Source organism: Candidatus Syntrophocurvum alkaliphilum, from assembly GCF_009734445.1.
Classification (GTDB): Bacteria; Bacillota; Syntrophomonadia; order Syntrophomonadales; family Syntrophomonadaceae; genus Syntrophocurvum; species Syntrophocurvum alkaliphilum.
Map to the genome: position 1 here is coordinate 749,728 of NZ_CP046457.1, position 115,343 is coordinate 865,070.

Consider the following 115,343-nt stretch of genomic DNA (forward strand, 5'->3'; position numbering starts at 1 on the left):
TGTTCCACCTGCAATATCAGCAATTTGAACACCTGACATAGCTGGTATACCTTTGTGAGTGCCCGTTGATTCAGTTATACCAGATAAACTAACGAAATTTAAATCATGACCTGCAGTATCACGCAATGGTCCGTCTAGACCATAACCAGTAATTGCGCAATAAATTATTCTTTCGTTAATTTCTTTTTGTACTTCATAACCCAGTCCCATTTTTTCCATCACACCAGGTCTAAATTGATCTAATACTACATCAGTAGTAAGCAATAGTTTTTTGAAGGTAGATTTTCCTTCCTCCTTTTTAAGATCAAGGGTTATACTTTTTTTATTGCGATTAACTGTATAGAAACGAGCACTCTCACTTTCGATAAGTGGAGGTACCTGCCTTCCTAATTCTCCTCTTTTTGGAGGTTCTACTTTTATAATTTCTGCTCCAAAATCAGCTAATATTTGAGAACAAAATGGTCCGGGTAAATATTGAGATAAATCTAATACCCTAATACCGCTTAAAGGTAGGTTCATATTTGGTATTCTCCTTTCATTTTCACAACAAAACCTAAAATTAAACAAAAAATTAAGTTAATCTATATTTATGGTTTATTATTCAAGATATGACATATTAACTGTAAGTATGTTCTTAATTTATTTACAACTAATTAGATAATGAAAAATTTGCATTATATTGTTTGTTATGAACCGTTTTACAACATGGTACAAAAAAGATTAAACTTAAATTATAATGTACAAAAAATTTTTAGGGTGGTTTATTAACATGAGGTGATAATTTTGAAAAAGAAAATATTTCCATTATTTATTATAGCTTTTATTATTACTATTATTTTTTTACACATTCCTTCAACTGAAAATAAACCAAATGATAAAAATCCAGTAGTTTTTGTGCATGGATACTTTGATACTAGGGCTAAAGTGTTTAATAAATCAAATTTTGACCCATTAATTAGCTATTTAAAAGACCAAGGTTGGTCAGAAGACGAATTATTTGTTATTCAATATTCTAATATTGTAGGATGTAACATTGATAATGCCAACGAATTAAAAGATTTTATAGATGATGTATTAGCTGAAACAGATAGTGATAAAGTTGATATAGTTGCACATAGTATGGGGGGGTTAAGTTCTCGTTATTATATTAACTACTTAGATGGTGCAGAAAATGTAGGCGCTTTAGTAACTATTGGTTCTCCACACCATGGCACTCCGACAGCTTATATGGTTAATTGGACTAAAGGGGGGGAACAAATGATTCCAGACAGTAAATTTCTACAAAAATTAAATGATCAAGATTCAACTTCTGATTTAGTATCGTATACATCAATTTACACCTATACAGATCAACTTGTTCCCTACTGGTATTCGCAAAAGGATGAATGGAATAATATAGGTGGTTGGTTTTATACACACCTACCTATGTTATACAATAGTAAAGTTCACAAACATGTCGCAAATAATCTAAGTTAAGTTATTTTTGAAGTATGGCCATAAATGAGCTTATTTAAGGTTGAGGTGAGATGTTTATGAAAAGAATAAATAGGCGCAATTTTCTAAAAATTGGGTTAGGTTCAATTGTTACTGTTGGTATGTGTGGTTGTGCTACAGAATTAGACGAAGTAAAAGAAAAAGATAAGAAAAAAACTACTGATAAAGTTAATGACAAAAAACAAGATACTAATGAGGTTAACAATAGAAAAACTGGTTTTCGTAAATTAGGTAAAACAGGTTTAGAAGTAAGCTTGTTAGGACTTGGGGGTTCAATGACTATAGCTCAGGCACATAAACAAGAAGAAGCTGTACAGATGATAAACAAAGCTATAGATAATGGTGTTAATTTTATTGATACTGCCCCAACTTATGGTGCTAGTGAAGATAATATAGGTCAAGTAATGCTTAATCGTCGGCAAGAAGTGGTACTTGCTACCAAAACAATTGATCGTAGCTATGATGGCACAATGCAATTAATCGAGCAAAGCTTAAATAGATTAAATACAGATTATATAGATATTTATCAATTACATGGCGTGCATACAGATGATGATTTAGATAAAATTAGTGCTTCTGATGGTGCTTGGCGAGCATTAAAAGAGCTAAAAGCTCAAGGAGTTATAGGTTTAACCGGTATTACCACCCATAGGGATCCACAAGTTGCTATACGGAGTATAAAAGAAATGGATTTTGATTGCCTTTTGATGTCTCTAAACCCAGCAGATATTTATTACCAACCTATGCAAAAGGAACTTATGGCAGAAGCCCTGCATCAGGATATGGGTATTATTGCTATGAAAGTAGTAGCTTATGGACGTATTTTTCGAGATAATGGCATAAGTACTATGCAACAAGCTCTTGGTTATGTGCTTAGTTTTCCTGTTCATTGTGCTATTGTAGGTGTATCTAATATAGATGAGATAATTGAAAATATTGAAATTACAGCAAACTTTACACCGTATTCTAAAGATGAACTCGAAAAGCTAGAGAAATTAGTAAAATCATATGAGCAAGAGGTTAATTTTTTCAAAACACAATGGTAGTATTAATAAAGGCTATTTTAACCAGTGATATTAACACTTTGGATACTAGTTAACTTTAGCTCTTTAATATCCCCATAATCATCAATTATACTAACAACTTCTTTTTTGTGATTCCATTTTAAAATATACCCACATATTTCATACACTGTTCCTGTAGTATTGTAGCTAATAGCAACTCTAGTATTATTACCTGCAGTTAGCAATATAACATGTTTAATTTTATTAATTTCTTCTTCAGTTTTACTATCGTTATTGTTGTTATTATAAATATTTTTTAGATTCTCTTTAAACTCTGGAATCATAAGTCTATTCCATTTTTTTGCTCCTCTATCATTAACATCATTCATAATAAACTCCCTACCCTACTTATTATGGCCACCTATCTTATTTGCTCTTTCTTTAGCAGTTGCATTTTTAAATAAAGAAACCCCTTTAAATATTGAGTGCTTCCCATACTTGTTTTTTACTTCATCTAAAGCAAATGACAAACTTAAATCACGCTGATTTTCTTCATCAAAGAGCTTGAGTTGTAGGTTATCAAAGTTTTGCAGGTTACTAACGGCTACACTTACTTTTCTTACTGGAAATCCCTGATAATATTTGCGAAATAGTGAAATACATTCTTTATATATTTGATTACTGATACAACTATAATCATTCATTGTATGTGAATGCCCAAAGCCTCCACCAATATCTTTACTATATTCAATACCAAGATAAACGGTTTTACACTGTAAAAATGATTGTCTAAGCCTTAAGCCGATTTCTTCACATAGTTCTAGAATTACTATTTCAGTATCCTCACCTCCATAATCAGACATTAATGTTATACCTGTACTAATGCTCTTTTGCTCTTCTTCAAATTCCCAATCTTGTATTACTGGGGATAAATCAACACCCCAGCTATGCCAATATAATTGCTCTCCCATTACTCCAAAACGTTCTTTAAGTTTATTTAATGGAGTTGTAGCTAATTCCCCTACTTTAAAAATTCCCATGCGATTTAAGTTTTTTTGCATTCTTTTACCAATGCCCCAGATGGCTTCTACTTTTTGCGGCCATAACTTATCTTCAACATCTTTGTACTTACATTCAGCAATCCCATTTTTTTTAGCCTCTATATCAAGAATTACTTTAGCTAGAAACTTATTAGGTCCGATTCCGATACACGAAGGTAAACCAGTTTCTTCATAAATCGTTTCTCTGATTTTTCTTGCAACTTCCCAGCGATTACCGAATAATTTTTCTGTACCATCAGTACATATCCATGATTCATCTATAGAATAAACATCAATAGCTTCATAAGGGGCAAATTTTTCTAAAATTTGAATTACTTTTGAAGCATAGTTAACATATAGTGCCATTCTACTTTCTACTATATGTATTTGCTTATTGTTTACTGGTATTTCAAAGAAGCGGCTTCCTGTTTTAATACCATAAAGTTCTTTCATTTTAGGAGAAGCAGCTAAAACAACACTACCCTTTCTGTTTTTGTTAGCTACAACTACTAAGAGAGTTTCCATAGGGTCTAAACCTCTTTCAACAGCTTCCACTGAAGCAAAAAAAGATTTCATATCTAAACAAAGTACATTCCTAATGGGCAATTTACTATAGTCAAACAACTTAATCACCTAGTATTAGTTTTAATAACATTATAGCAGAACAAGCGTTCTAGTCAATGGTGAAAGGATTATATTACATTTAATAATAAAAAAGGCAATGAAATATGCAAAATAGGCTGGAGATAAGCTATTAAAACCCCTATATCAACAAAAGTATATCTACCATGTAAAGGCTATTTCTAGTAGCAATTACTAGTTTATCTCTTTTTGTATTTGCAAAAAATAAAATTAGTTAGCTGGGTTTTTTTAAAAATACAGTTAATTTTATATATTAGCTATTGTTTTGTTTATATTAATATACTTAAAGGAGTAAGAAATTTTGTTATTAAACATTATTATAGGTTTTATTATACCTTGGATAATAGCTACTCCTCTTTTTTTGAAATTTAAAAAAAATGTTTTATTGATTGCTCCATTTGCAGCTATGATTAGTCTTTTATTTAATGTAATTGGAATTCAATTAGGATGGTGGCTAATTCAACCTTTTAAATATGAAGTAATTGCAACTATACCAATTGACTTAGGGCTCTATCCAGTTATGGCTATATATTTAACTGTTTTATTTGAAAAAATTAAAGGCAGGTACTTATTACTTGTACTACTATTTACACTTTTAACTACTTTTCTTGAATTTATAGCAGTAATATTTGATTATGTTTTATATAGTAACGGATGGAATATTGGGTATACTTTTATCTCATATCTTATACCATATTTTCTAGTTTATTTGTATTATATAAAATATGTTAAGAAATTAAGTTTTACTTACAATGAACTTTAAAATATAGAAAGGATAATTATATATGACTAAAAAATATATTACTAGTGCTATCATGTTAGTTGTTATAACTGGTTTAATATTATATATAAACAATGAAAGTCCTATTGCAGATAGAAATAAAATTTCTCCTCAAGAAGTTAAACAAAAAATAGACGAAAACTATAATATGCAAATAATTGATGTGAGAACAAAAGAAGAATATTTAACAGGACATATTCCAAATAGTATATTAATTCCTGTTGATGAATTACGTGTAAAAATACATGAAAGTGTTCCTGACAAAGAACAAAAGATAATTCTTTACTGTAGATCAGGTAATAGAAGTCAATCAGCTATGAAAATACTAATTGAACTAGGTTATAATAATGTTTATGATTTGGGTGGTATAAATGATTGGCCGTATGATATAGAAAAGTAAGAAATGTTAAAAAAGTATAAGTAAATATAAAAGGATTTCACCTTTCTTGTACAGAAGAATGATTTATTAACAAGAAAGGAAGATGACAATGCTAAAAAAAGATGAATGTGCATTTGTATTAGTTGATGTCCAAGGTAGATTAGCAAAAATTGTTCATGAAAATGAAAAAATTATTACAAACTTAATAAATTTAATTCAAGGGTTAAAAATTTTAAACATACCGATTATATGGGTGGAACAATACCCTGAAGGATTAGGGGTAACCGATGAAAAATTATCAAAATACTTAACTGATGAAAAACCGATTTTAAAAATGACTTTTAATGCATGTAAAAACGAAGAATTTATTGAAGCAGTTAAAGCTACAGGAAGGACTCAAATGCTTGTAGCTGGAATTGAAACCCATGTTTGTGTGTACCAAACAGCCTACGGTTTAAAACAAATGGGCTATGATATAGAAGTAATTTCTGATGCTGTTTCCTCTAGAACTTTAGCCAATAAAAAAATTGGATTAGAAAAAATGAAAGCAGATGGCATTAATATCACTTGTTTTGAAAGTGCTTTATTTGAATTAACGGAAACCTCTGAAGGAGAACAATTTAAGAAAATTATTGAGTTAATTAAATAATATTACCCCGACATTAGATTAGTTAATCAAGCTAAAAAAGAAAAACAATACAATTGCCGTAATTGAGGCAATTGTATTGCTAAAAATTACAAAGATTTAGTAGCTGTTATTTATTTTTCAGGCCATTAACAAAGGATAAAATATTTGGACCTAAATCACGCCCAACATACCCGCCTTCTCCAACAGCAAAAGTAGGTAAATTAAAAAAAGATATCATTTCCCCAATTTTTTGATATGCTTCAGTGGTAATACCTAAAGAAGCGAGCATGTCATTAACATGACCATCAAATCCTGCTGAAACTGCAATTTGTTCAAATTTAATATCTGAAACCGCATCTAAAGCTTGTTCAAATGTTTCTAAATATTTTTCATCACCGCATTTTCCCCTAAAAGGATAATTAAATATATTATCTTTAGAAGAGTGACCTGTACCAGGAAAAATTCCTGTACGATGCAGGGATATAAATGTAACTTGTTTATCACCTAAAAAAACATCTTCAGTTCCATTGCCATGGTGCCCATCAATATCTAAAATTAATGTTTTTAGTCCAGATTTTTTTACAGCTATTGCTATATTATTAAAATAACAAAACCCGCCTAAAAAATCTTTGCCAGCATGATGACCAGGAGGACGAGTTAAACTAAATCCTTGTATTTCTTGGGCTTTGACTGCACCACCAGCAGAAAGAGTAGCAAAATCATAAATGTTTTCATAATTAGGGCTGTCAAAATCAAAAAAATCATTATTTTTTACACTTTTAACATGCCTTGAAGTATGAACTAAATGAAGATCCTCATCACTAACTGGTTCTGGTGTTATAAAGTTAAACTTATCTTTCAAAAAATCATATGCAGCTTCTAAGCGTTCGGGACTTTCTGGATGCCCCATTGATTTATACTTCAAACATTCTTCTGAAAAAATAAAATCCATGTACACCATCCCTTTTTTAATATTTTAACAATATTTTAACATAACAATGTATACTATGCCTATTATTGGAAAACTATTTAACAATTTTTCATAATATTTAACTAATTTTTCTTTTGCAAATAATGTAGCTACTAATAAATAAACAAAATATTTGAAATATTAAAAAAATTAAGAATAATCATAGGAATTCTTATTCTTAATATTGAAACAAATTAAAGTTGAAATAAAGCATATTTCATTTACTCGTTTAAGTAACTAAAGAATAGGAGGTAGAGTAAATGATAGAAAATGCCGGTAGTGTCTATGCTGATGTGGAAAAATGTGTTGATGAAGTTATTAACCATGTTGGCAAAGAAATTACCTTTGGTATGACAATGGCACTAGGAAAACCATATCAATTTATTAATGCACTATATAGACGAGCAAAAAAAGATCCTGAAATTAAACTAAAAATAATAACTGCTCTACCCCTTGAAAAACCAAAAGTTCATAATGAACTAGAAAAAAGATTTTTAGATCCCATAGTTGATAGAGTATTTGATGGGGTTCCCGAATTTGATTATATGCTTGATTTTAGAGCTGGTAAATTACCTGCAAATGTAGAAACATTTGAATTTTTCAGTAATGCTGGTTCCTATCTAAATGATCCTAAAGCTCAGCAAAATCATATTGCTTCACATTATACTCATGCATGTCGTGATGCAATAGACTTGGGATTAAATGTTTTTGGTCAATTAATAGCTTATAAAGAGACTAATGATAAAACTATGTATTCTATGGCTTGTAATCCTGATATAGGTCTTGGTGTTACACGAAAGCTTAAACAAAAAAGAGCTAATGGTGAAAAAGTTGCTATTATAGGTGAAGCTAATAAAAATATGCCATTTATGTATGGTGATGCTGTAGTTGAAACAGATACTTATGATATTATTCTTCAAGGTTCTAAATACAATTATGAACTATTTGGTCCACCTAAAGAACCAGTTTCTTTAATAGATTATATGATTGGCATTAATGTTAGCACCTTAATAAAAGATAGTGGTACAATTCAAGTTGGGATTGGAGCGCTTAGTGATGCAATTGTTTCAGGACTAATTATGAGAAACTACCACAATAAAGTATACCAAGAAATAATAGAAAACAATGGTCTTTATACAAGATATCAAAATCTATTAGACAAATGGGGAGATATAGGGGTTTTTAAAAAAGGTCTTTATGGGTCAACAGAGATGTTTTCAGATGTTTTTATGCAAATGTATAAAAGCAAAATACTTAAGAGAAAAGTTTTTGATAGTGTTCATCTTATGAAACTGATTAATGAAGGAAAGTTAGAAGCAGATAACTTACCAGAAGATATTATAGATAAACTTATTGATATTAAAGCAATACATTCAAAGATTAATGAAGAAGACTTTAATTTTTTAAAGAAGTTTGGAATATTTAAAAAAGGGATTAAATATAAAAATGGATTAATTATTGATGGAATTAAACAATATTCATCTGATATGAATGATGAAAATGCTAGATTGGAAATTAGAAGTCTATTAGGAAAAGAACTTATAAAAGGTAAAGTATTACACAGTACATTTTTTCTTGGACCAAAATCCTTTTACCAGATTCTTAATGAAATGAGTGAAGAAGAAATACAACAATTCGGTATGTCTGGTGTGGAAAAGGTAAATCAACTGTATGGAGATGAAGAACTTAGAGCACTTCAAAGAAAAGATGGCCGATTTATTAATACAGGCATGATTGTAACACTTCATGGAGCAATAGCATCAGACCAACTTGAAGATGGTAGAATTATTAGTGGAATTGGTGGGCAGTATAATTTTGTGGCTATGGCTCACGCTTTACCTGATGCAAGAGCTATTTTAATGATTAAAAGCACTAAAGATACAGGTAAAAGTCTTAAATCAAACATAGTTTTTAATTATGGTCATTGCTCAATACCAAAACATATGAAGGATATTATTGTGACTGAATATGGAATTGCTGATTTACGCGGCCAACCAGACAAGGAAGTTATAGCTAGGATTCTAAATATTACTGATTCAAGATTTCAGGATAAACTTCTTAATAAAGCAAAAAAAGCTGGTAAAATTCCTATTGATTATGAAATACCTGACGAGTACAAAAATAATACCCCAGAAAAAATAGTTGATCTATTAAAACCATATCAAGAACAAGGTTTTTTTCAGCCCTTCCCTTTTGGTACAGATTTAACTAAAGATGAAATAGCTATTGGTAGTTCATTAAAAAAATTAAATGCACTTTTAAAAAAGGCACCATTAAAAATAGTAAAAGGTATGTTAATAGAGTTATTCAGGCCAATTCCTCAATCTGCTGAAATTTATTTAAAGCGAATGAATTTATTAACCCCTTTATCGGTTAGAGAAAAAAATATGAGAAAAATTGTTATTTTTGCATTAAGGAATAATAACCAAATTTAAAAATTAAAAAAAGTAACTAAAAAACTGTGAGTGGCGTGATAAACATGTTTATGTTTGCTTAGCCGATTCCATATCTAAGTTTAGCTTTTCGCAGTGAAACCAACTTTTACTAATAAAAATAATAAAGGAGAACCCTTATAATAGGGGCTCCCCATGGCCATAAGCATTAATTTACACGAACAACTCTTGTTTACGCTAGCAAAAACATTATCTTAAATCATCTAAAACTTCTTGAGATGGATGGTTTGAAATAACAGCAACGTGTTGTCCATTATACTCAAAAATAGTTTGATTATCATCAGTTATTTCGCCTATTAAGGCAGCTTTACCATTATTTGAATGAACTGCATCTAAAACTTCTTGTACATGTTCTGGCGCAACTTGAACTATCATTCTAGCTTGGGTTTCACAAATTAAAATTTCTTCAGGTGTTATATCTTTAACTCTTACAGGAACCTTAGATAAGTCAACCTTTGCACCTAGGCCGCCAAATCTTGCTGATTCACATACTGCAGCCCCTATTCCTGCTGCTCCTAAATCAGAGCATGCTTTAATCTTACCAGTTTCAAATGCAGCAAGTGTTGCATCCATAGTAAGCTTTTCTTCTTGGAAAAGTGCAATAGCAGGTTGCAGATTAGAAACTAGTCCTGCTCTATATAGAGTATCATTACCATCATTACCTGTTTCTCCTATTACTATTATTTGATCTCCTGCTTCCTTAGCTGGTTTAGTAAGTGGTTTTTCAGTAACCTGTTGACCAATTACTGATACTACTACTGCAGGAACTATATCACTAAAAGAGGTTGAAAAGCCACCTCCGGCTACAAAAACTTCCATGGTTTCACACATATCACGAATCCCTTTAAGTATTAAGTTAATTCTATCTTGACTAGTAAGTATTTCACAGTTTCCACATATACATTTACCTTCAAAGCCACAAGGACCAACTATTACTTTTTCTTCTAGTGGACGTGTTCCAATAAAATCAAGGATAAAAATCGGTCTAGCACCCATAGCAACTACATCTCTCATTGCTCCGCCAGCGGCAGTAGCTGCTCCATCATAAGGTCTTGGAACACATGGTGAACAGTGACTTTCCATTTTTGCTGCAATTAGTCCTTGGCTATTAGGAATTTTTACAACTGCTGCATCATCATTTGCATCTGGTCCCACCAACAAAGCTCCAGGCCAAGTACTATCAATTTTTTCATTAACTTTTTTAAATGCACCAAAATCTATAGCTTTATCAGTATTGTGATGTAAATGAACGAATAAGGCGTGAGTTAATGCTTTTTCTACTTTATTCATTGTTTTTCCTCCTTCAGTCTTTATCTTATTAACCCCTAAAGGTTATATTAATCTTTATTTGCTATTCTATATTCTACCATAATTTAATGTGTATTAACTAATCTAGTCGACAATTATTTTAATGTAGAGGAGCCTAGTAGCAATAATTTTTTATCCAACAACTGGTAACAGAATAGACATAATTAAAGACTTTCTAGATGAAAAAGGAAAAATAGCTTCAAGTGCTGCTGCCTGTAGTTTTAACTCTTTTGATACTTCTCATGTTTTGCGTGCAATGGGAATAAAAGATGAATATGCACATAGTTCTCTTAGATTATCTTTAGGAAAAGATAATACTACTGAAGATATAGATAAATTATTGATGGTACTTCCAGATATAATTGAAACACAGAGATTAATGTCAAGAATAAAAAAAATAAAAACTTTCTAATACAATAAAAAGGAAGCAAAAGAACCGTCCCTATGCTTCCTTTTATATGAAGTTTTTAAGTTTTTACTCCTCTGGAACTACTTTCTTTTTTTTACGTACGATAGACTTTAATGACATTACTACATGATACTTTCCGGGTTTAAGTCTAAATGGTTTACTTACAAAGTCAAAAGTTGGATAGCCATTTGTTGTTCTGATACGTACGTATATTAATTGATTCCATGGTGTTCTATTATTTTGGCGTACATCCCTAGGAAGATAAAATGAAACTCTCTTATTAACTGGTCTTTTCCACTCTGTAAAACGACCATCAGTTTCTTGACCGGCAATAGCTCCCTTGTATAGAGCTGCTTCCCACCTATCAGTTGTACCAAATCTATTTTGCATAATATTAGAAAATCTAACAGTTATTAGAGCACGGTGTGGATTTTTACTATAATTTCTAGCCATTTTAATCACCTCCTTCTTAGCATAGTATGAAGAAGGAAGGTTTTTGGTTACATTTAGAAGTATATTTATTTATAACCAAAAAAAACAATTATACGTAATTTATAATATACTAAAAATTTATAACTAAGCTCCTATAGTTCGCCAATTGTGTTTTTGTCCATAAGTTCGAAGATCTTCATCAGGATTTACAATAACAGGTTGACCTACTATTTTCATAACTGGAAGATCAGAATAACTATCTGCATAGGATCTGCTTGATTGCCAATCTATATTATGATTTAGAAACAATTTTTTTAGTAAAACTAATTTACTCTCTCCATTAATAAATGGCACATCCCTTTCATGGTCGAAAACATCATTATTGTAGGTAATCTCTACTGCTATAACAGAATCTATTTTTAAATCCTTAGCTACAAGATTTAATAGATCAGCATAAGCTCCTGAAAGAAGTACACAATGATATCCTTCATTTTGAGCTAGTTTTATTTCTTCTACAACATTTGGATTAAATAATTTACGCATATGAGGATAGGCCTTACTAAAAAAAGTTTTTATTTCCTTTTTAGTCATACCCTTAAACAATTGATCAAATCTTTTTAGTGCACTAATTTTCATTTTATCCCTATCTAATACACCTAGCTTATAAAGGATTACATAGGGAATTATAGATAAAAAGATTTTAATATATCTTGTTTTGGATCTATTTTGGCGAAGCCATTCTTTACCAAGACAAGGAAGGGTATCTTTTGTAAACAAAGTTCCATCAAAATCGAAAATCGCTAATTTCATTTATACCTCCGCTAATACTTTTTTAGTATTATTAACAATTTTAACATTATTATTTAAATTATTTTTGATCTAAATAAAATCCAAGATTAATTCTCCTGCAAAAAGTAAATACAAATAACTTAAGGCGGAGTTAACCATCATAGATAATTTCTTAATAATTATATACTTTTTTTTATTACATCTCTGTCTTAATTTGTTTTATTATTTCATCTGCTGTTTCAGGGTCTACATGTTCATTTAAAACATCTGAAACATGCATAACAAATTCAATAGATGTTTTTCCAGCATCAATTACGTCTTGAGATGTTATTGCCAAAGTACCTCCTGTTCCAATTAACAAACCTATTATTAAACCTAGTAAAATTTTATTTTAATCACCTACCCTATTAGCATTTATTAAACAAGGCTCTTCGTTACAAATAAGAAGGTCGGTTGATTCCTCAGTGATTTTCCACTGTTCACCTCTCCTAACTGTTTGTATATGAAGTTTACGGCTTATTATATTATTGGATTCTTTAAATTTTAGCCTTAAATCAACAACAAAAAAATTTTCTTCACCTTCTTTTATTGTATTAACCTTAACTGAGTCTAATGGTTCAATATCTTTTAGGAAATGATATCGTTGTTCCTTTTCATCTAATAGTTTTTTAAACATAAATTCATCTTTTTGATCTATTGCAGTAAAGAAAAGTAATACAGTTTCTTTAGCAGTTAATGTTTTTAGCTGTTTATCAACTATACCAGCTGCTTTCCAAATCATCATTTGATGTGCTAAATCAACTTTTCTACTTCCATGGGTTTTACTGTCTTTAAAATGTATGCAAAAATGCCCGTTGAAATTATTATCACTAATACTTCCACCACCATGAGGCATACCATTCATTGAACCAGCTAGAAGTCTACCATCATATAATTCAACAACTACTGCCCTTCTTTTCCAGCTCCATTGATTATTATATATTTTCTTCATTATTTTAGTATCTTTTGCTGTAAGTGGTTGAACATCTACATGATAAGTTCCACCTCTACGTTGAACTGCAAAGCTAAGATTAGTTTCTATATCAGTAACTTTAGCATACGAATATTTTGGAAATAATGGGTTTACCTCATTCCAAGCCAACCATTCACCTATTAATTCTTTTTCAGGTACAGTTTCAGGAGTTTTAGGTTGTTCTGGATTAATTAAATTAAATTTATTAATTATAATAGCAGTTAATATCACAATAATAATTAATAATAAAAAATACCAGTATTTTCTAATAGTAATGACCAAATAAACCTCTCCTTTCCTAGTTTCTATATATGACCGAGAGATTTATTTTAGTCTAAATTATTAAAATAAAAGAAAGTACTGATTTTAATTTATCAGTACTTTCTTAAATCTTTTTAATTAAAATTTTAAAATTATCCTGTTTCGCTTTTTAATCCTTCTATTGTTTTAATTACTATATTAGTTAATACTGGAGCTACAACTAAACCGACTATTCCACCTAGTATAAAACCACCATATAATGCAATTAAGGTGATAAAGGGATTTAGTCCTATTAAGTCACCAAATATCTTTGGTTCTAAATATCTTCTAGCTATCATCATAACTATATAAAATAATAAAATAATAAACGCATTAATAGGATTGCCAGTTAAAAAAAGAATTCCTGACCAAGGTAATAATAATAATGCTGGACCTATAACAGGGATAATATCTAATATTCCTACAATTATTGCTAACAGTAAAGCGAATTCAATGTTTAGTAGCTTGAAAACTATATATGCTGATGTAGCTGTTAATAGTACCAAAAATAAATATACTTTTATAAAGGTTAATGTGGAAGTTGCTGCTAAAGTAATAGTATCTGTAACTTTACCCATATTCTTTTTTGCAAAGTAATTGGTAATTTTATCACGCATTTTTTCATAATCAACAAGTATAAAGAAGGCTGCTATTATTGAAATAATCAAAAACAAAAAGAAACCTGGTACATTACCTGCAATTTTAAAAGAATAGTTTAAGACTGAATCAGTGAAGGCTTGTAAATCTGCAAATATTCTAGTAATAGTTGCTTCATTTAATTGAATACCACCTGGTAATACTAACTCGTTATATTTTAATTGATCTAAAATATCATATAATGTTGCCATAGATAAATCTGAATATTGATTTAAATTATTATATAGCTTCATTATTTCTCTATATAATATGTTTAGTAAAACAGTAAAGAAAAAAGTAACTGCAATTACAAAAGACAATAATAAAATGAAAGCAGAAAAACTCCGCCTTAATTTAGTTTTTCTTTCTAAGAATAATTGTGTTGGACGTATAATATTAACTATAAAAATAGCAAGTAGAAATGGGAATAGAATAATAAAAGTAATTGAAGTTATTTCTTTTAGAATAGGAAGTACATAGCTATAACCAATTACTACCGATACTAATACTACTAAAACTGTTAACGAAATTATTAATTTTTCATTCCAATTAGTGTTCATATTCAACTTTCCTTATTTATTATTGAATTAAATTAGAGTATATCAAATAAATAATGTATAAAGAAAGTAAAAATAATGGAATTTCCAAGGTTTATTCATTTTAATATAAGAAGTGTTAATAATTTAAGATAGCTTCTTCTGCCTCCTTTTCAGTTATAAATTCTAATTCAACCATTCTGTTTAAAACTATTTTTTGTCGATTGATTGCTGAAGTCCAGTTTTTATTAGGTGCATAAATAGATGGTGCTTGTACTAAGCCAGCTAATAAAGCTGACTCACCTAGGGTTAAATCTTCAACATTTTTATAAAAATAGTTTTTAGCTGCCTGACTAATTCCCCAATTACCATTACCAAAATATATTTGATTTAAGTACATTTCTAAAATTTTTTCTTTACTAAATCGTTGCTCGAGCTGTTTTGCTATACTTACTTCTGCTATTTTTCTTTCTAATGTTTGATCATGTCCTAAAAATAAATTTCTAGCAAGTTGTTGAGTAATAGTACTTCCCCCCTGGGCAAGTTCTTTAAAATAAATATTAACTGCAATTGCTCTAATAACGCCTTTTACATCAACACCGCGATGCTGAAAAAATCTATTGTCTTCGATAGCAATAAACGCGTTAATTAAATCTTGTGGAATATCATGTAGTTCAACGTACTTGATATTACGTTCAGTATATCCTAATACTAAGCTGTCACCTACTTTTTCTATTTTAATATTTTCTAGATATAAAGGTTCAGGATTATCCCAATCAATAGCAAAAAAGACTCCACTACTAAAACTATAGCTAACTAAAGCTATAATAATAACCATGGCTATTATTAGATAAACTAATTTTCTAATAAAACGCATATAAACACCTCAATATCTAACATCAAGACAAAAAATTCTTTCCACATTTTAAGTTAGTTATAATTTGCTATTAATAATATACCAATAAGTTACTATTGAATATATTAAATCAATCATTATATAATATATTTACTAAAACAAAGCGAAAAACCTGCAATGTTGGTGAATTCATTTATTTTTAAACCACATATATAATTAGGGAGTTAAGGTCTAATAGTGGAAGTCAGGCCACAACAATTAGTGGAAGGCAGAACCTAATAGCCAACACCCACTTGAGTGAGGAGTGGGTTTTTAAAATAGATTTGATAAACACGGCAAAGCGGGTATAAATTTTATAGTAAAGCTTATAGAGCGGTATAGTTATAAAACTCTACCGCTCTTTTTTGTTCTATATATATAGATCTCTTTCTCCTTGTTTTAATCTTTCGATATTATTAAATATTAAATTTTTAAGATTATTCTTTTCAATTTTATTTACTTCAGATATTACAGTTTTTTGAACTTTATCGTACAAATCTTTATCACCATAATCTAATGCAAATTCCATAAGAGTCATAAGGGCATTAGGTGTACATACATTATGAATCTGTCCTGATTTGGCTAATTTCATAAATGTATCCCCAGTTCTTCCTTTTCGATAACAAGCAGTACAATAACTTGGAATAAAATTATCATCAACTAGTTCTTTTAATACTTCTAATGGACTACGATCATCTTCAATAGAAAATTGAGCAGCATCTTTACCATCTTCTTTTTCTCGGTATCCTCCTACACCTGTACATGAACCAGCACTTATTTGTGAAACTCCATAATTCATTAGTTCTTTTCTCATTTCTTTGCTTTCTCGAGTAGAAAGTATAATTCCAGTATATGGTACTGCTAATCTGATTATTGCTACTATTTTTTTAAATTCGTCATCTGATAAAATATTAGAAAACATATTTAAATCCATTCCCTCAGCTTTTTTAAGCCTCGGAACAGATATAGTGTGAAACCCTACTCCAAAATTATTTTCTAAATGCTCATTATGGAGCATTAAACCCATTACTTCAAATTTATAATCAGCTAAGCCAAAAAGCACACCACCACCAACATCATCTAATCCAGCTTCCATAGCTCTATCAAATGCTGTTAAGTGATATTCATAATTTCCTTTTAGGCTTTTGGGGTGTGTTGATTCATAAGTCGGTTGGTGATAGGTCTCTTGGAATAAGATATAAGTTCCTATATTTGCATCATAAAGTTTTTTATAGTTATCTACAGTTGTAGCAGCTATATTTACATTAATCCTTCTAATTTCACCATTTTGATTGGTTGTTTCATATATAGCATCTATAGCATCAATTATATATTCTATCGGACAATTAACTGGGTCTTCTCCTACTTCCAATGCTAATCTCTTATGCCCCATTTTTTCTAACAATTTAACTTCCTCTTGTATTTCTTCTCTAGAAAGCTTTCTTCTATTTATATGGTTATCTCTTTTATAACCACAATAAGTACAATTATTAACACAATAATTACTAATATATAGAGGAGCAAATACAACAACTCTGTTACCATAAATAGAGTCTTTAACTTGTCCTGCTAGCTTAAAAAGTTCTTTTAATTGTGATGGTTCTTTTATTTGTAATAAAATTGCAATATCTTTATGGGATAATCCCTTAACTGCTTTTGCCTTATTTAAAACACTTTGTATTTCGTCATTAGTTGCTTTGTTTGCATTTTCTAATAAATTATAGATATAATCATGATTTATAAACATATAACTACCTTCCCTTCCAACTTATATGGTCTCCTCGTGACATATCAATAGTAAAACCAGCCTTATTTATCTTATCTTCTATACAAGTTCTACATTTAGCAGCTTCATCTCCAGTGCAAATTTTGCCATCATAAAGAGCATATTTATCTCTAACAACAGTTGGAGATAAGTTTGGCATAACTACATTAGCTCCGGCTTGTAGCCCTTTTTCTCTTCCTAAAGGGTCAATACTACCAAGAGCAGTTGTTGCTGGTAAAAGAACTTTGGGTAAAAATAGTCTTATTATGGCCAACATTATTATAGTTTTATCTATTGTTCCAGAATTATTGTTTCTTAATGATGTGTCTTTATGTGGAATAAAAGGACCTATGCCAACCATGTGTGGCTGAAGCTCTTTTATGAACATTACATCTTTAACTAAATCTTCATTAGATTGTCCTGGTAACCCAATCATAAAACCTGCTCCTACTTGAAAGCCTATTTTCTTCAGATTCCATAAACATTTAATTCTACTTTCAAAACTTGAGTTCTTATGAAATTTATCATATAGTTCTTTCGAAGCTGTTTCATGTCTTAAAAGATATCTGTCCGCACCTGCATCAAAAAAATTTTTATAAGAATCATACGATTTTTCACCAATAGATAGAGTTATAGCTGAATCACTGTAATTTTTTTTAATTGTTTGTATTATTTCAACAATTTTATCATCTGTATAATAACTATCTTCTCCACCTTGGAGGACAAACGTTTTAAAACCTAACTTATTCCCTTCTTCACAACAGGATAATATTTGATCTAAACTCAATCTATATCTATCAATATTTTTGTTTTGAGCTCTAATACCACAGTATTCGCAACTTTTTTTGCAATAATTAGTAAACTCTATTAACCCTCTCATGAAAATCTTATTTCCATAAATATTTATTTTTGTTTTATTAGATTTTTCTATAATATCTTGTTTTATTTCAGTATTAATATTATTAAGCAAATATAATAACTCTTTTGAGTCAAGATTGTTTTGATAGTAGAGCTTATTAGTAATTTGTTTTAATGTCTTAATTTTAGATGACATTCTTATCAGTCCTTGTCTTTTATATCTTTTTTTGAGATAGAAGTTTTAACTTGAACATTTGGTATATTTCCTAGTTTTCCTGTTAGACTATTTATTTCATCTATTTCCCCAATAACAGTAATAGTTACTACTGAAATTCCCTCTTCTTCAAAAGGTATTCCCATTCGACCTCTAATGATTCCCTTAAAGTTAGCTATAACTTTATTAAATTGTTCTTGACTCATTAATGGTTCATCTAAAATAGCACTAATAACAGCAATTTTTTTCAACACAATCAACCTTTCGTATTTTTAATAACTAAATAAAAAAACCCTCCTTTCGTGAAAGGAAGGTATAATCGCAAAGAATTATTACATAAAAAGCTTACTTTAACAAATAAACTTTTTACAAAAAATTTATTGTAACTTCCTTTCAGATTAGATAAAATTCTTTTCTGTTAGGCAATTTCTTAATTAGTACAGATAATTAAAGAATATCTCTAAATATCTGAGCTATAATTATTTTAATATTAGCACTAATCATAAATTTTGCATAGGCTTAATGATATGGAAAATTAATAACATATTTGAATAGAATACTGCATTTTGTATATTTTATAAAAATAAAGGACATCTTTGGTAAAGATTGAAGTATAAATAAAGTATAATGTTAAGATTACGTTAAGGTAATATTTAGAAATTATTAAAATATTTATTAAACTAATAAACTAAGCTAATTTTTTATCTTAAACTTTTAGGGAGGACGAACAAATTGTTATACACAATATCGAAGTTACTAACTGTAGGTTTATTACGCTCCCATATAATTTATTTACCACTAGCCTATTTTGCAACTATATTACCTATTAGTGCAGCTTTTGTTATAGCATATGGACTATTACCTGCACTTATTGGGGGAGCCATTTATATTGTATCTACTTTTGCATTTATAACTTTTATAATTCATTTATGCTCATTTTTCTTTATAGACCTACAGTTAGCCGCTATTTTAGCTATACTGATACTTGGAGCCCTTTTTCTTACATGGTCAGGTGCGTCTTTTAGAATTAACTATGAGGCAGAATTTAAAAGAATACATTTACATTATATATCACGTGCAGCAATAACTTTTCTGTTATTTTGGCTTTCTAATAAAGTTTTTGATTTTGAGATTACTTCTAAAACAAGGTTCTTAGAACTTAGATTAAAAAATTATAATGTAGCAGCTACAAATAAAGAAGGCAAACAAAAAATGGCTAAGGAATTTTATACCGACTTAATACGTTTAACGGAATTAATAGGAAATGATGTTATAATATATGGCTTTTCAGCAGGATCATTTGAAAAGATATTAATAGAAGCTGGATTAGATAAATCACAAATAACAGTATATAAAGCTGCTATACCTTCTCATCATTCGCTTATATATGGTAAATTTGAAAGAAATTTTTATATACATATTTTTGATCTTAGAAATGTAAATACAGTTAACGATTCTAGTAAACGCAATAATAATATTAGTCCACTAAGACCTATTAAATAAAATATTGCGTTGCATACCAAAAAGTGTCGATTTATCTAAGGTTAAAACGTTTGACAGCATAGAATATGGATGTTAATATTCACTTGAATTAGATTATTCATAAGTTAGAAAGGAGAACAAAAATGCTTAGAAAAAAAGCGGGAATTTTAATTTTAATTTTTATTTTTATGCTTGTAATAGTTGGTTGTGATACGACTTCAGATGAGCCTGAAAATCAAAAAGTAGCAATCGTTAATGGAGAGCCAATTCTACAGACTGAACTTAATGAAATGATAGACGAAGTTAAAGGCTATTATATGCAACAAGGAATGGATTTAGATGCACAAGAAAACAATGAAGTATTAGAACAACTAAAACATCAAGTACTACAGGAAATGATTCAAGAAAAAATAATTCTAGAAGAAGTACAAAAAAAGAATTTAACTGTTGACAATGAGTTTATAAAGACAAATATAGACCAACTCAAAAACCAATTAGGTGTTGAAAGTGATGAAGAATTCAATCAACAACTAGATGCTCATGGTACTGATAGAGAAGAAATAGAAAAACAGTTAGAAACTCAATATTTAGTTGATAAATATTATGACCTAAATATCGAACAGCCTCAAGTTTCCGATGAAGAAGTTAAACAAGTATATAATATGTTAAAAGAAGAGCATGGAGATGAAGTAGGCACCTTAGAAGAAGAAACTTCTCATATTAAAAGCATGATTCAACAACAAGAATTCGAACAACAAAAACAAGTGTTTATGCAAGAATTAATGGAAGAGAATGAAGTAGAAATTCTTCTGTAGCTATAAAAACTACTAATTACATGAAAATAACTAAATGAGCCCCTTAATAGTGGGGCTCATTTAGTTTGAAAAATATTATTAATACAACACTAACGGTAAATAAAGTTAATTTTAACTGAATTAACTTTATTATTTATGGGTATAGTATTTTCGTCTACAATTTCTGTCACTTGGGGCTCTTCAACATTAACAATTTCTTCACTTTCATCGCTTATATCTTCTTGCCTAGGTAATTCAATAGGTTCTTCTTTAGGTTCTACTATATTTTCTTCAATTACTGTTTCAATATTTTCTTCATCATCACGTTCTTCATCAATATCTTCATTACTTACTTCACTTTCGTCCTTAGCTTCATTATCTTCACTATGTCTGCCAAGCCAAGGTATAAAATCTTCAAAGTATATAGCTTGTAATGGTGGTTCATCCTCGAGGAGTCCGACTGCATATAGAGTATAAGCTTTTCCTGGTTCAAATAAAATGTCATATACATTTAGTAAAATGACATCGGAGCTTGCAGGGCGAACTTCAAAATCATATACTCCAGAATCAACTGCGATATAGTCTGTGACTTCTGTGAATGCAACATCACTAAATAATATAGCATCACTTTCTAGTAGCCCAATATCTACATTAGGCGCATCTGGTACTAAATGAGCAAATCTGACTATTGCTCTACTTGGTTCAATATGCTGATATTCACTTGCAATTGGAAGTAAGCTAACATCAGGTAAAACACCAATAGCAGTTAGAGTAAATACAGTATCAGGTAAAATCTCAAATTCGACATCTATAACTGGTTTTTTCTTTACTCCAGTAGGGAATACCTGAATATTATACATCCCTGGCTCAACAGGAAGATAATCAGTTATATCTTTATAAGCCAGGTTTTCAACTATTAGATTGCCATCAGCATATACATCAACTGGTGGGGTACATGGTGAAGCATGTAGCACTCTAATTAGTGACTTATTATTTTCCAATAGTATTCACACCTCTCAATTTGTTCTATTACAACATATTCAAAATATCCAAAAATAGTTCATGAAATTATCTAATTTAGTTCATTAATACTAATAATTGTTAAATTAAGAGAGGTTAGCTTTTCGCAGTAAAACTAGAGATGTAATTTAATTAATTAACATTTTTAGTAAATATAATATGTTCCATTATTAATACTGTTATAACTCCCATTACAAAACCATTTCCTATTACTGGTGTTATGTAAGCTGGAAATGTCGCCAATATATCTTGTGGTAAATAGGCAACGATAATTCCAATTAGTAAAGGCAAACCTATTATTAGCCCATTATTAAATAAATTTTCGCTTTGGCTTTCAAAAGCCATCATTAAACCTGCTGCAACTTGAGATGTCATTAAATATATTAGTACACTTCCAATTATTACTGATGGTATATTAGTTATTAATCCAATAAACAATGGTGAAAAAGATAATAACAATAAACCTAAACCAGCAGGTATTAAAGTATACCTAGATGCACAGCTAGTAGCAGTAATTATTCCTGGGCTTAAAGAAAAATTAACTGGTCCAATTACACCGTATAGTCCTGCTAACATATTCCCTACTCCAGTAAAAAAAATTCCTTTGGTAGTTCTCTTATCCATATTGTCAGCCTGAACTATACTTCCAGTTGATTGTATTGACCCTAAATCATTTATAGATAATGCTAGGAAGGAAACTAAAAATGCTAATATAACACTTATATTTATAGAAAATTTAAAATCAACAGGAGTTATATACCAAGATATAAGATTTAAATTAGCAAAATCAATTACATAATTGTACTGAGGGAATATAAAAGTATATAACAAACTACCAAATATTATAGCCCAGATTACTAAGGTGGATTTTAAAATTCCACTAATATACTTGCTAATAAGAAAGATAACTAATATAAAAAGTAAGGCGAAAATCAAATTAATTGTAGGTGATACTGTACTGTTTATATCTATAATTAAATCCATAATCGTAGGTGTTAGTGTAAATGCAATTAATAACAATATGACAGCAATTACTCTAGAGGTGAATAACATTTTTATAAAATTAAAAAGACCTGTTATAGCTAAAAAAGCTAATACAAATCCTCCAATAAAAATAGAAGTATATACCGTGCTCATTGTTTCAGCTTGAGTAGCTATTATTCCGATTAATAATACACCAGCTGGGCCGGTAATTAACGGAAGTCTATGACCCCAAAAAAGCTGTACTAAAAGTAAAACTGACATTACAAAAAAAACTTTTTGCATATATATTATTTGCGCTGATATATCAGTAAAGTGAAGTGAAGCAACAACAATTCCTATTATTATTAAAGGTGGAATAGCTAGAATTAACCACTGTAATCCAAATAGTAATAGCTCGCCAATTGGTGGTCGATCCTCTAGCTTGTATTTAAAATCCATAAACAATCCTCTCAATTTATATATATTAATTACAATCCTATTACAAAATTTAAGAATTATCCAATATGTTGTTTATTATTATTTGCAAAATCACTAATATATGATTTTTTATAATAAGTAGTTTACCTAAGTTATTTAATTAATACCTATAAATGCAATTGCTCAAACTAAAAAGAAACAATTATTGTTTGCATATAGCTAAATATACTTTGGGATGGTGATATTTTTTGATTATTAGATTTGGTTATGTAGCTATGTCCGCGATTTTGAAAGACTGTTCTCCATCAAAAACTATTACAGTTGCAAACCTTTCAAAAATTAATAATAAACAATTAAGGCATGAAAAATTATTAGCATTAGCTAAACAAAACATAAAAAATACTCAGCGACTTTTTTATCACAATAAAGCACATGGCATACAACTATTTCGTATAACCTCAAAATTAATCCCATTAGCAACACATAATGTTGTTGACCAATGGGATTGGGTTAATGATTTAAGAAGTGATTTGAAGTTATTAGGCGATTTTGCCAAAAAAAACAAATTTAGAATTAGCGCACATCCTGACCATTTTACACTGTTAAACTCACCTAAGAAAGAAATACTAGAAAGTTCTATTAGAGATTTAGAATATCATCATCTAATTTTAGAAAGTATGGGATTAGATTATTCATCTAAACTTGTAATACATGTTGGAGGAAGTTATAAGAACAAATTAGAATCTATAAAAAGATTTATAGCAAATCACCATAATATACCGAAACATCTAAAACAAAGAATAGTATTAGAAAATGATGATAAAACATATACCTCAAATGAAGTGCTAAATATTTGCAAAGAACTTCAAATTCCTATGGTTTTAGATATTCATCATCATTGGTGTAATAATGACGGTGATGATGTTGCCAACTACTTAATAGATGTTTTTAATACATGGAAAAATGAACCTTATCCACCTAAAATACATATTTCTAGTCCCAAAAACGAAAAATCCTTTCGCAGTCATGCAGATAATATTGATTTACATTTCTTTCTAAACTTCTTGAATAAAGCTAAGGAAATTAATCGAGATTTTGATGTAATGATAGAGGCTAAAAATAAAGATTTAGCATTATTTAATTTAATGAACGAATTAAGAGAAGTAGATAATATTAAATTTTTAGGTGAGAGTATAATAGAAATATAAAGTGAGAAAAGCACTTATTTAACATTGGTTTCACTGCGAAAAGCTAAAATTAAACTATGTGATCGGCTGAGCTAACATGTTTATCACGCCACTCATCGACCTTCATCTTGATTTTGGCTTAGTGCTTATTATCTAAAATGAATTTTATTTATATTCTATTTTTAATATTAAAGTATTAAAGATATATTGATTATTTAATACTTTTATATGAATGAAATAATTTACCTAATTATAATTTGTTTTTAAACTTTTCCTTACTCGTTAATAATTTTGCAGCAAGTGATATAGGCGATAAAGAGGGATTTAAAATAAAATTTTGAATTTGATGCATATTTATTAATGAGATAATTTCATCAAAATCATCATTATTAAATTGATTTAATGAATGGCGTAAAGCTAGTGAATCTTCATAAAGTTTATCATACCATTTTGTTAAGTTATTATAATTCTTGCCATTAATAATCGACTCTGCTGCTTGAATACCACTAATTATAGATGTTATCTGTCCAAATCCAGCAAAGGGTTCTATAAAACCTCCTGAGTTCCCGATAAATATAATATTATCAAGTTGACGTGTACGAATCTTTCCTATACGCATTTCTTCTACTTTAAAAGTAGTGTTTGGTAATGGATCTATATTAAGATAATCAACCGTTTTTTCCCAAAGCTTATCTATTTCTTCATGAGATGAAGGGCCAGCAGCCACCGAAAGACAAGCTTCATTTTCATCAAATGGCAGGAAGAAAACATAACCTTGCTTACTTAAATTTTGATTAAACCATATTCTTATTGAACCAGTGTTGAAATTGCCTTTTACAATACATCCTTTTAAAAAAGGCTCAATATCAGATTTCCATAAACCCATATTTAAAGGAATTATTGCATCACCTGTTGCTACTACAACATAGTCAAAATCATTTTTTAGATCCTTCAAATCATGTTGTTGCTCAAAATGTATTTTTGTTTTTAACTGACTTTCTAATTGGCATTCCCAAGAACGCATGTCATGTCCGCGGATAGTGGTATATCCTATATTACTCCCTTTTATTAAAGCTTTTTTATTCGGTGAATTTACTTCTATAGTATGAATCATACTTGTTGGTTGTAAATTAATACCTGAAATTTTATTAATATAAGCTAAGCTATTTTTAATTGGCCTATGCATTAATTCAATCACAGCTTCAACATTAGGAAACCTTTCTCCTACCCTATGATGTTTTTCAAAAATAATTGGTTGTATACCTTTTCTTTCTAGACAAATTGCACATGACAATCCAGCTAATCCTGCACCCATTATTGCTATTTTCAATAAAATTCAATCCTTTTTTAATAATTATTAAGGTAGCTTTAGCTATTATAATAAAAATTATTCAATTCATAGGAATACGCTTAGCCAATAGTAAATAATATAGGCTTTATAATAAAAAAATTATACATTGCTGTTAACTATTCTTTTTATAACATGAAAAAAATAAAAATAGCGAATTAAAAATTATTATATTAGACCCATATTCTAAGATAGATTAAAATAAAATTAGATAAAACATATTTGTCTGCTACAAAAAGTAACTACAAAAAAATTAAGGCTGAGCTAACTTGTTTATCTAAGTCCGAATAGTAATGCGTGGTGCATAGAGCATGTTTGCTCAGCCGATTCCATAGCCTAAGTTTAGTTTTTCGCAGTGAAACCATACTTTTATTTTAATCTAGATTTAAGGGAGTGAGAGGTTTGTTTGAAAAAGTCCTTTTTCCCGTTGACATAAATAAAGAAATGAAAAAAATTATTAAAGATTTTAATTTAATAGATAGTTTAGGTATTAAAAAGATAAATCTACTTAATGTGATAAATAGTGGTTTAACTAAAAAAGAACATGTGCAAAAAGAATTATCTATATTTGCAGATACTCTTAAAGTTTGTCGAGATGTCGAAATAAGTGTGGAAATAGCAGAAGGTCATGTGGCTACAGAAATTACTAGAATAGCAAGAGAACAAAATTATGACCTTATTTATCTTCCCAGTTCTTACAAAAATATAATGTCACAAACGTTTTTGGGGAGTGTTACAAGTGATATAGTTAGATTAACTGATTCCCCTACCTTTATCCATAAGATTTTTCCTAAAGATTTGCAACCCTTAGTTATGAATAATATTTTATTTGCAACTGATTTTAAAGAAGGTGCCAATAAAGCAATTCCTTTTATTTATGATATTGGAACCCACTCAACCAGATTAATTATTCAACATGTAGGTAGAAGGGCTGCTGATCCTTTAACTGAAAAACAACGCATAAGATGGGTCGAACAAAATTTAATGTTTTTAAAAGAAAATTTTTCACCATATTTTAATGAAATAATACTTAATTGTGCTATTGGAGTTCCATCTGTTGAGATAAATAGATTATCATCTAAGGAAAAAATAGATTTAATTATAGTTGGGAGAAGTAATTATTCATTTAAAAAGAAATTACTTGGATCTACCTCTGAAAGATTAGTTAATACTACTAGGTCATCATTACTTTTAATACCTTAATGGATGTGATTAATATGTTTAAAAATATTGTTTTTAGAACATCTTTATTTATAATTTTGCTAATAGCTGCCATAGGCATTTATAATCCTATATTACTAGAAGAAATATCTACAACAATTTATACTTACATTATTGAATGGTTTGGTTGGACTTATCAGCTCATTGTTTTTCTGTTTTTAATATTTTGTATAGGTTTAGCATTTAGTAAATACGGTAATGTTAAATTAGGCAAAGATCATGAGAAAGCCCAATATAGCTATTTTGCATGGCTTAGCATGTTATTTGCTGCTGGAATGGGAATAGGCTTAATATTTTGGGGTGTTGCAGAGCCTTTGTCTCATTTCATGAATCCACCAGACCACATTCCAAATACTTCTGGAGATGCTGCAGCTTTTGCAATGAGATATAGTTTTTTTCATTGGGGTTTACAGGCTTGGGCTATATATATCGTTATGAGTCTCTCTCTTGCATATTTTACGTTTAGGCGTGATATGCCACCGTTAATAAGTTCTACATTTTACCCTTTGTTAGGAGATAAAATTTATGGTTATCCAGGGCATTTAATTAATGTCTTAGCGATTTTTGCTACGGTATTTGGAGTTGCAACATCTTTAGGCTTAGGAGCACTTCAAATTAATAGTGGCTTATCTATGCTATATGGTATACCCGATAGTATACAATTCACCATAATTATTATTGGAGTATTGACTATACTTTTTTTAATATCGGGAGTTATAGGTTTAGATAAAGGTATGCAAATAATTAGTAAATTTAATATGTTATTAGCATTATTACTTTTACTATTCATAGTAATAATTGGACCAACAACCTATATATTTAATGTATTTATTAGCACGTTAGGTGAATATACTAATCGGCTATTAGAAATGAGTTTACAAACGTTCCCTTTCCAAGGATATGATTGGACTCAAGCATGGACAATGTTTTATTGGGCATGGTGGATAGCATGGTCACCTTTCGTGGGACTATTTATTGCTAGAATATCTCGTGGTAGAACCATAAAAGAGTTTATATTAGGAGCTCTATTTGTTCCTACATTAATAACCTTTATATGGTTTAGTGTATTTGGAGGAACTGCTCTTAATTTAGAATTGAACAAAGGAATAGCAATTGCTAATGCAGCTACTAATGAAGCATCAACAGCTTTATTTATAATGTTTCAGCAGTTTCCATTTTCAGAAATATTATCAATAATTGCAGTAATATTATTAGTTTTATTTTTTATTACATCAGCAGATGCAGCTACTTTTGTACTAGGAATAATGTCGTCAAATGGAGATATGCATCCTAGACCAATTAAAAAACTTGTTTGGGGGCTAACTCAGTCAATTCTAGCTGCTGTTCTATTAATATCGGGAGGATTAGTAGCTCTACAACAAATGTCTATTGCTGCAGCTCTTCCCTTTTCATTAATAATGGTGTTAATGTGTTATAATTTACTAGTCGCTTTATATGAAGAAAAAAACAATCCATATTTATAATATTAATATAGATTGTTTTTTTATAAAAAGCAAATTATCCTTCTTGTTTTGATTATTCAACTTTATACAATTCACATGACAAATATCGTTCCCCTGTATCAGGCAATAAAACAACAATGTTTTTATTAATATAATTATCTCTACGTGCAATCTCGGTTGCTGCATGTAGAGTAGCACCAGAAGAAATACCTACAATAAGACCTTCTGATTTTGCTACTAAACGTGCAGCCTTAAAAGCATCTTCATTTTCTACTGTAATAATTTCATCTATAATTTCAGTATTTAAAACTTCAGGTATAAAACCGGCACCAATACCCTGAATCTTATGAGCAGAAGGTTTGCCACCAGATAAAACAGGTGAACTTAAAGGCTCAACAGCAATAATTTTTATATCAGAATTTAAACTTTTTAGTATTTCACCAACTCCAGTTATTGTTCCACCTGTACCTACTCCAGCAATAAATACGTCAATATTTCCTGCCGTATCAGCTAGTATTTCATTAGCTGTTGTTTTACGGTGTATATCTGGATTAGCCATATTGTTAAACTGTTGCATTATATAAGAGTTTTCTATAGATTTATTTAGATTTTCTGCTTTTCTTATAGCACCACTCATTCCCTTTTCACCTGGTGTTAATACTAATTCAGCACCAAGTGCTTCAAATAAAAGCTTACGTTCTATACTCATTGTTTCAGGCATTGTTAAAATAAGCTTATATCCTCTAGATGTAGCAATAGCTGCTAATGCTACACCTGTATTACCACTAGTAGGTTCAATAAGAACTGTTTCCTTATTAATTAACTCTTTTTCTTCAGCATCTAAAATCATTGCATATGCTATTCTATCTTTTACGCTTCCTGCAGGATTAAAATATTCTAGTTTAGCAATTAGAGAATTTGATAGGTTATTCTTTTTACTATAGTTTATAAGTTTAAGTAATGGTGTTTTACCAATTAATTCAGTTATGTTATTAGCAATTTTCATGTTTTCCCTCCCTGGCATTATTAAATTATTTAATTAACGTTTTAAATAATCTTCAATTGCTTTATTAAGTGCATCTGCAGCTAAATTTGAACAGTGCATTTTTGCTGCAGGTAATCCATCAAGCTCTTTAGCAACTGATTTATTAGTTATTTGCTTTGCTTCTTCTATAGTTTTACCTTTAACCATTTCAGTTATAATACTGCTAGTAGCTATGGCAGCAGCACAACCAAAAGTTTTAAATTTTGCATCCTTAACAATATTTCCTTCTACATTTATTTTTATATGCATTATATCTCCACATGTAGCATTACCAACTTCGCCAATTCCATTAGCTTTTTCTAAATTACCACTATTTCTAGGATTCATAAAATGATCTAATACTTTTTCACTATACATTTATTCTCCTCCTCTTAAAAATAACGGTGACATTTCTCTTAATTTGTTTACAATTTCAATTAATGTATTTGCAACGAATTTAATTTCCTTTTCAGTATTATCTTTTCCTAAGGTCAATCGTAATGAACCATGTGCAATTTCATGTGGTAGTCCAATGGCACGAAGAACGTGTGATGGTTCTAAAGCACCTGAAGTACAAGCTGAACCACTTGAAGCCATAATTCCTTTAGCATCAAGCATTAATATAATTGATTCACCTTCTATATATTTAAAACATAAACTCAATACACCAGGTAATTTACAATCAGGATGACCAGTTACAAAAGTATCAGGTATATTATCAATAATAGTATCTTGTAATTGTTTAGTTAGATTATTAATTTTATCATTACGTGATTTCAGGTTTAATTTTGCTAATCTAGCAGCTTCACCAAAGCCAACTATACCTGAAACGTTTTCTGTTCCTGACCTAAGATTACGTTCTTGACTACCACCATGTATAAATTTTTCTATTTTTGTTTTTTTCTTTATATATAAACATCCAATTCCCTTAGGTCCGTATAGTTTATGACTAGATGCTGATAGTAAATCTACTCCTAATTCCTTAACATCAACTAAGATTTTGCCCATAGATTGTACAGCATCAGTATGAAATGCACTTCCTGCTTCATGAGCTATTTCTACTAACTCCCTTATAGGTTGAATAGTGCCAATTTCATTGTTTGAGTGCATAATAGAAACTAAAGAAGTAGAATTTTTTATAGCATTTTTAAGTTCTGCTTTACTTACAAGTCCATATTGGTCTACTGGTAACAAAGTTATTTCAAAACCATTCTTTTCTAAGTACTTACAAGTTTCTAAAACTGCAGGGTGCTCAATCATAGATGTAATAAAATGATTTCCTTTGTGACGATTAGCTAACATATATGATATTATAGCTTGGTTATTAGCTTCTGTACCTCCGCTAGTAAAATAAATTTCATCTGAAGATGCGTTTAACAAATTAGCTATGTTATTTCTAGCTTCTTCGATAGCATGTTTTGATTTTTGTCCTAATGAATAAACACTAGATGGATTACCAAACATCTCACAAAAATATGGTTTCATTTTTTCAAAGACTTCAACATCAACTGGAGTTGTAGCACCATGATCCATGTATATTAAGTTCATAAGGGTCACCTCCAAAATATTATTAAAATTTTATTGATTTTTGTTCATTTAATAAATCTTTCAAAGTATAAGAGTTTAATATATCTGTTACACAATCACGCACTTTATACCATATATTTTTTGTTACACAACTTTCAAAACGGTTGCATTTCTCTGGAGAAGATTCATTTACACAATCAACAGGTGCTATTGGACCTTCGAGAACACGAATAATATCTAAAACAGTAATTTCAGATGGTTTTTTACCTAAAATATAACCACCTTGAGAGCCACGTATACTTTTTAGTAAACCTGCTTGTTTTAATGGTAATAATAACTGTTCTAAATAACGTACCGATAAATCTTGTCTTTGGGCTATTGTTTTACTCGGAATTGGGTCATTGTTTTCATTAGATGCAATTTCAATCATAGCTCTTAAGCCATACCTGCTTTTAGTAGAAAATTTCAAATTTTATACCCCTTTTAATATAACTTTTTTCACAACAAACTCTACTATATTTATAGGAATTGTAGTATAAAAAAATAATTGTTTCAAGTTCAAATTAATTTTTATATATAAAACAGTAGGCAAAAGCCTACTGTTTAGAAGTTTTATTGACTTGTAATATCTGTTAATATTTGTTCAGGTGTTTTTCCTAGAGCATTTATAACGGGTACTTTTACGGCTAATTCTTGCATACCCATTAAATTTTCATCTGCACCTGAAATAACAACCGCTAATATTTGTTTTTCGAATGCATCTTCTACAGGTATTACTTGATACCCATTTGTATTAAGATAATCTTTAACATGACTTAAATTACCTTCTACAGCTACTAATTTGCTATCCATTATTTCACCTCCATAGGAATTATTTAATGAATAACATTAGTATTGTTAATTAATAGATAATTTTATTCACTCATTAAAATTCTCATGGAATTCAATATGGCTAAAATAGAAACACCTACATCTGCAAATATAGCTGCCCACATTGTGGCTAAACCAAAGACCCCAAGAGATAATACAAGTGCCTTAATACCTAGTGCAAAAACAATATTTTGCCATACAATTGTTTTTGTTTTCTTAGCTACTTGTAAGCCTTTTAATAACTTTGAAGGTTCATCAGTCATTAATACTACATCTGCTGCTTCTATAGCTGCATCAGAGCCAATTCCACCCATAGCTATTCCTATATCAGCTCTAGCTAAAACCGGAGCATCATTAATTCCATCACCTATAAAAGCTAAATGCTTATTTTCACCTTTTTGACTATCTAATTTTTCTAGTTGCTCAACCTTTTGATGTGGAAGTAGTTCGGCATAAACTTCATCTATACCAAGAGAATTTCCAATAGCTAATCCTACAGATTGATTATCTCCAGTTAACATAACTGTTTTGTTAATGCCAAATTTCTTTAATTTATCAATTGTATCTTTTGAATCTTCTTTGATAGTGTCAGCGATCATAATATAGCCAACATATTGTCCATTTATAGCAACATACACAATTGTACCTGGTTGATTAATCTCTTCACACTCAATATTTTCTTTTAGCATTAATTTATAATTACCTACAACTACTTTAGTATCATTCATAATAATTTTATTACCATGTCCAGATATTTCTTCATAATGATTAATTTTTTCTTCAATTGGTTGTTTACCATATGCTTCTAAAATAGAAGAAGCAATTGGATGATTAGAAAAAGATTCAGCATAAGCTGCTAGTTCTAACAATTCATCACCAGAAACAGTATTAATCGGATTAATAGAAGTAACCTTAAAATTACCTTTAGTTAATGTTCCAGTTTTATCAAAAACAATTGTATCCACAAAATTTAATGCTTCTAAATAATTACCACCTTTTACTAAAATACCTTTTTTTGAGGCGGAGCCAATACCGGCAAAAAATCCTAATGGTATTGATAATACTAATGCACATGGACAAGAAATAACTAAAAATATAAGTGCTCTATAAATCCAATCATTAAAACTAGCGCCAGGTATAGCTAGTGGTGGAATTATAGCTATAGCAATAGCTGCAAATACTACTATAGGAGTATATACTTTTGCAAACTTAGTTATAAAATTCTCAGTTGGTGCTTTATTAGTACTAGCATTTTCTACTAATTCTAATATTTTAGATACAGTGGAGTCTTCAAATTCTTTAGTAACTTTAATATGAAGCAAACCATTTAAATTTATAGAACCAGCTAATACTTCTCCTCCTTGAGATACATCACGAGGAATTGACTCGCCGGTTAATGCTTTTGTGTCTATCATAGAAGAACCTTCGGATATAATTCCATCTAATGGAATCTTTTCCCCCGGTTTTACTGCTATAATATCATTGATCTTTATTTGCTCTGGAGAAACTTTAACTATGGAGCCATTTTTCATTAAATTTGCATAATCAGGTCTAATATCCATTAAATCCGCAATAGATTCTCTTGATCTATTAACTGCAATATCCTGTAAGAGATCACCAGTTTGGAAAAAAATCATTACAGCTACTGCTTCTGGATATTGTTGTATAGCAAAAGCGCCTATTGTAGCAACAGACAGTAAAAAGTTTTCATCAAATACTTGTCCAGTTCGAATATTATTTACGGCTCTTAATAAAATATCTGTTCCCACTATTAAGTAAGCGGCAATAAATAATGTAAGCTGGGTAACAAATGTTAAATCTAAAACCATAGCAAAAAGAAAAATAACTGTAGCTATAGCTATTCTAGCTACTTTTAACTTAAGTTGTTTGTTTGCTAATATAGACGAAAAATTATTAACTAAATTTTTTTCATAACCTAGTCTTTCTTTTTCATCCTTGTCTACTAGCTCAACAAAGGATTCAATATTTTTTATTATATTTTTACTTGAAAAGATAATTTTATCGAATTTACTGGGATCATTAATATCTAATATTAATGTTTTAGTAAAAAAATTAATTGATGCTCTTGATACTCCATCTAGCATATTAATTTTTTCTTCCATTTTTGTAGCACAACTAGCACACCCTAAACCCTCAAGTATAAACTCTTTTCGAATGGAGGTTTTGTTATTTTGACCGTTCATGTAATCATTCTCCTGTTCGAGTGCTAGTTTATCTATTTTAACCATTGTTGACATGAATTATAGACCTCCTCTTCCCCATTAATCTATTCGGTTACATGCTCATATCCTTGTGAAAAAAGTGTACTAATATGATCATCATCTAATGAATAATAAACTACTTTTCCTTTTCTACGAAACTTCACAAGTTTTTGACCACGTAGAATTCTTAGTTGATGTGAAACTGCTGATTGACTAACACCGATTACAGCTGCTATGTCACATACACATAAATCTTTTTGCATTAATGCATAAATTACTTTAATTCTAGTTGGATCTCCTAGCACTTTAAATAGTTCTGCTAGTGACTTTGCAGTTTCTTCATTAAGCATATTTTTTGATACTTCTTCTACATATTCCTCATGAATACAGTGAATTTGGCATGTATCTATATGGTTTTTATCCATACTTATCCCCCTCAACAACTTAACAAATGAACATCTATTCAGATGATAATATAACGATACTTATGAAAAATAAAACTGTCAATGTGAATAAATAACAATGAATAGGATATATTTTAAAAAAAAAGCTGATACTGCTGCAAAAAGTGACTACAAAAAACTAAAGGCTGAGCAAACATGTTTATCTAAGTCTCGAATAGCAAGGCGTAGTGCATAGATCACGGCTAAGTATAAATAAACTGATTAGTTTTTCACAGTAAAACCAAATCTTAAAAAAACAAAAAAAGAAAGCAAAAAGCTTTCCTAACAGATAACTTATATATTATTATCTACAAAGACATTCTATCCTAATTTATATTTAAGCCAATCTCCTGATTTGATTTTAGTCCCTATTAATGGGAGTTTATTTTTATCTTTCCATAAATAAACATAAGTTTCCTTTTTTTCTGAGCCAGTTTGAGCTATTGTTTTAACTCGTATATATAAATTATTTTTATTTTTATAACCATAATAACCTTCATAGTCATCAAGTCTGGGTAAGATTACATTTATTTTTTTTAATGTTAAGAGTTCACCATATACAAAACCTTTTCCTAATATTACTGCCGGATATCCATATGGAAGGTCATATAATATTCCTCTTATTTTAGCGACTTCTCTTTTTAAAACAAAATCATTAATAAGTTCATAACTTCCCATATCAGATCTTAAAGTACCATAGACAAAAACTCTATTTAACATAGTAATAATCATTCCCCTAGTTTTTGTTATAGTTTATACAAATTTAATTAAAGATGTTAAAAATATTTAGTCATTAAAACCAGGGATTTCAGAACTGTCTATTACCTCATACTTATCTCTGTCTGAATCAACAAAGTGCCACCATTCAAAAAAGATGCTTTCAAAGCCATTATTTATCATTATTTCTTCTAAAAGAATTGAATTTTCAGCGGCTTCTTGTGGGATATCAGTATAGTCTCGATTAGCTCTAGGTGTAAAATCATCAAATTCACTAGGCATAAGTAATTCATATCCTTCATTATCTACTAATGTAACATCTACAGCTGCCCCAGTAGAGTGAAATGAGTAACCTGTATGTGGATTTGCAACATATCTTGAATCAGGCATAATTTCCCATAATTTAAATTGAGCTTCTGGTGGTCTATATGGGTCCCAAACCTTAAGTGAATATCCGTGTTGCTCTGCTTCGTTCTGAGCATTATTTAATTTTTCAGCAGTTCCTCTTCTAAGATACGCAATATCAGTATCATATACCGATTCTCCAAATACATTATTATCAGTTGCATATCTTAACTCAATTATTACATTAGGTGCAATTTCATTTATTTCAACCATATCATAAGGTGATGTTTCTACAACTTCTGTATTTGGTTTATTTGTTGGTTTTTCTTCAAGTGCTTCTTTTTTTACAGGCATTTGTTCTAAATTATAAGAAACAAAAAACAAATACATTATTGCTAAAACAGAAAACGTTAATAAATTTCTTCGATTAAACCAATTTTTCATTTAATCCTACCTCCGCAAAAATTTACTTATTTGTATTTTTGTCATTGTTTTATTAAAAATACCCAAAACACATGTTTGGGCACTGGGAAATTATATTTCATAATAAATTATTTCTAAAACTATAAAATGTTTTATATTACAAAAGTAGCATTAGAAACAGTTTTTAATTAAGATAATAAAATAAAAAACCTGTGATTAAAGGTAAATCCCTTCAATCACAGGAATTATAGTTCAACAAGAATTATTTAATTAGTTATAATGTTAGTCTTTAATAAGTCCCATTTTTCTTCAGCAACTAAACCTAATCTCCATATTGCTATACCATATAAGTCATAACGTTTAGCTATACCAATTTTAGGTAATAAGCTTTCATATGATTCACTTGGTATAGAAATACCTAAAATTATTTTTTCTTTATCAACTTTTTCTAAGGCAAGTTCTATAGCTTCAATTACTAAGTGAATCGGCTCTGGTTTGGGACCATAATCATATGCCATTATAATGATTTTATCTGCATATTTACCTAACTCACTATAATCATAACCTTTATAATAGCTATTTAAAGGATGTAATGTAAGAGTTAATTTTTTATCTAATTCTGTTAACTCTTTATAAAGCAATCTCACAAAATTGTTAAAATCCTCTTGTGTTTTTTTAAGCTCCTCATTTTTATCACTCAATCCTAAACCTTCTAAATCTAAATTGACACCGTCATACATATATACTTCATCAATTATTGAAGAAATAAGGTTATTAACTTTATCTTCATTTTGTAAAATGTTATTTAATTGCCTATTTTTATTTGTAGCATGAATTACCATTTCAGTAGTTATATTATATTCTTCAGCTTTAGTTAAAACAATTTCATAACCACTTGGTTTTTGCCATCCTGTTTTACTGTTAGTTGTTAGCATTCCTTCATCGGTAAGGCCATACCAACCAAGTGCTAATGAATCAATAACATCTGTATTACCTTTTTCAGTTTGGGGATAAGGTGTACCAAACAAATCAGTCCAACTACTTGTTTGAGAATCACCTAAGGCATAAAATCCAGTGACATTCATATCAGTGGGAAATGACTTTATAACTACTTTTCTTTCACTATTTTTCCAATTAACTTCACAACCAAAAGATTCCGCAAAAAATCTCGCTGGTATTAATGTCCTATCATCTATTATAACTGGAGCAGAATCTAAATTATAAGGTTTATCATTAATATAGGCGATATCATTATCTATTTGTAATCTAATTAATGTATTATCATTCCAAGCACTTACAGTGCGACTTTCACTGTGCCAATCTACATCTATGTTTAATGATTCAGCAATAGCTCGAAAAGGCACCATTGTACGGTCATTTGCAATTTGTGGATTTACATCAAAATCTACTTGTAATCCATCAATTGTAACTCTAATTTCGTCATCATTTGCCATAGTATAATTGGGAAAAAACATAATTAAAGTTAGAATAGTAATTAACACCAAAAATATTTTTTTCATATTATTTATCCTCATTTTTTATTTTAATTTAATTATAGGATAAGTATATAATATATGGCAAGAAATCATAGGAGGATTAAACTATGGAAAAAACAATTCAACCATTTTTTATTTATAATGATGAAATAAAGGATAGTAATGAATTTAATAAAAATTTAATACAAGGTTTAAATATATATGAAGTTATAAGAGTTATTAAAGGTGTTCCCTTATTCTTAGAAGACCATCTTGAAAGAATGGAAAATTCATTTAAAATAACAGGGTTAACACTTCCTATTAGTACTGAAAGGATTATTGAGAGAATTAACTTACTAATAAGTAAGAATAGTTATGTGGATGGCAATATCAAATTTCTTTTTAAGTTTGAAAAAAACTTTAACAATTTATCAAAAGCAACATTTTATGCTTACTATATAAAGCACTATTATCCTACTAAAGACAAAGTCCTCTTTGGAGTAGATACTGTTTTATTTGAAGGAACCCGAGATAATCCCCATGCTAAAATTATAGATAATAATCTAAGAAACAAAATTAATGAAATATTAATGAATTCTAATGTGTATGAAGTAATCCTTTTAGATAGAAATGCATTTATAACCGAGGGTAGCAGGTCAAACTTATTTTTTGTAAAAAACAATTCACTTTATACTGCACCTTTGGCAGATGTATTACCCGGTATAACTAGAGGCTATATTATTGATATTGCAAAAAGTTTAAATTATGATGTGATTGAGAAACCAATACATCTAAATGAATTAAATATGTTTGATGGAGTATTTTTAACAGGGACATCACCAAAAGTATTGCCAATTAAAACAATTGATGATATCAAATATAAATCGGCAAATAATGAAGTGATTATAAATTTAATTAAGAAATATGATGAAGTAATAAAAAATTATATTTATTTACAAAAGAAATAAAGCCACACTTATGTGTGGCTACTAAAAATTACTAGCTAACTTATCCAGCCATTTGTCTACACATTTCTGCACACTGACGACAAATCTGCGCACATTTTTGACAATGCTCATCTTTAAACATCTCGCATTCTTGAGCACATGCATCACAGATATCAGCACAAAGCTTACACAATTCTTTTGAAAAGCCACTGTTTCTAGCCATATACTGAGCTGATAATACACATATTTGTGCACAATCGTTTAATAGTTGAATACATTGTGATCGAGCTTGTACATCTGGCTCGTCTAAGCATGCTCTAAAACATTCTTCACATGCTCGGGCACATTTTAAACATTCGTCAATGCATTGATCGAGCATTTTAGGTAAAGTCATTAATATTGACACACAAAAATCCTCCTTTCGCTTAATATTTTTAATTTTTACTATATCCTTATGTAGTATTCGAGTAGATTATGGAAATAATGGTTCAAAAAAGGTATATTATAGAATATATATAATCATTAATGGAGGGAAAGGATGACTTGTAAATTTTGTGGGAAAAAGGTAGCAGAGTTTAACTGTGAATCTTGTGGTAAACTGATTTGTACAGATTGTGCTAAAATAGAGCTCCATAGTTATGGATGTCAATCTGTTTATCATGTTGCTTATTGTTTAGACTGTGAAAGTTCATTTTTAGTACGTTTATTTAAACGATTGTTTATTAAAAAATAAAGATATTAAACTATATTCATAATATTAATTAATTAAATGTAGAAGTAATCACAAAATACTTAAGGTGAGCTAACTTTTTTATCTGAGTATTTAAATAACAAGGTGTAGTTAATGGGGAGAAAAAAATCACCCCTTTTTAAGGTAATTTAATGCTGTAGCCGCTTTATATGAACTTCTAACAAAAGGTCCGCTTTCTACAAATCTGATTCCTTTTTGTTTGGCTATATCTTTATACTCGCTAAATTGCTCTAAAGTTATATATTCTTTTACTTCTAAATGGTTTCTGGAAGGTTGTAAATATTGACCAATTGTTAAAATATCACAATTTATATTTACTAAGTCATTTATTAAGTCCAAAACATTTTGTTTTGACTCCCCTAGCCCAATCATTATTCCTGTCTTGGTTAATATTAGTGGGTTTTCTTCCTTAACAAATTGCAGCAGTTTTAATGACTTTTCATAGGAGGCTTGGGGTCTTATTAAATTATATAGAGCTGGTACAGTTTCAATATTATGATTGATTATCTCGGGTTTAGCTTTGATTATTTTTAATATAGCTTCTTTATTACCTTTAAAATCAGGAATTAAGACTTCTATACTAGTATTGGGGTTAAATTTTTTAATATTATTTATAGTTTCAACAAAATGTTCTGCCCCTCCATCATCTAAATCATCTCTAGTTACTGATGTTATAACAGCATGAGTCAAACCTAAATGCTTTACACCCTTTGCAACATTTATTGGTTCCTCTGGATCTATTTTATTGGGATTACCTTTATTAACACCACAAAAGGAGCAATTTCTAGTACAGGTATCCCCCATTAACATAAATGTTGCGGTTTTATCTTTAAAGCATTCTCCTTTATTAGGACATTTAGCACCTTCACAAACTGTGTTTAAGGATAATTCTTTGAGCATCTTATTCATTGAATTTAAACTTTTAGTTTCAGGAATTTTTTTATTCAACCAGGGTGGCTTTCTTATTGTCATAGGTATTTCTCACCTCTTCGATTGTTGTAGAAATCAATCTTGTATTAAATACATTTTCAAAACTTTGGGTAAGTGAATTTATAATTTGGGTATACTCAATATTACTATTTATGTCTTGAATTGATGTAACTCCTAAACTTAAACCACAGGGATTAATATAATTAAAATGTTCAAGATTTGTTTTGTAGTTTAATGCAAAACCATGCATTGTTGTATTTTTTTTAAAAGCAACTCCAATAGCACAAACCTTTTTATTATTTACCCAAACCCCCGTTAAACCATCATTTCTATAACTATCAATATTTATACTAGTTAATGTATCAATGATTAATTGTTCTATATTATAAATATATTTGCGAACCGAAGTTTTAAATAGCTTTAGATTAAATATTGGATATCCTACTATTTGTCCAGGTCCATGATAGGTAACTTTACCACCCCTATTAGTTTCATAAATCTCAAATCCTAATGATTTTAAATATTCAGGGTTAAGTAAAAAATCTTTATATTTTTTGCTAACTCCAATGGTGAATACTGGATAATGTTCAACTAATAAAAAAAAGCCAGGTATTGATCTATTATTATTTATTAATTCAGCTAGCTCTATTTGTATTTTATAAGAATCTTGATATTTCATTTTTCCTAAGTCAATAAAAGGGATATTCATTGAAGACCTCCACTACAAGAGTTTACAATTCATTTTATCAAACTTATATAGCATAAAAAATGCAAATTATGATAAAATACGACCATCCTCTTGACGGAACAATTGTTCTGCTGTATTATCATAATTGAAAAAAGAACAAACGTTCCATGCCAAAGGAGGTGAATTTTAAATGTTTGATGATTTTACAAAAAAAGATTTTTTACAAACCATATTAAGTACAATTAGTATGTTAATAGCAGGATACTTTATAATTGCTGGGGTGTTTATAATTTTTTAAACACCTTAGACGTTATTTGTAGGACAATCTTCTTTCAATTTTTTTATAACCTTTTTATCAGTGGAAAAGGCTAATTCTGGGAGGTTATTTAAGTTGAAAAAACCTATATCTGTTAGATCATCTCGAGCCTCAGGATAACCACCAATTATATCTCCTAAAAACCAGATACCCACACTATGCTTTTCTGGATCGTGAAAATTAGAATGAACATCATATACCCTATCTATGTTGATATCTAAATTAGTTTCCTCTTTAAATTCCCTTTTTGTTCCATCATAAACATCCTCATGGTATTCTAAATAACCACATGGAATGCACCATAGACCTTTTCTTTTGCCATATTTTCTTTTCCCAAGTAATATTTCATTTTTTTCATTAAAAACAATAGCCGCTACACCAACTGCTGGGTTTTCAAATAATATGTAAGAACAATCAGTACAGGTAAGACGAGGAATATCACCAGTTATATGTATCTGGTAATTTAACTCACTTCCACACTTTGGGCAATAAAAAAATCTTTGTTTTATCATCCTATGCACCTCATAAGTACAAAAATATTAATATATAGCTCTAGTATTTAGAATACTATAAGTAGAAATTACAAACAAATATCTATAACCTTTTTTTTCTAGGAAATGAATATAGATATAAAGCCTATAAAGAAAAAAATGAAATTATATGTGTACTAATAGAGAATAATCATTTTTCCTACAGATATTAATTAATTGAATATACAATTTGTATGGTCGGTTTGTATAACGACCTTTTTAGCATGACTTTAAAACTAAGACCAATTAGCTATTATCTTTCGACAAATACATATTTAAGAGAACTAAGGAAAAAAATAAAATATTAATCATGGTTTGCTCAGCCGATTCTATAGTCTAAGTTTGTCTTTTCACAGTGAAACCACTATTTTTTTTGAGGTGTCATATGTTTAGATTTTTATTTAATAAATTAAAATATTTAGGATTAAAGTCTGCAAATAAAACAAATCAAAATAATACAGTCATAACATCAAACTTAAAACAAAATATAGCACATTTTAAAAATAGCCTTGGTGATAGTAACGATATTATTATTCGTGAATTTAAAATAGGTAAAAAGCACAATATTGATGTAGCTTTAATATACATAGATGGGATGGCAGATGATGCATTAATTACTGAAGTAATTAAGCCACTTATGTATGACATAAATCTCAAAAACAGAAGAATACAAAATAATATTGATTATTTTAAAAATGAATTAATTGCGATTGGTGAAATTGAAACAACAAACTCATCTCCCCAACTATTAGCAGCAATATTATCCGGTGATACAGTTTTATTAATAAATAATAGTAAACAAGCAATTATTATTGATACAAAAGGATGGGTAAACCGAAATGTTGAGGAACCTGATACAGAACGTACTGTTCGAGGACCACGTGAAGGATTTACTGAAACTTTAAGGTTTAATACTACCTTACTGCGAAGAAAAATACAAAATCCAAATTTAGTATTTGAGGCTTTTACTATTGGTAAACAAACAAAAACTTTAATTTCAATAGCCTATATTAAAAATATAGCTAATCCCAAAATAGTTGAAGAAGTCAAAAGAAGAATAGAAAGAATAGATACAGATGCAATTTTAGAATCAGGTTATATTGAACAGTTTATTGAGGATGCTCCATTGTCAGTCTTTTCTACAGTAGGTAATAGTGAGAGACCTGATAAAGTAGCTGGTAAAATTCTCGAAGGAAGAGTAGCAATAATAGTTGATGGTACACCTACGGTTTTAACTGTACCTATGTTATTTATTGAAGGTTTTCAGGCTCCTGAGGATTATTATTCTAGGTATAGCTATGCAACATTGATAAGATTAGTAAGATTATTTGGTTTTCTCATAGCACTTTTATTACCTAGTATTTATATAGCTTTACATAGTTATCACCAAGAACTTGTACCAACACCTTTACTAAAAACAATGGCAACACAAACTGAAGGGACACCTTTTCCGGTAGTAATTGAAGTAATATTAATGGGATTTATCTTCGAAGTTTTACGTGAAGCAGGGGTAAGACTACCTAATCAAATAGGTCCTGCTATAACAATTGTTGGTTCATTAATTATTGGTGATGCTGCTGTACAGGCTGGTTTAGTTGGTGCCCCTGTTATTATAGTTATTGCACTTACAACTTTAACAACTTTTTTAGCAGTTCCTCATATTGATGCTGTAACAATATTACGTTATGTATTAGTACTATTAGCAGGATTGCTAGGTGGAATTGGTATTGCTGTTGGTGTTATTGCAATAGTAATACACTTAAGCTCCCTTCGTTCGTTTGGAGTACCATATCTATCACCATTAGCTCCATTAACACCTGAAGGATTACAAGATACTTTAGTTAGGTTTCCACCATGGTTACAATTAATTCGACCTAAATTAATTACTGACAATGAATATAAACAAAGCAAGAAACAAAAGCCTAGAGCCTCTAAACATAAGCACTAATTTTGGAGTTGATACTATGAATAGTAATATTAAAAATTTTATAGTTGTTTTTATAATAATTTTATTTCTATCACTTGCAGGATGTTGGGATAGGCAAGATTTGAGAGATATAGCTATAGTTTCTGCATTAGGTATTGATAAATTAGATGATGAAAATATATTACTAACTGTTCAAGTAATTAATTTACAACAATTACAACAACAAGAAGGAGCTGGGTTTTCACCCGGAGAAGAAGATTTAGCATTTGTGAATTTCAGTCATCATGGAAAAAGCTTTTTTTCAGCTAAAAGAGAGCTCACCCATACTATACCATCTAGAGTATTTGGAGGTCATACTGCTGTAATTATTTTTGGGAAAGAAAAAGCTGAAAAAGGTCTTTTACCACATTTAGATTTTATAATACGTGATTATGATTTTAGAAGGAATAAGCATGTTATAGTTGCAGATGGAAAAGCAAAAGATATTTTAAATGTTAAAACTGAAATTACACCTATACCAGGTTTTGCTATAGAACAGTTAATTGATCAAGCATGTAGACATTCGCATGCACCTAAAATTACTGTACAAGAATTTATTTTCCGGACTATGACTCCAGGTATGGTTCCAGTTGCTCCCATGATATTTATAGAATCTGAAGAAAAAGAAGGTGTAGCTGAAAATGAAGAACATGACCAAGAAGAAGTAAATCAGGAGCTAGATCAAAAGCAAGCATTATATTTAAGAGATACTGCAGTTTTTAATAAAGATGTGGAAATGGTAGGTAAATTTAACAAAGATGAAACACGCGGGATGTATTGGGTTTTTGGTGATGTTACTTCAGCTAATATTTATATTGAAGGTATTAATAATGATTTACAAGTTGCAACTGAAATTATAAGGGCATCTAGCAAAATAACCCCTATTTATGAAAATAATCGTTTTAGCATATTGGTAGAGATAAATATAAAAAGCATATTAGGTGAAGCACATAATGGTATAGATTTGCTTGATGAGAAAAACTGGGAGAAAATCAAAAAGGAACAAGCATTAGTTGTAGAAGGCGAAATAGAAAAAGCGATTAATAAAGCTAAAGATTTAAATTCAGATGTATTTGGCTTTGGTAATACTATTTATAAAAAATATCCTAATGAATGGAAACAGATTGAAGATAATTGGCATGAAAAATTTGCCGATTTAGATATTGCAATAAAAATCAAGTCTAATGTAGTTCGCTCTGAAATGATTGACAGAACACTAGAATCTAGATAAAAGTAAGGTGTTTAAATGATTTATATTTTTATAGCTTTTAGTTTTTTAATCATATGTTTAGTTGAAGTCCCTTATTTAGTTCAAAATAACTATAGGAGGGACTTAATAGTATTTTCTTTTTTTTTAATATTAGCCATAAGTCTAAGTTTTATATATATTTCAGGAATAACTATACCTTCTCCAAATAATGCAATTGAATTTGTGATTAAGAGTGTTTTTTCTATTTCCTAATAATTAAATAAGGAGTTAAAAGTTTTATGAATCTTGATCCCGGTAAAATAGCTTCATCACAATTATCATTTTTAGTTATAGGTTTTCTCATAGGTTCATCTGTTCTTTTTCCACCTGGAACATTTGCAGGTAATGCTGCATGGGCTACAGTACTTGTGGGCGCATCTATTGGATTATTATATTTATACATATATATTAAATTAATAAACAAATATCCCGGAAAAACTATTGTGGAAATTAATGAAGATATATTAGGAGTTTATCTAGGTAAGCTTTTTTCTTTTTTATATTTACTTTATTTTTTTCATTTAGGTGCTTTAGTTTTACGCAATTTTGGTGATGGTTATAAAATTTTTCTTACAAAAACACCTGTAGAGGTAATAATGTTAACATTTATTTTATTAAGTGCTTATGCTATTAAAAGTGGTATAGAAGTTATAGGAAGAACCACTGGGTTTTTTATATTAATAATATTTTTTATAATAATAATGGATACTATACTTGTCTATAGAATGGTGGAAATTGAAAGGCTTTTGCCAATGTTTGATATTAGTGTAAAAAAGTTTTTGCAAATTAGTTTTGCTGCAAGCGCTTTTCCGTTTGCTGAAATAGTAGTTTTTCTAATGATTGTGGGTTTTGTTAATAAGCAGAAAGAAACTGGTAAGGCACTGATTGTGGGTTATATTGTAGTAGTAGGGTATTTATTATTAGTTGCAATAAGAAATGTAGCAGTACTTGGTCCTTTAGTAACTGTAGAAAAATATCCTTCATTAATGGTTGTTAGGCTTATAGATGTAGCTGAAGTCTTTACACGTATTGATGTATTAGTAGCATTTATAATAGTAATTGTTGCTTTTGTAAAGATAACTATATGTTACTATGCAACAGTATTAGGAGTTGCACAGGTAACAAAAATGCAGACCTATAAGCCTTTAACTTTACCTATTGGAATATTAATGTTAATACTAGCTATAATTCAATTTGATAATGTTGCAGAAAATATTAATTTTGCTATTGATGTTTATCCTTATTATGCTCTACTCTTTCAGTTTATACTGCCATTCTTAACCTTAATCATAGGATATATTAGAAAATTCCCGGGGGCAGAGACACTTAATGACTAAGTTGATATTTGCTCAGCTTCCCTTTCTACTACTGGTACTTTGTAAAAATAGAAAGTAAATAATGAAATTATGAGTATTATTATTGCCATCGAATATGAAAATGAAAGATTTATATCTAGTAAAAACCCACCCATTGCAGGTCCTAAGGCTCTACCTAAACTATCATATCCTTGCATTATGCCCATTGCCCTACCTTGAGGCATGGTTGTTCTTTTGGAAATGGCTGCAGTAAGGGCTGGTCTACATAATCCAATCCCAGCAGCAAATATAGCCATAAATGCTATTGTGCTTTGCAAGTTCCAAGTAAATAAAAAAAGTGCAAAGCTTGTTATTATTAAAAATATTCCTGTCACTATTGTTTTATCTTCACCGAACCATTTAATAAACTTGCCTACTAGTAGACCTTGGAAAATAACTGATACTACTCCCGCAGTTGTAAAAGCCCAACCTACATCTGTAGGAGTTAAACCCAGTTTACCTTGGGAAAACAAGGCAAATGTACCATGATGGGATGCTTCTGCAATACTAACTAAAAGAGTGATTATAAATAATACTGCTATAGGAGTTCTTAAGCCTTCTAGTAAATTAGGGCGATGTAGTTTTTGGTCAACTATTCTATCTTCAGGTTTTAAGGATTCTTTAAAGAAAAGTAGAATAGCTATGAAGTTTAAACATGCTAAACCACTAGCTACAAAAAACGGTAATGATAATGAAATACTTGATAATAATCCACCCATTGCGGGACCAATAATCATACCTAAACCAAGTGAAGCACCAATAAAGCCCATACTTGCTCCTCTGTTTTCTTCACTGGTAGTATCCCCTATATAAGCCATAGCTGCAGGAATTGCAGCACAAGCGAATATTCCTCCTGCTACTCTTGCAATAAATAACATCCAAACAGAAGATGCTAAACCAAAGAGTATAAAGGTTATGCCAAACCCAATGACACCCATTAATAATACGGGTTTTCTTCCTACTTTATCTGAATAACTTCCCCAAACTGGAGCAAATATAAATTGGCATATTGCATAAATAGTTAGCAGTAAGCCTAGTTGAAATGCACTAGCCCCCATTGATTCGGCATAGTAAGGAAGTACAGGGATTATGATACTAAACCCTACTGCAACTAAAAATGTAGATAAAAATAGGGAAAGTAATTCTTTTGTAAAAATTGTATTTTTCAAGTTATTCACCTTCTAAAAATTATGGATAATCTACACAGACAACACAGACTGATCAATTTTTAATTTTGATTCCACTGCAAAAAGCTAAACTTAGACTATGGAATCGGCTGAGCAAACATGTTTATCACGCCACTCATCGGTCTTTACCTCGATTTTAGCTTAGCACTTATTATCTAAAATGATTTTTTATTTATACTTAGCTGTGATCTATGCACCACGCCTTGCTATTCGGGACTTAGATAAACATGTTTGCTCAGCCTTAAGCTTGTTGTAGTTACTTTTTGCAGCAAAATTAATAATTAATTAGTTACTTTTATATGCAATTTATATAGTATCATTTGTATTAATATTATTATTAAAGCACCTATCCAGAATGGTTCTTGTCCGATCTCACTGGCTATACCACCAATTACAGGACCACTCATTACTCCAAATGAAAAGAATGCATAAAAAATGCCAAAAGCAGTACCTCTAAAGTAATCTTTAGTTTCATCAACTACTATGGAAGTCATAGCCGGAAAGATAAAACCAAAACCACAACCATATAATATCATCATAAATACAAACTGGCTAAAGGTATTTCCTAGTGGAAGTAGTAATAGTGCTAATGTTACTAAAAACAACCCTATAGCTATGGGTAAATATCTTCCGTTTTTATCTGACCATTTGCTAATTGGCAAGATGAAGATTATTATAGCAACAATTGAAAAAATACTAAAAAGAATACCCGTATCTTTACTAGCAAAATTTAATGATTCTAGTGTTATGGGAAATGCATAAGCTAAAATACCCATTGTAAACATTAAGCTAAATGCAGCTAAGTAAGCTATTTGCAATTTAGTATTAGTAATTAGATTAAGAATAATTTCCTTAGTAAACACTTTGTTTTTTGATTCTAAAGAATATGTTTCAGGTAAAAAAAGCCATGCAATTATTGATGTTTTAATAAGTAGTAAGCCTAAAGAAAGAAAAACTACACTAAAACCAAATGCATCCTTACCCATTCCAGCAAACATAGGTCCAATAAGTGCAGCAAACCCTACTGCTGCCCCTGAATATCCCATAGCTCTTCCTGTAGAGCCTTGTCCAACTCTATCACCTACATAAGCAAAAGCTGCAGGTATTAATATAGCACCACCTAAACCATGTATAATTCTTAATATTAGTAATTGAAATGGTGACGCAACAAATGCATATAAAGAAACAGCAGAACCAGCTATAATCATTCCGCTAATAATAGCAATTTTTCTACCATAGCGGTCTATAATCAGTCCAGCACCGAGATTACCGATCATGTTAAATAATGAATATGCCCCCATTATTAAACCAACGACTATTGAGGTTGCCCCTAATGAATATACATAAGGAGATAATATTGGTAATTGAGCCATAGTATCAATAAAGCTTACTATAACTATAAAGTAGACTAGTATATAAATCATTATTTATCTTCCTTTTTGAGTATTATATTAACCTGTTTGTTTAGCAATAACAAATAATGCAGAGAATTCATTCTCTGCTTTACTTATTATTTATGTTGTTTAGCAAATTATATATATTTCATAAATAAGTTACAAGGGCAATAAAAAACAGGATTAAATATTAGCTATATTAATCCTGTTTAATTATTTATTCGTACTTAGATAATGCTTTATCTAGATTTATAAATTTTATTAGTATTAGAAATCCTATTATAACTACTATTGGAATTAAGTTTAATATTCCAGGGTTAGCTAAAAATGCATCTACACCAGCACCGAAGCCAGCAAATAAAACACATGGAACTAATAATCCTGCAGCAGTAAAAGAAATAAATCTAGATAAAGATATTTTGCTCATTGCTGCTACAATATTTGGAATTGCTATAGGTATTGCAGGTATATTATGCACTATGACAATAAAACCTATAACAAATTTATCGTTTAATCTAGGCAGTATCTCATATCGTGATAAAATTTTATTTGTAAATTCATCTAGTTTAAAAAAGCGAAAAACATTAAAGGCAATAAATGAGCCTATTACAACACTTCCCCAAGCTATTATAATTCCTTGTTGAAATCCAAATAGATAGCCACACACACCTGCAACTATAGCAAATGGAATCATGGGCACATGGCATTGCATAATAATCATAATACTTATAATAAGCATAGCTGCGTAGCCGAAATCTCTTATATATTGACTATAGTAAATAATCTGATCTAATAATTCCACTTAAGCATTCTTCCTTTAATTATTTATCTAATTATATCGAATAGTATAATTATATACTATTATTTTATTTTTAGCAGAATTTTGTTGTACTAAAGTTGATTAATAAGTTCAATTCTTAACCAAATATATAAGAAGGCTTGGGGTTATAAGACTTCATATTATTCCTATTCTTTTGATTATTGTGCTCCTCTTCTAATTTTTCAAGCATTAAAGTTGAATTAATAAACTTATAGTTTTCAGATATTTTATTTCTTTTATTTAACCACTTATTTTTATTAAAAGCAGGATATAATTTTTCTAGCTTATTAGAAGGTGTTCTAATTAATATTCGTGCATTTAAATCTGCGTTTTTCCATATATTCTCAATTACATCATTCTTGGGGACAACCTGTTGTGCAATATGAATAACTGAATAACCAATACTGTCAATTTTAGCACCATTAGCATGATTAACATTAATTTTGTTATTATAACCAACTTTTTCAATTAAATTTTGGGCTTTTCTAACAGCTATTAAATCATTGTCAATTACATTAACATAAGCCCCAGTCATATTTGCAATTTCTAAAGCAGTAGAAGGAAAAGAACCTCCTCCTATACATAAAACCTTATCATTAGCAGTTATTTTAGCTAATTTAACTTCTGTATGTACAATTTTTTTGTAATACAAATTATAAACTTTTACTGCCATAGGATATGAAGACATGAATTTTTCACATTTTGCAGTAAGAGTTGCCATAATACTCATAATCTCTCTCCCCTGTTAAGTAATAAAATTAATCTATTTATTGTAATATAAAATATAAATTCAAATTATTAAACCGATTTGCAGTTTTTTATTATAAATTATGATTTACGAAAAGCTAAACTTAGACTATGGAATCGGCTGAGCAAACATGTTTATCACGCCGCTCATCGGTCTTCATCTTAAAAAAATATTTAACTTGTATCATTTGCTACATAAAGCAAATGATAATCATTATCAACTGCTAAGTAAAAAGAAACCCTCTTTTACCGCAGAGGGCTTGAGAATGATTATCATTCCTAAATAATATTATAATTCTATTTTAATATTTGGTCAACTATTGTATTGCGTTACCTGTCACTCCAACATGTATTTGCAGATGACAGGTATTTTATAAACTAATTATTTTAAACCTTTAACAAAAGTATTTACATTTGTTTTCATCATATCTATATAATTATCTGCCCCACTTCCTTTATTGCCTAAAGCATCAGTAAAGATTTCGCCAGCAATAGGTACTCCAGTTTCATTAGAGATAGTTTGCATATATCTATTATCAATAGTAGATTCAACAAATATTGCTGGTAAATTTCTATCATTCACTATATTTACAACCCTAGAAATCTGTTGGGGTGTTCCTTCTTCATGGGAATTCAGCTCCCAAATTCCTACAGCTTCAAAGCCGTATGCTTCACCAAAATATTTTAGTGCATTTTCACTTATTACCAAAACCCTGTTTTCTTCTGGAATATTATTCACTTTATCTTTTATCCATAAATCTAAATCTATAAGTTTTTCTGTATAATTATTTGCATTTTCTTGGTAATACTTTTCACCTTCAGGGTCTTTAGTAATTAATGCATCAAGGATATTTTCTACATAGGTTGCAACTAATATAGGATTGAACCATGCATGTGGATCTTCTAAATCAGAATCTCCTTCAAGGAATATTGGTGTAATACCATTAGTCGCAAAAATGATTTCTTTGTTAGAAGTTGCTTTTACTGCTCGCTCCATTGCTGGTTCTAAATTATATCCATTAAAAATTATTAAATCTGCATAATTAGTTTTTTGAAAATCACTAGGTATAAACTCATACTCCTCAGGCTCTTCTCCTCTAGGAACTATATAATCAACATATCCACGTTCTCCTAGAATTTCTTTGGTTATATCTGAGAGAATTGAAATACTTGTTACTACATAAAGACCATCATCATCTTTACTAACTTCTTGATTATTAGAACATCCTGATACTATTACTAGTAGAGATAGTACCATTATTATAGATATTACTTTAAAAAATTTAGACATTAAATTCCCCTCCAACCATAATTTAAATTAATTTTTATTTACTATACTTAAAATAAACTTTTGATTTGGTGATAAGAAAAAACTCAGTGCAAAAATTATTGATGCAACTACTACAATTGATGCACCTGTAGGTATGTCATAAATGTATGAAAAATATACACCTGCTATAGCAGATATAACACCAAATATAGAGGCTAAAATAATCATTATTGGTAAGCGATTTGTTAATAAATAAGCACTAGCACCTGGAGTTATTAACATTGCTACAACCAAGATAATACCTACTGTTTGTAATGATGCTACAGTTACTAGTGATAGTAATAACATTAAAAAATAATGTACAGTCTTAGCTGGTATACCTATTGATTCCGCCATTATTGGGTCAAAGGTGGTAAGGAGCAATTGTTTATAAAATAGAGTAACTGTTATAATAACAATAATTCCAATAATAAAAGTCATTAACAGGTCATTAGAAGAAACAGCAAGAACATTTCCAAAAAGTATATGCCATAAACATACTTCAGTTCCTCTATTTACTGTTATTAATATAACACCAAGTGCAAATGCTGCTGTAAAGATGATGCCAATTGCAGAATCATCTTTGATTTTACTGTTTTGAGCTACATATCCTATGCCTAAAGCAGATATTACACCTGCAATAACAGCACCTATAAAAAAACTAAATCCTAATATATATGCAATAGCTACACCCGGTAGAACAGAGTGCGATATTGCATCTCCCATTAATGCCATACCTCTAAGAATAATAAAACAGCCTATTAAACCGCAGATTATACCTACAAGAATTCCAGCTTTTAAAGCATTTTGTAAATATTGATACTGTGATAGAGATTGTAAAAAGAATACTATGTTTTCCACTTATCCATTCACCACCATTAATCCAGTATTGTCACCTCCAAGAAATGTGATTTTTCCATCATAAGCTTCACATAAGCACTCTAACTTAAATACCTCCTCCTTTTTGCCACAAGCTATTAATTTATTTTTTAGTAATATCAAGCTATCAAAGTATGATTCTGCTTTATTAAGATCATGGTGGACTACAAATAAAGTCTTTCCTTCGTTTTTTAAATTACGTAAAATATCAATAATAAGACTTTCGGAAGCAATATCAATTCCCGCAAATGGTTCATCCATAAAAAATACTTGTGCTTCTTGAGCTAGTGCTCGTGCTAAAAATACTCTTTGTTGTTGACCACCAGAAAGTTGCCCAATTTGGCGATTTTTATATTCATACATCTCTACTTGTTTTAATGATTTGTTTACTATATCTTTATCATTCTTACTAGGAAATCCCCACCAAGATATATGAGGATATCGCCCCATCATTACAACATCACTAACTAATACGGGAAAATCAAAATCAATACTGCTTCTTTGTGGTACATAGGCTAATTTTTTTCTGCTTTTGGAAACAGGTTTATCAAATACTTTAACCTTACCCTTACTAACTTGAACAAGTCCTAAAATAGCCTTTATTAATGTTGATTTTCCAGCACCATTAGGACCTATAATTCCAATAAGCTGATTTGAATTAATTGAGAAAGTAATGTTTTCAAAGGCTTTTTTTCTTCCATAACTAACTGACAAGTCCTCTACTTGTAAAACAATATCAGTTCCCATTGCTTGCCCTCCTATAATAATGTTTTTAGCTTTTTATAAAGTTAACTGCGTCTAAAATTAGCTGCTGATGTATTATATTGAGGGGATATTATAATGGTGTTTGTCCATTGATATTTTTAGTTATAGCTAACTTTTTGCTTGCATAACTTATAAAAAATGTATATTTGGAGGCAATTATGACTGATTTTAATGAAGTGTTTTACACTTATCGTGGATATGAAAAAGCTGCTGGCTCAGGAAGGTTAACACCTAGTATGGAAGACTATTTAGAAATGATATACCGTTTAAGCTTGGAAAACGGATATACCCGAGTAAATGATATTGCGGAAAAACTTAATGTGAAGCCTCCATCAGTAACAAAAATGATGATAAAATTAAGTGATAAAGAGCTACTTATATACGAAAAATATGGGAATATAAAACTAACGCAGAAAGGTGAAGAATTGGGGAGTTTTTTATTAGATAGACATAATACTGTTAAGGAATTTTTTTCATTATTAGGATTAACTAAAAACTTTCATAAAGATGTTGAGCAGATAGAACACTACATCGCTAAGGAAACTTTTATTTGTATTAAAAGCTTTGTTAATTTTATGAAAGATAATACTGATGTGAAAGAAAGGTATGAAAAATACTTAAATGAATATAAAAATAATACTGATTTTATTGTAGAATAAAATATTGGATTTGCTGTAAAAAACAACTATAAAAAAACTAAAGGCTGAACTAACTTGTTTATCTAAGTCCTTAAGTAGCAAAAAATGACCGATGAGTGGCGTAATAAACATGTTTGCTCAGCCGATTCCATAGTCTAAGTTTAGCTTTTCGCAGAAAAATCAAATTATATTTTATTAAAATTAAACAAGATCACGAATTATTTTATCTTTATCTCCGTGCATGAAATCAATAATAGGAATCTCTATCATTGTATATGCTCCAGGCTGTTGATTTAGACTAGCTCTAGCTGATGATACCATAACCTGTGCTGTTAATGCTGGATTATTTATTCGCATATCAAATTTTAATAATTGATTTTGAGTTATACCAGAAGCACCTTTTCGCTCCATTGATACTCCATGTCCCATATCAACTAAATTATCTACATCATCTACTTGAATAACATGTGTTTCATCTTTAGCAAAGTAGGAATCTGTTTTTATTGATTCTTCAACTTTGTCAAATGAGGCTCCTTCTTCTAACTCTACATATACCATTCTACGATGAACACTAGTACCTAATGGTATAGTCATTGATAGTGCATTTTTAATTCCATCTTTTGATCTAACTGCAACTGAATGTCCCATGCTCATTCCAGGTCCAAAGTTTGTATATGTGATTCCTTTGGGTGCCATAATCTCAAAAATACAACGCAACATTGCATCAGTACCAGGATCCCATCCAGCCGAAATAACTGCAACACTTTTGTGTTGTTTAGCTATTTTATCTAAGTCAATTTTCATATCGGCTAAGTCACCATGAATATCATAACTGTCTACTGTATTTATTCCTAAAGATAAAATTTCGCTTGCATACTCAGGTACTGATCGAGTAGGTGTACATAATAAAGCAATTTTCACATCTGGTAATTCTTTAATTGATGCTACAACTGGAATATCTGCTAATTCAGAAGGTTTAGGTTGAGAAAGCGAACTAGCCCTTCTAACTACACCCACTAATTCCATATCAGGTGCTTCATTTATTGCATCAACCGCAAATTTGCCTATATTACCGTAGCCTACTATAGCTACTTTAGTTTTACTCATATATATCCCTCCATGTTTTTGTTACATTATATAAGGCTAAAACACTATCTTGTTATCGTCAATAACTTGTAATAATGAACAATGTATACTTGTTATTATAAAAATATTTTAGCCAAGAAAATTGCTTGTAATTATTACGAATCAATATTTTGTTTATATAGATCAATAAAATTACAAAGTATACGAGCTGTTAACCCCCAAATCACTTCATTTTCCCATATATAAAATGTTTGTGGGAATTCTATAATTCTAAATTTATATTTTTTACCATCAGGAATTAAATCAAAGGGGAATCCTTCAAGTGGTCTAACTTCAAGTTTTAAATTTTCAATTCTAGGTTCTGTTGTTAAGAAAAATTCTAGAGGAACACAAAATATTTTTTCTACTTCATCTTTATTAGGTATAATTTGAGCTTGGTCTTTTATTAAAGCAACATAAGGATAGATAATTGCATTAAAAGGACTGACTTCATAATCTAATTGTAAAAGTACTTCTATATCATCTTCATAAATATTCAGTTCCTCACATGTTTCCCTAATTGCAGTATCTAATGGAGTATTATCTACGGGTTCAATTCCTCCTCCAGGAAAACAAATTTCACCAGGTTGAATATTAAGATTAAAAGAACGTTTTTCAAATAGAATATGTAATTTATTATTTATATTTAAAATTGGCAATAAAACAGCAGATTTAAAATATTTTTCATGGTCTAATATATTAGGTTTTCTATTATATAAATGTTTTATTTTTTCTAAAATTGATTACAACTCCTTTCATTTAAATTTATATATATAATTACCAAGCATATTTAGATTCAAAATAAAAATAATAAATAATGATTAATAATATTTAATAAGGAGGTTTATAAATGAAAGGTAGAGTAGATAAACAAGATGGTAGCTTAAATGGTGTCAAGTGTGTAGTAAATACATGTTATTATTATGAAAGTGGTAATCAATGTACTGCATCAGGTATTGAAATACAACCCCAAAATGCTAAAACTACACAAGAAACTGATTGTGCAACATTTACTCCAAAAGGTTAATATAATTAAAATGAATAGAAGAGGCTTAAGCCTCTTCTATTGTTATACTACCATTTTGGCACTCTAATATTACTTATCATTAAGTAAGATAGTATAAACAATAAAATTATAGATACTATAAATGGTAATTCTACAAATGCAAATGAAATTGCAGCTATAATAAAACCTGCAAAGGTAATTGGTATACCTATAAAATGATCTGGAATGTTTAAAGTATTAAATCTAGCCAATCTAAATGCACCACACATAACAAATAATAATGTGAATACTATACCTAAGATTTCTAATGAATGCTGATTAAAGACCTTAGCATAAATTAAAATAGCTGGAGCAACTCCAAAAGATACCAAATCACAAAGTGAATCAAGCTGTTTGCCCAAATCAGAAGTAATCTGGAATTTTCTAGCAACCTTACCATCTAATCCATCCATAAAAACTGCAATGATAATTAAAATAGCTGCGATATTATAATGTTGATTTATTATATATATAATGGCTAATGATCCTAATAAAATATTAATCAAAGTAATTGTATTAGCTAATGACTTAGTTGCGAAGCTTAGCAATTATGGATTCACCTCCTCGGACTTTGTCCCCTGGTTTAACAAGTATTTCAGCTTCAAGAGGCATATATATTTCAGTACAAGAGCCAAATTTTATTAAACCATACCTATCACCAATAAAGACATTATCTCCAGGCTTAACTCTACAAACTATCCTTCTAGCTATTAATCCTGTTATTTGAGCAACCATAACTTTACCCCAGTTTGTTTCTAAAATAATATATGTTCTTACATTTTTATCTGAGGCATCTTTTTTATAAGCTGGTAGAAAAATACCGCCAACATTATGCACTGTTAAAACTTTACCATCAATGGGGATTCTATTAATGTGAACATCAAAAACACTTAAAAATATACTTACTTTAATAACTTTTTTATTAAGATATTTTTGTTCATTAATTTCCTCTATAGACATTATTTTACCATCAGCTGGTGAAACGATCATATCTTTAGTATCTGTTAAAACTCTTTCTGGATCTCTGAAAAAATAAATACAAAAAAATGTTAATAACAAAGGAATAATAGCTAAATTATAAAAAAAATACAAACATATTATGGATAATAATGTAAATAATAATATAAAGGGTAAGCCTTCTCTTGCAATATAATTTTTCAATTTTAAATTTACTCCTTAAACTTAAATTAAGTTCTAAAAATAAATCTTTAGTTTTATTGAGAACAATTTTACCCTATATTTGAACTTATGTAATCAAATTTATCTTATTTTTAATTAAAAAACTGCTATTTCATTATCGAAAATTTAAAAGCTGTTTTTTTATAAGGATCATATTCAAATAATATAGAGGTGTCTTCATTAAATTTTTTATAAGTTATAGGGTTATATTTAAAATATTCTAACCGTACATATTTTCTTAATGTCCTAATAGATTTTCCAGAAAATGTTGCCAAAAGTTTTGGATCAATTTTTTCCTCTTTTATATAATCACTGAGTTTTTCATTGATATTAGATGGGTTATATCTAATTATTTGGTCTGGTAAATTATAAGATTTATTATTTATTAGAAAATCAAATTTTATTATGTCATTTAAAAGATCATCATGATCTATATAGTTATCTTTAATAAAGCTTTTTAGAATCGTATAATAAAAATCCCTTTTATGTCCTTTATTAAAATACTTGTAATTTTCCCAGTAATCAGCTAAGTCTTCGTAGAACTGAAAAGCATTATTATTATAAATATTATTTGTTATGTATTTTAAAGAATTTCTCATAATATGCGAATTAAAATATTTATTTAACAATTCTTCTATTCTTTTTAAATATAAAATTTGTTCATATGTAATATATTTATTAGCAAGAACTTGATAAGGTGGATTTTCTTTAAAGCGATATCCAAAAGATTTAGCTTTTATTCTTATTTCAGAACCTTTTAAAAGCTTTAAAAATCCAAGCTGCAAGACATCTGGTTCAAGCTCATAAACCATATTGAAAGAAGAAGAAAAATATTCATATGATTCATACGGAAGTCCAGCAATAAGATCTAAATGTAAATGAATATTGTCATTCTTTTTAAGTAATGTTATATTTTCTTTTAATTTATCCCAGTCTGTTTTTCTATTAATTGCCTCTAAAGCTGGAGGAAATGTTGTTTGAATACCAATTTCAAAATCAAATAAATCAGAAGGTACATTTTGCAAGAAATCTATCATTTCTTTGGTTAATAGCTCAGCCTGAATTTCAAAATGAAATTTAGTATTACCGTTTCTATTTATAATATGTTCCATAATATTTTTTGCCCTTGATTCATTAAAATTGAAGGTTCGATCTACAAACTTAACTAATTTAGTCTGCTTTTCTATTAAATAATCTAAGTCACGTTTTACTCGATCTAGGGAAAAAGCACGTACTCCTTTTGTTGTAGATGAAAGACAGTAAGTACAATTAAAAGGGCATCCTCTAGATGTTTCGTAATATATTACTTTATTATCATCTGGCATAATTATATTATGAGGAGAGGGTAGTGAATCTAGATTACATACCAATTCCCTATCAGTATTAGAATAAATTTTATCAGCAATACTGTAGGTTAAACCTTTTATATGAGTAACCGATTGATTTAAATAAAGTTGATTTAATAACTCTTTAAATGTTTCTTCTCCCTCACCACGAACAATAAAATCAATAAAGTTATTATTTTCTATCATATTATGGGAATCATAAGAAACTTCTGGTCCCCCTAAAACTATTTTTATATTTGTATCAATTTTTTTATAATCATTACATAATTCTAAAATCTGATTTATATTCCATATATAACAAGAAAAGCATAGCACATCTGGTTTTTCTAAATATAATTCATCCATTATATCTGAAATATATTCGTTTATAGAAAACTCTTTAATTTTAATTTCTAAAGGAAGATCATTACAATAAGCCTTTAGATACTGTAGCGATAATGATGAATGAATAAATTTTGCATTTAATGCTACTAGTAATACTTTCATCTTTTAAAACACCTTTATATGAAAATTATTTTATAAATGTAAAGACCGCTTAGCGGTCTTTTATTTCTCTCCAACTATTTTTATTTCTGGTTGAAGTGAAACATTATATTCTGTCACTGCACGTTTTTTTATATGCTCTATTAAAGCTAAAACATCATTTGCAGTTGCATTACCTGAATTAATAATAAAACCAGCATGTTTTTCTGATACCTGTGCTCCCCCTATTGTAAAGCCCTTTAATCCCATTTTTTCAACCATAGGACCAACATATAATCCTTCTGGTCGTTTAAACACACTACCTGCACTAGGCCACTCTATAGGTTGTTTTTCCCGTCTTTGTTTGGAAAAAGTTCTCATTTTGGTTAAAATCTCTTCTTTATTACCAGGGTTTAATTTTATTTGGGCTTTTACAATAATGTCTGTACTATTTTGAAAGACGCTTTTTCGGTATCCTAGTCCCATTTGTTTATTTGTAAATTTTTTCGTATTGCCATTCAAATCAATAGTTTCTACTTCTACTAAAATGTTTTTCATTTCTGAATCATAGGCTCCAGCATTCATGACAACTGCTCCACCTAAACTTCCTGGAATACCTTCAGCAAATTCCAATCCACTTAAGCTATTAGCAGCAACCTTTTTAGATAATTCTGTTAATCTAATTCCAGCTTCTGCTATTATTTGAGTCTCGTTAATATCTATTTTTTTTAAGTTATTTCCTATTTTTAAAACTATACCGCGTATCCCTTTATCAGTTACTAGTAAGTTGCTACCAAACCCAAATATAAATAAAGGTATTTTATTTTCATTACTATATTTTATAATTGTTTTAATTTCATCAACATTCTCTGGAAGCACCATTACATCAGCCGGTCCTCCAATTTTAAATGTAGTATGCTTTTTCATTGGTTCGTTTTCTTTTATTCTTTCTTGGGGTATTAAATTTTTTAATTTACTATACATAATACACTATACTCTCCTTAAATTATCTCTTGCGGTATTTTATTATTTAAAATAAATAATTATGCTATACATGTTTAACCGCTATCTGAGGGGCTTCTGGTATTAAGTATATTTTGCTGTTTATACCATGCTTTTGTAATGCTAGACTTAGTGCTTCATTTACACTGTTAGCACTTATAAAGTTTAGTTTTTTTGTAACGTTATCTTCGAGATTGCTTATTATATAAACATTTGCCTTTTCTAATATTCTGCTAATAGCAAATGCTTTGTGTCCACCTAATTCAAAGTTAGTAAAAAATCTCTTCTTAATATCTTCAGTAGAGATAGCATTTTCTATCCAATTAGCAAAAGTAGTTTCACCTAATCCTTCCCTACACTCAGCTACTAATATGATACTTCCACCATTTTTCACTGCTAATACAGCAGAATCTAAAGCTTTTTGAGCCTGATACATGTTAATATCCTTAGGATATCCGCCACATCCTGCAATAACTATATCAGCAGGTTCAGATATTTCAACTACATTTCTATGTTCACAAAACTTAACTGCATTAATCCAGGCTTCATATAAGTCACCGCTTGTGCAATGAATTATATTATTATTTTGTGCTGTGACTATGTTTAAAATGTAATCTACACCAACTTTGCGAGCAGCTTCAATCATAATATCATTTACTGGATTATCGTTATAATTACCAAGACAAGCTCTTTTATCTGACATCATTTTATGATTCTCTTTTATTAAATCTCTTCCTGCTACACCTGGCAAAATCGATTTTCTTCCTCCTGAGAATCCAGCAAAGTAATGTAAAGTGACTATACCTGTTGTTATTAATATGTCTGCCTCTGCTACATGCCTATTTATCACCAGCTTCATTCCATTAGAAAGATAGCCTAAATCTTTTAAGTACTTATCAGGATTGTGATTAATAATATTATAATTAGTGCAAATTTCTTCACCAAAAACATTAATATTATCTTCTTTTGTATGTGGTCTATGAATACCTGTTGCTATTATTAGTTTTATATTGTTTTTACTTATTCCTGCATTTTCAATTTTTTTCAGCATAGGAGGAAGGAGTTTTTTATATGGGGTTGGTCTAGTTATATCATTTACAACTATTACAACATTTTCAGCTTTCTTTTTATTTATTATTTGTTGTAGTGAATCAGAATTTATTGGGTTATTAAGTGCTGATTCAATTAAATCATTTTCATCAATAACGTTTTTGAAATCGTTTGCTTTTAGTTCACCTAAAAAATTTATTTTATTTATTTCAAAACTTTTATATGTTTCTCCATAAGCAAAAGAATATTTCACAAAATAACCTGCCTTGTTAATTTTTCTTTCTATTGTTTAGGATTATACATTATAATTAATATTTTAATAAACTTTGTTGATTTTCTTTATGATATAATAAAGTTCGGATTTAGCTATTTTTTGTTACTATGGGGAGTGAAATTATGGAAAAAACAAATTTAAAAAGTGATCTTATCTCCATATCGGGGAAAGAAAATGTATTAACTGATGACTTAGATTTAATGTACTATTCCTATGATAGTTCATTTCTTACTAAAATAGAAATAAAAAACCCTGATGCTGTAGTTTTGCCTAAATCAACAGAAGAAGTACAACAAATTATGAAATATGCATTTGAAAATAATATACCTGTTGTCCCACGAGGAGCTGGTACAGGTGAAACAGGTGGGTGTGTTGCTTTAAATGGTGGTATAATAATTGATTTATCAACTTGGGACGATATTGTTGAAATAGATAATAAGAATATGCAGGTAATTTTAAGACCTGGTGTGATACATGCTGAATTAAATAAAGAATTAGCCAAATATAATTTATTCTTTCCACCTGATCCCGGAAGTAGTCAAATGTGTACAGTTGGAGGAATGGTTGCTAACAACGCTAGTGGATTAAGAGCGGTAAAATACGGTTGTACTGAACAATATATATTAGGTTTAGAAGTTGTGCTACCAAATGGAGAAATTATAACAACTGGTGGCATGAAATCAAAAGCAATTAAAAATGTATCAGGACTTAATATGACTAAACTAATGGTAGGTTCTGAAGGTGTTTTAGGTATTGTTACTAAGATTAGACTTAGGTGTTGGCCTAAACCAAAAGCACGAGGTATAGCAATGGCTGTTTATGATAAGTTAGATGATGCACCAGCTTCAGTACTCGAAGTTTACCAAGCGGGGATTCTACCATCAGGAATAGAAATACTAGATAGCTCAGCGATTGAAGCTGTTAACCAGTTCAAACCAGAAATTAATCTTCCTGATGCAGAAGCTATTCTCCTATTTGAAGTTGATGGTAATCCTCCTGGAGTTGAATATGAAGGAAATACTATTAAAGAAGTTACACAACAAAGAGCAAGATATGTTGAATGGGCAACTGATACTAAACGAATGGCTGAGCTTTGGGAAGGTAGAAGTGTAACTGCTGCTGCAGCTGCTAGAGTTAGACCCGATGGTAGTCGTATTTTTGCTGGTGAGGATGTTAGTGTTCCTTTATCTAAAGTAGCTGACACATTAAGAGCTATTAGAGATTTAGGTGAAAAATATAATATAAAGGTTGTTAATTATGGACATATAGGTGATGGTAATGTTCATACTGCCCCAGTGATTAATCCTGAAAATCCTGATGAAGTTGAAAGAGTTAAAAAACTAGTACATGAAATACATTTGTTAGCTATTGAACTAGAGGGCTCTACTACGGGTGAGCATGGTGTTGGTGCTGTACGACGAGAGTATGCAGAATTAGAGCATGGTAATGCCGTTAATTATATGCGAAAAATTAAGGAAGCCTTTGATTCTAAAGGAATAATGAATCCTGAAAAACTGTTTTAGGCTTTAGGAAGGAAGGTTAACCATGGATTTTAGAAAACTACCTCCCGTTAGGGATCAAATAATGAAATGTGTTCGCTGTGGCAAATGTAGAAGTGTCTGTCCTGTTTTTACTGAAATTCGCAATGAAACAGTTTCACCACGAGGACATGTGTTTATGGTTCAGATGTTACGTGATAACAATGTAGACCCTAATTCTAAGGTGTACGAAAAAATTGGAAGTTGTCTTATGTGTGAAACCTGTTCAGTTAATTGTCCTTCAGGAATAGATGTACATGAACTTAATGCTGCTGCAAGAACTTATATATATCAAAACAATCCAACAATGAGTAAAGAACTAATATTTGATACTTTATGGACTAATCCATCTTTACTAAAAACCTCTACATTTTTTATGTGGGGAGCACAAAAAACAGGGATTCAAAAATTAGCACGTAGCCTAAAATTAACTAAGGTATTACCGGGTGATTTATCTAAAGCAGAAGAAATACTTTCTGATGTTCCCTTATTTTCTGCTAAAAGTGAATTGTCAGCAGTTAATAAGCCTAAAGGCCAAAAACGTTTTACAGTTGGATATTTTTTAGGTTGTGCTACGGATTTATTAAATCCTAATGTTGCAAAGGCAACTGTAGAAGTTTTGACTCAAAATGGTTGTGAAGTAATTATTCCTAACAATATTAAATGTTGTGGTTTGCCTCAAATAGCAAATGGTAAACTAGATACAGCCAGAAAACTTTCTGCTCATAATATAAAAATATTTAATTCTTATGATTTTGATTATATTATTACTGATTGTGCCTCTTGTTCATCTGCACTTTCAAAAAAACATTTTGAATTTTTATTGGGTGGATTGAAAATTGAAGATGAAGCTTTTAAGTTTGCTGAAAAAGTTATTGATTTAACTAAATTTTTAATAGATATTCTTGATATAAAGCCACCTGAAAACGGTAATACTCCAAAATATAAAGTTACGTATCATGACCCATGTCATTTAGCTAATGCCCAAGGAATTAAAAATCAACCTAGAGAACTATTAAAACGCACTCCTGGAGTTGAGTTTGTAGAAATGGGTATTGCTAATCGATGCTGTGGAGGTTCGGGAACTTATGCTCTAACTCATTACGATTTGTCAATGAAAATTTTAGATAAGAAAATGGATAGTGCTATGGAAACAGGAGCTGATAAAATAGCAACATGTTGTCCAAGCTGTACTATGCAATTAAAATATGGCATAAAAAGACATAAATGGAAAGCTGACATAGTTCATCCGGTTGAACTATTAAATAATTCATATCAAAAAGCTGTTAGCAATTTATAAAATTAAAGTTTTCAAGCCGGAACATTGTTTCCGGTTTTTTTTTATAGAAAATTATTTCATTTCTAACATCAAGTAGGTGAGATTTTTATGAGTAAAAAAAAGACTAAACTTATTTTTAGAAAAGTTCGTAATGCTAATTTAAATTATAAATTAATAGAAAATGGTGATAAAATAGGCGTTGGTGTTTCTGGTGGTAAAGATAGTTTAGTTTTGCTTTTCTTTGTCCATATGTTAAAAATATATACTCCATTAGAATTTGATGTCATCCCCATATATATTGACTTAGGATGGGAGATGGATATAAGTAATTTAAGAGATTACTGTAGTTCTTTAAATCTTAATCTTATAGAGGAAAAGACTAATATTAAAAATATTGTTTTTGATATTAAACAGGAAAGTAATCCGTGTTCTCTATGCTCAAATCTAAGGCGCGGTGCAATTAATAGAACTGCCAAAAGTCTAAATTGCAACAAGCTAGCCCTTGGACATCATCTTGATGATGCTGTGCATACTATGTTTATGTCAATGATATTTGCAAGTCAATATAGTGTTTTTAAACCTAAAACCTATTTGGATAGAATAGATATTACTGTTATTCGACCATTAATTTACGTTTCAGAAAATGATATAAAATCTTATATAAAAACACTTGATGTTTTACCAATAAAAAATCCCTGCCCTGTTGATGGTTATACTAAACGCCAAGAAGTCAAACAACTAGTTAATGAAATAGAAAGTAAATTTCCAGGTGCTAAACAAAATATAATTAATAGTATTGAAAATGTTGCAGCAGATAGCTTTTGGAAATAATTAAATAATTTGAACAGAACATTTGTTTCTAGTTAATAATATGGTATAATTTAGCCAGAAAAATACAGGGTGGTGAATACCTTGACAAATTTAAACAATCGGCAGCAACAGATACTAGATTATATAAAAGAAAAAATAGTAGTTTCTGGTTATCCCCCATCAGTTAGAGAAATAGCTGAAGCAGTAGGCTTGAAATCTAGTTCTACTGTTCATAACCACTTAGTTCAATTAGAAGAAAAAGGTTATTTAAGGAGAGATCCGACTAAACCTAGAGCAATAATACCAGTAGAAAATGATACGTTAGAGCCTAAGTATGACACATTAAATTTACCCGTCGTAGGTGATGTAGCAGCTGGAACTCCGATTTTAGCACAAGAAAATATCGAAGAATACTTTCCAGTTCCAGTAAGCTTTATAGGTCAAGGAACACATTTTATTTTAAAAGTTAAAGGTGAAAGTATGATTGATGCAGGTATATTAGATGGTGATTATTTAATTGTAAAGCAACAAAATACTGCTACTAACGGTGAAATTGTTGTAGCAATGCTTAATGAAGAAGCAACGGTGAAAAGGTATTTTAAAAGAGATAATTATATAGAATTGCAGCCTGAAAATACCACACTAGAGCCCATTACAGTAAATGAAGATATTACAATACTAGGTAAGGTTGCTGGATTATTAAGACGTATGTAAAAAAGCCCACTAATTTGTGGGCTTTTTAATATTATGCCATTAAAACTTTTCAAGATACTCATTTATTTCCCAATCATATACCTTTGAACTGTAATTTTCCCATTCTTTTATTTTAGCTAATGAAAATCTAGAATAAACATGAGGTCCTAGTGCTTCTTGTATAACCTTATCATTACTTAATTCTGTTATAGCTTCATATAGATTTTCAGGCAAAGATTCTATTCCTTGCATTTTCCTAGAAGCCAAATCCATTTCATATATATTCTGCTCTACTGGTGCCGGTGGTATAAGTTTATTTTTTATTCCATGTAAACCAGCTTTAAGTATAACTGCTAAGGCTAAATATGGGTTACAGGAAGGGTCGGGGTTTCGTAATTCGATTCTTGTACCAATTCCCCTTCTAGCTGGAATTCTAATAAGTGGGCTACGATTCTTATATGACCATGCTATGTGAACAGGAGCTTCATAACCTGGTACAAGACGTTTATATGAATTAACTGTTGGACTTGTAATTGCTGATATTGCCTTTGTGTGTTTAATAACACCTGCTATGAAATGACGACAAACATCACTTAACCCATCTTCAGCATTTGCATCATAGAATATGTTTTCATTATCTTTAAATAATGATACATGAACATGCATTCCCGAACCTGCTATACCATAAATAGGTTTAGGCATAAAAGTCGCATGTAGTCCATGTTTTTGGGCAACCATTCTTACTACAATTCTAAAAGTAACAATATTATCTGCAGTGGTAAGTGCATCTTGATATTTAAAATCTATTTCATGTTGTCCAGGTGCTAATTCATGGTGAGATGCCTCTATCTCAAAACCGATGTTTTGTAGAACTTCAACCATTTCCCTTCTTGCATCCTCACCTTTATCAACAGGAGCTAAATCAAAATAGCTTGCTTTATCATTAGTTTCTAAGGTTGGTTGACCATCTTCATCTACTAAAAACATAAAAAATTCTGGTTCAGGACCAACATACATTTTATAACCCATCTCTTCTGCTTCTTTTAAAACCTTAGTTAGTACATATCTTGGTGAACCTGTGAATGGTTCATTATTTGAGTCATATATATCACAAATAAATCTAGCTGTCTTACCTCTACCATTTCTATCAAAGCTTGGCAGAATAACAAATGTATTTAAATCAGGCTTTAGATACATATCTGATTCTTCTATGCGAACAAAACCCTCTATTGAAGAACCATCAAACATTAATTCACCATCTATAGCTTTTTCTAATTGGTCAACAGTTATGGCAACATTTTTCATTACCCCTAAAATATCAGTAAATTGTAATCTGATAAACCTTACATCTTCTTCTTTAGTTATGCGAAGTATTGCTTCTTTAGTCAAATTTACCCCTCCAAATGTTTTTTGCAGAAGAATCAAATTATAGATTTTAAATTATTCTACTCACAAAACTGATTATCATCCAGACTGCAATAATAATTTTAATTAAAATACCACTAAACAAACCAATTAGTGCACCAATTGAGGATTTTAGTGCTCTATTAATATCATTTAAGTATAAAAATTCTCCTAAGAATGCTCCTAAAAAAGGTCCTATAAAAATTCCTAATGGTGGCAATATAAAAATACCGATAATTGCTCCAATTATTGCACCCAATAACCCATATTTACTAGAACCAAAGTATTTAGCACCATATAATGTGGTTAAATGTTCTAAAATAAAAGATATAATAGTGAGTACCAATAATAAGGTCAAATAATCCCAAGTGATATTATAAAATCCTTCGTACCAGCCATAAAAAGCAGCCGCACAAAATATGATTGGTATACCAGGAATTATAGGCAAAAAAGTTCCTAAAAAACCAATAATCATTATAAATAATATTATTAACAACACAAATATATCCATTTTTCCCTCAACAACTTTAAAATTATTATGGGGTTTCCCTTTTGATTAATAGTCTACGTATTCATGGTTAGGTATAATACTAAGCTTATATAGCCTGTGTAACAAGGTTTATTTTCTGCGTGAAAAATTATAGTAATTTATCTATTATATTTTTCATCACAAACCTACAGTGTTCATAGGTTAGACCACCTTGCAAATAAGCTGTATATGGTTTTCTTAAAGGAGCATCACAAGAAATTTCTATAGAAGACCCTTGGATAAATGTTCCTGCTGCCATAACAACTTTATCCTTATAACCAGGTATTTCTGCATATTCAAGCTTAACCCCGCTATCAACTGGAGAACTATTTTGTATTATTTGACAAAAAGCTAAAACTTCTTCCTCATTATTAAAAGTTATAGCTTGAACTATATCAGCTCTAACTTCATTCCACCTAGGTGATACTGAATATCCATATTCCTCTAATATAAAGGAGAGAAGACAAGCGCCTTTTAAGGCTTGTGAAACAGTATGTGGAGCTAAAAACAATCCATGATATAGATGTCTTGTATTTATTAAACTAGCACCTAAGTCTTTACCTAAACCTGGTGCAGTAAGTTGGTAAGAAACTAAATCAACTAATTCTTTTTTACCTGCTATGTAACCTCCAGAAGGTACTATTCCACCACCTGGATTTTTTATTAGTGAACCTGCAATAATATCTGCACCAACCTCTGAAGGCTCAATAGTTTCTACAAATTCACCGTAGCAGTTATCTACCATAATTATTGCATCAGAATTTATAGTTTTTATTGTATTAATAATATTTTTTATTTGTATGTTTGTAAGTGAGGGGCGAAGACTATAACCACGTGATTTTTGAATAAGTATAACTTTGCTATTGGCTGAAATTGAATTAACTATAGCTTTGATGTCAGGATTTAAGTTATTATCTAGTGCAACTTCTTTGTATTTTATTCCTTTATCTATAAGAGTACCTGGATGGTTTTGTTTATTTCCAATAACCTCACCCAAGGTATCATAGGGGCTTCCAATAATCGAAATAAGCTCGTCACCATGTTTTAATAAACCAAATAAACATGCTGATATCGCATGTGTTCCAGAAACTATTTGTGAGCGAACAATTGCATCTTCAGTATTGAAGATGTCTGCATATATACTTTCTAAAGTATCTCTACCTAAATCTCCATAGCCATATCCAGTAGATGTATTAAAATGATAATCTCTTACAGAATACTTTAAGAAAGTATTTAATATTTTTTCTTGATTGATATAAGCGGTTTCTTCTATTTTTTTAAATTCATAATATAAATTATTTTCAGCATTACGTATTAATTCTAGTGAATTCAAAGATATTTCCACCTTTAAGTTTGATTAAACAATTGTTAAATAACAATTGTTTGTACTTTGTTTTTTAAGAATGTTAATTCTTGCTATTAGTACTGTACAATGTTTTGGTAAGAATGTCTATTTGTAAGCTTAATGTAATAATATAATTTAGGCTGATTTCATATTTTAAGTTTGATTCTGCTGCAAAAAGTAACTACAACAAACTTAAGGCTGAGCAAACATGTTTATCTAAGTCCTTAAGTAGCAAGGCGTGGTGCATAGATCACGGCTAAGTATAAATAAAAAATCATTTTAGATAATAAGTGCTAAGCTAAAATCTAAATTAATTAAAATTTAGGTATTTTTTGTTATTTTTGATTAGAGTATCTCTCCTTTGTTTAGCAAGCAAGAGCAATATTAGATTTTATTTAGCTATTATATTCGATATTTGCTTTTTTGAAGTTATTTCTACTAAATTATTTAATAAAAGCTAAAAATAAATTATATGTGGTGCAAATTTATCAATATCACATGTTTTAATATTTTGTTTTTAAGGAAGGATTTATATGAATTTATTATTAGTAATTCTTGCTCCATTTCTTTATGCTTTATTTATTCCTTTTTTATACAAACATACAAAACATATACATACAGGATGGTTTGTATTATGGTTACCAATAATTTTATTTGTTTATCTACTGAATTTTGTACCAGTTGTAGCAAAAGGTGACATAATTAAAAAGACTATTGATTGGGTACCTTCATTAGGCGTAAATTTCACTGTTTATATTGATGGGCTTGGTTTGCTTTTTGCTTTATTGATAACAGGGTTAGGAACTTTAGTTGTTTTATATTCTATTTATTATCTATCACTACAATCTGAACCACTAAACAATTTTTATGTTTATCTCCTCTTGTTTATGGGAGCTATGTTAGGTGTTGTATTATCTGACAACTTAATTGTTTTATATGTTTTTTGGGAATTAACTAGTTTATCATCATCTTTATTAATTGCTTATTGGTATCAGCGAGAAAAATCACGTTATGGCGCATTAAAATCATTGTTTATAACAGTTGCTGGTGGTTTTGCCATGTTAGCTGGTTTTGTTCTTCTTTATGCAATGACTGGTACTTTTAGTATTCGCGAAATCATAGCTCAAACAGATATTATAGTTAATCATGTATTATTTGTACCTTCAATGATACTTATTTTATTAGGTGCTTTTAGTAAATCTGCTCAATTCCCTTTCCATATTTGGTTACCTGATGCTATGGAGGCTCCAACTCCCATAAGTGCATATTTACATTCTGCTACTATGGTAAAAGCAGGTATTTTTTTAGTAGCCCGTTTAAGTCCTATTTATGCTGGCAATCCACATTGGTTTTGGATTATTTCAATAATAGGTATTATTACGTTATTCTGGGGAGCATTTTTTGCTATAAGACAAACCGACCTTAAATCTATTTTAGCCTATTCAACAGTTAGTCAGTTAGGTTTAATAATGTGTTTATTAGGTCTAGGATCAGCAGCTGTTCATTATAACTATGAGCAAATTTATACTGTAGCTACATTAGCAGCTATTTTACATTTAATTAATCATGCAACCTTTAAAGGGTCATTGTTTATGGTTGCTGGAATCATAGATCACCAAACTGGAACACGTGATATAGATAAATTAGGTGGTTTAGTAACAATAATGCCCATAACTTTTACATTAGCGATAATTGGTTCTTGTTCAATGGCTGGAATTTTTCCGTTTAATGGCTTTTTAAGTAAAGAGCTTTTTTATACAGGACTCATTAATTCTATAAATATAGAGACTTTTAATATGGAACTATGGGGTATTACTTTAATAGTTATTGCTTGGATAGCAAGTATTTTTACTTTTGTTTATAGTATGATTGTGGTTTTTAAGTCTTTTATGGGAAAACATAAACCATATTACCTAAAAAAAGAACCAAAAGAAGCATCTCTAGGATTAATTATTCCTCCAGCTATTTTAGCCTTTTTAGTTGTAATTTTAGGATTATTTCCTAATATATTGTCCCAGTCAATAATCGCACCAACGATGCATTCAATTTATGCTCTTGCTCCTACTCATATATTTGAAGTAAATATATATCATTGGCACGGCCTAACTCCAGAACTTTTTATGACTATAGGGGTAATTGTTATAGGTTTTCTACTTTATAAAAATTTAGATAAATGGTTAAAAGTTTACTCTGTTCTTAAATTAAACAAAAAAGAGCCATTAAACACAATTTATGATTGGTTTCTAGAATTATTGGATAGAGCTTCATTAAGAATTACACAATTACAAATGACTGGATTATTACGTGATTATTTAGCATATATTTTAATCTTTATGATTTTCTTGATTGGGTATACATTTTCTAAATATGTATCAACACAATATGTAATTCCAGAAATATCGATATATTCTTGGTACATTTTAATTTTTATATTTATGGCTATTTGTACAACAATAAGTATTTTATTTATTAATAGTCGTGTTACAGCTATTATTATAACTGGAATAATAGGATTTCAGTTGGCACTATTTTTTGTTATTTTTAGAGCCCCAGATTTAGCTTTGACAAAATTGTTAATTGAAACAGTTATGACAGTTTTATTTTTACTTTGCTTTTATCATTTACCTAAATTAAAAAAGGAAACATTTAAATCAACTTTTAAGCTAACTAATGCCCTTATTTCCATAGGTGTAGGTTTGATGGTAACAGTAATTGCATTTACCTCTATGGCACTTAGTAATGAAAATCCTATTAAACCTATTTCTAACTATTTTATAGAAAATTCTTATGAATTAGCTGGAGGAAAAAATTTAGTAAATGTTATCTTAGTTGATTTTAGAGGATTAGATACTCTATTAGAAGTTTTGGTTTTAGCTATTGCTGCTCTTGGTTTAATTGCTTTAATAAAGCATAGGGTAAAAGGAAAGGAAGATATATAAATGAATAGAAATCTCTTTTTCAACACTGTTGTAAGAACAATATTATTTATTATATTAGTTTTTTCAATATACCTTTTTTTTGCTGGCCATAATAATCCCGGGGGTGGCTTTATTGGTGGCTTAATGACTTCTGCAGCATTTGTTTTATTATATATATGTTTTGATATAGAAACAGTAGAAAAAATAATTCCTTTTAATTACGTTTTTTTAATTGTGTTGGGTTTATTACTTGCTACCGGTACTGGTATTATTGGCATATTTTTTGGTTATCCATATTTAACACAATTTTTTGACTATTTTGAGCTCCCAATTTTAGGTCAAACAGAACTAACTACAGCATTGTTATTTGATTTTGGAATATATTTGGTTGTTATTGGAACGAGTTTAAGAATAATACTAGATATTGCGGAGGATGATTAAATGGAAATCATGATGATTGTATATATAGGTGTTTTATTTACTGTTGGAACATATATGATTTTAACTAATGTTATATTGCGGATTATACTTGGTATTATACTTCTTTCACATGGAGCACATTTATTATTATTAACTATGTCAGGTTTAGGAGAAACTTCACCGCCTTTATTAGGTGAGAATGCTATATCTTATGCAGACCCACTTCCTCAAGCATTAATTTTAACTGCTATAGTTATTAATTTTGGAGTAACTGCATTTTTATTAGTTTTGGGATACCGTACTTATCAAGAACACCAAACCGACAATCTAGAAGAATTAAGGGGAAGTTCAGATGAATAATTTAATTATTGCACCAATTTTACTTCCTATGATTTTAGGTAGTATACTCATTCTTTTCACTCAAAAAATACATATTCAACGTATACTAGCAGCATTAACAGCTATTGCTCTATTATTTGTATCATTTTATCTTGCTTATGTTGTTTACTTATCACCTGATCAAATCATAACACTAGAGCTTGGTAGTTGGCCTGCTCCATTTGGAATAGTCTTAGTAGCTGATATGTTCGCTTCTTTAATGGTGATATTAGCTAGTCTTATTGGTCTAGTATGTCTATTTTTTGCTTTTAAAACTATCATTCATGAAAGACAAAAATATTATTTTTATCCTTTTTACTTTTTCTTACTTACTGGTGTTAATGGTGCTTTTCTAACAGGAGATTTATTTAATTTATTTGTATTCTTTGAAGTAATGCTTATCTCTTCATATGTACTAATTGTATTTGGCGGAACTGCCTATCAATTAAGAGAATCATTTAAATATGTAGTTATAAATATATTCTCATCTATTTTATTTATAGTAGCTATTGCTTATATATACGGTATCACAGGATCACTAAATTTGGCTGATATTGCTGTGAAAGTTGCAGTTCTTGAACAGCAAGGAGTTATTAACGTAATAGCTATATTATTATTAATAGTTTTTGGTTTGAAAGGTGCTTTGTTCCCTCTATATTTTTGGTTACCCAAATCATATTATGGACCACCTTCAGCAATTGCTGCGTTATTTGGTGGCTTGCTAACTAAAGTTGGTATTTATGCAATTATTCGTGTTTTTACATTAATTTTTACACATAATCCTGAATTTACTCATAATGTTATTTTAATAATAGCTGGATTAACAATGTTTTTTGGAGTTTTAGGAGCAGTATCACAATTTAATTTCAAAAGAATTTTATCTTATCACATAATTAGTCAGGTTGGATATATGGTAATGGGATTAGGTATATATACCCCCTTAGCTGTTGCAGGTGCTATTTATTACATTACCCATCATATTATTGTTAAATCTGCATTGTTTTTATTTGCGGGAGTCACCCAAAAGCTAACAGGTACATATGAATTAAATGAAATGGGAGGGGTAATAAAATCTTACCCTTGGCTTGGATGGCTATTTTTTATAACAGCTTTATCTCTAGCGGGAATTCCTCCACTAAGTGGATTTTTTAGTAAATTTGCATTGATCATAGCCGGAATACAGGAAGAACAATACTTTATAGTTTTTGTAAGTTTATTAGTTGGATTGTTAACTCTTTATTCAATGATGAAAATATTTAATAATGTTTTTTGGGGAGAAGAACAATATTTAGATGAAAAAACTACAGTTAAAAATGCTAATTGGTTGTTAATACCGATTGTACCATTAGTTTTACTAACCATTACTTTGGGTTTAGCTGCTGAACCAATATTTCAATATTCTTTAGGTATAGCAGAACAAATACTTGAACCAAGTAACTATATTAATTCAGTATTAAATGAATACTAAATATTGTAAGGAGATGACAATGTGGCTTTTCAAATAATTTTAAATATTATTTTGGCAGTTATCTGGATGCTATTACATGATAGAATTACACTTTTAGATTTTTTTATTGGTTATTCACTAGGAATTATTTTATTTTTTATAATGAGAAGGTTTCTACGATTTGATTTTTACTTTACACGAGTAATAGCTATTATTTATTTAATATTAATCTTTATTAAAGAATTAATTATCACTAATATTGATGTTGCCAAAATTGTTCTTAGTAAGGATATGAATATTAATCCTGGTATTATAGTTTATCCAACAGACTTGAAAAGAGATTGGGAGGTTGTATTTTTAGCATCAATAATTTCATTAACACCTGGAACAATTACAATGGCTTTTTCTGATGATGGACGAACTATATATATTCACTCACTTCACATTGAAGATAAAGAGGAAGCCATTAATCGTCTAAGACATACATTTGAAAAAACAATTATGGAGGTGTCACATTAATGCTACAATTATCTTTGTGGATAGGTTTGTATGCCATGGTTTTTTCAATCCTTCTTTGTTTAATTAGGGTAATTAATGGTCCTAGTACACCTGATCGAGTTATAGCATTAGATGCTATTGGTATAAATTTAATTGGAATTATTGGATTAATAATGATAATGCAAGAAACTTTAGCTTATGTTGATGTTGTGCTTGTTTTAGGTATTTTAGCCTTTATTAGCTCAATTGCATTAGCAAAATTTTTAGAAAGGGGTGTTGTTATTGATAGAAATAGTGATTAGCTTGTTTATTTTAATAGGAGGACTTTTTATGTTTTTAGGTTCACTGGCATTAGTCCGTTTTCCTGATGTTTTTACACGAACTAATGCTGCTACTAAAAGTGCTACGTTTGGTGTTTGTAGTACAATGCTAGCAACTTTTTTTTATTTTTTGTTTATACAAAATATTTTTGCAAGTAAAATTCTTTTAACTATTGTATTTGTATTTTTAACAGCACCAATTGTTGGATTTGTAGTATTAAAATCATCTTATAAATTAGGCATACCTATAGTTATCGAAGATGTTAACGAATTAGAAGATGATTTAGGAGAAGACCATGAAAGATAAAGTTAAAGTTATATATAAGATAAAACGGTGTATCCTATTTTAAAGATATCACCGTTATTGTATTATTATCCTCTTTTGTACACTTAAAGTTCGATACAGTCTGGATGTGGTAAATCAACATCTTCAATTGTCATTAATTCTTTTCTACTTAACATCTGTTTATCCACTAAACGAAGTGCTTGAAGTCTAATTGATTTTTCTACTAAATTTCTTACAAAGCGAGCATTACCACTATGTGGATGTCTGGATTTTACAAATTCATTTAGATAGTTTTTTAATTTCCAGCGACATTTACTACTTAATTCGTAATCTCTTTCATTATACATTTGTACAGCAATTTTAAAAAGCTGCTCACTATCATAGTCAGGAAACTCTATTTGTATTGGGAATCGAGATCTTAATCCTGGGTTTGATCTAATAAACAAATCCATTTCTTGACGGTATCCTGCAAGTATAACAATTAGGTTTTCTCTATGGTCCTCCATAGCTTTTACTATAGTAGCAATAGCTTCCTTGCCAAAATCTTTTTCTCCACCTTGTGCTAAAGTATAAGCTTCATCTATAAATAAAATACCTCCTATAGACTTATTAACCATTTCTTTAGTTTTTTGAGCTGTGTGACCAATATATTCACCAACTAAATCTGCTCTTTCTACCTCTATTAAATGGCCTTTAGAAAGTACACCTATATCAAACATTATTAACCCCAATAATCTAGCAAGAGTAGTCTTGCCAGTTCCAGGATTACCTTTAAATACCATGTGCAATACTATGGGATGTGCCTTTAACTGTTGTTCCGACCTCTTTTTTTGTACTAGTGCAAATGCACTAATTTCTGCAATAATTTTTTTTACCTCTTTTAGTCCGATAAGTTTTTCTAAGTCTTTAAATGAATCCTTTTTTGATAATTTATCTGAATTTATACTATGAATAACATTTTCCATAGCACTTTCAGTAGGCGTAAATTTCATTGAAATCTCCACTTTACCATTCACCTCAATAAATCTATAGTCTTTATTTATCTAGGTTATTATATGATGAATAGCTAAAAGTGGTGATATTATTAATAAAAATGCATACTACTCTGGAGTAAAGGGTATTGAGAGAATAATAATCATATAAAAAACCCCTTAGAGATAATATATATTAAACATTTAATATATATTATCTCTAAGGGGTTTTTTATTAATTTAAAATAAGCGTATATTATTCTTCGTTTTTTGCATCTATATTTATTATTCCCATAGCTTTTATTGGAGCTATAGTTGATATTGCATGTTTATAAACAAGCTGTTGTCTTTGTTCTACTTCTATTATTACTGTAAAATTGTCAAATCCTTTAACTACACCTTTTATTTGAAAACCATTAACTAAGTAAATTGTTACTGGGATTTTTTCTTTTCTTACTTGGTTTAAAAATGCATCTTGTAAATTAATTTGATTTTTACTCAAAGGTAATACACCTCTTTCTTTTTTCTCTAACATTTATTATTTCTACACACGTGGTGATACTCCTTCTATAAGTTTTATTATTTTTTCTACTAGTAGCTTTGGGTTATTTTCGTACCCTTGAACATTTAACCAGTTAATACGATTATCTTTTTTAAACCAAGTTAATTGTCGCTTTGCATATCTACGAGTCTGTTTTTTTATTTCTTTTATCATTTCATCATAAGTAATCATACCTTCTAGGTAAGAAAATACTTGCTTATAACCAAGTGCTTGCATAGAATTTAGACTTGTGTCATAACCCTTATTTCTTAATTCTGATACCTCTTCTATAAGTCCTTTACTAATCATTTTATCAACTCTTTGTTCAATATGTTCATATAAATATTTCCTCTCTAGATAAAGGCCTATTGCTTTTAAATTATATGTTTTGCCTTGCCTAGTTTGTAAATGAGAAAATGGTTTGCTGGTAATATCAAAAACTTCTAAAGCACGAATAATTCTTTTTTTATCATTAGTACTAATTTTATTAGCATATTCTGGATCATTTTTTTTTAATTCTAAATATAAATTTTCTAATCCTTTTTCATAATATTTTTTTTCCCACTTTTTTCTAACAGCTTCTTGTTTCTTTTGGGGAAAAAAGTGATAGTTATCTACTACACTTTGATAATAGAGTCCTGTACCTCCTACTAGTATAGGAAGCTTGTTTTTTTGGTTTATATTTTCTATTAATTCTTTAGCTTTTTTTTGATAATCAGCAACAGTAAAGTTTTCATGTGGTTGCACTATATCAATAAGATGATGATTAACGCCCATTTTTTCATTTTCATTTATTTTTGCTGTACCTATATCCATGCCTTTATAAATTTGCATAGAATCACAAGAAAGTATCTCACCATTTATACTTTGTGCTACTTTAACAGAAATATTAGTTTTTCCTACTCCAGTAGGCCCTACTATTGCAGCTAATTTTAACATTTTTACACCATCCATCAATAATTTTAGGTTTTTATATATCCGTATTTGATACTATTTTTTTTATTTTCTATAATATTTTTAAAACCTAATTTATCAAAAACATTACTGTCAGCTCTTTCTTTTAGGACAACACGCTTACTTGCAACTCTACAGGCTTCATTAATTGTATCTAAATCTATTTCATTATGGTTGGCTATTTTTCTAATTGGAGAAATAGGTTGACTACTAAGCAAAGGATTACGAAACATAGGATCAAAATAAACTATGTCATATTTGTTATCTTGAAGCTTAAGTAAGTAATCCTTGTGGTCACTGTTAATAACTTCTATTTTTTTAATAGCATTTGTTAGCCAAGTTATATTATTTTTATATGTTTTCATTCCCCATTTTACAGTTGTTGCCAGAGCAAATGATGATTCTAATCCAGTAATTTTACCATTTTCAGAAAAATACGATGCTACAATAGCATCTGCTCCGATTCCTAGAGTACAGTCTAAAAAACTATCACCTTTTTTTAAATCAGCAGCCTTTATAAGTAAGTCTGGTATGCCTTTTTTCCGATAGGCTGAAATTCTATTTTTTGCCATACTAGGATGAAAGAAAAATTTTTCTTCACCAATATAAAGTATAGGTCCATCTTGATGCCAAACTATTATAGTATTTACACCATTTTCTTCGCTAATCTTCTTAAGACTCTTCTTTTGTCTTGGAACATATTTTATCCCTGTATTTATAATAAATTCCTCGAATTGTTTATCTAAATGGTTAATTGAACTAGTTGTAGTTGCTATTATATTCATAATAATTTACCTTTTAAATTTTCTTTCTAAGTCTAATTTACTTAGATTAAAAATAGTTGGTCTTCCATGTGGACATGTCAGAAAATCATTGCATTGTAGCAAATCTTGCACTATTTTTTGTATCTCAGAATTAGATAAACGTTGATTTGCTTTTATTGCTTTCTTACATGACATTAAGATTTTTGTTTTATCTGCAATATCTTTTTGGTCTTCTTCATTTAAAATATCTATAATTTCATTAATAGTTGAATATTCATCACCTTTTATAAATGATGGTCCTGACCGTATTACACAAGAATTATCACCAAAGTAATCAATTTGAATACCTAATTTATCAAATGTTTCTTTATTGTTGAAAATGCAATCTATAGATTCTATTGGTAACTCTATTACTAAAGGTATTGCATATTGTTCGGAAGTAATATCTTCTTTAAAATAATTTGTGTATATAATTCTTTCATGAGCAGCATGTTGATCTATAAACCATATTGTATTTTCCTTCTCTACAATAATATATGTATCATATAGTTGACCAACTATTTTAAAATCATTTTGCACTGATTCATTTTGAGTTGTTATTATTTTTTCATTATTATATTTATCATTGCTAGTTTCATTTACATAGTTATTAGTAGTAACATTTTGAGATTGTGAATAAGGAAGTTTTTGAACTTCAATTGTTTCTTCTATACGAGTAGGTTTGAAATTATTAACTTTCTTATCTTTAAAAACATTTTCATTATTTTTTTCATGTCCAATGCTACTTATTTGTTGGCTTAAAATTGTATCTTTTATAACCTCATTTATTAATCTGAAAATAGTTCTTTCATCATTAAATCGAATTTCTGTTTTTTGTGGGTGAACATTAACATCTATTTCCTCAGGTTTAATTTCTAAAAATAAAAAAACTAATGGAAATTCTCTTGAAACTAGAAGGCCCTTGTAGGCCTCCTCAACAGCTTTATATAACATAGGACTCTTTATACATCTATTATTGACAAAAAACAATTGATTTTTTCGACTTGACCTTACATTTCTAGGTTTAGAAATAAAACCTTTAAGATTATAATTTTCCCCCTTATATTCTAGGGGTATTAAGCCAATTAAAAAATCGGTTCCAAAGATGCTTAAAATAGTATCTCCTAAGTTATCATTTCCTGGTGTTTTAAAATATAATTTTTTATTGCTTTTTAATGTTATAGATAAATCTTTTCTAGATAGTGCTAGTTTAGTAACTATTTCATTTATAGCGTTATTCTCAGCAACTGGTGTTTTTAAAAATTTACGCCTTGCTGGGGTATTGTAAAATAAGTCTTTTACAACTATTCTAGTACCTTCTGGACAAGGATAGTTTACTATTTCAGTAATCTCCCCTGCTTCAATTATGGCCTTAGCTCCATTATGACCAGCTTTTTTGCTTTGTATTTCCACACGAGAAACAGAAGCTATACTAGGTAACGCTTCTCCTCTAAATCCCATTGTATATATTTTGAACAAATCTGATTCATTTGTTATTTTACTAGTTGCATGTCTGGTAAAGGCTAATGGCAACTGTTCTTTAGTCATGCCCACACCATCATCTTCAATGATTATTTCATCTAATCCACCATTTATGATAGTTATATCTATATTTTTTGCATTTGCATCAATTGAGTTTTCTACTAATTCTTTAACTACTGAGGCTGGTTTTTCTATTACCTCACCAGCAGCAATTTTGTTAATAACATCATCTTTTAATAAGTGTATGCTCATATTTATAAAACCTTTTCAATGTTAGTTTTCATGTTAGTACTTCTATACTCGTCTCCTAACCTATCTTGTAAATATATATAATCAAAAAATGAACTATTTTCTATCAAGTCTTTATACGCAGATTTAGCTTCTTCTTGACATGTACTACAGGAGTTTGAAGGTATAGAAATACAATATACTCTGACTACTTTACCATCTCTATGATGTGCTGTTGAGTCTATCATTCTATAGCCACTACATTTATTACATACTCTGTATTTATTATATTGTTCTTCATTTATAAATTCAGTGTCATAAAATACACTTTTATAATCTTGAATCAATTTTCCCCTTTTCTTTTTGTTTTGTGCAATAACATCCTCACGATTTCGAAAGTTTTCTAGCTGTATGTTAACCATTTTTTTAATGTATTCCATGTTTTCGGGAGACTCACTAAAAGATTTGTAATCTGGTTCATAGTAATTTGAATAATCTATACCTGCCATTGCCATAATTATTCCTAGGTTAATATAAGGTAAGGCTGTTTCAACTGAATACCCACCTTCAAGAACTGCTATATCTGGCGCTAATTTAGTATTTAGCTTAGCATAGCCTTGAGCTGTAAAACGCATATTTGCTAATGGATCACTGTAATGGTTATCCTGACCTGCTGAATTTACTATTAAATCAGGTTTAAATTCTTCTATTAATGGTAGTATGAGATTATCTAATATATAATGAATACCCACATCTGTTGTTCCAGGAATTAAAGGTATATTAATGTTCGTACCATATGCTTGTGGAGTTCCTAGTTCATCAATAAATCCTGTACCAGGAAAAATTGTTCTACCGTCTTGGTGAAATGATATACATAATACATCAGGATCATTGTAATAAATTTCAGAAGTTCCATCACCATGGTGTACATCAGTATCAACAATGACAATTTTTTTAATACCATAATTTTTTCTAATGTACTCAACCATAATTGCTTCATTATTAATATTACAAAAACCTCTATTGCCATGTGATACAGTCATTGCATGATGTCCAGGTGGACGAATAATGGCAAATGCATTTTTTATTTCTTTGTTAAAAAATGCATCAGCCATAACAAGTGAACCACCTGCTGCTATTAGATGGGCTTTTAGTATTTGCGACTCTATATCAGGAATACAAAAATGTACCCTAGCTATATCTTTTATTTCAGCTAATCGCGGCTGATATTCTTTTATTTCCTGTAAATCCATAACTCCTTCTTCAAAAATAAGATCACGTGTGTATAAAAGTCTTTCTTCTCTCTCAGGATGTGTTGGGGTTATTGCCCAATCAAATGCTGGAAAAAATAAAAGTCCGGTTTGCTTCATTTATTTCACCCCCGTAAATTCATTAATTAATCCGGGTTTTATTTGTATGCCTATTTCAAAAATTTTTCCTACTCTATCCCAGTTTCTTATCATATTAAATTGTTCTTCTAAATAAAATTCTGCATTAGTAGCATAACCTGTAACATCATTTTGATCTGCAATATATTGTAAATACTCATAAGCAATTTTTTTAGCATCTTCTAATTGAATATTGTTAACATTCTTTAATTTTCCGGTATAACCATCTAAATCTATAACATATTTTTTATTCTCTGTATCTAAATGCATATTAAATCCTATTGTTGGTCTTGATAAACAAGCACCTAATGCATTTGCTACTGAAGAATGCTGATTAATCTCATAGTCAATGCCCATATTGTCTGCAACAACAGGGATTATAGCATTTGCAGCAGCACCTATTCCTACAATTTGTTCGGGTATAAATTGTTTTTTATTCAATATTTCCCAAATTCTATAGGCTGGTTCAGTCTCCCACTCTTTAAACATATTATTTATGGCAAAAGTTAATTCATTAATAACTTTTGCTATAACTTTATCGCAAACCTCTAATATATCTATACCTAATTGTTCTGCAAGTTTTCTTAAGCTTTCTTCCGATAAATGCATATTTCCTATATCTAATTTGTATCTTAAATTAAAAGCATCAGTAGTTGTAGGACAGGGTCCATTAAAACAAGCTGCAGGACCTTTTCTTTCTGGTCCTACTAAGATATCGTCATTTTTAATGGTGATAGCACTATCACCACCTAAGTTAATAGACCTTACTGCAAATGAATTAATATGAGTATATTTTTCATTAATTCTTGCACCTTTAGAAGCATATAATGGGTCTCCTTCTATTAATAATGCAATATCTGATGTTGTTCCACCTATATCAACAACTATAGAGTTTTTACTGTCCATTGTAGTTGCTATTGCACCCATGGTGCTTGCGGCAGGTCCTGAAAAAATTGTTTCACATGGTCTTTTTCTGGCATTTTGTATGGACATTGTTCCACCATCTGCCTTTAATATTTCGATCTTAGCATTTAGGTTTCTTTCTTGAAATGCTTTCTGTAGATCATCTACAAATGCATTCCATTGAAAATTAGTCATAGCTGTGTAGTAAGTTGTGACTGCTCTACGAGCAAAATTTAATGGACCGGCTACTTCATTACCAGTAATCACCTTTGCATCTGAATATTTATCATTAATTATTTGTTTAATTTTATTTTCAAATGATGCATTACGATTAGAAAATTTTGACACAACTGCAATGTTTTTAATGCCATCAGCTCTTATCTTATCTACAATCTCAATGACTTCTTCCTCTTTTATTTTTTCATATACCCTGCCCCTAAAATCTATACCTCCACTAAGGAAGAAGGTCTTTTTAAAAAAATTAAAATAAGAATAAGGTAAACCTCTACCTGGAATTAGTATAAGGGCTGTTTTTTCACCACTTTGGGTTGCTATTATATTTGTTATTAGGGTTGTACTAATGACCACTCTTTTTATATCCTTTGGATTACATGATTTAAGAAGTTCATCAAGTACAAAAAATAAAGTCGTTTGCAGATTTTGATTATCTGTAGGATTTTTTACTGTTTTTTTAACTGATTTATTATCAAATAGCACTCCATCAGTAAAAGTCCCACCAACATCAATACCTATTAGCAAATAAGCCACCTCCTTTAAAATTAAACCAAACCTTTTAAACGGTATAAAAGGTTTAGAGCTTCCTTAGGGGTAATATCATCTGGATTTATTTTTTTTATTTCTTTAACTACTATATTTTCATCATCATTAAATAAACTTAATTGAGTTATATCTTGTTTATATTCATAATAATTAGTATTTTCTAAATGTACTAATATATCATTTGAACGTTGGATAACTTCTTTAGGTAAACCCGCAAGCTTAGCAACATCTATTCCATAGCTCTTATCAGCTTTTCCTGGTAGGACTTTTTTCAGAAACACAACTTGATCCCCCGTTTCTAACACAGAAACGCATAAGTTAACCATTCCTTCAAATTCATCAGCAAGAGAAGTTAATTCATGATAATGAGTAGCAAAGAGTGTTTTAGCACCAATATTTTCATGAATATATTCGCCTACAGCTCTAGCTATACTTAATCCGTCATAAGTACTTGTCCCTCTACCAATTTCATCAAGAATAATTAAACTGTTTTTTGTAGAATTATTAATAATATTTGCAACTTCAGTCATTTCCATCATAAAGGTACTTTGTCCTGATGCTAAATCATCTGATGCACCTACACGTGTAAAAATTTTATCAACTATACCAATATTGGCATATTCAGCAGGAATAAAACAGCCTATTTGTGTCATTATTACTAACAAGGCTATTTGACGCATATATGTACTTTTACCACCCATATTAGGACCAGTAATTATTAAAAATCTAGAATCATCCATGTTTAAATCAACGTTATTAGGAACAAATCGAGCATTAGCAAGAGTTTTTTCTACAACTGGATGTCTACCAGCTTTAATTTCTATAGTTCCTTCTGAGTTTAATTGAGGACGTATATAATCATTTATATACGCTGTCTCAGACATTGAATATAATGTATCTAGTATAGCAATTTGTGCTGCTGTTTTTTGAATTCTACTAGTATTTTCACTTATTTTTTGACGTATTTGCAAAAAGATTTTGTATTCTAATTCAAAAAGTTTATCTTTAGAAGTAATTATTTTTGTTTCAAAATCTTTAAGTTCTTCTGTTATGTATCTTTCTGTATTTGCTAGTGTTTGTTTCCTAATATAATCATCTGGAACAAGATGGAGATTTGATTTACTTACTTCTAGATAATATCCAAAAACCTTATTAAAACTTACTTTTAAGTTTTTAATTCCTGTTTTACTTTTTTCTTTTTGCTCATATTCTATTAACCATTGACTCCCTTGCTCCTTCAATTTGCGAAGTTCATCTATTTCAGAATTAAATCCTTTTTTAATTATATCTCCTTCTTTTATAATTACGGGTGCATCATCGTTAATAGAATTTTCTATAAAAGAAGAAATTTCGTCTAAGATATCTAATTCTGCTATTTTTGTTAAGTATTCCGAATGTGTACTAGAATATAAATCTGCTAATTCAGGCAACTTATTAATTGAATTTTTTAATGCTAACAAGTCCTTAGGGTTAGCAATATCAGCTCCAATACGCCCCACTAATCTCTCTAAATCATAGATTGATTCTAGTAATTTTTTGGTATCAGTTCGTAAAATTAAATTGTTTCTAAGCTCTTCAACTGCATCAAGTCTTTTATTTATATCATCAATCTTTTTTAATGGTTGTTCAATCCATTTTTTTAAGTTTCGTTTTCCCATCGCTGTACAGCATTTATCAATTATATTATATAGAGTCCCGTCTTTTTTTCTTTCTTTCATATTATAAATTAATTCGAGATTTTTTCGGGTTACGAAATCTAATTCGACAAACATACTTTCCTTATAAAACTTTACTTGTTTAATGTGTTTTAGACTTCTTTTATGTGTTTCACTTAAATATTTAATTATTACTGCAATAGACATAATACAGGTAGAACTATAATTTGTATTTAGTTCTTCTGTTATTTCTGCTTTATAATGGTCTTTTATGACTTGTTTGGCTTGTTCAAAATCTTCAATATAATCTACATTATTAAAATTAGTTGATATTATGTTTTCAAACTTTGTATCTTTTATTAAAGTGTTAGGAGAACTAATCAAGCACTCTGAAGGAAAAATCCTTAAAATTTCATTTTCTATTTCTAAATATGCGTTATCACCTGAATATTCTGTAACCCAAAAATCACCTGTTGTTATATCAATGTATGATAGGCCAAATTTTTGTTCATATTCTACTACAGCGGCTAAATAATTATTTTCAGATTCATCTAACATATAATCTTCTAATATAGTTCCTGGAGTTATAACCCTAGTAACTTCTCTTTTCACTATTCCTTTTGCATCTTTTGGATCTTGAACTTGCTCGCAAATTGCAACTTTATAGCCACGATTAATTAATTTATGTATGTAGTTATTTACAGAATGATATGGTACACCACACATGGGAATTTTATTTGATCCACCATCTCTTGCTGTTAATACTATCTCAAGTTCTTTTGCGGCAATTTTAGCATCTTCAAAAAACATTTCATAAAAATCACCTAAACGGAAAAAGAGAATAGCGTCTTGATATCGTTCTTTTATTTCTAAATACTGTTGTATCATAGGGGTATATTGAATAGTCACTTATAGTCCCTCCTGGTGTATTTAATCATCAATTAATTCAAATCTATTAACTATTCTGTTTTCAAGCTCTAATTCCTTTTTTCCTGCAAACATCTCATAAGGGCGGGCATAGACAATTCCAGTTTGCAGGTCTTTATAAACTACTAAAGGACTATAATTTTCTGAATGATAAGCTATAGTAATAACTTCAAATATATCACCTTTAAAATGACGGTATTTTTCACCTGATTTAATTTTTATCTTTAATGGTTCTGTATTTATTTCTTTATTAATTATGTCTTTTAATTGATCATAAGCATATTCTAATGTATCAATATTATAAACAACATAATCACAAGTGTTTAAATCCCGAATTTCTTGTTTTGCAAGCTCAATTCTTCTATTTTTCTCTTGTTTACTAGAATCTCTATTATTTATTACTTCAATGATTTCTTTTAAATCTCTATAAATAAAAATGCTTACTACGTTTTGTGGACCTAAGCTTTTCTTTAGTGTTCTAATTCCCTCTGTCGTCATTATTATTAATCCATGTTTACCTGTATTTTTAACTCTTTGCAATTCATCAGCTGTTATTCCATAAATATTGTCTACATAAACAATTTCTTCTATGATTTTATTATCAACACAGTATTCTAAATACTTTTCTCTATTTATAAAATAATAATCTTTTCCATCTTTTTCGCTTGATCTTTTTTTTCTAGTAGTAAATGAAACAATAGGCTCTAGAAAGTCATTATCATTTAATAATAAATAATCCATTAGTGCTGTTTTGCCTGTTGCTGAAGGGCCATTGAGTACAAAAACTTTCATTTAATTTTGACCTCCTTTACATGTATGATTAATATGATTTAATTTAGTAACACAAGCTAAACTAATAATATATAATCAGTGCTTTAATGATATGGTACTTTTTACATTTGCATAATTTTTATTTTAAGTATAAATGATAAAAAATAAAAGGATAGATCATATAATATGATCTATCCTTCATAGTATTATCTTGACCTTTGACTATTGACTACAATCTGAACCACATGTGCCGCAATCAGATGGTGCGCAGTTTTCTCCACCAGATATTGCTTGGTTCATTGCAAAGTAAACTCCTTGCATTAAATTATCAAATTTTTCTTGTGCAGCAATTAATTCTTTTACAAGGCTATTACTATTTAGTTGCTGTTCTAAAATTTGCACATGGCTTTCTTCATTATCAGGTACAATTATACCTTCATTAGCTTTGTTGTCTAATTTAGTTTTAGCATCCTGATAACGCATAATTAAATCATATGCCTCTTTGTCCTCGGTAAGTTTTGCTTGAACATCTTTTAAGTTCTGAATTTCATCAGAACTAGCAATGGCGTTTCCTAAATCGAATGCCATTTTTACAATTGATTCTGTACTCAAAATTTACTCCTCCTAATTATTGGTTTTTATCCTTAGATTGGCATTATGATACATAATCACCAAATAAAGAAAACGTTTTTCCTTCTTCTATTCTAACATTTATAAGCTGTCCTATTAAGTCTTTAGAACCAGAAAATATAATTATTCTATTACAACGAGTTCTACCTGTTAACCTCTCAGTATTAGTTTTACTAGTACCTTCAACTAAAATTTCAACTGTTTTTCCCTCCAAACTTTTATTTATTTCAGTTGCAATTGAATATTGTAATTTATTCAATCGGTTTAAACGCTCTTTTTTTGTTTCTAATTCAATTTGTTCTTCAAGCGAAGCAGCTTTTGTTCCAGTCCTAACTGAATACATAAAGGTAAATGCAGCATCAAATTTTACTTTATCAACCATATCTAAGGTATCTTCGAAATCTTGTTCAGTTTCTCCGGGAAATCCAACTATTAAATCGCTTGTAATTGATACTCCCGGTATTCGATCTCTCATTCTTTTTGTTAATTCTAAATAATGATCTCTTGTGTAATTACGATTCATAAGTTTCAAAACCTTATTGCTTCCTGCTTGTAAAGGAACGTGTATATGCTCGCACACCTTATTATTATTTCTAATAGCATCTATTAAATTATCAGACATATCTTTTGGATGAGAAGTTGTAAATCTAATTCGTTCTATTCCATTAATTTCATTAACTTTATATAACAATCTGGAAAAATCAGTTTCATTTTGTAGGCCTTTACCATATGAATTAACATTTTGACCTAAAAGAGTTACCTCTTTATATCCTAATTCAGCTAACTCTTTTATTTCAGCAACTATATCTTGAGGTTCTCTGCTTCTTTCTCTACCTCGGGTATAAGGGACAATACAATAACTACAAAAATTATTACAACCATACATTATATTGACAAAAGCACTAATACCTTCCTTTCTTTTAGAAGGTAATGATTCTACTACTGTACCCTCTTTATCCCAAACTCTTAGTATAGGATTTTTTTCCTGATTTGCTTCCTCTATTAAACGTGGCAACTCATGTACATTATGTGTTCCAAAAAGTATATCTACACCTGTATTTTTTAATTTTTGCTGTACCTCATTAAGTTGAGCCATACAGCCTCCAAAAGCAATTAATAGTTCTTTATTATTTTTTTTAAATTTATTTATTTCTCCTAATTTTCCATATACTTTGTTTTCAGCAGAATGACGTACACTACAAGTATTAAATATAACTAAATCAGCATCTGAAGGGCTATTCGTTTCAATATACCCCATAGATTCAACTAATCCTGCTATGATTTCTGAATCTCTAACATTCATTTGACAACCATAAGTTAATATATGATATTTTTTTATTTCTTCACTATAATCAACCATTTATATTAATATCCTCCTGACACTTTTCCCTCATTTGTATTATTAAGATTAAAGTATTTGTAATGTAATCAATTTGATTGTATCGCAAAAATAGAGAGTTGTTAACTATTAAGACAACAACTCTAATTAAATGAGTAACATTAATAATCAATATTGTATTACACTGCAGCAAAACCTTAGATAAAAATGTTTGCTCAGGCAGAATCACTTTTGCAATATTTTACTATATACATAGTTTTAACAAATTTTATTATTATTAAAATGCAAAATAAAAAAATAGATAGACAATATAGTCTATCTATTTAAATATATGGTAAAAAAATTTAGTCTTTTAATTTGTCATTAACGGCATTTTTAATCTCATCAACCATTATTTTACCTGCATATTTTGGTTCTCCATTAATAAATGTAATTGGAAATGGATAACCCATACGCATAACTTTTTCCATTATTGGATAATCATCCATTCCTTCTTCATCAGTATCTACATATTTAACTTCAATTTTATCACCAAAAGATTGTTTTAATTCATTTCGTAATAAATCTGTTGATTCTTTGACACTCATAGTTGGTCCACAACTATCTGCTACAGCACAATCAGCAGAACAGCTTCAACCTCCTGCAACAGCTTTGGTTCCTTGAAGCACTTCTATGATAACTTTTTCTTTATTTTCAGCCATTTATAAGCCTCCTTGAAAGTTGTTAATATGGATAATAACAGTTTAGTTCATATTTTACAAGTTTTACAATAACTAATTTTAAAATTATATAGTATCTAATGTGCTTGTATATTTTTCTACTTTATTAATATTGTTTAATTCATCTTCTATTTGTTGTTGTATTAACTCAAGATCTTGTTTAATTCTAAAGTACAAGTCACGTTTACCTTGAAATTCACTATAAGAAGCTAATTGAGTTAAGGTGTCTTGCATATTATCTAAGTCTTTTTTAAAATTATTTAGTAAGTCAGTTGAATGCATATTAGAACACTCCTTTAGATATATTTTATTTAGTTTTTGATTATAAAACATATCTAATTCACTAATTTTGCACGACGATAACTAAATAATGTCACTAATAATATTCCTAATAATACTCCTAAAATTTCATTTACTCCTAGATTATAGGGTATTACTGCTGTTGATGAACCTAAAATTAATCCAGTTAATATAGTCATTAATAAATTTCTGTGATTATTTAATATGTACGAAATAATCCAAGCACAACATATAATACCTAATAATGCTGATAAGCTAAAAACTGAAATAATTAGAAAATTTAATTCTGCTAATGCTACTAAAACAGGCTTATAAACCCCTAATATAATAAGTATTGTAGCTCCACTGATTCCAGGAAGTAACATAGAAATAGAACTAAAAACTCCGCCAATTGCGATATTTATTAAATTAACCGATGTTTCTGTAGCAGTAATATGAGCATTAATACTTAAAAATATAGCTAATAATAATGCAGATATACCAAAAAAAATATTTTTAAAATTAAAATACTTTATTTCAACATAGGTGATTTTAGCTGAAGCAATAATTAATCCAAAAATTAAAGAGTTTATAAATGTAGGATAGGCTTCCATAAAGTATGTCACAAGGCTTGCTGTAACATAAATACCAGATACACCGCCTATAAAAAGAGGAATTAAAATTCTAAGATTAATTTCCTTTACTGCTTTAATTAATAGTTCATAAATATTTAATATTAAAGCTACAGTTCCACCACTAACTCCTGGTAATATATTAGATATACCAATTGGTACACCCTTTAAAAACAAAGTCAGATAACTACGCACAACTTTCTTCCTTCCCAAAAAAGCAGGAATAGGATATCTCATCCCACATTTAATATTATATATTGCAAAAAAATTACTTATTATTAATTAATGATTCCACTGCAAAAAGCTAAACTTAGAGTATGGAATCGGCTGAGCAAACATGTTTATCACGCCACTCATCGGTCTTTACCTCCATTTTAGCTTAGCACTTATTATCTAAAATGACTTTTTATTTATACTTAGCCGTGATCTATGCACCACGCCTTGCTACTTAAGGACTTAGATAAACATGTTTGCTCAGCCTTAAGTTTGTTGTAGTTACTTTTTGCAGCAGAATCATTAATTAGTTTTCATTTTCTTCCTTAATCTCAATACCTACCATTTTCATCAGATATTTAGCATTTGTTGTTTTAGAACGTCCTTTTCTAAGTTTGTAGTCGAAGATAATTTCACCATTTTTATATGTTTCAGTAAAATGATAATTCATAATTCTGCCACTATTATCATTTTCAAAATCACAAAGCTCATAATCATGTGTTGAGATTACCCCTATTACCCAATCTTTATTTAAATTAATAAGGACGTTTTTTGCACCTATAATTCTATCTCGAGAATTAGTTCCTCTAAAAACTTCATCTATCAAAAATATCATTGGTTTTTCTTCTTTTGAATGATTAATAATCAATTTAATGCGTAATAATTCAGCATAAAAAGTAGATATACCAGCATTTAAATCATCAGCTAATCTCATAGAGGTAAATATATCCATTATAGAACATTTGAAATTTTTAGCACACACCGCTGACCCAGCATAAGCTAAAACAAGATTTATCCCTATTGTTCTTAATAATGTTGTTTTACCAGACATGTTAGAGCCTGTAATTATTAATATCTGATTATCAATAGTAAGGTTATTTGAAACTCTTTGTTTTTCATTAATTAGTGGATGACCAATTTGTTCAGTTAAAATAGTAAGCTTATTTTGATCAAATTTGGGATAACACCAATTAGGATTTATTTGAGAAGTTAGAGCTAAACTAGATAGAGCTTCATACATTCCAATATTTAAAATCCAGTCTCGCAAAGCTAAGCCTGATTCATCTCTCCATTTTTCTAAAGAAAATACACATCGAAAATCCCAAAAAAACAAACTGTTAATGAAGAAATGAACTATAGGATTGTATTGTAGAGCAATTGCACCTACAATCTTATCTAAATTTTTTATCTGTTGTGATGCAGGTTTATTTCTATTATATAATTTAGATTTTAGTTTTAATAAATAGTCATTATTAAATTTTTCTTCTTCAATTACTTTAAATATTTTTTGATAAGCATTTATTTTGTTTTTATTTGAATAAACTGGTTCTAAAATTTTAAATATTTTTCCATAATTAAATATGTTAATAACTATTTGAGCTATTAACAAACTTAAAGGGAAAATTAATAAAATCAAATCAAAAATCCATAATAAAAATAAAAATATTGTTATTATCGGAAGTAAATAGATTACATATATAAAAAATTTATTTTGAATTAATTTCAAATCATTTTCAGTGTATTTTAATAATTTTTCTGGATTTTCAAATAAATCCCCATTCATTCCTTCACATTGTAAGTGTTGACAAAAATCTAACTTAGACGATAATTCTTTTATCGCCTGTTGTCTTTTTTCAATGCTTTTTATTTCATTTGTAGGATTAGATAATATATTTTTAAGAGTAGTTCTGCCATAATATGTATTAGCATTATTTAACCATTGATAAAGTGAAGCACTACCAAAAATATCTAAATCATCTGTAAATGGATGATTAGAGTCTTTAAATTCAATACCATCATCAATAAAGCTAGTCCAGCTACCTTCTATTCTATCAATACATCTTTTATTGGCTTCTTCTAAAAAACTAAATCTCGTAGCTTCATTGTTAGCTTCTATACTTTTAGTTACCACATAGAAAAATGTAATTGTTGATATCAGTAATACAAGGTAACCATATGCATCTTTAGAATACAAAAAAGCCGCAATTGTCAATGACAACCCAAGTACAAATAAAAGTAATCTTAGATTGCTTAACCTATAGGATTTCCTTTGCATTTTTTCTTTCTTTTTTTTATACTTTTTTAAACGATTATTAAATATGATTTTTGTATCCATTAATATTTCCTTTATTATTTTTCAAGCCCTTCTAGAAAGGCTAATATGCTTTCACCTAGAACAACAGGATTATAACCTCCTTCAAGGACTGCAAATAAACCTCCTTGACATTTTTCTCTAGTAAACTTACCTAATATTTGACCTGCAATATTATAACTTGTAGTAGGAAGCATACCTCCCCAATCATATTCGTGACGATCAAATCCAGCAGATATAGCAATGATATCACATGTTTTGTTTTCTAAATAGTCTTCTAACTCCTTAATAAAATTGTGAGAATTTCTGCCTTTTATATGATAGTATTCAACTTGTTCATGGTTTTTAAAAGTCTCATATGTACCATCTCCTAAATGAAGATCAATATCTATAATAATAGCATTCTCTATATATTCATTTTCTAGTAAGTTCTGAACAGCTATTGCAATATTGTTAAAGTAACAAAATCCCCAACAGAATTCTGAACTAGCATGATGACCTGGTGGACGGCACAAAGCAAAAGCCATTTGATTTTGAATTGCATATTCTGCGGCAAGGATAGCAGAACCAACTGCCATTTTTGCAGTTTCATATAATTTTTTATTTGATTTAATCGATTTAAGATGTTGTTCTGTGTGAACTAGTAATATATCTTCATCTGTGCAAAGTTCAGGTTTTATAATTTCATACTTTTGACTTAATAAATCATAGGCATGATCTAGTCTTTTCATATCAGCCGCTGAATCTAAAGAATATTCATGGAAAAATAATTCATCAAAAATTACTTTCATTTTTTTAATCTCCCTTTTTTATTCCTTTTTTTATTCCTTGTCGTACTAATTTTCCAATAAGCTGGCCAAAATTAGTTGCAGTTCCAGCATATTCAACATTTGGACCAGTATTAGTGGTAGCAATAACAATAGCATCACTTGTTGTGCCGCTCGCTAGACTACCGTTAATTACATCTTTTACTTTTGTGTCTGCTAAAGCTAATGATTTGGCTTCAGTTGCAGTAATTACACTATTAACTAAAGCACCATTAGTTAAACTTCCATTAGTAATAATAATTGTATTAATAGTACCGGGGCTATACTGATCTTTTGTTTCTTTTAATATATGATTATATGCACTGCCTGCCCCAGCAGCATTTGTTATCCCTATAGTTAAAAATACTTTAACCCAAAATTCGTCAATGCTATCTTGAAGTATAACTAAATCCTTCATTAGAACTGCTGTTAAAAGACCACTAGTCATGTTAGGTTCTAAACCATGCTTTATGCATATTTGTTTTAAATGGGTTTTTGGATTTGGATGATTATAATTTTTATCAACTTGAACATTTAATATATGTTTTATAGGCTTTATTCCCTGACCTAAAACCCCTGAGCTAATAGCAGTTAAACTAATTTCACTATTAATAAATAAAATATTTTCTTTTACAACATTTTTTATTTGGTTCATACTATTCATCTTCACAAATCACCAACCTAAATATGCTTCCATAAATCATCTATAGTAGATAAATCAATAACTCCTTTTGTTAATAATTGTTTAGTTATCTTAGTTGCTTCTCCATTGGAGTAATCTCTATAAGATATATTGTTCATATCAATAATAAAGGAAGGTTTTTGTAAGTTTAGGCTTTCTTCTAATATTTTCAAATTTAAAAGATTTCCTGATCCAATAGGAATTGGTAGTAATAATACTAAGTCTGCGTTCTGAACTAATTTCAAATTATCTAAATATGATTTTTCAGATATGGGAGAAAAAGGAGCCTCCTCTGTTATTTCAATGCCTAGCATCTTAGCAATTTGCCAGTCAGTATCACCTAAATTTAAAACCCCTGCTGTGACTTTAAAGCCACTTTGTACTAGCTCCTTTATTACAGGAGCACCAATTCCCCCTCCGCTAATTATATGAATTGTAAGATTGTCTTTGTAATTATACTCTTTTTTATTATAAAAATTCGATTCAATTATGGTTATTTGAGGTACACCCGTCAATGGATGAGTGCTAATTAAGGGTTTACTGCCATAAACATCTTGGATATTTTTTTGAGTTATTACCTCATTAGGTGTTCCTACTGCATATATTCGTCCTTCATTGATTAAAATTAACTTTTTACAATACCTAGCTGCTAAATTAATATCATGTAATACAGTTATAGATGTAAGGTTATCTGTCTCATTTAAATGTTTTATTAGGGCTAATAATTCAATTTGATGATTTATATCTAGATGGGCAATAGGCTCGTCTAACAGTAATACTTTGGGTTGTTGAGTTAGTGCTCGAGCTAGTATTACCCTTTGTCTTTCACCACCACTTAACGCTACTATACTTTTATCACGTAAATGCCATGTATTAGTAAGCATCATTGCTTGTTCTGCTACCCAATAGTCCTCCTTGTTTTCACTAGCAAAACGACCTAAATGAGGCATCCTCCCCATCATTATTATTTCCCATACTGAAAAATTGAAATTAACCGTAGTATCTTGAGGAACTACGGCAAGTTCTTTAGCTAGTTTTTTTGGCTTTAGTTTAAAAAGATCTTGCTCACCCAAATATATGTTCCCAACAATAGGTTTTAAAGATGCTGCCATAGCTTTTATAAGTGTAGATTTTCCAGAGCCATTAGGACCAATAATGCCTATACTATCACCTGGCATAATACTTAAATTAATTTCTTTTAAAACCTCGCTTGAACCATAATTAAAACTAATATCATCCACTTTAATACTAATGCTCATAACTCACCTCTAGATAGACATACTTTTCTTTCTAACTCTCAAAAGATACCCAAAGAATGGAGCACCAATTAGTGCTGTTATAACACCTACGGGAAGCTCACTTGGAGTTATAATAATACGTGCTATAGTGTCAGCCCATATTAAAAACAACCCACCAACTAAGGCAGATATAGGTATTAGTACTCGATGATCAGGTCCTAGTATCATCCGTACTATATGGGGTACAACTAGTCCTACAAATCCGATAGTTCCAGCAATTGATACAGCTAGTGCTGTAATTAAAGATGCTAAAAAGAGAACTAATATTTTAGCCTTCTCAACTGATACCCCCAAATGGTGGGCAGTATCTTCACCTAAAGCCATTACATTAAGTTCTCTTGATAAAAGCCATAGTAATATCATTCCAAAGAATATAAAAGGAGAAATAAAAATAATATAATCCCAGCTTCTTAAAGCTAAGCTACCCATAAGCCAAAACACTACTTGTTCTAAGTTGTTGTAGGCTCTAGTAAGCATAAAAGAAAGTAATGCAGTTAAAAAAGATCCTACTACTACACCAGCCAAAATCAAAGTTTCAACAGCTACACGTCCACCAATTTTAGCTAATTGATATACTATTGTAATAGCAGTCATAGCACCTATAAAAGCAAAAAATGGCACTAATCCAAATTGCAAATAAGTTACTCCCCCACCTATCATAAAAGCAAATACTGCTCCAACTGCTGCACCTGAAGATACTCCTACGGTGTAAGGGTCTGCTAATGGGTTTCTTAAGAGCCCCTGAAATGATGCACCAGCTAATCCCAAAGCTCCACCAACGATTCCCCCTAGTAAAATTCTAGGTACTCGTATTTCATATACAATAGTTTCTGTAGTATCAGACCAATCTGCTATTATTAAAAGCTCACCTAAATATGGGATTTTGTAAATTAACATACGCAGAACAGTAATTACATCAATATTAGCACTACCTAGAGTTGAACTAATAATCATTGTTAAAATGAAAGCTGGAACTAGTAATCCTAGCCCCAGCAACAATCTATTTATCCATTGGTTAGACATTTGCGCCATCCTTTTTTCAATATTAATTAAAAAGGTCAGGGTATAAAGATTTGGCTACTTCCTCAAGGCCTTCAACAGCTCGATAAGTAGGACGTACCAAAATATTGGTGTCAATTGTATCAATAACTTGATCTTTTTTTACTGCTGTCAGTTGACTCCATCCAGTTCTATTTTTAGCATCTTCAGCAGTGTAATAAGGATGAGTTCCCATAATAATAACATCTGGGTCTATCTCAATTAACTTTTCATTACTATATTTAACCCATGCTTTGTTAGCATCTACTACATTTATTCCTCCAGCTAAATCTAGAATCTCATGTTGTAAAGACCCAAGTCCCACAGTATAAAGTGGCTCCCAACCAACCTCAAAAAATACTCTTTTTCTTTCTTTATCACCAAGTGTTATTACTTTTTTCTCAACAGCTTCAATTCTTGTTTTCATGTCTGTAATAATGTCTTGAGCTTTATCTTCAGTACCTGTAGCCATAGCAATAATCTCAAATGATTTATAAATTTCTTCAAAGTTTTGAGCTTCAATCATTAAAGTATTAATACCTAGGTTAGAGATCTCATTTAAAAGCACTTCATTTGTAGTGTGTTTACCTACTACTAAATCAGGTTCTAATGAAATTAGTTTCTCTAAATTAATGTTCCAATCACCTACTTTTTTCTTTTTTGAAGCTATTTTGGGATAATCACAATTTTCAGTAACCCCTACAATTTTATCTTCCAATCCTAAATCATAAAGTATTTCGGTTACACTAGGAATAACTGAAACTATTCTAATTGGCTTAGATTCAATATTTATTTCATTTCCTGCTACATCTATTACTGTTCTTGAAAAATCAGTGTCAACTACTTTATTTCCTTGTTTTTTTTCAGATACATCTGGGCTGCCACATCCTGTAATGAACACTATTGCTGTTAATAACACAAATAATATAAATATAAAATTATAACTAAAATTTGTTTTATTAATTATAAACACCACCTCTTCTTGTTAGCTCATTCTTATTTCGCTTTAAAATTAATAAACTCCTGCCTATAAAAGGAAAATTATTACACTATAATCCAATTAATGATTGAATTGCAAAAATTTATATTAAAAAATCCCTTCCTAAAATTTAGAAAGGGATTTTATTTATTTTAGTTTTTAATTTATTAAAGCCATAAACGAAATTAGTATTTTGCAAGTTTCACTTAATTAAAAGGCAATTAAGGAAAAAATAATACCTGCTATGCCAATAAAAGTTATAATATAAACTGGTAATGTTGGCATGTTTCCATCCTTTTCCATAGCCTTACCAAACATAAAAAATACTAAAGGATGTACTAAGAATGGCATAGCAAAAATAAATGGAATTAATCCTGCCGCTTCAGCTCCAAACATTCCTCCCTGTATTGCTGCAAATAAACCAAAATGAGATATTGCAGATGTTTGTGCCATGACTGCATAGTTCATGGGCATAGTAGTAAAACTTAGTAGTAGTAACCCGCCAAATATAACCAATAATTGCCAACCCATAGAAAATTGCATTAATGCTTTTACTTCTATACTGTTTTCTTCATTAGAATAACGCAAGTTTTTAAGAGCAAATACTGTTAATATAAGACCAGCAGCTACTATTAATAATGATGGTGCTAAAATTAAATTTCCACTCTCAGCACTTACAGCTAAGATAGAAAATACAAATACGTGAGCAAAAAATGGAATATTTATCATAATTGGTGCACGATTAGCTGCAATTTTACCAAAATCTCCTGCAGTACAAGCACCAGTTAATCCTGAATGAGAAAGTGCACCTGCCATACCTGGTGCTAAATTTCGAACATTGGTAGTTTTAGCAAAATACATTAATAATGAAATTCCTAAAAACATCCAAACAAGTTGTCCGAAAAATCCATATGCTAAAACTGAATTCATACCACTAATAGTAAATGCCTCTCCTATTCTAGAGCCACCAATCATAAAGTTACCTGCTAATACAATTGGAATTCCGGCAAATAATAATGCTCTAATAGTTGGTCCAAAAGACCATTTATATAAAAATCCGCCTAATCCTGCTGATAAAAGCATAGCAAAGAAAATTTGAGGCAGAGCAATAATTTCATATATTATTTGAGCAATATTGTATGATAAGTATAATACTATTAAAATAGCTAATATCTCCACTATTCCTTTTCTGATATATTGATGTTTATTTGAAATTTTGGCTTTATAGTCAATTAAAATAACTGCACCAACAATTCCAATATATGCAATTAAAAGATAGTATTGACTTAGAATGCTTTCAGATCCTACAAGTAACCTACTTAAACCTTCAATTCCTAATAGTAAAAAGAAAGATCTTATAACAAAAACTAATTGAGTTCTATTAGTTCCTAAAATTGTTTCTTCATCAGAGGGAACCAGCATTTTATCTGGTTCTAATTGCTTACCTCCAAAGATTTTTCGTAGTTCCTGTCCACCTACAAAGAAAGAAACAGATAAGGCAATAATAGTTGTTTTACTTATTAAATCTATTAAAGGAAATTCTTGTAAGCCTGGTTTGGCTATACCACTTGCAACTAGTATATAACCCATTGATAATCCAAAAATAACAATAATTAAGATTGGTGAATATCTTGTTCCCGCTACTACAGTCCGTGCAATAACAACCATAGGTATTACTAAGAATAATGCAAGCCAAAATTGATTTAAGATCTGTATTTTACTAATTTGATCAATAGCTATTTCCATTCATAAACCCTCCTATAACACCTACTATAATTATAGCTTAAAAATTACTGCATTTTTTAATAATTGTTATTTATTAACAGGATGTGGCCTTGAATATTTCTTATTTATCAATATTCATAGTTTGCCTTCAACAATAATCTACAATATATGTGCTTTTCCCTGCTTTTATTGTTAAATTTATTACAAACTCATTATACCAAGGACCTAATTTAGTTGGTATATATAAAATTAATTTAATAAAAAATATTAGATTGTTGCTTTAACATCTCGTTTATTAAGAAGATATCTATTTTTTTATTATTAAAACTAACACTAATATTCTTTTTAGAACCTTTATTAGTAATTATAAATATAATAACCAAAAAGGAGGGGTTATTAATGAATCAAAGTCTCAATAATGCTTTTGATTACCGTTTTAGTAAATTTAGAAAAATTACACCTGTTAATGGACTTGATGTAACTGATGCCGATAATGCTATGCAAAATAATTATGCATGGTCTATAACAGAACTAGGTGATTATATTTATGTTGGTATAGGCAGAAATATTCTTTATACAGTTTTATCATCTGGTGCACTTGGTGATGTTCCAATCCCTGAAGAACTAACTCCACAAGACCCAATTAATGTTGGTGAAATTTGGCGTTACAAAAAGGATGATTGTCAAGGCTGGGAACGTGTTTACCGTACAACAGAAGATATTAATAATAATGGTTTTCGCTTTATGATTACCTATACAACACCAGATGGCGAAACGGCAATATATGCTGGAGCTTTTACTTTAACTCCTGAATTGTTTATGGTTAAATCAACTGATGGTGTTAACTGGCATCAACTTGATACTGGAATTGAAGGATTTTCGACTAGATACATGGCTGAACATAGAGGAAAATTGTACCTAGGTGCTACAGCACTACTTGGACCAGGTGAATTTAGGTTGTATAGTAGTTTTGATCCAGAAAATGAAGGTTGGGATTTAGTAGATGTTGATGGTGATCCGAATAAAAATCCTCGAGGAATAGCAGACATTTTATTTAGTTTTAATGACCACCTGTATGTAGGTACTGCAAGAGAAACAGGTTTTGAACTATGGCGTACAGTAGGAACTGAACCAGAATTAGACAACTGGAAATTAGTTGTCGACAAAGGGGCTGGTGATGCTAGAAATGAACGCCCTTGGGAAGTTGGTATTTTTAATGATTATATTTATATTGGTACTGCCATTGAAATAGCTATACTTAGTTTACGTCAGACTTTAATCCCCCCAAAAGGATTTGATCTCATACGAGTTGATAGTAATGATAATTGGGAGTTAGTAATAGGTGGAACTCCTGTCGTCCCTACTGAACCAGAAACAGGTACTAGGGGTGCACCACTTAGCGGTAATTCTTCGGGTTTTGGCAATATAAGTAATGCATATTGTTGGCAACTACAGGCACAAGGGAACGAGTTTTACCTCGGAACCTTTAGCTGGTCTGTACTAATTCCCCCATATATTCCTTTAATACCCGAATTATTAGACAGTATTTTTTCAGCAAACGTAAATGCTTATCAAAACTCATTGCAGAATTATATAAATTACTTAACCCAAAGCAACCCACAACTTTCACAAATATCTCTTGGGGATGTGATGCAAAAGGTATCTAATTTTATTATGAAATTGGGTAGTAGAACTTTTGGCTTTGATCTTTGGAAATCAAAAGATGGAGTTAATTGGGAACCAGTATCTTTAAATGGCTTTGGCAATCCACATAATTATGGTGTAAGAATGTTATTTTTAGCTCAAAATAAAAGCTTATATTTAGGTACTGCAAATCCTTTTGATGGACTTGAAGTCTGGGTTAAACCAAAAGATGTTAGAATTAACGATAAATTCCCAAATGATGAAGAATAAATAATATATTAAAAAAATTTTAATGGACGATTTCTAATATATATTAGAAATCGTCCCAATTAGAAACCTAATTTTTAATTTCACAGCATAAAGGTAAACCTAGACTATAGAATCGGCTGAGCAAACATGTTTAACACGCTACTCATCGGTCTTTACTTGCATTTTAGTTTAGCACTTATTATCTAATATGATTTTTTATTTATACTTAGCCGTGAACATTCACCATGCCTTGCCACTTAAGGAATTAGGTTTATATGTTTGCTCAGCCTTAAGTTTTTTGTAGTTACCTTTTTGCAGCAGAATCAATTTTGTTTATTTAATTAAATTTTTAACCTTGTCATAGTTAAAGCTCCTTAACTCTTCTAATAATTTTTCAACAAATGATTCCCATTCAGGAGAACGAAGTTTAAGTTTTATTCCTTCCTGTACTTCAACATCTACAGCTACATTACTCTTGACGCTTTTACATACCAGAAGTAATATTCCCATATGTTTACTAGATTCCATCTTTTCTTTTAATATTAATCCTTCAGCTTGAAGTGAAAATGCAACATCACCATCACCTACAAAAGTAAGGGCAATCTTACCTCTTTTTTGTACATTTTTATATGTTTGAGATTGATTCTGTGCTGCTAATAATATTATTTTATCATTTATAGCATAGAACAATGACATAGGTGCTCCACGAGGATAGCCATCTGCATCAACTGTAGAAACAATACCAGTCATTGTTTTTTCCTTAAAGAAATTTGTAAGATGAGATGGTAGGCAGTCTCCTAAATATTCAGCCAAAATAATTCCCCCTTCATTTATAATTTTTCAAATGCCTTTTCCATTTCAAGTAAGTTAGTACATGAAAAGGAGTCATCACAATGTATGAGATATTCACTCATTCTACTGTCACCAGTATTCCAATTAGCGTAAGATTCAGGATTGAACCAATATATTTTTTTTACCCTATTTCGTATCTCTTGCAACGCCCAAGTTTCATCTCTAAACCAATTATTCCTAGCATCACCAAATATAAGTACAGTTGTTTTATGATTTAGTAATTGACTATGCCTTTGTTGGAATGCTTTAAAAACAGCACCATAATCAGTATATCCTCGACCACCAACTACGCGACTATGCTTAAGTACATGAGTGCGTAATGTCAATGGATTTCCTGATATTAATAATTGACTTATGTTGTCAATTTCATCAATAAAACCATAAGAATGGATATGACGAAAAAACCTCTCCAATGAAGCAAGCAGAGCCAAGGCAAAACAGCTAAAATTCATTACTGAACCAGATACATCACAAAGAACTAATAGAACTGGTTTTTGCTTAATTTTTTTACTGGTTATTATATCTACAGGTATACCACCGGTTGACATACTCTGACGGATAGTTCGCCGATAATTAAGATTGTTTTGATCATTTCTCCGATGTACTTTGATCATTTTAGCTGCTAGACGTCGTGCAATAACCGGAAAAAGACGTTCCATTTTATGAATATCATCTAAATTTGCCAAGTTAAATTCAATTTCCAATGGATTTTTGTTTCCCCCAGGTGGAGCTTGGGAAGAACTTTTGCTATTTAAAGGTAGTCCCTGAGCAAATTCTGATCCTTCATTGCTAATATTTTCATTTCCAATAGCATTATTTTGTTGGTTATAATGATGATCTGAATAGTATTGCCCTGGTAGTCTATCAATAAAGTATCTTTTATAAACATCATCAAAAATTGCTTGATAACTATAGTTTTTAACTAAAGTGCTAGACATCGCTGAATAAAAAGCATCTTCTATTAGCCAATCTACATGCAAAAGGGCTTGGAAACAATCATTTGCTTGCCCTGGACTAACTGGCAGACCTTCCTGCCTTAGTTGTTCAAAAAACTCTTGTAGGTTATAAAATAAAGACATGGTTTCACCTCATTCCAGGTTAACAATATTAATAACGGTTAAGTAAGTCTTCTTTACTGTAAATTAAGCGTTCTACTTTTTGCATATCTTCTTGATGCTTCACAATAGTGTTAAGGGTTTGCAAAGCTGCATCCTTATCCAAATGCTCTTTGCCCAACCATAGTAACGTTGTCGCCCAGTCAATGCTTTCAGCTATACTTGGAGATTTCTTTAGTTCCAAACCTCTAATACGACGCATAACAAGTGCGATGTGTTCAGCCAATTGTTTGCTTAAATCAGGAGTTTTTAATAGTAAAATATTTTCTTCCATTTCACGGTCTGGGAAATCAAGATAAAGGTATAAACATCTTCTTTTTAGGGCTTCTGAAAGTTCTCGGGTTGCATTAGATGTAAGAAAAACAAAAGGATATTGTTTAGCTTTAATTGTTCCCATCTCAGGAATGGTGATTTGAAATTCTGATAATAATTCTAGTAGCATTGCTTCAAATTCAAAGTCTACTTTGTCAATTTCATCAATAAGTAAGACTGGAGATGAATCACAAGAAATGCTTTCTAGTAGTGGTCTGCGCAATAAGAAATCCTCAGAGAAAATTTGCTCTTCTACTTCATCAATACCTGGCTGCCGGTTGGCTACAGCCTGAATATGCAATAATTGTCGTTTATAATTCCACTCATAAAGAGCCTTTGACTCATCTATTCCTTCATAACATTGCATACGAATCAGAGGCAGATTCTTCATTTTGCTAAAGGCTTGAGCAATTGCAGTCTTCCCTACACCGGCGGGTCCTTCTACCAGAATAGGTTTTTGCATCACCTCAGAAAGAAATAATACTGTTGCTGTCCGGGTATCACAAATATAACCAGCCTCCAACATATCATTTTTTAAAGCTTCAATTTTGCTGTTCATGTTTGTCCCCCCTCATTTTTGTGCATATTTTGTTCCAATTCTAAAATAAATTGTTCTAACCATTTTATTTTGAGCTTTTCAACATCTATTCCGTATTCAATAATCTTAGTACGGTTAACATCTACCTTTTTTTGAACCATCTTTTCCCTGGCTTCATTAAAATGCCTAAGACGCATATCACTTATTTCTAATTGTTGTTTTAACTTTTTCAATTTATCTGCATCTGATAGAAACATAAAAAAATTAACTTTAGTTAAAAAAGGATATTGATTAAAAAAATCATATTTAGAGTGACCTTCTTCATCTATTTCAGATTCTAACCACTCATTAAACTCTGCTATTCCTTGAGGCGTAATTTTAATAATTTTCTGATCAGGCATATCTTGTTGTGCCCGAATTTCTCGTTCAACCATACCTTCACGATCTAGTTGTTTAAGTGTAGAATAAAGTCTTCCTTCATTTATAATTGGATTAGCTGGAGTAAAATCTGCAAAACATTTCTTTATCATGTTGTAACCATATGTTGGAAGATCCATTAATGTCCCCAATAATATGTGTTTAAAGGCCAAACAACATCACCATCCCTACTTATGTTTAAAGTATTTTCGATAACAAGGTCACCTTAATCAAATTGGAACCTAATTTAAACATTTTCTTTTCATCTAATACCCTAGACTTAAACTTAATGTACATTAATGTTAAGGTATATTAAGTTTAAGGTTATGTCAATATGAATGCTCAAAATACTTCTGGTATAATTTGTTAATATTATTATTTTATGCTTATTTGCAAATTTTCTTTAAATAAAACAATTGTACAGTGCGATTTTTCCATTTTTGTAGTATTTTATATATTTATAAATTATTAAAATTATTTTAATTGACCATTTCGTCTCTATTGATATAGAATTTAATAGTGGATGAAATTTTTGTTCAATATTGTCAATATTAGATATTGTACAAACCATCCAAATTTTATTAATTAATAAGGGGTAAAGGAGGATGTTGATTTTGAGAAAGAAGCTCGTATTAGTAGCAATACTTACAACGTTTGTTTTTATTGCTGCAGCATGTGGTGGTGGGGGTAGCCAACAAATTACTATGGGAACTGGCAGTGTAGGTGGGACATATTACCCACTAGGACAAGAAATGGTCACTGTATGGAACAATAACATTGAAGACGTAAACTTTTCAGCTGTTGAATCAGGGGCATCAGTTCAAAATTTAGCTGATATTGGTGCAGGAAATATGGACTTAGGTATGAGTGTACATATTCCAGCTTTAAATGCACTAGCAGGAATTAATGATTTCGATAATGAAATTACTAACTTCAACTTTATAGGACATATCTATCCAGAAGTACTACAAGTTATTACTCGTGAAGGTACCGGGATAGAAAGCATTTCAGATTTAGAAGGTAAACGTGTTGCAATTGGCCCAGCTGGTAGTGGAACACAGGCTGCAACTAGACTTGTATTAGAAGCATATGGACTAACTGAAGATGATTATGATGCATACCAAGAAGGCTTTGGAGATGCTGCTGATCGCTTACAGGATGGAACAATTGATGCATCATTTGGTTTATTAGGATTACCAAACGGAACTATTGAACAATTACAAGCATCAGTTGGAGATGTACAATTTATAAACATTTCAACTGAAGGATTACAATATGTTGAGGAAAATAGTGACTATGGTGAATTAACAATTGCTGGCGGTACATATGATTGGATAGAAGAAGATGTAATAACAATTTCAGCATTTGCTGTTCTTGTTGCTAATACCGATACAGTTGACGATGAATTAGCATACGAATTAGCAAGAGTTATGGTTGAAAATGCAGATGAAAATACACATCCACAATCTGCTCACATGACATTGGAAAATGCTTTACTGGGATCAGAAGGACTTCCAATGCATCCTGGTGCAGAAAGATATTATCAAGAACAAGGTATACTTGAATAAATTAATAAGAATTCTGATTAGACAACCTAGTTAGAAAGGGGCAAGCATAAAATGCTTTCCCCTTTTTAGATACTGTTACTGGTATAAGGGAGGGGAGCACCATCCGAGATCAAGAAAAAATAGCTAATAATGAAACCAATCATGATGCAAATCAAAAAATTATTGAAAAATACGACAGAGAAAGAAATTATCGAAGTAATTTAGGTAAATTGACTTGGGTGTTTTCATTTCTTGCTATATCTTTAACTATATTTCATTTATATACTGCTTCATATGGTATTTTACAATCACAAGTACAAGGTGCTGTACATTTAGGAACAGGACTTGGTTTAATATTTATACTTTATCCTATTAAGAAAGGATTACAGCATAAACAAAAAGGTGTTCCTTGGTACGATGTAATACTAGCCTTTCTAGCATTGTTCGTGGGTTATTATTTTGCTTATTTTGTAAATGAAATTACTGTACGAATACCTCGTAATGATGCTACAAGTTTAGATCTTTTAGTTGCTGTATTAGGTGTATTTTTAGTTTTAGAAGCAACTAGAAGATGTGTAGGATTACCAATAGTTGTGATTGCTAGTGTATTTATTACATATGCTTTATTAGGCCCTCACATGCCTGTATTAGATCATAGAGGTTTTGCATGGGATAATTTAGCATTAAGACTCTACTTTAGCACTTCTGCTATTTTTGGTACTCCGATACAGGTTTCGTCTAAATTTATTTTCCTATTTTTGCTTTTCGGTGTAGTGCTTATTAAGACAGGTATTGGAAAGTTTTTCAATGATCTAGCCTTTGCTTTGGCAGGACGATATACAGGTGGGACAGCAAAAGCTGCGGTTGCAGCAAGTGCTTTACAAGGAACAGTTAGTGGAAGCTCAGTTGCTAATACAGTCAGCTCAGGTTCCTTTACAATTCCATTAATGAAAAAATCCGGATTTAAACCCGAGTTTTCAGCTGCTGCTGAAGCATCAGCTTCAACTGGTGGACAACTTATGCCGCCAATTATGGGAGCTGCTGCATTTTTATTAGCTGAATATGCCGGTGTTCCTTATAGCCAAGTTATGTTAGCAGCACTTATCCCCGCTTTGCTATATTTTTCGGGTGTATTTATGGGAGTACACTTTGAATCTAAAAAATTAGGTATTAAGGGTTTGCCAAAAAGTGAGCTACCAAAATTAAAAGAAATAATTTTTAGTCGTGGATATATGATTTTACCACTGATATTAATTTTTACGACTTTATTGATTGGCTTTACACCAATACGAGCTGCTTTAATTGGAATAGGAAGTGCGTTTATATTAAGCTTTATAAAAAAGGAGACACGTCTTTCTATTATAGATATTTTTGAAACACTTGAAAGAGGAGCAAGAGTTGCTTTACCTGTAATAGCCGCTTGTGCAAGTGCTGGTATTGTAGCAGGAATTGTTGTTATTACTGGCTTAGGAGGTAAATTGGCTTCAGGAATAATTTCCATGTCAGGAGGCATACTAATTTTAACACTAGTTTTTACTATGCTAGCATGTATATTATTAGGTATGGGTCTACCAACAACTGCCAATTATGTAGTAACAGCATCAATAGCCGCACCGGCATTAGTAAATCACCCAGAATTTGCTATACCGGTATTAGCAGCACATATGTTCGTGTTTTATTTCGGAATAGTAGCTGATATTACTCCGCCTGTGTGTTTAGCTGCCTATGCTGGTTCAGGTATAGCTCAGTCTAATCCATTTCACTCAGGAGTAACAGCAGTAAAATTAGCTATTGCAGCCTATATTATACCTTTTATATTTATATATAACCCAATGCTTATTTTAATAGATTTTACATACCCACTATTAGCAATATCAGTCCTTACAGCAATGCTTGGTATGTTTGGAATAAGTAGTGCTATGATGGGCTACTTTATACGTCATTCATATTTATGGGAAAGACTAGTTTTATTTGCTGCTGGTATAATGCTCATATCACCTAATATTTTGGTAGATCTAAGTGGAGTAATCTTAATAATTGGTATATGGCTAATACAGAAACGAAGAGAAGATGAAAATCTTAAAGATGATAAATTGACTAATGAATTAACTGAAAGACCCCAACACTTATAGGCATAAATTATTACTAGCTCTCTTGGGTTATACCAGTAAACTAATTTAGTTTTCTTAAATATTATTAAACTTTAAAACTACAAGTTTTACACTTGTAGTTTTTTTTATAGCATATTAAATATATTATTATCGTTTTTATAAAAAACTAATTTTGATTCTGCTGCAAAAAGTAACTACAACAAACTTAAGGCTGAGCAAACATGTTTATCTAAGTCCTTAAGTAGCAAGGCGTGGTGCATAGATCACGGCTAAGTATAAATAAAAAATCATTTTAGATAATAAGTGCTAAGCTAAAATGAAGGTAAAGACCGATGAGTGGCGTGATAAATATGTTTGCTCAGCCGATTCCATACTCTAAGTTTAGCTTTTTGCAGTGGATGGTTGACATAAATTACTAATAATATTAATATTTATAAGTAAATAGGTGTTAATATTTAACAACTAAATATTAAATAGTTAATGGTGCTCAATAATTTGAGATAATAGGGAATTGGGTTAGAATCCCAAACGGGCCCGCCACTGTATTGGTAAGTCTAATATATTATTACCACTCCAAAACTGGGGGAAGGTTATATTAGATGATGACCCTAAGTCAGGAGACCTGCCTTAAACTATATTGATCCTTTATCAAAAAGGCATCTAGTAGTAATGGATGATGGAAAGTCCACGCTTTAATATAGCGTGGACTTTATTTTTTTAAGAAAGGAATGATTATTTTGAAAGCTGCAATTTTAGAGAGTAGAGAAAAAATTGTTATTAAAAAGTTAAAAGTTCCTGAATGTAATACAGGAGAACTATTAGTTAAAGTTAAATCTTGTGGAATTTGTAGAACTGATATGAAATCCTTTTTAAGTGGTCAAAGAGATCTTAAACTACCAAGAATTTTAGGACATGAAGTATCTGGAATTATAGAACATGTGGGTTTAGGTGTAAAAATGTATAAAAAAGGAGATCGTGTACAAATTTCACCTGGTATACCATGTGGAAATTGTGAATTTTGTAAAAAAGGTATTGATAATCTGTGTGAAGCTATTAAAATTATGGGATTTAACTATGATGGTGGTTTTGCAGAATACATACTAGTACCTGCTAATGGAGTGAAAAACGGAATAGTAACTATTATTTCAGATAACATTTCTTTTGAAGAAGCATCTATGGCAGAACCATTAGCCTGTAGTATTAATATGCAAGAATTATTAAATTTGAACAATAATAGAACAGTTGTGATTTTTGGCTTAGGACGATTAGGTATATTAAATGCAAAATTAGCAAAACTCAAAGGATCTTCTAATATTATCGGAGTGGAGAAAAATAGGCAGCGTCTATTAAATGCTAAAAAATTTGAATTTGATTATATTATTGACTCGTCTAAGGCAGATGTTGTCAAAGAAATTTTATCATTAACTAGCGGTAAAGGTGCAGATGTTGTTATTCCCTGTTGCCCAGAATACGAGGCAATGAACACTGGAATTCAAGTTCTTACTAAAAGGGGTAAATTAGGTTTTTTTAGCGGATTAATTACTGAAAATTGTAGAAACATAGATTTCAATCTTATTCATTACAAAGAAATAAGTGTTATTGGTGGATATGGAGCTGCAATTAAACATAGTAAAGAGGCTCTAGATTTTATCACAAAAGATAGTATTCGAGTTAGTAATATGGTTACAAAAATAATTGGACTTAATGATATTAAAAAAGGTATAGATATGGTTAAAAATATGACAGAGCTTTCTGTAGTAATAAATTTTGATTAAATTTAGGGGGGATATTATTTGAGAAATTTTAAAGAATTTAGTATGGGGATTACAAAACTTCTAAACAAGGAAAACTTAACACATCAAGAAGCTAAGGACATGTTTTTTAAGGTATTAAATAATGATGAAACAGAAATGCATCAAGGTGCTTTTTTAGCAGCACTTGCTGCTAAGGGAGAAGCAGTACAAGAAATTGCAGCTGCTTGGGAAGCTATCTATGAATTAGATACAGTTAAGGTAACTCCAAATACTACTAAACCTTTAGTGGAAAATTGTGGTACAGGAATGGATAGTGTAAAAACATTTAACATCAGTACAGCTGCCTCAATAGTTGCATCTACAGCAGGAGTTGTAATGGCTAAACATGGTGCCCGTGCTATTACATCTAAATGTGGAACAATTGACATTTTAGAAGAACTTGGAATAGATGTTGAATGTAGCCCTGAATTAGTAAAGAAAAGTATCGAAGAGGTAGGCATAGGTATTTTTAATGGTATGAGTCCAAAAATTCACCCTAAAGCACTAGGTAGAATATTATCTCAGATATCTTTTGGTTCTATTCTTAATATATCTGCTTCTCTTGCAAATCCAGCGTTACCTAAATATGCAGTTCGTGGTGTATATTCTAAACAGCTTTTAAAACCTACAGCTATAGTGATGCGAGAAATAGGGTATAAAAAGGCTTTAATAGTACATGGTCTTGCAGAAGATGGTATTAATGGAATGGATGAAGCCTCAACATTAAATGAAACATTTATATCAGAGTTAAAGGAAGATGGAAGTATAGTTTCTTATTCTTTTTTTCCTGAAGATTTTGGAATTAAAAGAACAACAAGAGAAGCAATTCAGGGGCAAACTAATAAATCTAAAGAAGCAATTTATTTATTAAAAGTATTAAATGGTGAAATAATGGGACCAAGAAATGATATTATCTGTTTAAATACAGCCTTGATTTTATACTTAATGAATTCTAGTAAAACAATAAACGAAGGCTATATTAAAGCTAAAGATATAATAGCCTCGGGTATGGTTATAGATAAATTAAAACAATGGGTAGCAAAACAAAACAATGACCCCCAAAAAGGATTAGACAAGTTAGAGCATTTACTAAAACTCAATAGAGGTGATTATTATGATAAAACTTTATGCTATAAAATGTAATAGTGGCTATATAAAAAATAGTCAAAACGAAGAGTTAAAATGTGTTAGTTTGGATAAAGCATCTGTATTTGGTGATGAAAGACTAAACCAAGTAAATGAGGTGATTAATCAAGCCAAGAAAAAAGGCTTAAAAGAAATTAGATTAGTTACTTTAAATATTATAGAACATGATCCATATAATATATAAATTAAAACTAGAAATTCAAACTCACAAACACTTCCCATAAAAATACATTTTCAAATATTACAGAAAGAAGAATTCATTTGCTAGCTATATACAAGCAAATAAATGAATTCTTCTCTACGTTTGTAAGATAATCAAGTGTTTCCGACTAATCTTACTATTTATTTTAAATTACTACTCCCCTTCCCTACCTTTATCTAAATTTTTAAATATTTTTACTAACAAAAAAAGATTTTATTATCTTTGTCACATATAAATTTGTGATTATCAAAATATAAACATCCATTAACAATAATGTTATTTTATGACATATTTCTATTGACATTTTAATGGTAATATTATGTAATATTTGGTAGTATAATATAATTAATTATTAAATTGTTTTATTTTTGTTTCGTAATGAATATGCCAATAATTAATCTAAACTATGAAATATTAATTAGGTCCAGGAGGTGATACTTTTTAAAATGGTTTGACCTTGGACAAAGATAATAAATTGGGGAGGGGTATTGTTATGTCCAGTAATGAAACCTTTAAAGCGCTTGTTGTAGATAAAGTTGATGGAAAAATTGTTAGTGAGATTAAACAGTTGACTGTTGATGATCTCCCCCAAGAGGATGTTCTTATTAAAGTAGACTATTCTACGGTAAATTACAAAGAAGGCTTGGGGTTTGCAGGTTTAAATAATATTTTTCGTAAATTTCCAATGGTTCCCGGACTTGACCTAGCAGGAACTGTTGTGGAATCACAATCACCAGATTTTAAACCAGGAGATCAAGTAATATTAAATGGATGGAGTGTCGGTGAAAGATACTGGGGTGGTTATGCGCAGATGGCCAAAATAAAATCTGATTTTCTTATTCCTTTACCAAAAGGAATAGATACAAAGAAAGCCATGGAAATAGGTACTGCCGGTTATACTGCTATGCTTTGTGTTTTGACACTTGAAGAAGCAGGGATAACACCCGAAAGTGGTCCAGTAATTGTTACAGGTGCTGCAGGTGGAGTAGGAAGCAATGCTGTTGCTATACTTGCTAACCTTGGTTATGATGTAACGGCTCTAACAGCACCTGGTCAGGAATCAACACATGAATTTCTTAAAGAGCTTGGAGCAAAATCATTTGCTGGCGGTGAAGAATGGTCTGAAATGCCTAAACCGCTCGAAGTACAAAAATGGATGGGTGCTGTTGATACAGTAGGTAGTGTAGTACTCTCCAGAGTTATAGCAGAAATGAATTATGGAGGTTGTGTTGCTAGCTGTGGGCTAGCGGCTGGTTTTGATCTTCCTTCAACGGTAATGCCTTTTATTCTACGCGGTGTTAGTTTGAGAGGTGTTGATTCAGTATGGTGTCCAAACTCTAGAAGAATAGAAGCTTGGGAACGTCTTGTAACTGATATTCCAGATTCAGCATTAGCTAAAATTAATAAGGTTATAAAATTGGAGGAAGTACCAAAATACACCAAAGATATTCTTGAAGGAAAAGTTCATGGACATCTTGTTGTTGATGTAAACGCGTCATAGTAATTATTAATTTTTTTGCACAATATAAACCCCCTATGTATAGGACAAATAATTTATAAGTAATTAATTTGGGAGGGATTAGGAATGAGTAATGGGAATGTTGTAGCTGGTACAAAAATACCTTGTAGGGTTAATCGTACTCTTGATGTGGGAGACTTTTCACTTTTGCACTCACTCACTTGGTTTAATATGGGAGTTCACAGCGATTCGGAGTATGCGAAAGGCACTTGGTTTAAGGAGCGCTCACTTGCTGCTCCAATAATATTTGTTATTGCAGATGGCCTAGTACATCATGCAGACACAGTTTCTGAACTGTTAGGAAAAGATGGGTATTCAATCTATGCTTATGTTGGGGTTGATAATGTAAAAATCACTACACCAGTACTTTTTGGTGATACACTCAGAGCAGATGCAGAAGTAGTAGATTTTCGTTCTACCAAAAATCCAAAGATGAACTTATTAATATATAACAATAAGACATATAATCAACGTGATGACTTAGTAATTGAATATACCAGCACCATGTTGTGCTTGAAAAATGACTAATAATTAATAGCTTAATTAATCAAATATTAATAAAAAATAACTACACAATCTTAGTTCGGTATTAGACTGGACTAAGATTGTTTTAATTTTAAAGCCTTATATAAACATTAGTTGTTTAAACATTTTTCTAAGCAATAACAATTAGCTATCTTATTGGCATATATTACATTTTAGCAGAATTTAATTAAATTATAATAGAAATTATATTAGGATTATAATTGTAATATAATTACATTATGATTCTGCTGCAAAAAGTAAATACAACAAACTTAAGGCTGAGCAAACATGTTTATCTAAGTCCCGAATAGCAAGGCGTGGTGCATAGATCACGGCTAAGTATAAATAAAAAATCATTTTAGATAATAAGTGCTAAGCTAAAATGAAGGTAAAGACCGATGAGTGGCGTGATAAACATGTTTGCTCAGCCGATTCCATACTCTAAGTTTAGCTTTTTGCAGTGGAATCATTATTACTTTTTGAGAAAGGAGAAAAGCACATGAACATTAGCAATAAAGCTATAATAACAGGAATAAGTGAGCTTAAACCTTTAAAAGAAGCGGGGGGTAAAAGGACTTTAGATTTGCTGGCTGAATCTGCATTACTTGCTCTAGAGGATGCTAATTTAGAAAAAGGTGAAATTGATGGATTAATAGTTACTCCACCCACTGAGGATAGTTATTTCATGTGGCCTTCACAGGTTGCTGAGTATTTGCAATTATCTCCAAATTTTCTAGATATGATTGAGTTAGGAGGTGCAAGTGCAGCAGCTAGTGTAGCTAGAGCTGTACTAATGATTGATGCTGGTATTTGCAATAACTGCCTGTGCTTAAGTGGTGGAGTGTGGGATAGCCAAGTTTTTAATAGCTTAGATGGGAAAAAAGCAGTAATGTCTCAAGCTGAAATTGACCATGAACTTCCATATGGACCAATGGGCTTTAATTCTGCTTATGCCATGATTACCCGTCGTCACATGTGTGAATATGGTACTCGGTCAGAACAATTAGCTAAAATACCTGTTGCTCAAAGGGTTAATGCATTACTCAATCCTAATGCACTATATAATGATAAAAAAATAACTGTAGAAGATGTATTATCATCTCCATTGATTGTTGACCCAATTCATTTATTGGAAATAGTAAGACCGTGCAGTGGAGCTGCTGCTGTAATAGTAAGCAAACAGCCCAATAACAAATCTCGAACTTCTGTTTCTATTTTAGGCTTTGGTGAATCCTATACACACAATTCAATAGTATATGCTCCCAGTATTACAGATAGTCCAGTAAAGTTTGCAGCTGCCAAAGCTTTTTCAATGGCAAATCTTCTTCCTCAAGATATTAACTTTGTTTCAATATATGATTGTTATCCAATTGCTGTATTGATAACTTTAGAGGATGCTGGCTTCTGTCCAAAAGGTGAGGGAGGAAATTTTCTAGAAAATAACGATTTAACCTATAATGGTAACCTACCCTGTAACACCCATGGAGGTCAACTTTCTTTTGGACAAGCATCTTTTGCTGGCGGAATGTCACATATAATTGAAGCAGTACGACAATTGCGAGGAGAAGCAGGCAAGCGCCAGGTGAAAAATAACAATTTGGCTTTTATAAATGGAAATGGCGGAGTACTCAGTACACAATGTAGTTTAATCATGGGGAGGGTTTAATTTGTTTAATTATAATGAATTTTACTGGCAAAAAATAAATAAAAATGAGCTTTTTATGCAATACTGTTCACCTTGTAAATGTTTCGTTTTTTACCCCCGTGAACGTTGTCCACATTGCTTAAAATCAACATTGGAATGGAAAAAAATGAGCGGAAAAGGAAGAATCTATTCATATACTACTGTACACGTAAGTTCATTGCCTGATTTTGACAATAAGACTCCTTATATTTATGCAATTGTTGAACTGGATGAAGGACCAAGAATGCCTACAAATATTTATAACTGTTCCCCTGAAACAGTTAGTGTCGATATGCCGGTAAAACTAGACTTTATCGAAAGAAATGATAAAAAACTACCTATTTTTGTCCCATTTTTTGAATTAGAAAAATGAAATTATGTTCAGCCGATTCCATACTCTAAGTTTAGCTTTTTGCAGTGGAATCATAATTATGAAATACATCTTGATTTATATTTAGAAAATTTGAAAATTTATCCCAAGGGTGTTGGTTTTCAATATAACTAGTAAATGTTATTACTTCTTTTAAT

General features: G+C 30.1%; 114 protein-coding genes, 1 other RNA gene and 1 riboswitch (2 of these 116 only partly in view). Of the genes, 41 read left to right on the plus strand and 74 right to left on the minus strand.

Annotated elements, in window-relative coordinates; genetic code table 11:
* Nucleotides 1-519, minus strand: the 5' end (the start) of a protein-coding gene (locus tag SYNTR_RS03685) for a CaiB/BaiF CoA transferase family protein (protein WP_156203255.1). The gene continues 663 nt to the left of window position 1, outside the view; the window shows 519 of its 1,182 coding nt (coding positions 1-519); the start codon lies at nucleotides 517-519; the stop codon falls past the left edge of the window.
* A 264-nt stretch (nucleotides 520-783) separates the two neighbouring features.
* Between SYNTR_RS03685 and SYNTR_RS03690 the strand changes: the two genes are divergently transcribed.
* A complete protein-coding gene (locus SYNTR_RS03690) occupies nucleotides 784-1,476 on the plus strand; it encodes an esterase/lipase family protein (protein WP_197079177.1) in 693 nt (230 codons plus the stop codon).
* A gap of 56 nt (nucleotides 1,477-1,532) precedes the next feature.
* On the plus strand, nucleotides 1,533-2,540 hold the full coding sequence (locus SYNTR_RS03695) for an aldo/keto reductase (RefSeq protein ID WP_197079178.1): 1,008 nt from the start codon (nucleotides 1,533-1,535) through the stop codon (nucleotides 2,538-2,540).
* A gap of 17 nt (nucleotides 2,541-2,557) precedes the next feature.
* On the opposite strand, the gene SYNTR_RS03700 is transcribed toward SYNTR_RS03695, so the two are convergent.
* Both SYNTR_RS03700 and SYNTR_RS03705 read right to left on the minus strand, forming a co-directional pair.
* The gene (locus SYNTR_RS03700; protein ID WP_156203258.1) at nucleotides 2,558-2,887 is read right to left on the minus strand and encodes a YolD-like family protein; all 330 of its coding nucleotides are present in this window, start codon (nucleotides 2,885-2,887) and stop codon (nucleotides 2,558-2,560) included.
* Between the two features lie 15 nt (nucleotides 2,888-2,902).
* Nucleotides 2,903-4,171, minus strand: a complete 1,269-nt coding sequence (locus SYNTR_RS03705) for a Y-family DNA polymerase (RefSeq protein WP_156203259.1) — start codon at nucleotides 4,169-4,171, stop codon at nucleotides 2,903-2,905.
* A 310-nt stretch (nucleotides 4,172-4,481) separates the two neighbouring features.
* On the opposite strand from SYNTR_RS03705, the gene SYNTR_RS03710 reads away from it, so the two are divergent.
* The 3 genes from SYNTR_RS03710 (at nucleotide 4,482) to SYNTR_RS03720 (ending at nucleotide 5,989) form a co-directional block, all read left to right on the plus strand.
* On the plus strand, nucleotides 4,482-4,943 hold the full coding sequence (locus SYNTR_RS03710) for a CBO0543 family protein (RefSeq protein ID WP_156203260.1): 462 nt from the start codon (nucleotides 4,482-4,484) through the stop codon (nucleotides 4,941-4,943).
* A 22-nt stretch (nucleotides 4,944-4,965) separates the two neighbouring features.
* Nucleotides 4,966-5,361 (plus strand): rhodanese-like domain-containing protein, encoded by a 396-nt coding sequence (locus SYNTR_RS03715; protein ID WP_156203261.1) that lies wholly within the window; start codon nucleotides 4,966-4,968, stop codon nucleotides 5,359-5,361.
* An 88-nt stretch (nucleotides 5,362-5,449) separates the two neighbouring features.
* Nucleotides 5,450-5,989 carry a hydrolase gene (locus tag SYNTR_RS03720; RefSeq protein ID WP_156203262.1) on the plus strand — a complete coding sequence of 180 codons (540 nt, stop codon included), beginning with the start codon at nucleotides 5,450-5,452 and terminating at the stop codon, nucleotides 5,987-5,989.
* Nucleotides 5,990-6,095: 106 nt separating this feature from the next.
* On the opposite strand, the gene SYNTR_RS03725 is transcribed toward SYNTR_RS03720, so the two are convergent.
* Nucleotides 6,096-6,920: a histone deacetylase family protein gene (locus tag SYNTR_RS03725; RefSeq protein ID WP_197079179.1), complete on the minus strand. Its 825-nt coding sequence runs from the start codon at nucleotides 6,918-6,920 to the stop codon at nucleotides 6,096-6,098.
* Nucleotides 6,921-7,198: 278 nt separating this feature from the next.
* On the opposite strand from SYNTR_RS03725, the gene SYNTR_RS03730 reads away from it, so the two are divergent.
* Entirely contained in the window at nucleotides 7,199-9,373 is a 2,175-nt protein-coding gene (locus SYNTR_RS03730) for an acetyl-CoA hydrolase/transferase C-terminal domain-containing protein (protein ID WP_156203264.1), read from the plus strand.
* 207 nt (nucleotides 9,374-9,580) lie between these two features.
* Here SYNTR_RS03730 and SYNTR_RS03735 read toward each other — a convergent pair whose 3' ends face one another.
* Entirely contained in the window at nucleotides 9,581-10,681 is a 1,101-nt protein-coding gene (locus tag SYNTR_RS03735; protein ID WP_156203265.1) for an AIR synthase-related protein, read from the minus strand.
* A gap of 265 nt (nucleotides 10,682-10,946) precedes the next feature.
* On the opposite strand from SYNTR_RS03735, the gene SYNTR_RS03740 reads away from it, so the two are divergent.
* Entirely contained in the window at nucleotides 10,947-11,111 is a 165-nt protein-coding gene (locus SYNTR_RS03740; RefSeq protein WP_156203266.1) for a hypothetical protein, read from the plus strand.
* Nucleotides 11,112-11,174: 63 nt separating this feature from the next.
* On the opposite strand, the gene SYNTR_RS03745 is transcribed toward SYNTR_RS03740, so the two are convergent.
* From SYNTR_RS03745 to SYNTR_RS03770, 6 genes are all read right to left on the minus strand, one after another.
* Nucleotides 11,175-11,561, minus strand: coding sequence for a hypothetical protein (locus SYNTR_RS03745; RefSeq protein ID WP_156203267.1), 387 nt, complete (start codon nucleotides 11,559-11,561; stop codon nucleotides 11,175-11,177).
* A 123-nt stretch (nucleotides 11,562-11,684) separates the two neighbouring features.
* Nucleotides 11,685-12,350, minus strand: a complete 666-nt coding sequence (locus tag SYNTR_RS03750; RefSeq protein ID WP_156203268.1) for an HAD family hydrolase — start codon at nucleotides 12,348-12,350, stop codon at nucleotides 11,685-11,687.
* A gap of 175 nt (nucleotides 12,351-12,525) precedes the next feature.
* Nucleotides 12,526-12,666, minus strand: a complete 141-nt coding sequence (locus SYNTR_RS03755) for a hypothetical protein (protein WP_156203269.1) — start codon at nucleotides 12,664-12,666, stop codon at nucleotides 12,526-12,528.
* A 54-nt stretch (nucleotides 12,667-12,720) separates the two neighbouring features.
* The gene (locus tag SYNTR_RS03760; protein ID WP_156203270.1) at nucleotides 12,721-13,623 is read right to left on the minus strand and encodes a hypothetical protein; all 903 of its coding nucleotides are present in this window, start codon (nucleotides 13,621-13,623) and stop codon (nucleotides 12,721-12,723) included.
* 131 nt (nucleotides 13,624-13,754) lie between these two features.
* The gene (locus tag SYNTR_RS03765; protein WP_156203271.1) at nucleotides 13,755-14,837 is read right to left on the minus strand and encodes an AI-2E family transporter; all 1,083 of its coding nucleotides are present in this window, start codon (nucleotides 14,835-14,837) and stop codon (nucleotides 13,755-13,757) included.
* Nucleotides 14,838-14,952: 115 nt separating this feature from the next.
* Nucleotides 14,953-15,690, minus strand: coding sequence for a transglycosylase domain-containing protein (locus tag SYNTR_RS03770; protein ID WP_156203272.1), 738 nt, complete (start codon nucleotides 15,688-15,690; stop codon nucleotides 14,953-14,955).
* 145 nt (nucleotides 15,691-15,835) lie between these two features.
* Between SYNTR_RS03770 and ssrS the strand changes: the two genes are divergently transcribed.
* A non-coding RNA gene (gene ssrS / locus SYNTR_RS03775) (6S RNA) lies at nucleotides 15,836-16,020 on the plus strand.
* Nucleotides 16,021-16,078: 58 nt separating this feature from the next.
* Here ssrS and hydG read toward each other — a convergent pair.
* Genes hydG through SYNTR_RS03790 form a run of 3 tightly spaced genes read right to left on the minus strand, consistent with a single transcriptional unit; the run spans nucleotide 16,079 to nucleotide 18,796 of the window.
* Nucleotides 16,079-17,455: a [FeFe] hydrogenase H-cluster radical SAM maturase HydG gene (hydG, locus tag SYNTR_RS03780; RefSeq protein WP_156203273.1), complete on the minus strand. Its 1,377-nt coding sequence runs from the start codon at nucleotides 17,453-17,455 to the stop codon at nucleotides 16,079-16,081.
* Between the two features lie 4 nt (nucleotides 17,456-17,459).
* On the minus strand, nucleotides 17,460-18,527 hold the full coding sequence (gene hydE, locus SYNTR_RS03785; protein ID WP_156203274.1) for a [FeFe] hydrogenase H-cluster radical SAM maturase HydE: 1,068 nt from the start codon (nucleotides 18,525-18,527) through the stop codon (nucleotides 17,460-17,462).
* Nucleotides 18,528-18,532: 5 nt separating this feature from the next.
* Nucleotides 18,533-18,796 (minus strand): TM1266 family iron-only hydrogenase system putative regulator, encoded by a 264-nt coding sequence (locus SYNTR_RS03790; protein WP_156204685.1) that lies wholly within the window; start codon nucleotides 18,794-18,796, stop codon nucleotides 18,533-18,535.
* 481 nt (nucleotides 18,797-19,277) lie between these two features.
* Between SYNTR_RS03790 and SYNTR_RS03795 the strand changes: the two genes are divergently transcribed.
* Both SYNTR_RS03795 and SYNTR_RS03800 read left to right on the plus strand, forming a co-directional pair.
* The gene (locus tag SYNTR_RS03795) at nucleotides 19,278-20,048 is read left to right on the plus strand and encodes a hypothetical protein (RefSeq protein WP_156203275.1); all 771 of its coding nucleotides are present in this window, start codon (nucleotides 19,278-19,280) and stop codon (nucleotides 20,046-20,048) included.
* Between the two features lie 122 nt (nucleotides 20,049-20,170).
* Nucleotides 20,171-20,842: a SurA N-terminal domain-containing protein gene (locus tag SYNTR_RS03800; protein WP_156203276.1), complete on the plus strand. Its 672-nt coding sequence runs from the start codon at nucleotides 20,171-20,173 to the stop codon at nucleotides 20,840-20,842.
* 89 nt (nucleotides 20,843-20,931) lie between these two features.
* Here the strand turns inward: SYNTR_RS03800 and SYNTR_RS03805 are convergent, their stop codons facing one another.
* Nucleotides 20,932-21,822, minus strand: a complete 891-nt coding sequence (locus SYNTR_RS03805) for a DUF4397 domain-containing protein (RefSeq protein WP_197079180.1) — start codon at nucleotides 21,820-21,822, stop codon at nucleotides 20,932-20,934.
* A gap of 151 nt (nucleotides 21,823-21,973) precedes the next feature.
* Nucleotides 21,974-23,263: a uracil-xanthine permease family protein gene (locus SYNTR_RS03810; protein WP_156203278.1), complete on the minus strand. Its 1,290-nt coding sequence runs from the start codon at nucleotides 23,261-23,263 to the stop codon at nucleotides 21,974-21,976.
* A 227-nt stretch (nucleotides 23,264-23,490) separates the two neighbouring features.
* On the opposite strand from SYNTR_RS03810, the gene uvsE reads away from it, so the two are divergent.
* The gene (gene uvsE, locus SYNTR_RS03815) at nucleotides 23,491-24,450 is read left to right on the plus strand and encodes a UV DNA damage repair endonuclease UvsE (RefSeq protein WP_156203279.1); all 960 of its coding nucleotides are present in this window, start codon (nucleotides 23,491-23,493) and stop codon (nucleotides 24,448-24,450) included.
* Between the two features lie 229 nt (nucleotides 24,451-24,679).
* Here uvsE and SYNTR_RS03820 read toward each other — a convergent pair whose 3' ends face one another.
* Entirely contained in the window at nucleotides 24,680-25,759 is a 1,080-nt protein-coding gene (locus tag SYNTR_RS03820) for an NAD(P)/FAD-dependent oxidoreductase (RefSeq protein ID WP_156203280.1), read from the minus strand.
* Between the two features lie 420 nt (nucleotides 25,760-26,179).
* Between SYNTR_RS03820 and SYNTR_RS03825 the strand changes: the two genes are divergently transcribed.
* Nucleotides 26,180-26,980, plus strand: a complete 801-nt coding sequence (locus SYNTR_RS03825) for a universal stress protein (protein ID WP_156203281.1) — start codon at nucleotides 26,180-26,182, stop codon at nucleotides 26,978-26,980.
* Between the two features lie 14 nt (nucleotides 26,981-26,994).
* Nucleotides 26,995-28,482 (plus strand): glycine betaine uptake BCCT transporter, encoded by a 1,488-nt coding sequence (locus SYNTR_RS03830; protein WP_156203282.1) that lies wholly within the window; start codon nucleotides 26,995-26,997, stop codon nucleotides 28,480-28,482.
* Between the two features lie 52 nt (nucleotides 28,483-28,534).
* Here the strand turns inward: SYNTR_RS03830 and cysK are convergent, their stop codons facing one another.
* The 10 genes from cysK to SYNTR_RS03880 all read right to left on the minus strand — a co-directional run bounded on the left by cysK (nucleotide 28,535) and on the right by SYNTR_RS03880 (nucleotide 37,552).
* Nucleotides 28,535-29,467, minus strand: a complete 933-nt coding sequence (cysK, locus tag SYNTR_RS03835) for a cysteine synthase A (protein WP_156203283.1) — start codon at nucleotides 29,465-29,467, stop codon at nucleotides 28,535-28,537.
* Nucleotides 29,468-29,500: 33 nt separating this feature from the next.
* A complete protein-coding gene (nifU, locus tag SYNTR_RS03840) occupies nucleotides 29,501-29,863 on the minus strand; it encodes a Fe-S cluster assembly scaffold protein NifU (RefSeq protein ID WP_156203284.1) in 363 nt (120 codons plus the stop codon).
* On the minus strand, nucleotides 29,864-31,033 hold the full coding sequence (gene nifS, locus SYNTR_RS03845; protein ID WP_156203285.1) for a cysteine desulfurase NifS: 1,170 nt from the start codon (nucleotides 31,031-31,033) through the stop codon (nucleotides 29,864-29,866).
* Between the two features lie 22 nt (nucleotides 31,034-31,055).
* Nucleotides 31,056-31,481, minus strand: coding sequence for an RrF2 family transcriptional regulator (locus SYNTR_RS03850; protein WP_156203286.1), 426 nt, complete (start codon nucleotides 31,479-31,481; stop codon nucleotides 31,056-31,058).
* Between the two features lie 143 nt (nucleotides 31,482-31,624).
* Nucleotides 31,625-31,864 carry a YkuS family protein gene (locus SYNTR_RS03855; RefSeq protein ID WP_156203287.1) on the minus strand — a complete coding sequence of 80 codons (240 nt, stop codon included), beginning with the start codon at nucleotides 31,862-31,864 and terminating at the stop codon, nucleotides 31,625-31,627.
* Nucleotides 31,865-31,926: 62 nt separating this feature from the next.
* Complete coding sequence (locus SYNTR_RS03860) at nucleotides 31,927-34,131, minus strand: heavy metal translocating P-type ATPase (protein WP_420885509.1); 2,205 nt, start codon at nucleotides 34,129-34,131, stop codon at nucleotides 31,927-31,929.
* A 38-nt stretch (nucleotides 34,132-34,169) separates the two neighbouring features.
* Complete coding sequence (locus SYNTR_RS03865; RefSeq protein WP_156203289.1) at nucleotides 34,170-34,529, minus strand: ArsR/SmtB family transcription factor; 360 nt, start codon at nucleotides 34,527-34,529, stop codon at nucleotides 34,170-34,172.
* Nucleotides 34,530-34,868: 339 nt separating this feature from the next.
* Nucleotides 34,869-35,267 carry a gamma-glutamylcyclotransferase family protein gene (locus SYNTR_RS03870; RefSeq protein ID WP_197079181.1) on the minus strand — a complete coding sequence of 133 codons (399 nt, stop codon included), beginning with the start codon at nucleotides 35,265-35,267 and terminating at the stop codon, nucleotides 34,869-34,871.
* 66 nt (nucleotides 35,268-35,333) lie between these two features.
* Nucleotides 35,334-36,053 carry a M15 family metallopeptidase gene (locus tag SYNTR_RS03875; protein ID WP_156203291.1) on the minus strand — a complete coding sequence of 240 codons (720 nt, stop codon included), beginning with the start codon at nucleotides 36,051-36,053 and terminating at the stop codon, nucleotides 35,334-35,336.
* A 245-nt stretch (nucleotides 36,054-36,298) separates the two neighbouring features.
* Nucleotides 36,299-37,552, minus strand: a complete 1,254-nt coding sequence (locus SYNTR_RS03880) for a stalk domain-containing protein (protein ID WP_156203292.1) — start codon at nucleotides 37,550-37,552, stop codon at nucleotides 36,299-36,301.
* An 83-nt stretch (nucleotides 37,553-37,635) separates the two neighbouring features.
* Between SYNTR_RS03880 and SYNTR_RS03885 the strand changes: the two genes are divergently transcribed.
* Nucleotides 37,636-38,475 (plus strand): aminotransferase class IV, encoded by an 840-nt coding sequence (locus SYNTR_RS03885; RefSeq protein WP_156203293.1) that lies wholly within the window; start codon nucleotides 37,636-37,638, stop codon nucleotides 38,473-38,475.
* Nucleotides 38,476-38,515: 40 nt separating this feature from the next.
* On the opposite strand, the gene SYNTR_RS03890 is transcribed toward SYNTR_RS03885, so the two are convergent.
* Complete coding sequence (locus tag SYNTR_RS03890) at nucleotides 38,516-38,860, minus strand: four-helix bundle copper-binding protein (protein ID WP_420885506.1); 345 nt, start codon at nucleotides 38,858-38,860, stop codon at nucleotides 38,516-38,518.
* Nucleotides 38,861-38,992: 132 nt separating this feature from the next.
* Between SYNTR_RS03890 and SYNTR_RS03895 the strand changes: the two genes are divergently transcribed.
* Nucleotides 38,993-39,187 (plus strand): B-box zinc finger protein, encoded by a 195-nt coding sequence (locus tag SYNTR_RS03895; RefSeq protein WP_156203294.1) that lies wholly within the window; start codon nucleotides 38,993-38,995, stop codon nucleotides 39,185-39,187.
* A gap of 126 nt (nucleotides 39,188-39,313) precedes the next feature.
* On the opposite strand, the gene lipA is transcribed toward SYNTR_RS03895, so the two are convergent.
* The 3 genes from lipA to SYNTR_RS03910 form a co-directional block, all read right to left on the minus strand.
* A complete protein-coding gene (gene lipA, locus SYNTR_RS03900; RefSeq protein ID WP_156203295.1) occupies nucleotides 39,314-40,177 on the minus strand; it encodes a lipoyl synthase in 864 nt (287 codons plus the stop codon).
* A complete protein-coding gene (gene lipB, locus SYNTR_RS03905) occupies nucleotides 40,146-40,844 on the minus strand; it encodes a lipoyl(octanoyl) transferase LipB (RefSeq protein ID WP_156203296.1) in 699 nt (232 codons plus the stop codon). Before lipB ends, lipA begins: the two co-directional genes overlap by 32 nt.
* Nucleotides 40,845-41,126: 282 nt before the next feature.
* Nucleotides 41,127-41,651, minus strand: coding sequence for an NUDIX domain-containing protein (locus SYNTR_RS03910; protein WP_197079182.1), 525 nt, complete (start codon nucleotides 41,649-41,651; stop codon nucleotides 41,127-41,129).
* Between the two features lie 403 nt (nucleotides 41,652-42,054).
* Here SYNTR_RS03910 and SYNTR_RS03915 point away from each other — a divergent pair, with 403 nt between their 5' ends.
* From SYNTR_RS03915 to SYNTR_RS03925, 3 genes are all read left to right on the plus strand, one after another.
* The gene (locus SYNTR_RS03915; protein WP_156203297.1) at nucleotides 42,055-43,617 is read left to right on the plus strand and encodes a spore germination protein; all 1,563 of its coding nucleotides are present in this window, start codon (nucleotides 42,055-42,057) and stop codon (nucleotides 43,615-43,617) included.
* Between the two features lie 16 nt (nucleotides 43,618-43,633).
* On the plus strand, nucleotides 43,634-44,866 hold the full coding sequence (locus SYNTR_RS03920; RefSeq protein ID WP_197079183.1) for a Ger(x)C family spore germination protein: 1,233 nt from the start codon (nucleotides 43,634-43,636) through the stop codon (nucleotides 44,864-44,866).
* Between the two features lie 257 nt (nucleotides 44,867-45,123).
* Nucleotides 45,124-46,221, plus strand: coding sequence for a GerAB/ArcD/ProY family transporter (locus tag SYNTR_RS03925; RefSeq protein WP_156203299.1), 1,098 nt, complete (start codon nucleotides 45,124-45,126; stop codon nucleotides 46,219-46,221).
* Here SYNTR_RS03925 and SYNTR_RS03930 read toward each other — a convergent pair.
* From SYNTR_RS03930 to SYNTR_RS03960, 7 genes are all read right to left on the minus strand, one after another.
* On the minus strand, nucleotides 46,218-47,408 hold the full coding sequence (locus SYNTR_RS03930; protein ID WP_197079184.1) for an MFS transporter: 1,191 nt from the start codon (nucleotides 47,406-47,408) through the stop codon (nucleotides 46,218-46,220). The two genes, SYNTR_RS03925 and SYNTR_RS03930, sit on opposite strands and share 4 nt — an antisense overlap.
* Nucleotides 47,409-47,707: 299 nt before the next feature.
* On the minus strand, nucleotides 47,708-48,850 hold the full coding sequence (locus SYNTR_RS03935; RefSeq protein WP_156203301.1) for an MFS transporter: 1,143 nt from the start codon (nucleotides 48,848-48,850) through the stop codon (nucleotides 47,708-47,710).
* A gap of 187 nt (nucleotides 48,851-49,037) precedes the next feature.
* Nucleotides 49,038-49,622 carry a TVP38/TMEM64 family protein gene (locus SYNTR_RS03940; RefSeq protein WP_156203302.1) on the minus strand — a complete coding sequence of 195 codons (585 nt, stop codon included), beginning with the start codon at nucleotides 49,620-49,622 and terminating at the stop codon, nucleotides 49,038-49,040.
* A 115-nt stretch (nucleotides 49,623-49,737) separates the two neighbouring features.
* On the minus strand, nucleotides 49,738-50,370 hold the full coding sequence (locus tag SYNTR_RS03945; protein ID WP_156203303.1) for a hypothetical protein: 633 nt from the start codon (nucleotides 50,368-50,370) through the stop codon (nucleotides 49,738-49,740).
* 399 nt (nucleotides 50,371-50,769) lie between these two features.
* Complete coding sequence (locus tag SYNTR_RS03950) at nucleotides 50,770-51,678, minus strand: metal ABC transporter solute-binding protein, Zn/Mn family (protein ID WP_156203304.1); 909 nt, start codon at nucleotides 51,676-51,678, stop codon at nucleotides 50,770-50,772.
* Between the two features lie 27 nt (nucleotides 51,679-51,705).
* Nucleotides 51,706-52,557, minus strand: coding sequence for a metal ABC transporter permease (locus tag SYNTR_RS03955; protein WP_156203305.1), 852 nt, complete (start codon nucleotides 52,555-52,557; stop codon nucleotides 51,706-51,708).
* Nucleotides 52,558-53,322: a metal ABC transporter ATP-binding protein gene (locus SYNTR_RS03960; protein WP_156203306.1), complete on the minus strand. Its 765-nt coding sequence runs from the start codon at nucleotides 53,320-53,322 to the stop codon at nucleotides 52,558-52,560.
* Between the two features lie 176 nt (nucleotides 53,323-53,498).
* Between SYNTR_RS03960 and mntR the strand changes: the two genes are divergently transcribed.
* A complete protein-coding gene (gene mntR, locus SYNTR_RS03965) occupies nucleotides 53,499-53,999 on the plus strand; it encodes a transcriptional regulator MntR (protein ID WP_156203307.1) in 501 nt (166 codons plus the stop codon).
* Between the two features lie 180 nt (nucleotides 54,000-54,179).
* On the opposite strand, the gene SYNTR_RS03970 is transcribed toward mntR, so the two are convergent.
* Together SYNTR_RS03970 and SYNTR_RS03975 are read right to left on the minus strand one after the other, a co-directional pair.
* Entirely contained in the window at nucleotides 54,180-55,085 is a 906-nt protein-coding gene (locus SYNTR_RS03970) for a diaminopimelate dehydrogenase (protein ID WP_156203308.1), read from the minus strand.
* Between the two features lie 134 nt (nucleotides 55,086-55,219).
* Nucleotides 55,220-55,762 carry an NUDIX hydrolase gene (locus SYNTR_RS03975; protein ID WP_197079185.1) on the minus strand — a complete coding sequence of 181 codons (543 nt, stop codon included), beginning with the start codon at nucleotides 55,760-55,762 and terminating at the stop codon, nucleotides 55,220-55,222.
* A 191-nt stretch (nucleotides 55,763-55,953) separates the two neighbouring features.
* Here SYNTR_RS03975 and SYNTR_RS03980 point away from each other — a divergent pair, with 191 nt between their 5' ends.
* Nucleotides 55,954-56,130 carry a DUF1540 domain-containing protein gene (locus SYNTR_RS03980; RefSeq protein ID WP_156203310.1) on the plus strand — a complete coding sequence of 59 codons (177 nt, stop codon included), beginning with the start codon at nucleotides 55,954-55,956 and terminating at the stop codon, nucleotides 56,128-56,130.
* A gap of 47 nt (nucleotides 56,131-56,177) precedes the next feature.
* Here SYNTR_RS03980 and pssA read toward each other — a convergent pair whose 3' ends face one another.
* The 5 genes from pssA to larAH6 all read right to left on the minus strand — a co-directional run bounded on the left by pssA (nucleotide 56,178) and on the right by larAH6 (nucleotide 61,440).
* Nucleotides 56,178-56,696 carry a CDP-diacylglycerol--serine O-phosphatidyltransferase gene (gene pssA, locus SYNTR_RS03985; protein WP_156203311.1) on the minus strand — a complete coding sequence of 173 codons (519 nt, stop codon included), beginning with the start codon at nucleotides 56,694-56,696 and terminating at the stop codon, nucleotides 56,178-56,180.
* Nucleotides 56,677-57,309 carry a phosphatidylserine decarboxylase family protein gene (locus tag SYNTR_RS03990; RefSeq protein ID WP_156203312.1) on the minus strand — a complete coding sequence of 211 codons (633 nt, stop codon included), beginning with the start codon at nucleotides 57,307-57,309 and terminating at the stop codon, nucleotides 56,677-56,679. Before SYNTR_RS03990 ends, pssA begins: the two co-directional genes overlap by 20 nt.
* A 125-nt stretch (nucleotides 57,310-57,434) precedes the next feature.
* Complete coding sequence (locus SYNTR_RS03995) at nucleotides 57,435-59,159, minus strand: B12-binding domain-containing radical SAM protein (protein ID WP_156203313.1); 1,725 nt, start codon at nucleotides 59,157-59,159, stop codon at nucleotides 57,435-57,437.
* Nucleotides 59,160-59,219: 60 nt separating this feature from the next.
* The gene (murB, locus tag SYNTR_RS04000) at nucleotides 59,220-60,119 is read right to left on the minus strand and encodes a UDP-N-acetylmuramate dehydrogenase (protein WP_156203314.1); all 900 of its coding nucleotides are present in this window, start codon (nucleotides 60,117-60,119) and stop codon (nucleotides 59,220-59,222) included.
* A 64-nt stretch (nucleotides 60,120-60,183) separates the two neighbouring features.
* Entirely contained in the window at nucleotides 60,184-61,440 is a 1,257-nt protein-coding gene (gene larAH6, locus SYNTR_RS04005; protein ID WP_197079186.1) for a nickel-dependent malate racemase, LarAH6 family, read from the minus strand.
* A gap of 143 nt (nucleotides 61,441-61,583) precedes the next feature.
* Here larAH6 and SYNTR_RS04010 point away from each other — a divergent pair, with 143 nt between their 5' ends.
* The 4 genes from SYNTR_RS04010 (at nucleotide 61,584) to lexA (ending at nucleotide 65,802) form a co-directional block, all read left to right on the plus strand.
* The gene (locus tag SYNTR_RS04010) at nucleotides 61,584-62,984 is read left to right on the plus strand and encodes an FAD-binding oxidoreductase (RefSeq protein WP_156203316.1); all 1,401 of its coding nucleotides are present in this window, start codon (nucleotides 61,584-61,586) and stop codon (nucleotides 62,982-62,984) included.
* A 22-nt stretch (nucleotides 62,985-63,006) separates the two neighbouring features.
* Nucleotides 63,007-64,299: a (Fe-S)-binding protein gene (locus SYNTR_RS04015; RefSeq protein ID WP_156203317.1), complete on the plus strand. Its 1,293-nt coding sequence runs from the start codon at nucleotides 63,007-63,009 to the stop codon at nucleotides 64,297-64,299.
* A gap of 87 nt (nucleotides 64,300-64,386) precedes the next feature.
* The gene (locus SYNTR_RS04020; protein ID WP_156203318.1) at nucleotides 64,387-65,109 is read left to right on the plus strand and encodes a tRNA lysidine(34) synthetase; all 723 of its coding nucleotides are present in this window, start codon (nucleotides 64,387-64,389) and stop codon (nucleotides 65,107-65,109) included.
* Between the two features lie 81 nt (nucleotides 65,110-65,190).
* The gene (lexA, locus tag SYNTR_RS04025; protein WP_156203319.1) at nucleotides 65,191-65,802 is read left to right on the plus strand and encodes a transcriptional repressor LexA; all 612 of its coding nucleotides are present in this window, start codon (nucleotides 65,191-65,193) and stop codon (nucleotides 65,800-65,802) included.
* 39 nt (nucleotides 65,803-65,841) lie between these two features.
* Here the strand turns inward: lexA and glnA are convergent, their stop codons facing one another.
* The 3 genes from glnA to SYNTR_RS04040 all read right to left on the minus strand — a co-directional run bounded on the left by glnA (nucleotide 65,842) and on the right by SYNTR_RS04040 (nucleotide 69,047).
* A complete protein-coding gene (gene glnA, locus SYNTR_RS04030) occupies nucleotides 65,842-67,170 on the minus strand; it encodes a type I glutamate--ammonia ligase (protein WP_156203320.1) in 1,329 nt (442 codons plus the stop codon).
* 46 nt (nucleotides 67,171-67,216) lie between these two features.
* Nucleotides 67,217-67,696 (minus strand): DUF456 domain-containing protein, encoded by a 480-nt coding sequence (locus SYNTR_RS04035; RefSeq protein WP_156203321.1) that lies wholly within the window; start codon nucleotides 67,694-67,696, stop codon nucleotides 67,217-67,219.
* A 127-nt stretch (nucleotides 67,697-67,823) separates the two neighbouring features.
* Complete coding sequence (locus tag SYNTR_RS04040) at nucleotides 67,824-69,047, minus strand: methionine gamma-lyase family protein (protein WP_156203322.1); 1,224 nt, start codon at nucleotides 69,045-69,047, stop codon at nucleotides 67,824-67,826.
* A gap of 545 nt (nucleotides 69,048-69,592) precedes the next feature.
* On the opposite strand from SYNTR_RS04040, the gene SYNTR_RS04045 reads away from it, so the two are divergent.
* The 7 genes from SYNTR_RS04045 to mnhG are packed head-to-tail and all read left to right on the plus strand — an operon-like array spanning nucleotide 69,593 to nucleotide 75,347.
* Entirely contained in the window at nucleotides 69,593-71,998 is a 2,406-nt protein-coding gene (locus SYNTR_RS04045; protein WP_156203323.1) for a Na+/H+ antiporter subunit A, read from the plus strand.
* Nucleotides 71,999-72,418: a Na(+)/H(+) antiporter subunit B gene (locus tag SYNTR_RS04050; protein ID WP_156203324.1), complete on the plus strand. Its 420-nt coding sequence runs from the start codon at nucleotides 71,999-72,001 to the stop codon at nucleotides 72,416-72,418.
* Nucleotides 72,419-72,757 (plus strand): Na(+)/H(+) antiporter subunit C, encoded by a 339-nt coding sequence (locus SYNTR_RS04055; RefSeq protein ID WP_156203325.1) that lies wholly within the window; start codon nucleotides 72,419-72,421, stop codon nucleotides 72,755-72,757.
* Nucleotides 72,750-74,243, plus strand: coding sequence for a Na+/H+ antiporter subunit D (locus tag SYNTR_RS04060; protein WP_156203326.1), 1,494 nt, complete (start codon nucleotides 72,750-72,752; stop codon nucleotides 74,241-74,243). The genes SYNTR_RS04055 and SYNTR_RS04060 overlap by 8 nt, the downstream gene beginning before the upstream one ends.
* Nucleotides 74,244-74,264: 21 nt before the next feature.
* Nucleotides 74,265-74,741 (plus strand): Na+/H+ antiporter subunit E, encoded by a 477-nt coding sequence (locus tag SYNTR_RS04065; protein ID WP_156203327.1) that lies wholly within the window; start codon nucleotides 74,265-74,267, stop codon nucleotides 74,739-74,741.
* Nucleotides 74,741-75,022, plus strand: a complete 282-nt coding sequence (locus SYNTR_RS04070) for a Na(+)/H(+) antiporter subunit F1 (protein ID WP_156203328.1) — start codon at nucleotides 74,741-74,743, stop codon at nucleotides 75,020-75,022. The genes SYNTR_RS04065 and SYNTR_RS04070 overlap by 1 nt, the downstream gene beginning before the upstream one ends.
* A 28-nt stretch (nucleotides 75,023-75,050) precedes the next feature.
* Complete coding sequence (gene mnhG, locus SYNTR_RS04075) at nucleotides 75,051-75,347, plus strand: monovalent cation/H(+) antiporter subunit G (RefSeq protein WP_197079187.1); 297 nt, start codon at nucleotides 75,051-75,053, stop codon at nucleotides 75,345-75,347.
* A gap of 83 nt (nucleotides 75,348-75,430) precedes the next feature.
* Here mnhG and SYNTR_RS04080 read toward each other — a convergent pair whose 3' ends face one another.
* The 21 genes from SYNTR_RS04080 to SYNTR_RS04180 all read right to left on the minus strand — a co-directional run bounded on the left by SYNTR_RS04080 (nucleotide 75,431) and on the right by SYNTR_RS04180 (nucleotide 99,182).
* Nucleotides 75,431-76,318 carry an AAA family ATPase gene (locus SYNTR_RS04080; RefSeq protein ID WP_156203329.1) on the minus strand — a complete coding sequence of 296 codons (888 nt, stop codon included), beginning with the start codon at nucleotides 76,316-76,318 and terminating at the stop codon, nucleotides 75,431-75,433.
* A 235-nt stretch (nucleotides 76,319-76,553) separates the two neighbouring features.
* A complete protein-coding gene (gene hfq / locus SYNTR_RS04085) occupies nucleotides 76,554-76,799 on the minus strand; it encodes an RNA chaperone Hfq (protein ID WP_197079229.1) in 246 nt (81 codons plus the stop codon).
* A 42-nt stretch (nucleotides 76,800-76,841) separates the two neighbouring features.
* Nucleotides 76,842-77,777 carry a tRNA (adenosine(37)-N6)-dimethylallyltransferase MiaA gene (gene miaA, locus SYNTR_RS04090; RefSeq protein ID WP_156203331.1) on the minus strand — a complete coding sequence of 312 codons (936 nt, stop codon included), beginning with the start codon at nucleotides 77,775-77,777 and terminating at the stop codon, nucleotides 76,842-76,844.
* A 23-nt stretch (nucleotides 77,778-77,800) separates the two neighbouring features.
* Nucleotides 77,801-78,577: a class I SAM-dependent methyltransferase gene (locus tag SYNTR_RS04095; RefSeq protein WP_156203332.1), complete on the minus strand. Its 777-nt coding sequence runs from the start codon at nucleotides 78,575-78,577 to the stop codon at nucleotides 77,801-77,803.
* A gap of 6 nt (nucleotides 78,578-78,583) precedes the next feature.
* Nucleotides 78,584-80,329, minus strand: a complete 1,746-nt coding sequence (mutL, locus tag SYNTR_RS04100; RefSeq protein WP_156203333.1) for a DNA mismatch repair endonuclease MutL — start codon at nucleotides 80,327-80,329, stop codon at nucleotides 78,584-78,586.
* 2 nt (nucleotides 80,330-80,331) lie between these two features.
* Complete coding sequence (locus SYNTR_RS04105; RefSeq protein ID WP_156203334.1) at nucleotides 80,332-81,675, minus strand: histone deacetylase family protein; 1,344 nt, start codon at nucleotides 81,673-81,675, stop codon at nucleotides 80,332-80,334.
* Entirely contained in the window at nucleotides 81,676-83,355 is a 1,680-nt protein-coding gene (locus SYNTR_RS04110) for a hydantoinase/oxoprolinase family protein (RefSeq protein WP_156203335.1), read from the minus strand.
* 20 nt (nucleotides 83,356-83,375) lie between these two features.
* A complete protein-coding gene (gene mutS / locus SYNTR_RS04115; RefSeq protein WP_156204689.1) occupies nucleotides 83,376-85,919 on the minus strand; it encodes a DNA mismatch repair protein MutS in 2,544 nt (847 codons plus the stop codon).
* A gap of 42 nt (nucleotides 85,920-85,961) precedes the next feature.
* Complete coding sequence (locus SYNTR_RS04120) at nucleotides 85,962-86,750, minus strand: DUF1653 domain-containing protein (protein ID WP_156203336.1); 789 nt, start codon at nucleotides 86,748-86,750, stop codon at nucleotides 85,962-85,964.
* A 201-nt stretch (nucleotides 86,751-86,951) separates the two neighbouring features.
* Nucleotides 86,952-87,341 carry a YlbF/YmcA family competence regulator gene (locus SYNTR_RS04125; protein ID WP_156203337.1) on the minus strand — a complete coding sequence of 130 codons (390 nt, stop codon included), beginning with the start codon at nucleotides 87,339-87,341 and terminating at the stop codon, nucleotides 86,952-86,954.
* A gap of 43 nt (nucleotides 87,342-87,384) precedes the next feature.
* The gene (miaB, locus tag SYNTR_RS04130; RefSeq protein ID WP_156203338.1) at nucleotides 87,385-88,719 is read right to left on the minus strand and encodes a tRNA (N6-isopentenyl adenosine(37)-C2)-methylthiotransferase MiaB; all 1,335 of its coding nucleotides are present in this window, start codon (nucleotides 88,717-88,719) and stop codon (nucleotides 87,385-87,387) included.
* 323 nt (nucleotides 88,720-89,042) lie between these two features.
* Nucleotides 89,043-89,285 (minus strand): hypothetical protein, encoded by a 243-nt coding sequence (locus tag SYNTR_RS04135; protein ID WP_156203339.1) that lies wholly within the window; start codon nucleotides 89,283-89,285, stop codon nucleotides 89,043-89,045.
* A gap of 198 nt (nucleotides 89,286-89,483) precedes the next feature.
* Nucleotides 89,484-89,699 (minus strand): hypothetical protein, encoded by a 216-nt coding sequence (locus SYNTR_RS04140; protein ID WP_156203340.1) that lies wholly within the window; start codon nucleotides 89,697-89,699, stop codon nucleotides 89,484-89,486.
* 53 nt (nucleotides 89,700-89,752) lie between these two features.
* Nucleotides 89,753-90,523: a DUF368 domain-containing protein gene (locus SYNTR_RS04145; RefSeq protein ID WP_197079188.1), complete on the minus strand. Its 771-nt coding sequence runs from the start codon at nucleotides 90,521-90,523 to the stop codon at nucleotides 89,753-89,755.
* A gap of 325 nt (nucleotides 90,524-90,848) precedes the next feature.
* Nucleotides 90,849-92,657 carry a MutS family DNA mismatch repair protein gene (locus SYNTR_RS04150; protein ID WP_156203342.1) on the minus strand — a complete coding sequence of 603 codons (1,809 nt, stop codon included), beginning with the start codon at nucleotides 92,655-92,657 and terminating at the stop codon, nucleotides 90,849-90,851.
* Between the two features lie 14 nt (nucleotides 92,658-92,671).
* Complete coding sequence (locus SYNTR_RS04155) at nucleotides 92,672-93,424, minus strand: histone deacetylase family protein (RefSeq protein WP_156203343.1); 753 nt, start codon at nucleotides 93,422-93,424, stop codon at nucleotides 92,672-92,674.
* A gap of 4 nt (nucleotides 93,425-93,428) precedes the next feature.
* Nucleotides 93,429-94,103, minus strand: coding sequence for an adenosylcobinamide amidohydrolase (locus SYNTR_RS04160; RefSeq protein WP_197079189.1), 675 nt, complete (start codon nucleotides 94,101-94,103; stop codon nucleotides 93,429-93,431).
* A gap of 17 nt (nucleotides 94,104-94,120) precedes the next feature.
* Entirely contained in the window at nucleotides 94,121-95,380 is a 1,260-nt protein-coding gene (locus SYNTR_RS04165) for a heme ABC transporter ATP-binding protein (protein WP_156203345.1), read from the minus strand.
* 9 nt (nucleotides 95,381-95,389) lie between these two features.
* A complete protein-coding gene (locus SYNTR_RS04170) occupies nucleotides 95,390-96,442 on the minus strand; it encodes a FecCD family ABC transporter permease (protein ID WP_156203346.1) in 1,053 nt (350 codons plus the stop codon).
* 22 nt (nucleotides 96,443-96,464) lie between these two features.
* Complete coding sequence (locus SYNTR_RS04175) at nucleotides 96,465-97,376, minus strand: ABC transporter substrate-binding protein (RefSeq protein WP_197079190.1); 912 nt, start codon at nucleotides 97,374-97,376, stop codon at nucleotides 96,465-96,467.
* Between the two features lie 270 nt (nucleotides 97,377-97,646).
* On the minus strand, nucleotides 97,647-99,182 hold the full coding sequence (locus SYNTR_RS04180; protein WP_156203348.1) for a hypothetical protein: 1,536 nt from the start codon (nucleotides 99,180-99,182) through the stop codon (nucleotides 97,647-97,649).
* A gap of 378 nt (nucleotides 99,183-99,560) precedes the next feature.
* Here SYNTR_RS04180 and SYNTR_RS04185 point away from each other — a divergent pair, with 378 nt between their 5' ends.
* Nucleotides 99,561-101,075, plus strand: coding sequence for a hypothetical protein (locus tag SYNTR_RS04185; protein WP_156203349.1), 1,515 nt, complete (start codon nucleotides 99,561-99,563; stop codon nucleotides 101,073-101,075).
* A 312-nt stretch (nucleotides 101,076-101,387) separates the two neighbouring features.
* Here the strand turns inward: SYNTR_RS04185 and SYNTR_RS04190 are convergent, their stop codons facing one another.
* Genes SYNTR_RS04190 through SYNTR_RS04205 form a run of 4 tightly spaced genes read right to left on the minus strand, consistent with a single transcriptional unit; the run spans nucleotide 101,388 to nucleotide 104,440 of the window.
* On the minus strand, nucleotides 101,388-101,867 hold the full coding sequence (locus tag SYNTR_RS04190) for a pyridoxamine 5'-phosphate oxidase family protein (protein ID WP_156203350.1): 480 nt from the start codon (nucleotides 101,865-101,867) through the stop codon (nucleotides 101,388-101,390).
* Nucleotides 101,868-101,884: 17 nt separating this feature from the next.
* Nucleotides 101,885-102,985 carry a VWA domain-containing protein gene (locus SYNTR_RS04195; protein WP_156203351.1) on the minus strand — a complete coding sequence of 367 codons (1,101 nt, stop codon included), beginning with the start codon at nucleotides 102,983-102,985 and terminating at the stop codon, nucleotides 101,885-101,887.
* 28 nt (nucleotides 102,986-103,013) lie between these two features.
* Nucleotides 103,014-103,892 (minus strand): AAA family ATPase, encoded by an 879-nt coding sequence (locus tag SYNTR_RS04200; RefSeq protein WP_156203352.1) that lies wholly within the window; start codon nucleotides 103,890-103,892, stop codon nucleotides 103,014-103,016.
* Nucleotides 103,889-104,440, minus strand: coding sequence for a PadR family transcriptional regulator (locus SYNTR_RS04205; RefSeq protein ID WP_156203353.1), 552 nt, complete (start codon nucleotides 104,438-104,440; stop codon nucleotides 103,889-103,891). The genes SYNTR_RS04200 and SYNTR_RS04205 overlap by 4 nt, the downstream gene beginning before the upstream one ends.
* Before the next feature lie 462 nt (nucleotides 104,441-104,902).
* Here SYNTR_RS04205 and SYNTR_RS04210 point away from each other — a divergent pair, with 462 nt between their 5' ends.
* The 9 genes from SYNTR_RS04210 to SYNTR_RS04250 all read left to right on the plus strand — a co-directional run bounded on the left by SYNTR_RS04210 (nucleotide 104,903) and on the right by SYNTR_RS04250 (nucleotide 115,188).
* Complete coding sequence (locus SYNTR_RS04210) at nucleotides 104,903-105,856, plus strand: TAXI family TRAP transporter solute-binding subunit (RefSeq protein WP_197079191.1); 954 nt, start codon at nucleotides 104,903-104,905, stop codon at nucleotides 105,854-105,856.
* A 218-nt stretch (nucleotides 105,857-106,074) separates the two neighbouring features.
* A complete protein-coding gene (locus SYNTR_RS04215) occupies nucleotides 106,075-107,967 on the plus strand; it encodes a TRAP transporter permease (protein ID WP_197079192.1) in 1,893 nt (630 codons plus the stop codon).
* Between the two features lie 443 nt (nucleotides 107,968-108,410).
* Nucleotides 108,411-108,590: riboswitch (cobalamin riboswitch) on the plus strand.
* Between the two features lie 84 nt (nucleotides 108,591-108,674).
* Complete coding sequence (locus SYNTR_RS04220; RefSeq protein WP_243140231.1) at nucleotides 108,675-109,721, plus strand: zinc-dependent dehydrogenase; 1,047 nt, start codon at nucleotides 108,675-108,677, stop codon at nucleotides 109,719-109,721.
* Between the two features lie 18 nt (nucleotides 109,722-109,739).
* Nucleotides 109,740-110,882, plus strand: coding sequence for an anthranilate phosphoribosyltransferase (gene trpD, locus SYNTR_RS04225; protein WP_243140232.1), 1,143 nt, complete (start codon nucleotides 109,740-109,742; stop codon nucleotides 110,880-110,882).
* Nucleotides 110,854-111,069: a hypothetical protein gene (locus SYNTR_RS04230; RefSeq protein WP_156203356.1), complete on the plus strand. Its 216-nt coding sequence runs from the start codon at nucleotides 110,854-110,856 to the stop codon at nucleotides 111,067-111,069. The genes trpD and SYNTR_RS04230 overlap by 29 nt, the downstream gene beginning before the upstream one ends.
* A 511-nt stretch (nucleotides 111,070-111,580) precedes the next feature.
* Nucleotides 111,581-112,588: an MDR family oxidoreductase gene (locus SYNTR_RS04235; RefSeq protein ID WP_156203357.1), complete on the plus strand. Its 1,008-nt coding sequence runs from the start codon at nucleotides 111,581-111,583 to the stop codon at nucleotides 112,586-112,588.
* An 84-nt stretch (nucleotides 112,589-112,672) separates the two neighbouring features.
* Nucleotides 112,673-113,134, plus strand: coding sequence for a hotdog family protein (locus SYNTR_RS04240; RefSeq protein WP_156203358.1), 462 nt, complete (start codon nucleotides 112,673-112,675; stop codon nucleotides 113,132-113,134).
* 496 nt (nucleotides 113,135-113,630) lie between these two features.
* A complete protein-coding gene (locus tag SYNTR_RS04245; protein WP_156203359.1) occupies nucleotides 113,631-114,797 on the plus strand; it encodes a thiolase family protein in 1,167 nt (388 codons plus the stop codon).
* A gap of 1 nt (nucleotide 114,798) precedes the next feature.
* Nucleotides 114,799-115,188: a Zn-ribbon domain-containing OB-fold protein gene (locus SYNTR_RS04250; RefSeq protein ID WP_243140233.1), complete on the plus strand. Its 390-nt coding sequence runs from the start codon at nucleotides 114,799-114,801 to the stop codon at nucleotides 115,186-115,188.
* A 31-nt stretch (nucleotides 115,189-115,219) separates the two neighbouring features.
* On the opposite strand, the gene SYNTR_RS04255 is transcribed toward SYNTR_RS04250, so the two are convergent.
* Nucleotides 115,220-115,343, minus strand: partial view of an RluA family pseudouridine synthase gene (locus SYNTR_RS04255; protein ID WP_156203360.1) — the end only. 608 nt of this gene lie beyond the right edge of the window; 124 of the gene's 732 nt are visible here — the last part of the coding sequence; its start codon lies beyond the right edge, outside the window; the stop codon is at nucleotides 115,220-115,222.

Excerpts from the sequence above, each read along its gene's own strand:
- SYNTR_RS04080 (WP_156203329.1), bottom strand. The coding sequence starts at position 76,318 with ATGAAATTTACGCCTACTGAAAGTGCTATGGAAAATGTTATTCATAGT.
- SYNTR_RS04060 (WP_156203326.1), top strand. The coding sequence starts at position 72,750 with ATGAATAATTTAATTATTGCACCAATTTTACTTCCTATGATTTTAGGT.
- SYNTR_RS03980 (WP_156203310.1), top strand. The coding sequence starts at position 55,954 with ATGAAAGGTAGAGTAGATAAACAAGATGGTAGCTTAAATGGTGTCAAG.
- SYNTR_RS03715 (WP_156203261.1), top strand. The coding sequence starts at position 4,966 with ATGACTAAAAAATATATTACTAGTGCTATCATGTTAGTTGTTATAACT.
- SYNTR_RS04235 (WP_156203357.1), top strand. The coding sequence starts at position 111,581 with ATGTCCAGTAATGAAACCTTTAAAGCGCTTGTTGTAGATAAAGTTGAT.
- SYNTR_RS03695 (WP_197079178.1), top strand. The coding sequence starts at position 1,533 with ATGAAAAGAATAAATAGGCGCAATTTTCTAAAAATTGGGTTAGGTTCA.
- SYNTR_RS03770 (WP_156203272.1), bottom strand. The coding sequence starts at position 15,690 with ATGCGTTTTATTAGAAAATTAGTTTATCTAATAATAGCCATGGTTATT.
- murB (WP_156203314.1), bottom strand. The coding sequence starts at position 60,119 with ATGTATAGTAAATTAAAAAATTTAATACCCCAAGAAAGAATAAAAGAA.
- SYNTR_RS03895 (WP_156203294.1), top strand. The coding sequence starts at position 38,993 with ATGACTTGTAAATTTTGTGGGAAAAAGGTAGCAGAGTTTAACTGTGAA.
- SYNTR_RS04230 (WP_156203356.1), top strand. The coding sequence starts at position 110,854 with ATGATAAAACTTTATGCTATAAAATGTAATAGTGGCTATATAAAAAAT.
- SYNTR_RS03910 (WP_197079182.1), bottom strand. The coding sequence starts at position 41,651 with ATGATAAAACAAAGATTTTTTTATTGCCCAAAGTGTGGAAGTGAGTTA.
- SYNTR_RS04055 (WP_156203325.1), top strand. The coding sequence starts at position 72,419 with ATGGAAATCATGATGATTGTATATATAGGTGTTTTATTTACTGTTGGA.
- SYNTR_RS04010 (WP_156203316.1), top strand. The coding sequence starts at position 61,584 with ATGGAAAAAACAAATTTAAAAAGTGATCTTATCTCCATATCGGGGAAA.
- SYNTR_RS04095 (WP_156203332.1), bottom strand. The coding sequence starts at position 78,577 with ATGAATATAATAGCAACTACAACTAGTTCAATTAACCATTTAGATAAA.
- SYNTR_RS04220 (WP_243140231.1), top strand. The coding sequence starts at position 108,675 with ATGATTATTTTGAAAGCTGCAATTTTAGAGAGTAGAGAAAAAATTGTT.
- SYNTR_RS04245 (WP_156203359.1), top strand. The coding sequence starts at position 113,631 with ATGAACATTAGCAATAAAGCTATAATAACAGGAATAAGTGAGCTTAAA.
- SYNTR_RS04185 (WP_156203349.1), top strand. The coding sequence starts at position 99,561 with ATGAATCAAAGTCTCAATAATGCTTTTGATTACCGTTTTAGTAAATTT.
- SYNTR_RS03860 (WP_420885509.1), bottom strand. The coding sequence starts at position 34,131 with ATGGTTAAAATAGATAAACTAGCACTCGAACAGGAGAATGATTACATG.
- SYNTR_RS03945 (WP_156203303.1), bottom strand. The coding sequence starts at position 50,370 with ATGAGTATTATGGCAACTCTTACTGCAAAATGTGAAAAATTCATGTCT.
- SYNTR_RS03730 (WP_156203264.1), top strand. The coding sequence starts at position 7,199 with ATGATAGAAAATGCCGGTAGTGTCTATGCTGATGTGGAAAAATGTGTT.
- SYNTR_RS04045 (WP_156203323.1), top strand. The coding sequence starts at position 69,593 with ATGAATTTATTATTAGTAATTCTTGCTCCATTTCTTTATGCTTTATTT.
- nifS (WP_156203285.1), bottom strand. The coding sequence starts at position 31,033 with ATGAACTTAATATACATGGATCATGGTGCTACAACTCCAGTTGATGTT.
- SYNTR_RS03725 (WP_197079179.1), bottom strand. The coding sequence starts at position 6,920 with ATGGATTTTATTTTTTCAGAAGAATGTTTGAAGTATAAATCAATGGGG.
- SYNTR_RS04200 (WP_156203352.1), bottom strand. The coding sequence starts at position 103,892 with ATGAACAGCAAAATTGAAGCTTTAAAAAATGATATGTTGGAGGCTGGT.
- SYNTR_RS03880 (WP_156203292.1), bottom strand. The coding sequence starts at position 37,552 with ATGAAAAAAATATTTTTGGTGTTAATTACTATTCTAACTTTAATTATG.
- SYNTR_RS03920 (WP_197079183.1), top strand. The coding sequence starts at position 43,634 with ATGAATAGTAATATTAAAAATTTTATAGTTGTTTTTATAATAATTTTA.
- SYNTR_RS03915 (WP_156203297.1), top strand. The coding sequence starts at position 42,055 with ATGTTTAGATTTTTATTTAATAAATTAAAATATTTAGGATTAAAGTCT.
- lipA (WP_156203295.1), bottom strand. The coding sequence starts at position 40,177 with ATGACAATAAGAAAGCCACCCTGGTTGAATAAAAAAATTCCTGAAACT.
- SYNTR_RS04020 (WP_156203318.1), top strand. The coding sequence starts at position 64,387 with ATGAGTAAAAAAAAGACTAAACTTATTTTTAGAAAAGTTCGTAATGCT.
- SYNTR_RS03735 (WP_156203265.1), bottom strand. The coding sequence starts at position 10,681 with ATGAATAAAGTAGAAAAAGCATTAACTCACGCCTTATTCGTTCATTTA.
- SYNTR_RS03950 (WP_156203304.1), bottom strand. The coding sequence starts at position 51,678 with ATGTCTAAATTTTTTAAAGTAATATCTATAATAATGGTACTATCTCTA.
- SYNTR_RS04035 (WP_156203321.1), bottom strand. The coding sequence starts at position 67,696 with ATGGATATATTTGTGTTGTTAATAATATTATTTATAATGATTATTGGT.
- SYNTR_RS04155 (WP_156203343.1), bottom strand. The coding sequence starts at position 93,424 with ATGAAAGTAATTTTTGATGAATTATTTTTCCATGAATATTCTTTAGAT.
- SYNTR_RS03970 (WP_156203308.1), bottom strand. The coding sequence starts at position 55,085 with ATGAGTAAAACTAAAGTAGCTATAGTAGGCTACGGTAATATAGGCAAA.
- SYNTR_RS04170 (WP_156203346.1), bottom strand. The coding sequence starts at position 96,442 with ATGTCTAACCAATGGATAAATAGATTGTTGCTGGGGCTAGGATTACTA.
- mntR (WP_156203307.1), top strand. The coding sequence starts at position 53,499 with ATGACTGATTTTAATGAAGTGTTTTACACTTATCGTGGATATGAAAAA.
- SYNTR_RS03765 (WP_156203271.1), bottom strand. The coding sequence starts at position 14,837 with ATGAACACTAATTGGAATGAAAAATTAATAATTTCGTTAACAGTTTTA.
- SYNTR_RS03810 (WP_156203278.1), bottom strand. The coding sequence starts at position 23,263 with ATGGATTTTAAATACAAGCTAGAGGATCGACCACCAATTGGCGAGCTA.
- SYNTR_RS03700 (WP_156203258.1), bottom strand. The coding sequence starts at position 2,887 with ATGAATGATGTTAATGATAGAGGAGCAAAAAAATGGAATAGACTTATG.
- nifU (WP_156203284.1), bottom strand. The coding sequence starts at position 29,863 with ATGTATAGTGAAAAAGTATTAGATCATTTTATGAATCCTAGAAATAGT.
- SYNTR_RS03935 (WP_156203301.1), bottom strand. The coding sequence starts at position 48,850 with ATGATTTATATACTAGTCTACTTTATAGTTATAGTAAGCTTTATTGAT.
- hydE (WP_156203274.1), bottom strand. The coding sequence starts at position 18,527 with ATGTCATCTAAAATTAAGACATTAAAACAAATTACTAATAAGCTCTAC.
- SYNTR_RS03960 (WP_156203306.1), bottom strand. The coding sequence starts at position 53,322 with ATGGGAACTGATATTGTTTTACAAGTAGAGGACTTGTCAGTTAGTTAT.
- SYNTR_RS04180 (WP_156203348.1), bottom strand. The coding sequence starts at position 99,182 with ATGGAAATAGCTATTGATCAAATTAGTAAAATACAGATCTTAAATCAA.
- SYNTR_RS04015 (WP_156203317.1), top strand. The coding sequence starts at position 63,007 with ATGGATTTTAGAAAACTACCTCCCGTTAGGGATCAAATAATGAAATGT.
- SYNTR_RS03720 (WP_156203262.1), top strand. The coding sequence starts at position 5,450 with ATGCTAAAAAAAGATGAATGTGCATTTGTATTAGTTGATGTCCAAGGT.
- SYNTR_RS04050 (WP_156203324.1), top strand. The coding sequence starts at position 71,999 with ATGAATAGAAATCTCTTTTTCAACACTGTTGTAAGAACAATATTATTT.
- SYNTR_RS03745 (WP_156203267.1), bottom strand. The coding sequence starts at position 11,561 with ATGGCTAGAAATTATAGTAAAAATCCACACCGTGCTCTAATAACTGTT.
- SYNTR_RS03800 (WP_156203276.1), top strand. The coding sequence starts at position 20,171 with ATGCTTAGAAAAAAAGCGGGAATTTTAATTTTAATTTTTATTTTTATG.
- SYNTR_RS04165 (WP_156203345.1), bottom strand. The coding sequence starts at position 95,380 with ATGAGCATTAGTATTAAAGTGGATGATATTAGTTTTAATTATGGTTCA.
- cysK (WP_156203283.1), bottom strand. The coding sequence starts at position 29,467 with ATGAAAATTGCTAATAACATAACTGAATTAATTGGTAAAACACCATTA.
- mutL (WP_156203333.1), bottom strand. The coding sequence starts at position 80,329 with ATGAGCATACACTTATTAAAAGATGATGTTATTAACAAAATTGCTGCT.
- SYNTR_RS03870 (WP_197079181.1), bottom strand. The coding sequence starts at position 35,267 with ATGTTAAATAGAGTTTTTGTCTATGGTACTTTAAGATCTGATATGGGA.
- SYNTR_RS03875 (WP_156203291.1), bottom strand. The coding sequence starts at position 36,053 with ATGAAAAATTGGTTTAATCGAAGAAATTTATTAACGTTTTCTGTTTTA.
- SYNTR_RS03885 (WP_156203293.1), top strand. The coding sequence starts at position 37,636 with ATGGAAAAAACAATTCAACCATTTTTTATTTATAATGATGAAATAAAG.
- SYNTR_RS03750 (WP_156203268.1), bottom strand. The coding sequence starts at position 12,350 with ATGAAATTAGCGATTTTCGATTTTGATGGAACTTTGTTTACAAAAGAT.
- SYNTR_RS03855 (WP_156203287.1), bottom strand. The coding sequence starts at position 31,864 with ATGGATAGCAAATTAGTAGCTGTAGAAGGTAATTTAAGTCATGTTAAA.
- SYNTR_RS04135 (WP_156203339.1), bottom strand. The coding sequence starts at position 89,285 with ATGAGTGTCAAAGAATCAACAGATTTATTACGAAATGAATTAAAACAA.
- SYNTR_RS04160 (WP_197079189.1), bottom strand. The coding sequence starts at position 94,103 with ATGAATAGTATGAACCAAATAAAAAATGTTGTAAAAGAAAATATTTTA.
- SYNTR_RS03925 (WP_156203299.1), top strand. The coding sequence starts at position 45,124 with ATGAATCTTGATCCCGGTAAAATAGCTTCATCACAATTATCATTTTTA.
- SYNTR_RS03995 (WP_156203313.1), bottom strand. The coding sequence starts at position 59,159 with ATGAAAGTATTACTAGTAGCATTAAATGCAAAATTTATTCATTCATCA.
- SYNTR_RS03865 (WP_156203289.1), bottom strand. The coding sequence starts at position 34,529 with ATGGATAAAAACCATATAGATACATGCCAAATTCACTGTATTCATGAG.
- SYNTR_RS04120 (WP_156203336.1), bottom strand. The coding sequence starts at position 86,750 with ATGAAAGTTTTTGTACTCAATGGCCCTTCAGCAACAGGCAAAACAGCA.
- SYNTR_RS04195 (WP_156203351.1), bottom strand. The coding sequence starts at position 102,985 with ATGTCTTTATTTTATAACCTACAAGAGTTTTTTGAACAACTAAGGCAG.
- mnhG (WP_197079187.1), top strand. The coding sequence starts at position 75,051 with ATGTTTTTAGGTTCACTGGCATTAGTCCGTTTTCCTGATGTTTTTACA.
- SYNTR_RS03830 (WP_156203282.1), top strand. The coding sequence starts at position 26,995 with ATGTTTAAAAATATTGTTTTTAGAACATCTTTATTTATAATTTTGCTA.
- miaA (WP_156203331.1), bottom strand. The coding sequence starts at position 77,777 with ATGTTAAAATTAGCTGCAATAGTAGGGCCTACTGGAGTAGGAAAAACT.
- SYNTR_RS04070 (WP_156203328.1), top strand. The coding sequence starts at position 74,741 with ATGCTACAATTATCTTTGTGGATAGGTTTGTATGCCATGGTTTTTTCA.
- SYNTR_RS04150 (WP_156203342.1), bottom strand. The coding sequence starts at position 92,657 with ATGGATACAAAAATCATATTTAATAATCGTTTAAAAAAGTATAAAAAA.
- SYNTR_RS04240 (WP_156203358.1), top strand. The coding sequence starts at position 112,673 with ATGAGTAATGGGAATGTTGTAGCTGGTACAAAAATACCTTGTAGGGTT.
- SYNTR_RS04140 (WP_156203340.1), bottom strand. The coding sequence starts at position 89,699 with ATGCATTCAACTGACTTACTAAATAATTTTAAAAAAGACTTAGATAAT.
- SYNTR_RS04105 (WP_156203334.1), bottom strand. The coding sequence starts at position 81,675 with ATGAAGCAAACCGGACTTTTATTTTTTCCAGCATTTGATTGGGCAATA.
- miaB (WP_156203338.1), bottom strand. The coding sequence starts at position 88,719 with ATGGTTGATTATAGTGAAGAAATAAAAAAATATCATATATTAACTTAT.
- hydG (WP_156203273.1), bottom strand. The coding sequence starts at position 17,455 with ATGTTTATAAATCATGATTATATCTATAATTTATTAGAAAATGCAAAC.
- lipB (WP_156203296.1), bottom strand. The coding sequence starts at position 40,844 with ATGAATATCCCTTTTATTGACTTAGGAAAAATGAAATATCAAGATTCT.
- mutS (WP_156204689.1), bottom strand. The coding sequence starts at position 85,919 with ATGATACAACAGTATTTAGAAATAAAAGAACGATATCAAGACGCTATT.